Annotated in this window: 104 protein-coding genes and 3 pseudogenes (2 of these 107 running past the window's edge); 52 read left to right on the top strand and 55 right to left on the bottom strand. The window is 33.4% G+C overall.

The features are described from left to right. On the bottom strand, positions 1–1,144 hold the 5' portion of the coding sequence (locus AC3QL1_RS12385) for a glycosyltransferase (protein WP_492491742.1). Its footprint begins 5 nt before the window's first position; the window shows 1,144 of its 1,149 coding nt (coding positions 1–1,144); the start codon lies at positions 1,142–1,144; the stop codon falls past the left edge of the window. A gap of 69 nt (positions 1,145–1,213) precedes the next feature. Between AC3QL1_RS12385 and AC3QL1_RS12380 the strand changes: the two genes are divergently transcribed. Both AC3QL1_RS12380 and AC3QL1_RS12375 read left to right on the top strand, forming a co-directional pair. Further along, complete coding sequence (locus AC3QL1_RS12380) at positions 1,214–2,107, top strand: hypothetical protein (RefSeq protein ID WP_492491740.1); 894 nt, start codon at positions 1,214–1,216, stop codon at positions 2,105–2,107. Between the two features lie 19 nt (positions 2,108–2,126). Next, complete coding sequence (locus AC3QL1_RS12375) at positions 2,127–2,687, top strand: L-threonylcarbamoyladenylate synthase (RefSeq protein WP_492491738.1); 561 nt, start codon at positions 2,127–2,129, stop codon at positions 2,685–2,687. 64 nt (positions 2,688–2,751) lie between these two features. Here the strand turns inward: AC3QL1_RS12375 and AC3QL1_RS12370 are convergent, their stop codons facing one another. Beyond that, positions 2,752–3,876, bottom strand: a complete 1,125-nt coding sequence (locus AC3QL1_RS12370) for a cysteine desulfurase family protein (protein WP_492491736.1) — start codon at positions 3,874–3,876, stop codon at positions 2,752–2,754. A gap of 83 nt (positions 3,877–3,959) precedes the next feature. Here AC3QL1_RS12370 and AC3QL1_RS12365 point away from each other — a divergent pair, with 83 nt between their 5' ends. Next, complete coding sequence (locus tag AC3QL1_RS12365; protein WP_492491734.1) at positions 3,960–4,952, top strand: hypothetical protein; 993 nt, start codon at positions 3,960–3,962, stop codon at positions 4,950–4,952. A gap of 148 nt (positions 4,953–5,100) precedes the next feature. Here the strand turns inward: AC3QL1_RS12365 and AC3QL1_RS12360 are convergent, their stop codons facing one another. Together AC3QL1_RS12360 and AC3QL1_RS12355 are read right to left on the bottom strand one after the other, a co-directional pair. Next, on the bottom strand, positions 5,101–5,652 hold the full coding sequence (locus AC3QL1_RS12360) for a DUF8465 domain-containing protein (RefSeq protein WP_492491732.1): 552 nt from the start codon (positions 5,650–5,652) through the stop codon (positions 5,101–5,103). Then, entirely contained in the window at positions 5,642–5,827 is a 186-nt protein-coding gene (locus AC3QL1_RS12355) for a hypothetical protein (protein ID WP_115847675.1), read from the bottom strand. Before AC3QL1_RS12355 ends, AC3QL1_RS12360 begins: the two co-directional genes overlap by 11 nt. A 123-nt stretch (positions 5,828–5,950) precedes the next feature. Here AC3QL1_RS12355 and AC3QL1_RS12350 point away from each other — a divergent pair, with 123 nt between their 5' ends. Further along, positions 5,951–6,217 (top strand): DUF2752 domain-containing protein, encoded by a 267-nt coding sequence (locus AC3QL1_RS12350; protein ID WP_492497572.1) that lies wholly within the window; start codon positions 5,951–5,953, stop codon positions 6,215–6,217. Positions 6,218–6,231: 14 nt separating this feature from the next. Here the strand turns inward: AC3QL1_RS12350 and AC3QL1_RS12345 are convergent, their stop codons facing one another. Next, a complete protein-coding gene (locus tag AC3QL1_RS12345) occupies positions 6,232–6,933 on the bottom strand; it encodes a DUF1003 domain-containing protein (RefSeq protein WP_492491730.1) in 702 nt (233 codons plus the stop codon). A gap of 192 nt (positions 6,934–7,125) precedes the next feature. Here AC3QL1_RS12345 and epsC point away from each other — a divergent pair, with 192 nt between their 5' ends. The 6 genes from epsC (at position 7,126) to AC3QL1_RS12315 (ending at position 11,486) form a co-directional block, all read left to right on the top strand. Then, the gene (gene epsC / locus AC3QL1_RS12340; protein WP_492491729.1) at positions 7,126–7,917 is read left to right on the top strand and encodes a serine O-acetyltransferase EpsC; all 792 of its coding nucleotides are present in this window, start codon (positions 7,126–7,128) and stop codon (positions 7,915–7,917) included. After that, complete coding sequence (cysM, locus tag AC3QL1_RS12335; RefSeq protein WP_492491728.1) at positions 7,917–8,804, top strand: cysteine synthase CysM; 888 nt, start codon at positions 7,917–7,919, stop codon at positions 8,802–8,804. The genes epsC and cysM overlap by 1 nt, the downstream gene beginning before the upstream one ends. Before the next feature lie 137 nt (positions 8,805–8,941). Then, positions 8,942–9,928, top strand: coding sequence for an aldo/keto reductase (locus tag AC3QL1_RS12330; protein WP_492491727.1), 987 nt, complete (start codon positions 8,942–8,944; stop codon positions 9,926–9,928). Between the two features lie 100 nt (positions 9,929–10,028). Continuing rightward, a complete protein-coding gene (locus AC3QL1_RS12325; protein WP_492491725.1) occupies positions 10,029–10,442 on the top strand; it encodes a hypothetical protein in 414 nt (137 codons plus the stop codon). A gap of 52 nt (positions 10,443–10,494) precedes the next feature. After that, positions 10,495–10,896, top strand: coding sequence for a hypothetical protein (locus AC3QL1_RS12320; protein WP_492491723.1), 402 nt, complete (start codon positions 10,495–10,497; stop codon positions 10,894–10,896). A gap of 143 nt (positions 10,897–11,039) precedes the next feature. After that, complete coding sequence (locus AC3QL1_RS12315) at positions 11,040–11,486, top strand: hypothetical protein (RefSeq protein WP_492491722.1); 447 nt, start codon at positions 11,040–11,042, stop codon at positions 11,484–11,486. Here AC3QL1_RS12315 and AC3QL1_RS12310 read toward each other — a convergent pair. Next, positions 11,483–12,358, bottom strand: a complete 876-nt coding sequence (locus AC3QL1_RS12310; RefSeq protein ID WP_492491720.1) for a sensor histidine kinase — start codon at positions 12,356–12,358, stop codon at positions 11,483–11,485. The genes AC3QL1_RS12315 and AC3QL1_RS12310 overlap by 4 nt on opposite strands. A gap of 330 nt (positions 12,359–12,688) precedes the next feature. Here AC3QL1_RS12310 and rlmD point away from each other — a divergent pair, with 330 nt between their 5' ends. Genes rlmD through AC3QL1_RS12295 form a run of 3 tightly spaced genes read left to right on the top strand, consistent with a single transcriptional unit; the run spans position 12,689 to position 15,449 of the window. Beyond that, entirely contained in the window at positions 12,689–14,101 is a 1,413-nt protein-coding gene (rlmD, locus tag AC3QL1_RS12305) for a 23S rRNA (uracil(1939)-C(5))-methyltransferase RlmD (protein ID WP_492491719.1), read from the top strand. A gap of 12 nt (positions 14,102–14,113) precedes the next feature. Further along, positions 14,114–14,650, top strand: a complete 537-nt coding sequence (locus tag AC3QL1_RS12300; protein WP_492491717.1) for a DUF6452 family protein — start codon at positions 14,114–14,116, stop codon at positions 14,648–14,650. Next, on the top strand, positions 14,622–15,449 hold the full coding sequence (locus tag AC3QL1_RS12295) for a DUF6048 family protein (protein WP_492491716.1): 828 nt from the start codon (positions 14,622–14,624) through the stop codon (positions 15,447–15,449). The genes AC3QL1_RS12300 and AC3QL1_RS12295 overlap by 29 nt, the downstream gene beginning before the upstream one ends. A gap of 89 nt (positions 15,450–15,538) precedes the next feature. On the opposite strand, the gene AC3QL1_RS12290 is transcribed toward AC3QL1_RS12295, so the two are convergent. The 3 genes from AC3QL1_RS12290 to AC3QL1_RS12280 all read right to left on the bottom strand — a co-directional run bounded on the left by AC3QL1_RS12290 (position 15,539) and on the right by AC3QL1_RS12280 (position 18,174). Then, a complete protein-coding gene (locus AC3QL1_RS12290; RefSeq protein WP_492491714.1) occupies positions 15,539–16,231 on the bottom strand; it encodes an aspartate/glutamate racemase family protein in 693 nt (230 codons plus the stop codon). A 351-nt stretch (positions 16,232–16,582) separates the two neighbouring features. Next, on the bottom strand, positions 16,583–16,819 hold the full coding sequence (locus AC3QL1_RS12285; RefSeq protein WP_492491713.1) for a hypothetical protein: 237 nt from the start codon (positions 16,817–16,819) through the stop codon (positions 16,583–16,585). Between the two features lie 191 nt (positions 16,820–17,010). Next, on the bottom strand, positions 17,011–18,174 hold the full coding sequence (locus AC3QL1_RS12280) for a THUMP domain-containing class I SAM-dependent RNA methyltransferase (protein ID WP_492491712.1): 1,164 nt from the start codon (positions 18,172–18,174) through the stop codon (positions 17,011–17,013). Between the two features lie 132 nt (positions 18,175–18,306). On the opposite strand from AC3QL1_RS12280, the gene AC3QL1_RS12275 reads away from it, so the two are divergent. Beyond that, on the top strand, positions 18,307–19,071 hold the full coding sequence (locus tag AC3QL1_RS12275; RefSeq protein ID WP_492491710.1) for a class I SAM-dependent methyltransferase: 765 nt from the start codon (positions 18,307–18,309) through the stop codon (positions 19,069–19,071). Between the two features lie 98 nt (positions 19,072–19,169). Then, positions 19,170–19,838 (top strand): ZIP family metal transporter, encoded by a 669-nt coding sequence (locus tag AC3QL1_RS12270; RefSeq protein WP_492491708.1) that lies wholly within the window; start codon positions 19,170–19,172, stop codon positions 19,836–19,838. A gap of 254 nt (positions 19,839–20,092) precedes the next feature. Here AC3QL1_RS12270 and AC3QL1_RS12265 read toward each other — a convergent pair whose 3' ends face one another. The 3 genes from AC3QL1_RS12265 to AC3QL1_RS12255 all read right to left on the bottom strand — a co-directional run bounded on the left by AC3QL1_RS12265 (position 20,093) and on the right by AC3QL1_RS12255 (position 25,053). After that, positions 20,093–22,480, bottom strand: a complete 2,388-nt coding sequence (locus tag AC3QL1_RS12265; RefSeq protein WP_492491707.1) for a TonB-dependent receptor — start codon at positions 22,478–22,480, stop codon at positions 20,093–20,095. A 154-nt stretch (positions 22,481–22,634) separates the two neighbouring features. Further along, positions 22,635–23,783: a helix-turn-helix domain-containing protein gene (locus tag AC3QL1_RS12260; RefSeq protein WP_492491705.1), complete on the bottom strand. Its 1,149-nt coding sequence runs from the start codon at positions 23,781–23,783 to the stop codon at positions 22,635–22,637. Between the two features lie 127 nt (positions 23,784–23,910). Beyond that, positions 23,911–25,053: a helix-turn-helix domain-containing protein gene (locus tag AC3QL1_RS12255; RefSeq protein WP_492491703.1), complete on the bottom strand. Its 1,143-nt coding sequence runs from the start codon at positions 25,051–25,053 to the stop codon at positions 23,911–23,913. Positions 25,054–25,158: 105 nt separating this feature from the next. Between AC3QL1_RS12255 and murQ the strand changes: the two genes are divergently transcribed. The 7 genes from murQ to AC3QL1_RS12220 all read left to right on the top strand — a co-directional run bounded on the left by murQ (position 25,159) and on the right by AC3QL1_RS12220 (position 31,047). Then, positions 25,159–25,971, top strand: a complete 813-nt coding sequence (gene murQ / locus AC3QL1_RS12250) for an N-acetylmuramic acid 6-phosphate etherase (protein ID WP_492491702.1) — start codon at positions 25,159–25,161, stop codon at positions 25,969–25,971. Positions 25,972–26,152: 181 nt separating this feature from the next. Next, on the top strand, positions 26,153–26,374 hold the full coding sequence (locus tag AC3QL1_RS12245; protein WP_492491700.1) for a DUF6095 family protein: 222 nt from the start codon (positions 26,153–26,155) through the stop codon (positions 26,372–26,374). 78 nt (positions 26,375–26,452) lie between these two features. Then, complete coding sequence (locus AC3QL1_RS12240) at positions 26,453–27,025, top strand: pentapeptide repeat-containing protein (RefSeq protein ID WP_492491699.1); 573 nt, start codon at positions 26,453–26,455, stop codon at positions 27,023–27,025. A 124-nt stretch (positions 27,026–27,149) separates the two neighbouring features. Further along, positions 27,150–27,725, top strand: a complete 576-nt coding sequence (locus tag AC3QL1_RS12235) for a DUF1572 family protein (protein ID WP_492491697.1) — start codon at positions 27,150–27,152, stop codon at positions 27,723–27,725. A 220-nt stretch (positions 27,726–27,945) separates the two neighbouring features. After that, positions 27,946–28,317, top strand: coding sequence for a DNA topoisomerase IV (locus AC3QL1_RS12230; protein WP_492491696.1), 372 nt, complete (start codon positions 27,946–27,948; stop codon positions 28,315–28,317). A 181-nt stretch (positions 28,318–28,498) separates the two neighbouring features. Beyond that, complete coding sequence (locus tag AC3QL1_RS12225) at positions 28,499–30,418, top strand: DUF294 nucleotidyltransferase-like domain-containing protein (protein WP_492491695.1); 1,920 nt, start codon at positions 28,499–28,501, stop codon at positions 30,416–30,418. A 2-nt stretch (positions 30,419–30,420) separates the two neighbouring features. After that, entirely contained in the window at positions 30,421–31,047 is a 627-nt protein-coding gene (locus AC3QL1_RS12220) for a 3'-5' exonuclease (RefSeq protein WP_492491693.1), read from the top strand. Positions 31,048–31,106: 59 nt separating this feature from the next. Here AC3QL1_RS12220 and AC3QL1_RS12215 read toward each other — a convergent pair whose 3' ends face one another. Then, positions 31,107–31,442 (bottom strand): peptidase associated/transthyretin-like domain-containing protein, encoded by a 336-nt coding sequence (locus tag AC3QL1_RS12215; RefSeq protein WP_492491691.1) that lies wholly within the window; start codon positions 31,440–31,442, stop codon positions 31,107–31,109. Positions 31,443–31,683: 241 nt separating this feature from the next. Between AC3QL1_RS12215 and AC3QL1_RS12210 the strand changes: the two are divergent. Then, positions 31,684–32,340 (top strand): annotated as a pseudogene (locus tag AC3QL1_RS12210) (AAA family ATPase); the annotation flags it as partial. A 49-nt stretch (positions 32,341–32,389) separates the two neighbouring features. On the opposite strand, the gene AC3QL1_RS12205 reads toward AC3QL1_RS12210, so the two are convergent. The 10 genes from AC3QL1_RS12205 to ychF form a co-directional block, all read right to left on the bottom strand. Further along, positions 32,390–35,113, bottom strand: coding sequence for a DNA gyrase/topoisomerase IV subunit A (locus AC3QL1_RS12205; protein ID WP_492491690.1), 2,724 nt, complete (start codon positions 35,111–35,113; stop codon positions 32,390–32,392). A gap of 83 nt (positions 35,114–35,196) precedes the next feature. Beyond that, positions 35,197–36,402 carry an RsiV family protein gene (locus tag AC3QL1_RS12200; protein WP_492491688.1) on the bottom strand — a complete coding sequence of 402 codons (1,206 nt, stop codon included), beginning with the start codon at positions 36,400–36,402 and terminating at the stop codon, positions 35,197–35,199. An 11-nt stretch (positions 36,403–36,413) separates the two neighbouring features. Beyond that, a complete protein-coding gene (locus tag AC3QL1_RS12195) occupies positions 36,414–38,282 on the bottom strand; it encodes a DNA topoisomerase IV subunit B (RefSeq protein WP_492491686.1) in 1,869 nt (622 codons plus the stop codon). A 162-nt stretch (positions 38,283–38,444) separates the two neighbouring features. Continuing rightward, complete coding sequence (gene pncB, locus AC3QL1_RS12190) at positions 38,445–39,620, bottom strand: nicotinate phosphoribosyltransferase (RefSeq protein ID WP_492491685.1); 1,176 nt, start codon at positions 39,618–39,620, stop codon at positions 38,445–38,447. Positions 39,621–39,719: 99 nt separating this feature from the next. Next, positions 39,720–40,697 carry a transglutaminase domain-containing protein gene (locus AC3QL1_RS12185; protein WP_492491683.1) on the bottom strand — a complete coding sequence of 326 codons (978 nt, stop codon included), beginning with the start codon at positions 40,695–40,697 and terminating at the stop codon, positions 39,720–39,722. A 4-nt stretch (positions 40,698–40,701) separates the two neighbouring features. After that, positions 40,702–41,226 (bottom strand): NADPH-dependent FMN reductase, encoded by a 525-nt coding sequence (locus tag AC3QL1_RS12180; protein WP_492491682.1) that lies wholly within the window; start codon positions 41,224–41,226, stop codon positions 40,702–40,704. 101 nt (positions 41,227–41,327) lie between these two features. Next, positions 41,328–42,242 carry a YihY/virulence factor BrkB family protein gene (locus AC3QL1_RS12175; RefSeq protein WP_492491680.1) on the bottom strand — a complete coding sequence of 305 codons (915 nt, stop codon included), beginning with the start codon at positions 42,240–42,242 and terminating at the stop codon, positions 41,328–41,330. Positions 42,243–42,341: 99 nt separating this feature from the next. Next, positions 42,342–43,019, bottom strand: coding sequence for a hypothetical protein (locus AC3QL1_RS12170; protein WP_492491678.1), 678 nt, complete (start codon positions 43,017–43,019; stop codon positions 42,342–42,344). 8 nt (positions 43,020–43,027) lie between these two features. Beyond that, positions 43,028–43,705 carry a TIGR02117 family protein gene (locus AC3QL1_RS12165; protein ID WP_492491677.1) on the bottom strand — a complete coding sequence of 226 codons (678 nt, stop codon included), beginning with the start codon at positions 43,703–43,705 and terminating at the stop codon, positions 43,028–43,030. Positions 43,706–44,059: 354 nt separating this feature from the next. After that, a complete protein-coding gene (gene ychF, locus AC3QL1_RS12160; RefSeq protein WP_492491676.1) occupies positions 44,060–45,154 on the bottom strand; it encodes a redox-regulated ATPase YchF in 1,095 nt (364 codons plus the stop codon). A gap of 320 nt (positions 45,155–45,474) precedes the next feature. Between ychF and AC3QL1_RS12155 the strand changes: the two genes are divergently transcribed. Further along, entirely contained in the window at positions 45,475–48,213 is a 2,739-nt protein-coding gene (locus tag AC3QL1_RS12155) for a TonB-dependent receptor (protein ID WP_492491674.1), read from the top strand. Between the two features lie 77 nt (positions 48,214–48,290). Continuing rightward, a complete protein-coding gene (locus AC3QL1_RS12150) occupies positions 48,291–49,037 on the top strand; it encodes a class I SAM-dependent DNA methyltransferase (RefSeq protein ID WP_492491672.1) in 747 nt (248 codons plus the stop codon). A gap of 51 nt (positions 49,038–49,088) precedes the next feature. On the opposite strand, the gene AC3QL1_RS12145 is transcribed toward AC3QL1_RS12150, so the two are convergent. Together AC3QL1_RS12145 and AC3QL1_RS12140 are read right to left on the bottom strand one after the other, a co-directional pair. Continuing rightward, positions 49,089–50,255, bottom strand: a complete 1,167-nt coding sequence (locus AC3QL1_RS12145; RefSeq protein WP_492491670.1) for a hypothetical protein — start codon at positions 50,253–50,255, stop codon at positions 49,089–49,091. Between the two features lie 167 nt (positions 50,256–50,422). Further along, a complete protein-coding gene (locus AC3QL1_RS12140; RefSeq protein WP_492491669.1) occupies positions 50,423–50,773 on the bottom strand; it encodes a 4Fe-4S dicluster domain-containing protein in 351 nt (116 codons plus the stop codon). A gap of 136 nt (positions 50,774–50,909) precedes the next feature. Between AC3QL1_RS12140 and AC3QL1_RS12135 the strand changes: the two genes are divergently transcribed. The 7 genes from AC3QL1_RS12135 to AC3QL1_RS12105 all read left to right on the top strand — a co-directional run bounded on the left by AC3QL1_RS12135 (position 50,910) and on the right by AC3QL1_RS12105 (position 59,178). Then, positions 50,910–51,980, top strand: coding sequence for an acyl-CoA reductase (locus AC3QL1_RS12135; RefSeq protein ID WP_492491667.1), 1,071 nt, complete (start codon positions 50,910–50,912; stop codon positions 51,978–51,980). A 93-nt stretch (positions 51,981–52,073) separates the two neighbouring features. Continuing rightward, positions 52,074–53,144, top strand: a complete 1,071-nt coding sequence (serC, locus tag AC3QL1_RS12130) for a 3-phosphoserine/phosphohydroxythreonine transaminase (RefSeq protein ID WP_492491666.1) — start codon at positions 52,074–52,076, stop codon at positions 53,142–53,144. Positions 53,145–53,373: 229 nt separating this feature from the next. Beyond that, entirely contained in the window at positions 53,374–54,324 is a 951-nt protein-coding gene (locus tag AC3QL1_RS12125; RefSeq protein WP_492491665.1) for a D-2-hydroxyacid dehydrogenase, read from the top strand. A 101-nt stretch (positions 54,325–54,425) separates the two neighbouring features. Next, complete coding sequence (locus AC3QL1_RS12120; protein ID WP_492491663.1) at positions 54,426–54,989, top strand: hypothetical protein; 564 nt, start codon at positions 54,426–54,428, stop codon at positions 54,987–54,989. A gap of 215 nt (positions 54,990–55,204) precedes the next feature. Further along, positions 55,205–55,636, top strand: coding sequence for a DUF6146 family protein (locus tag AC3QL1_RS12115; protein ID WP_492491661.1), 432 nt, complete (start codon positions 55,205–55,207; stop codon positions 55,634–55,636). A gap of 32 nt (positions 55,637–55,668) precedes the next feature. Next, positions 55,669–55,971 (top strand): DUF6787 family protein, encoded by a 303-nt coding sequence (locus AC3QL1_RS12110; protein WP_492491659.1) that lies wholly within the window; start codon positions 55,669–55,671, stop codon positions 55,969–55,971. A gap of 432 nt (positions 55,972–56,403) precedes the next feature. Continuing rightward, positions 56,404–59,178: a T9SS type A sorting domain-containing protein gene (locus AC3QL1_RS12105; RefSeq protein ID WP_492491658.1), complete on the top strand. Its 2,775-nt coding sequence runs from the start codon at positions 56,404–56,406 to the stop codon at positions 59,176–59,178. Between the two features lie 60 nt (positions 59,179–59,238). Here AC3QL1_RS12105 and AC3QL1_RS12100 read toward each other — a convergent pair whose 3' ends face one another. Beyond that, positions 59,239–59,547: a hypothetical protein gene (locus AC3QL1_RS12100; protein WP_492491656.1), complete on the bottom strand. Its 309-nt coding sequence runs from the start codon at positions 59,545–59,547 to the stop codon at positions 59,239–59,241. A 207-nt stretch (positions 59,548–59,754) separates the two neighbouring features. Between AC3QL1_RS12100 and AC3QL1_RS12095 the strand changes: the two are divergent. The 4 genes and pseudogenes from AC3QL1_RS12095 to AC3QL1_RS12080 form a co-directional block, all read left to right on the top strand. After that, positions 59,755–59,967: pseudogene (locus AC3QL1_RS12095) on the top strand (ATP-binding cassette domain-containing protein); the annotation flags it as partial. A 216-nt stretch (positions 59,968–60,183) separates the two neighbouring features. After that, positions 60,184–60,633: pseudogene (locus AC3QL1_RS12090) on the top strand (ABC transporter ATP-binding protein); the annotation flags it as partial. Between the two features lie 110 nt (positions 60,634–60,743). Next, positions 60,744–61,508 (top strand): TIGR02757 family protein, encoded by a 765-nt coding sequence (locus AC3QL1_RS12085; RefSeq protein WP_492491654.1) that lies wholly within the window; start codon positions 60,744–60,746, stop codon positions 61,506–61,508. 168 nt (positions 61,509–61,676) lie between these two features. After that, on the top strand, positions 61,677–63,029 hold the full coding sequence (locus AC3QL1_RS12080) for a DEAD/DEAH box helicase (protein ID WP_492491652.1): 1,353 nt from the start codon (positions 61,677–61,679) through the stop codon (positions 63,027–63,029). 139 nt (positions 63,030–63,168) lie between these two features. Here the strand turns inward: AC3QL1_RS12080 and AC3QL1_RS12075 are convergent, their stop codons facing one another. After that, positions 63,169–64,281: a lactonase family protein gene (locus tag AC3QL1_RS12075; RefSeq protein ID WP_492491650.1), complete on the bottom strand. Its 1,113-nt coding sequence runs from the start codon at positions 64,279–64,281 to the stop codon at positions 63,169–63,171. Between the two features lie 293 nt (positions 64,282–64,574). Here AC3QL1_RS12075 and AC3QL1_RS12070 point away from each other — a divergent pair, with 293 nt between their 5' ends. The 5 genes from AC3QL1_RS12070 to AC3QL1_RS12050 all read left to right on the top strand — a co-directional run bounded on the left by AC3QL1_RS12070 (position 64,575) and on the right by AC3QL1_RS12050 (position 69,690). Continuing rightward, positions 64,575–66,503, top strand: a complete 1,929-nt coding sequence (locus AC3QL1_RS12070) for a BatA domain-containing protein (protein WP_492491648.1) — start codon at positions 64,575–64,577, stop codon at positions 66,501–66,503. An 86-nt stretch (positions 66,504–66,589) separates the two neighbouring features. Further along, a complete protein-coding gene (locus AC3QL1_RS12065; RefSeq protein WP_492491647.1) occupies positions 66,590–67,846 on the top strand; it encodes a dihydroorotase in 1,257 nt (418 codons plus the stop codon). Between the two features lie 5 nt (positions 67,847–67,851). Then, a complete protein-coding gene (locus tag AC3QL1_RS12060) occupies positions 67,852–68,178 on the top strand; it encodes a hypothetical protein (RefSeq protein WP_492491645.1) in 327 nt (108 codons plus the stop codon). A 223-nt stretch (positions 68,179–68,401) separates the two neighbouring features. Continuing rightward, positions 68,402–69,046, top strand: coding sequence for an alpha/beta hydrolase (locus AC3QL1_RS12055; protein ID WP_492491643.1), 645 nt, complete (start codon positions 68,402–68,404; stop codon positions 69,044–69,046). A gap of 50 nt (positions 69,047–69,096) precedes the next feature. Continuing rightward, positions 69,097–69,690: a hypothetical protein gene (locus AC3QL1_RS12050; protein ID WP_492491641.1), complete on the top strand. Its 594-nt coding sequence runs from the start codon at positions 69,097–69,099 to the stop codon at positions 69,688–69,690. Between the two features lie 41 nt (positions 69,691–69,731). Here AC3QL1_RS12050 and AC3QL1_RS12045 read toward each other — a convergent pair whose 3' ends face one another. From AC3QL1_RS12045 to AC3QL1_RS12035, 3 genes are read right to left on the bottom strand one after another with little or no spacing between them, the layout of a single operon-like run. Next, positions 69,732–70,157, bottom strand: coding sequence for a hypothetical protein (locus tag AC3QL1_RS12045; RefSeq protein ID WP_492491639.1), 426 nt, complete (start codon positions 70,155–70,157; stop codon positions 69,732–69,734). A 44-nt stretch (positions 70,158–70,201) separates the two neighbouring features. Then, positions 70,202–70,705 carry a hypothetical protein gene (locus tag AC3QL1_RS12040; RefSeq protein WP_492491637.1) on the bottom strand — a complete coding sequence of 168 codons (504 nt, stop codon included), beginning with the start codon at positions 70,703–70,705 and terminating at the stop codon, positions 70,202–70,204. A 13-nt stretch (positions 70,706–70,718) separates the two neighbouring features. Beyond that, positions 70,719–71,483 carry an MBL fold metallo-hydrolase gene (locus tag AC3QL1_RS12035; RefSeq protein ID WP_492491635.1) on the bottom strand — a complete coding sequence of 255 codons (765 nt, stop codon included), beginning with the start codon at positions 71,481–71,483 and terminating at the stop codon, positions 70,719–70,721. Positions 71,484–71,574: 91 nt separating this feature from the next. Between AC3QL1_RS12035 and AC3QL1_RS12030 the strand changes: the two genes are divergently transcribed. After that, complete coding sequence (locus AC3QL1_RS12030; protein WP_492491633.1) at positions 71,575–73,035, top strand: TonB-dependent receptor; 1,461 nt, start codon at positions 71,575–71,577, stop codon at positions 73,033–73,035. A gap of 283 nt (positions 73,036–73,318) precedes the next feature. Here the strand turns inward: AC3QL1_RS12030 and bcp are convergent, their stop codons facing one another. Continuing rightward, the gene (gene bcp / locus AC3QL1_RS12025) at positions 73,319–73,771 is read right to left on the bottom strand and encodes a thioredoxin-dependent thiol peroxidase (RefSeq protein WP_492491631.1); all 453 of its coding nucleotides are present in this window, start codon (positions 73,769–73,771) and stop codon (positions 73,319–73,321) included. A gap of 160 nt (positions 73,772–73,931) precedes the next feature. On the opposite strand from bcp, the gene nth reads away from it, so the two are divergent. Further along, positions 73,932–74,591: an endonuclease III gene (gene nth, locus AC3QL1_RS12020; protein ID WP_492491629.1), complete on the top strand. Its 660-nt coding sequence runs from the start codon at positions 73,932–73,934 to the stop codon at positions 74,589–74,591. 91 nt (positions 74,592–74,682) lie between these two features. Here nth and AC3QL1_RS12015 read toward each other — a convergent pair whose 3' ends face one another. The 9 genes from AC3QL1_RS12015 to AC3QL1_RS11975 form a co-directional block, all read right to left on the bottom strand. Next, positions 74,683–75,747: a tetratricopeptide repeat protein gene (locus AC3QL1_RS12015; RefSeq protein WP_492491628.1), complete on the bottom strand. Its 1,065-nt coding sequence runs from the start codon at positions 75,745–75,747 to the stop codon at positions 74,683–74,685. Positions 75,748–76,298: 551 nt separating this feature from the next. Next, entirely contained in the window at positions 76,299–76,442 is a 144-nt protein-coding gene (locus AC3QL1_RS12010; protein ID WP_165689754.1) for a hypothetical protein, read from the bottom strand. A gap of 49 nt (positions 76,443–76,491) precedes the next feature. After that, a complete protein-coding gene (locus AC3QL1_RS12005; RefSeq protein ID WP_492491626.1) occupies positions 76,492–77,076 on the bottom strand; it encodes an RNA polymerase sigma factor in 585 nt (194 codons plus the stop codon). Positions 77,077–77,401: 325 nt separating this feature from the next. Beyond that, on the bottom strand, positions 77,402–78,157 hold the full coding sequence (locus tag AC3QL1_RS12000) for a glycoside hydrolase family 16 protein (protein WP_492491624.1): 756 nt from the start codon (positions 78,155–78,157) through the stop codon (positions 77,402–77,404). An 81-nt stretch (positions 78,158–78,238) separates the two neighbouring features. Beyond that, entirely contained in the window at positions 78,239–79,906 is a 1,668-nt protein-coding gene (locus AC3QL1_RS11995; protein WP_492491623.1) for a family 16 glycosylhydrolase, read from the bottom strand. Positions 79,907–79,917: 11 nt separating this feature from the next. Beyond that, on the bottom strand, positions 79,918–81,531 hold the full coding sequence (locus tag AC3QL1_RS11990) for a hypothetical protein (RefSeq protein WP_492491622.1): 1,614 nt from the start codon (positions 81,529–81,531) through the stop codon (positions 79,918–79,920). 12 nt (positions 81,532–81,543) lie between these two features. Beyond that, positions 81,544–83,025 carry a RagB/SusD family nutrient uptake outer membrane protein gene (locus AC3QL1_RS11985; protein ID WP_492491620.1) on the bottom strand — a complete coding sequence of 494 codons (1,482 nt, stop codon included), beginning with the start codon at positions 83,023–83,025 and terminating at the stop codon, positions 81,544–81,546. Positions 83,026–83,036: 11 nt separating this feature from the next. Next, positions 83,037–86,075, bottom strand: a complete 3,039-nt coding sequence (locus AC3QL1_RS11980) for a SusC/RagA family TonB-linked outer membrane protein (protein ID WP_492491618.1) — start codon at positions 86,073–86,075, stop codon at positions 83,037–83,039. Between the two features lie 240 nt (positions 86,076–86,315). Beyond that, complete coding sequence (locus AC3QL1_RS11975; RefSeq protein ID WP_492491616.1) at positions 86,316–89,117, bottom strand: triple tyrosine motif-containing protein; 2,802 nt, start codon at positions 89,115–89,117, stop codon at positions 86,316–86,318. 866 nt (positions 89,118–89,983) lie between these two features. Here AC3QL1_RS11975 and uvrA point away from each other — a divergent pair. Continuing rightward, positions 89,984–92,779, top strand: a complete 2,796-nt coding sequence (uvrA, locus tag AC3QL1_RS11970) for an excinuclease ABC subunit UvrA (RefSeq protein WP_492491614.1) — start codon at positions 89,984–89,986, stop codon at positions 92,777–92,779. Between the two features lie 182 nt (positions 92,780–92,961). On the opposite strand, the gene AC3QL1_RS11965 is transcribed toward uvrA, so the two are convergent. The 5 genes from AC3QL1_RS11965 to AC3QL1_RS11945 all read right to left on the bottom strand — a co-directional run bounded on the left by AC3QL1_RS11965 (position 92,962) and on the right by AC3QL1_RS11945 (position 99,387). Continuing rightward, on the bottom strand, positions 92,962–93,261 hold the full coding sequence (locus AC3QL1_RS11965) for a hypothetical protein (protein WP_492491612.1): 300 nt from the start codon (positions 93,259–93,261) through the stop codon (positions 92,962–92,964). A 372-nt stretch (positions 93,262–93,633) separates the two neighbouring features. Further along, positions 93,634–95,103 (bottom strand): oligosaccharide flippase family protein, encoded by a 1,470-nt coding sequence (locus AC3QL1_RS11960; RefSeq protein ID WP_492491611.1) that lies wholly within the window; start codon positions 95,101–95,103, stop codon positions 93,634–93,636. A gap of 45 nt (positions 95,104–95,148) precedes the next feature. After that, a complete protein-coding gene (locus AC3QL1_RS11955) occupies positions 95,149–96,438 on the bottom strand; it encodes a glycosyltransferase family 4 protein (protein WP_492491609.1) in 1,290 nt (429 codons plus the stop codon). Positions 96,439–96,613: 175 nt separating this feature from the next. After that, the gene (locus tag AC3QL1_RS11950) at positions 96,614–99,052 is read right to left on the bottom strand and encodes a YfhO family protein (RefSeq protein WP_492491608.1); all 2,439 of its coding nucleotides are present in this window, start codon (positions 99,050–99,052) and stop codon (positions 96,614–96,616) included. 50 nt (positions 99,053–99,102) lie between these two features. Beyond that, a complete protein-coding gene (locus AC3QL1_RS11945) occupies positions 99,103–99,387 on the bottom strand; it encodes a DUF4834 family protein (protein ID WP_492491606.1) in 285 nt (94 codons plus the stop codon). A 124-nt stretch (positions 99,388–99,511) separates the two neighbouring features. Between AC3QL1_RS11945 and AC3QL1_RS11940 the strand changes: the two genes are divergently transcribed. Further along, on the top strand, positions 99,512–100,501 hold the full coding sequence (locus AC3QL1_RS11940; RefSeq protein WP_492491604.1) for a transporter: 990 nt from the start codon (positions 99,512–99,514) through the stop codon (positions 100,499–100,501). A gap of 55 nt (positions 100,502–100,556) precedes the next feature. Beyond that, positions 100,557–101,675 carry a GTP cyclohydrolase gene (locus AC3QL1_RS11935; RefSeq protein ID WP_492491603.1) on the top strand — a complete coding sequence of 373 codons (1,119 nt, stop codon included), beginning with the start codon at positions 100,557–100,559 and terminating at the stop codon, positions 101,673–101,675. An 88-nt stretch (positions 101,676–101,763) separates the two neighbouring features. On the opposite strand, the gene AC3QL1_RS11930 is transcribed toward AC3QL1_RS11935, so the two are convergent. Both AC3QL1_RS11930 and capB read right to left on the bottom strand, forming a co-directional pair. Further along, positions 101,764–102,243 carry a hypothetical protein gene (locus tag AC3QL1_RS11930; RefSeq protein ID WP_492491601.1) on the bottom strand — a complete coding sequence of 160 codons (480 nt, stop codon included), beginning with the start codon at positions 102,241–102,243 and terminating at the stop codon, positions 101,764–101,766. A gap of 114 nt (positions 102,244–102,357) precedes the next feature. Then, positions 102,358–103,620 (bottom strand): cysteate-C-fatty acyltransferase, encoded by a 1,263-nt coding sequence (gene capB, locus AC3QL1_RS11925; protein WP_492491600.1) that lies wholly within the window; start codon positions 103,618–103,620, stop codon positions 102,358–102,360. Between the two features lie 295 nt (positions 103,621–103,915). On the opposite strand from capB, the gene nirK reads away from it, so the two are divergent. The 3 genes from nirK to AC3QL1_RS11910 are packed head-to-tail and all read left to right on the top strand — an operon-like array spanning position 103,916 to position 106,766. Then, the gene (nirK, locus tag AC3QL1_RS11920; RefSeq protein ID WP_492491598.1) at positions 103,916–105,364 is read left to right on the top strand and encodes a copper-containing nitrite reductase; all 1,449 of its coding nucleotides are present in this window, start codon (positions 103,916–103,918) and stop codon (positions 105,362–105,364) included. Between the two features lie 12 nt (positions 105,365–105,376). Beyond that, entirely contained in the window at positions 105,377–106,147 is a 771-nt protein-coding gene (locus AC3QL1_RS11915) for a formylglycine-generating enzyme family protein (RefSeq protein WP_492491596.1), read from the top strand. A gap of 13 nt (positions 106,148–106,160) precedes the next feature. After that, a complete protein-coding gene (locus tag AC3QL1_RS11910; RefSeq protein ID WP_492491594.1) occupies positions 106,161–106,766 on the top strand; it encodes an SCO family protein in 606 nt (201 codons plus the stop codon). A gap of 32 nt (positions 106,767–106,798) precedes the next feature. Here AC3QL1_RS11910 and AC3QL1_RS11905 read toward each other — a convergent pair whose 3' ends face one another. From AC3QL1_RS11905 to AC3QL1_RS11890, 4 genes are all read right to left on the bottom strand, one after another. Continuing rightward, the gene (locus AC3QL1_RS11905) at positions 106,799–108,034 is read right to left on the bottom strand and encodes a hypothetical protein (protein ID WP_492491592.1); all 1,236 of its coding nucleotides are present in this window, start codon (positions 108,032–108,034) and stop codon (positions 106,799–106,801) included. Positions 108,035–108,100: 66 nt separating this feature from the next. Further along, entirely contained in the window at positions 108,101–108,823 is a 723-nt protein-coding gene (ric, locus tag AC3QL1_RS11900; RefSeq protein ID WP_492491590.1) for an iron-sulfur cluster repair di-iron protein, read from the bottom strand. Between the two features lie 105 nt (positions 108,824–108,928). Continuing rightward, a complete protein-coding gene (gene azu / locus AC3QL1_RS11895) occupies positions 108,929–109,450 on the bottom strand; it encodes an azurin (protein ID WP_492491588.1) in 522 nt (173 codons plus the stop codon). Positions 109,451–109,475: 25 nt separating this feature from the next. Next, positions 109,476–109,925 carry an RrF2 family transcriptional regulator gene (locus AC3QL1_RS11890; RefSeq protein ID WP_492491586.1) on the bottom strand — a complete coding sequence of 150 codons (450 nt, stop codon included), beginning with the start codon at positions 109,923–109,925 and terminating at the stop codon, positions 109,476–109,478. Between the two features lie 200 nt (positions 109,926–110,125). Here AC3QL1_RS11890 and AC3QL1_RS11885 point away from each other — a divergent pair, with 200 nt between their 5' ends. Continuing rightward, positions 110,126–110,905 (top strand): NYN domain-containing protein, encoded by a 780-nt coding sequence (locus tag AC3QL1_RS11885; protein WP_492491584.1) that lies wholly within the window; start codon positions 110,126–110,128, stop codon positions 110,903–110,905. 27 nt (positions 110,906–110,932) lie between these two features. Beyond that, a complete protein-coding gene (locus AC3QL1_RS11880; protein WP_492491582.1) occupies positions 110,933–112,447 on the top strand; it encodes an FMN-binding glutamate synthase family protein in 1,515 nt (504 codons plus the stop codon). A 60-nt stretch (positions 112,448–112,507) separates the two neighbouring features. Here AC3QL1_RS11880 and AC3QL1_RS11875 read toward each other — a convergent pair whose 3' ends face one another. The 3 genes from AC3QL1_RS11875 to AC3QL1_RS11865 form a co-directional block, all read right to left on the bottom strand. Beyond that, complete coding sequence (locus tag AC3QL1_RS11875; protein ID WP_492491580.1) at positions 112,508–112,945, bottom strand: hypothetical protein; 438 nt, start codon at positions 112,943–112,945, stop codon at positions 112,508–112,510. Positions 112,946–113,151: 206 nt separating this feature from the next. Beyond that, positions 113,152–113,559 (bottom strand): hypothetical protein, encoded by a 408-nt coding sequence (locus AC3QL1_RS11870; protein ID WP_492491578.1) that lies wholly within the window; start codon positions 113,557–113,559, stop codon positions 113,152–113,154. A gap of 10 nt (positions 113,560–113,569) precedes the next feature. Then, positions 113,570–114,748, bottom strand: coding sequence for a glycoside hydrolase family 88 protein (locus tag AC3QL1_RS11865; protein ID WP_492491576.1), 1,179 nt, complete (start codon positions 114,746–114,748; stop codon positions 113,570–113,572). A gap of 119 nt (positions 114,749–114,867) precedes the next feature. On the opposite strand from AC3QL1_RS11865, the gene AC3QL1_RS11860 reads away from it, so the two are divergent. After that, positions 114,868–115,251 carry a ribosomal maturation YjgA family protein gene (locus AC3QL1_RS11860; RefSeq protein WP_492491574.1) on the top strand — a complete coding sequence of 128 codons (384 nt, stop codon included), beginning with the start codon at positions 114,868–114,870 and terminating at the stop codon, positions 115,249–115,251. Here the strand turns inward: AC3QL1_RS11860 and AC3QL1_RS11855 are convergent. Further along, a protein-coding gene (locus tag AC3QL1_RS11855) for an ABC transporter ATP-binding protein (protein ID WP_492491572.1) crosses the window boundary here: on the bottom strand, positions 115,232–115,343 show its 3' end. Its footprint extends 1,667 nt past the window's final position; the window shows 112 of its 1,779 coding nt (coding positions 1,668–1,779); the start codon falls outside the window, past its right edge — the gene reads right to left on this strand; it ends in the stop codon at positions 115,232–115,234. The two genes, AC3QL1_RS11860 and AC3QL1_RS11855, sit on opposite strands and share 20 nt — an antisense overlap.

Genomic DNA, 115,343 nt, shown 5'->3' with positions numbered 1-115,343 from the left:
TGTTAGTTAAAAAAATACGATCAAGCACTTTATAGGCTTTATTGATATCAAAATTGTCTTCAAAAAAACTTTTAGCTTCTAAATGATTTTTGCCGTAAAACGCTGCATCATTCAAAAGTTTGTGTATATAATCAGCAAACAATAACGGATCATTTGTGGTAAGACATCCATTATTTGTTTTATTTACTAAACCATCAACACCTCTTTCCGTACAAACTACCGGAATTCCGTGTGATAATGACTCTATAACTTTTATTTTTACTCCCGTACCGGATAACATGGGGCAAATGGTAATTTTAGTTCTTTTATAAATATCATCTAAGTCTTTGGCAAACACTATTTTCTCGACATTTTTAAATGCTGCTACATGATTATTGATTTTACCAACTACGGTAATTTTAATATTGTCAGCTAATTTTGGATACACTTCATCAAAAAACCAATTGGCTGATTTTATATTGTGGTCATTCTCGCTGGCGACATATACAATATCGATATTTTTAGCTGTATTTGCTGAATTTTCGATGTTATTGGGCAAACTGTGATTTATTAAACTTACCGGATTCTTTATAAACTGCGAAAAAAGATATTTTTCTTCACTTGAAATCACCCACACATGATCAAATTTTTTAAGCGAATTTATCTCGGTTTTAAAATAATTTTCCAAAATAAATTTTCTGTTATGCTGAAATTGTGAGGTTAAAAAATCATGCGTATCAATAATCCATTTCGTTTTTTTTCCTTTTATGGCCTTATCTAAAAGTGGAGACCAATAAACATACGACATAATTACAAAATCATATTCGGTATCATTTAGTACTTTTAAAAACTGCTCTTTATATCCAAATTTGGTTCGGTCAAAATCTTTAATTTTATTATTTAACTGTCTGGGAAAAGAGTAGTTAAAATAATATTTAAGCCGATTATTATTCTTTTCAAGCTTTTCAAGTAAAAACCCTTCCGCAATTAATTTTTCAGTTTTTAATTCGGCAATTGAGTCTTCTTTAAATCCATCTGATTTTTCGCCAACAAGATCTACAGCAATATTACGATCTCTAAAATAACGCAATAATGACAAGGCTCTCGCGTTATTTCCCTGACTATAAGACAAAGGGTTTTCAGGGTAAAAATAAAGAATTTTCATTCGAAAGAAATATTTTAAACCCCAAAAATAGTTTATTTTTGACATTTTAAATAACGCTGAGAAGATAATATGACTGATATAGTTATTTTAATCAAAACATACAAAAATGATTATGTTTCCTATACAAAACTAATTAAATCAATAAATACTTTTAACACCGATAAAATTCCTGTTTATGTAGCTGTAAATGACGAAGATTACCATTATTTTGTTGCCAAAAATAAATATCCGGAATTAAATATCCTTAAAGATTCAGATATATATTCAAGTACTATAAAAAATCCATGGCGATATCAGCAAATTATAAAAAGTAAGTTTTACAGATTAAATATTTGTAAAAATTATCTATGCATCGATTCTGACAGTGAATTTATAGCTCCGTTTAAAAAAAGTAATTTTTTGTTTGATTCAGATACTCCGTATACGATTATGCATGAATCAAAATCTTTTTTGGAAATGACAAACCAAATAGGATTAGATTCTGATGCTGTATTTTTTAAAAATGCATCGACAGTAACACGAAAATTAATCGGCAATACACATACAAAAATCTGGGATTACGGCCCATCGCCATATATATGGTCATGTTTGGTGTGGAAAGATTTTAATGAACATTTTTTGGCTTCCAAAAATATGTCTTTTGAAGATTTTATGAATGAAATTGAAAAAGAAAGTCCGCCATCTGAAACCGTTATTTATGGTGAATATCTGTTAAAAACAAATCTGATTCCGATATATCCAATAGAAGGTTTTTTTAAAGTGTATCATTTTAAAAAACAATTTTTGCTGGAAAAAAGATTTCACAATATTGAAAAATTAAAAAAGGTATATTTAGGAGTTATTTTTCAAAGTAATTGGGATAACAAAAGCATTACAATCAAATATGTAAATCGAAAAATAAGAAAAGTAAAACTTATTTTTTCTAAGATTAAAGGTATTTTTGTACCCTCAAATAAAAACTAAAAGTTAATTCAATAAAGAGATGAACGAAGAAATAATTAACGCCTACGAAGTCATCAAAGAAGGCGGAATAATACTTTATCCAACAGACACCGTTTGGGGAATTGGCTGTGATGCCACAAATCCTGAAGCCGTTGCCAAAATATACAAATTGAAACAGCGCGCCGAAACTCAAAGTATGATTGTACTAATGAATGGCGAAAAAATGATGTATAATGTTTTTAAAGATATTCCTGAAGTTGCGTGGCAGATTTGGGATTTATCTGAAAAACCTACTACATTAATTTTAGATGAACCCAGAAATGTAGCGGCAAATATTATTGCTGCAGATAAATCGTTAGGAGTTCGTTTAGTAAAAGAGCCTTTTTGTTTTAAATTGTTAGAAAGAATGAAAAAGCCTTTGGTTTCAACTTCTGCAAATATTTCGGGACAGCCAACTCCAATTGCTTTTAAGGATATTAATCCTGAAATCGTGAAAGGTGTTGATTATGTTGTAAAATTAAATCAGGACAAAGTTGCGGGAAAACCTTCGACCATTATAAAACTGACAAAAGATTCACAGGTAAAAGTGATACGTAAATAATTTTTTTGTTTCAGGTTTCAGGTTTCAAGTTCTGTTCAAAACGTGAAACCTGAAACTTGAAACCTTAAACAACCTTTAAGCTCCCCATCAGATAATCGATATCTTCTTTACTATTGTAATGACTAAAAGAAATTCGGAGATTTGGTAATTTCAAATCCGTTTCTGAAAGCATTTCTTTTAAAACATGCGAAGGTTTGATGCTTCCGGATTGACAGGCGCTTCCTCTTGAAACAGCAATTCCTTTCATATCCAGACTAAACAATAACATTGAGGTTTTATCTTCAGAAAACGGTAAAATGATGTTGATGATATTGTAAAAATCTTCTTTTTTACCATTGATTCTAAAACCTGGAAAATGAATTTCTAATTGCTCAATCAAGTAGTTTTTCAAATCCAGAATATATTTTCTTTCTTCTTCTAAATTTTCATAAGAAACAGCCAATGCTTTTGCCATTCCGGCGATTTGATGCACGGCTTCGGTTCCGGCGCGTAATCCTTTTTCCTGTTCCCCGCCAAAAATTAATGGCTGCAAACCTGTATTTTTTCGAATAAAAGCAAAACCAATTCCTTTTGGACCGTGAAATTTATGTGCACTTGCAACTATAAAATCTATTGGCGTTTTTTGTAAATCAATTTCGGTTTTACCAACAGACTGAACTGTATCTGAATGAAATAAGGCATTATATTGTTTGCAGATAATACTTACCCTTTCCAGATCTAAAATAGCGCCTGTTTCGTTATTTACATGCATTAAACTCACTATTGATTTTTTATCCTCAGATAATAAACTGGACAAATGCGTTAAATCTATACTTCCGTCAGGGTTTATATTTACATAATCAACCTGAATATGATAATCTGATTCTAAAGCCAAAACCGCATATAAAACAGCGTGATGTTCAATTTTAGAAGTGATGATACGGGTTACTTTCAAATCTTCAACTGCCGAACGAAGAATCCAATTATCGGCTTCTGTACCGCCTGAAGTAAAAATAATTTCCTGAGCAGAGCAATTCAATTGTTTTGCAATACTTTTTCTGGAAAGCTCTAAAATAGTTTTCCCATTTCGGCCAAAACTATGTGTAGAAGACGGATTACCAAAATCTTCAGTCATCACTTTTGTCATTTCCTGAATAACTTCAGGTCGCATGGCTGTAGTTGAGGCGTTATCGAGGTATACTTTTTTCATTGGTACAAAGTTAACAAATATCAATTGTGAATTCTTAAATATCATTTGCCAAATTTTTCACTATTTTTGACGCAAATAAAATTATGATGAGAAAATATGCAAGCCTACTGTTACTCGCCCTTTTACTAAACGGTTGCGATGATGGTGATATAACTGTTAACGAGGTAGATTTTGAAACCATAGCTGCACAACATTGTACTGAGGAAAATTTACTGGTATATAAATTAAAAGCCCAGGAATCATTACTATTACAAGTTGCACAAAACACTTTTGAAAATGAGCCAACGCCAGAGAATGATCCAAATACATTTATTATTGACAATACTAATTACAGATTAGTTTACAGAGGATATGACGGCGCTATAACAGGAACTTATATTTGCAGTCTGATTCCGCCGGTATCGCCAAAAGTTAACGACGAATGGTTTGCCACAGACGGAGTAATGGAAGTTACAACTACCGCAGATAAAGAAGCTACAACAGATAATGGTACTAAAATTACCGGATATACGCATAATATCATTATTAAAAATGTAACCTATAAAGTTTCGGGTGTTGATGTAACCGTGCCTGAAGTAAAATTTGGGGATTTTAAAACTACAATAGCAGCCGAAGATCAGCTGGTTTTAACTTTTACCAATCCGGCGGGACAATGTGGTGGTTTAACAGGTCAGGTATATAACTATAACGCAGGTGCAACTATTACAATAGACAACATAGAAGCTTCACTAATAGTAAATTCTGCTACACCGGCAAATACACCTAGAACAGGAGTAATTAACAGTGCAAAAAACAAAATTTTATATCGTGTTTTTAGTGGAAACGGAGTTATCACAAATGATTATTTCTGTCAAGGATCAACACCAAGTACTCCAACATTAAAAGAAACATGGACTGCAGATAATGGTGTCGATGGTGTAAGTGGTATTATTGAAGTAACAACTTCGAGCTTAACACCAACTACTTTCAAACATACAATCGTTCTTAAACAAGCGACACTTCGCAAAGGAACTAACTTTTTCTCACTAGGAAATAACTTCGTGTTAGGAGAGTTAATCACAGAAGTTGCACCTTAAAAAAAACAAGGATTTTTACCAATAAAGATTTTAAAAAATTCTTACAAAAAAACATCCGTTTTTCTCTCTGCTTTTTAAAAGTTTCAGAAAGAAAAACGGATGTTTTTTTATGCTTAAAATTGAGTTGAAATAAGGCTCAAAAACAATCTTATTTATTATTTTGCCTAATATAAACTTCGGTTGCACCTAAACCATATTTTTGATAATTGGCATCCTGAAAATCTATTCCGTCGTAACGGCCCAATAAAAAATCAAGCTCGGCTTTTAAAATTCCTTCGCCAACTCCGTGAATAAAAACAATTTTCGGAATGCGGTTTCTGATCGCAAATTCAATGTGTCTTTTTGCTGTTTCTGTTTGCAAAGTCAAAATGTCATAATTTGACATTCCGCGTTTATTGGGAACCAGTTTTTCAATGTGCAAATCAAATTCCGGAGCGGCAATTTCGCGTTTATCTTTCTTTTCTTTTACAAAACTTCTTGGTTTTGGCTCTGTTTTCTCTTTTACAATTTCATCTAAATTAATTCTTTTAATAGAATTCATTAAATTACTGGAATCTTGTATTTTAAGCAATTCATTGACAAAAAATGTCATCATAAATCCATCTTCAGTTTCGATCAAAACTTCTTTGTTTTTCACTGAAACTACGGTTCCGTTTATGGCTTCGTCTAATACCGAAACCTTATCTCCTTTATTCAACATCCTGCTCCTCTTTTTCTTGATTTTTACTTGGCGTTTTCGCACTCAACTGCATCATTCCATACATGAAAACTGCGATTGCAATTACCATAATATAAATATTTTTATCTGCCGAAACCTGCTCATATAGTGCTACCGAAATAGCAAGAATCATTATTAAAATTTTAAAAGCTTTCATATTTTAAAGTATAAGAATCCAAAAGTATAAAACTAAAAAATAACAACTTCCATCTCGTAAGTGTTATCGAATATTTTTTTTGTAAAATTGTAAAAAATAACTGCTTTGAATTTAGAGAAATTTATGCTTCCCTGTTTGTTCAAAACACTGTTCGGAATTGAGTGTCTGGGCTGTGGTTTTCAGCGTGCTTTATTCTTACTTTTTCAGGGCGATTTTTTTGCCGCTTTTAAGATGTATCCTGCGCTTTATACTACCCTTTTATTTTTAGGATTTGTAGCTTTATATTTTTCAGATAAAACAAAAAAATACAAAAACCTGCTTTTGTTTTCAGCACTCATAAATGGCATTTTTATGATTGGCGGCTATTACTTTAAGCACTTTTATTTTTGATTTTTTCTCCTGAGTTATTTCTTAATCTGATTTAAAATATCGTTCATCATTTCGATTTGAACTTTCTGAATTTCGATTAATTCCTGTTGCTGATGCATAATCAAATGATCAATTTTATCGTGAATCATTCGTATTTCCAATTCAGATTTCAGGTTGATCATATAATCTTTTTTGGCACGATTTCGGTCTTTTTCTTCCTGACGATTTTGACTCATCATAATTACCGGAGCCTGCAATGCGGCAATACAGGACAGAATCAAATTCAGCAAAATAAACGGATACGGATCAAATCCTTTGTTGACCAAAATGTAAACATTCGATCCAATCCAGATGACAATAAAAAGCAAAAACGAAATAATAAAAGTCCAGCTTCCGCCAAAATTCGCCACATGATCTGCTATTTTTTGACCAAAACTTCTGGTTTCTTCTTCATCTTCAACTAAACTTACAATAGATTTATCTTCTTTTAAAGAGGAAATAACACTTTTTTCCAGATCAGAAAGTGCCCCGATTTCCGTAGATAAATAATTTGAAATATATTTCTGGCGGTAGGCATTTAACTCTTTTACAGCAATAAAATCAGCATCACAAAAAGAAGGATGATCTTTAACAATTAGTCCCAAAATAGGATCATGAATAGATTTACCTGAAATTTTTTCTTTTGAAGGAAAAGACAGATTAGAAATTGCACTTTTAAAAGTCGGCTCGTTTTTCATTTTTAATATATTTTACTGGCTAATTTACGCATTTAACTTCTTAAGAATCATATAAAATATTGCCCTTTAAAATTCTTTTATTTATCACAAATAGAATTCTTAAAACGAAATTTCTTTAGTTAATTCATGCCTTTATTTACAAAAAACACCTTACTTTTAGCGTTTCAAATTATTCATTCAATTATTGTAATTGTGTCAAAAAATACCATCATACAAAATATAAAAGCTTTAAAAAGCCATTCAAATATAAATTACGGAATCAAAACTAAAACTGAAGATTTTACCGAAAAGCTTTTTTATACCCTTTTTGATTCAAATGCGCCTTTAGACGAAAGTATTGACGAACTTGAAATTCGTTTTAAGGAAATTGCTGTTTTGGCCTGCAAAAAACCACAAAATTTATGTGGCTCAATTTGGGATCGATTTCTCGAAAAACTTCCCGGAGTTCTTGAAAAACTAAATCAGGATGCTGAATATATTCTCGAAAATGATCCGGCATCAAACAGTATTGATGAAGTTTATCTGGGATATCCCGGTTTTTATGCCATTGCGATTTACAGATTAAGCCATGAATTATATCAGCTTGATTTATTATTATTTTCAAGATTGATGAGTGAATATGCGCATAGAATTACGGGAACTGATATTCACGCAGGCGCACAAATTGCTTCTCCGTTTTTTATAGATCACGCTACCGGAATTGTTATTGGTGAAACGACCGTAATTGAGAAACACGTAAAAATTTATCAGGGAGTTACGCTTGGTGCCTTGAGCGTGAGCAAGGAAATGAAAAATGCAAAACGTCATCCTACCGTAGAAAAAAATGTTTGTATTTATGCAAATGCTACTATTTTGGGCGGACAAACTACGATTGGTAAAAACAGTATTATTGGCGGAAATGCCTGGGTAACCAAATCTATTCCGGCAGGTTCTATTGTGATGAATACCACTACAACTGAAGTTAAAATAAAAGAAATAAAATAATGGGTCCACAGAAATTGCTAAACCTAATTGGAAATACGCCATTGATGGAAACTGTCAATTTGGTTAAAAATAAAAACGTAAAACTTTTACTGAAACTCGAAGGAAATAATCCCGGCGGAAGCGTAAAAGACAGAGCGGCATATAATATGATTGCGTCGGCTCTGGAGAGAGGCGATATTAAAAAAGGAGATAAACTAATTGAAGCAACAAGCGGTAATACCGGAATTGCTCTGGCAATGATTGCGCAATTGTTTCAAATAGAAATAGAATTGGTTTTACCGGAAGATTCTACAAAAGAACGTACACAAACCATGCGTGCCTATGGCGCTACAGTGATTTTAACACCAGCCAGCGAAGGAATTATTGGTTCGCGTGATTATGCCGATAAAAAAGTCGCGCAAGGCGGTTATTTGATGTTAAATCAGTTTGCGAATGATGATAACTGGAAAGCCCATTACAAAACTACCGGTCCTGAAATCTGGAATGATACTGACGGAACGGTTACACACTTTGTTTCGGCAATGGGAACAACAGGAACTATTATTGGAACTTCGACTTATTTAAAAGAAAAAAATCCTGCCGTTCAAATCGTAGGAGCTCAGCCAAGCGACGGATCTCAAATTCCGGGAATCCGAAAATGGCCGCAAGAATATTTACCTAAGATTTTTGATGCTTCAAAAGTCGATACCGTTATCGATGTAAGCGAAGATGAAGCCAGAGAAATGACAAAAAGATTAGCACTCGAAGAAGGCGTTTTCGCCGGAATGAGCAGCGGCGGTTCTGTTGCAGTTGCCCTAAAAATCGCCGAACAATTAGAATCAGGCGTTATCGTTGCCGTAATCTGCGATCGCGGGGATAGATATTTGTCTTCGGATTTGTTCGATTAAAGTTTCTAAGGTTCTGAGTTACTAAGGTTCTAAGTTGTTTTTACAGATTAAAAAACTTAGCAACTCAGAACCTTAGCATCTTAGCAACTTAAAAAAACTTAGCAACTTAGCATCTCAGAACCTTAGCAACTTAAATTATGAACTACAGAAAACTAGGAAAAACAAACTTTAATATATCTGAAATCTCACTTGGCACCTGGCAAGTTGGAGGAAAATGGGGATCTGATTTTGATAATAAAACAGCAGATGAACTTTTGAATACGGCAATCGACAATGGTGTCAATTTTATAGATACTGCCGATGTTTATGAAAATGGTTTAAGCGAAACCGCCGTTGGACGTGTAGTTCGCTCTCGATCTGAGCGTATTTATGTGGCTACAAAATGTGGCCGCCAGATAAATCCGCATGTAAAAGAAGGATATCAGCCTAAAGTATTGCAGAAATTTGTCGAAGACAGTTTAAAAAGAACGGGATTAGAAACACTGGATTTGATTCAGCTGCACTGTCCTCCTACCGAAGTTTATTATCGTCCGGAAATTTTCGAAATGTTTGATCGTTTAAAAGATCAGGGAAAAATTTTAAATCTTGGCGTAAGTGTCGAAAAAGTCGAAGAAGCATTAAAAGCAATCGAATATTCGAATGTTACGACTGTTCAGATTATTTTTAATTTATTTCGCCAGCGTCCGTCGCAATTATTTTTCTCAGAAGCCAGAAAAAAAGATATCGGAATCATTGCCAGAGTTCCTTTAGCAAGCGGACTTTTAACGGGTAAATTTGATGCCAAAACCACTTTTGAGCCACAAGATCACCGTAATTTTAATCGCAACGGAGATGCATTTGACAAAGGTGAAACTTTTTCAGGAATTGATTATGATTTGGGTTTAAAAGCCGTGGAAGAATTAAAAGCATTATTTCCGGAAGCCGAAAATCTCGCTCCGTATGCTTTACAATGGATTTTAAGTTTTGAAGATATTAGCTGTATTATTCCGGGTGCTTCAAAAACAAGTCATGTCCTTTCAAATCTTTCTGTTTATAATTTACCAAAATTAACTCCGGAAAAAATTGCTGCCATGAACAAGATTTATGATGAATACATAAAACCTTCCGTGCATCAGTTATGGTAAACTTTAAGTTGCTGAGATACTAATCTTCAAAGTTTTCTTCTCACGCAACCTTTTCAAGATCAGAGCATCTATTAATAAAACTAACCTAATATCACTAACCATGAAAAAATTAAGTTTTATTGTATTTGCTCTTTGCCTGTTATTTTCTTCCTGCAGCAATAACAGCGATGAACCTTCAATGGAAGAAGAATCTCAAAAACTTGATGCAAGGTATAGAGAGATCATCGAAATTTCTTTAATGAATTCTGAGCCTTGCACAAATCCCAACGAATGGGAATTTGTTCTTATTTCGCCCAGCCATTGTGGCGGATTTAAAGGATATATTCCGTATTCCAAAAAAATAAACAAACCAGATTTTCTCGCTAAAGTAAACGACTATATTCGTGATCGCGGAAAATTTACTTCAAAATGGCATTTAATATCTGATTGTGCCCCTACAAATCCTCCTACCGGCATTGAATGTGTTGATGGAAAACCGACGCTTATTTTTAAGGAAGTTTTTCAAACATTTTAGAATTATTCAAAAATATTATTTCTGTAAAAAACTCACCTTTAAACCATTAACCATGAAAAAATTAAGCTTGATTGCATTTGTATTTTCTTTATTACTTGTGTCATGCAGCAGCAGTAGTGAAGATCCTCAAGTTGAAAGTGCAGAAGATTTAGAAAAAATGTACGATGAAATCATCGAAATTTCTCTGATCAATTCTAAGCCTTGCACAAATCCTGATGAATGGGGTTTCATATCCATTAACTCCAGTGCCTGTGACGTACATCCCGGTTTCATTCCGTATTCAAAAACTAATGCCAGTTTATTTCTTTCTAAAGTAAAAAAATACCAGGATGCTAAAGTGGCCTATGAAGCAAAAATGAATATAGTAAGGCTTTGTGATATGATAGTAGCTCCATCCGGAGTTGGCTGCGTCGACGGAAAGCCGGTCCTGACTTATGGTCCTGTTGTTCATTAAAAGTAATAAGTTTCAAATCACGATTTTCGCGACTAAGGTTCTAAGTTCTTTCGCAGATTTTGACGGGAATAATACAACACCGCTTTTTCCCAATTATAATCTTAGTAACTTAGCAACTTAGAATCTTAGTCTCTTTTTCGAAAATGCTTACAAAATCAAATTTCAAAGAATGGTTTAATCGCTATAAATATGCTGAATTAGCCAGTACAACTGCTGCTCTTACAACTTCTCTTTTTAGTAAAATTTACAGCGGATTAACGACAGCTTATTTAATTACGTTTGCAGAATATTTGGCTTTTTACGGCATTATTCTTTTTACTTCTTATAAAAAATTAGCCAAAAACAATAAGCTTCTCAATAAAAAAACAACTTTTAGAGATGTACTTTTACTGATAAAAAACTTGCTATTAGAATTTGGATATCCTGCTATTTTAGACTTTTTAGTTGTCCGCCCGTTTTGCATGTACTGGATGCCGATTTTATGCGGGAATTATTTCTTCGGAATTATTCTTGGAAAAATCACAGCCGATTCTTGTTTTTATTTCTTTACAATCATCAATTATGAAATTATAAAAAGAAGGAAAAATTAAACCTCAAATACAATTTTAAATTCAGCTCCCCTATTTTTGCCTTCGCTGGCTGCTGTTAATTCGCCTTTGTTTCTTTCGATAATTTTTTTGCACAAATACAAACCAATTCCAGTTGAAGTTTCTTTTGCAGTTCCTAAACGGCTCATTTTGGTAAATTTCTTAAACAATTCGTCTATTTGCGTTTTATCAAAACCAATTCCTTTATCAGTAACAGTAATTATTAAATGACTGTCTTCAATATACATTCGGACTTTGATTTCACTATCAAAATAAGAGAATTTTATGGCATTGCTAATCAGATTCACCAAAACCTGCACTAACAATCCGTCGTCAATTCTAAGCTGGGCTTCTTCTAACTCTAAACTTATACTTAATTTTATATTTTTATCAATTAAGCGCTGTTCCACCTGTTCGTTTATAAAAGGCAGAATATTAGGAAAAACAATAGTTCTTAATTCCTGATTTAGTTTTACAACCTGATCTTGCTCGTTTAAGAGTTTAATAAAATTTTCGATATATCTGAATTGCAAATCAGTAGATTCACAAATTAAAACCGCCAGATCTTTTACAGAGTCAGATGGATTTTCGTCTATAATTAGCTTTGCTAAACCTTGCGGATTTCCTGCAAAATTTCTCAAATCGTGAGACAGCATATAAATTAGATCCTGCTTTTCGTTTATAAAACTTTCGGCTTCATAAATAGATTCCTGAATGTTACACATCAGCAAACCGGCTTCATCAGTATATTCAGTGGGCAAAACAGATAATCTTCTTTGATTTCTGTAATCATCCAGCGATTTCGATGCCACTGCAATGGGCTTAATCAATTGATTTAAAATCAATAATGTTATTACCGTAGCCAGCAAAGTCATTATTAAAGAAAATACTAAAATCGAAGAAGGTGAAATATTGGTATTATAATATAGGACAAAAAATAAAATTCCAATTAGTGGAATGTGTATACCAATAAACGCAACAAATAAAAATTTGAATGCATAACTCTTTTTTAAAAAGCTAATTTGCGAGAGATTATGATACAACTTCATAAAAAAACAATACAATAGGTTAAAAATGCTGTATTTGGGATTACTGCAAAGGCAAAGTTACCTTTTAAACGTCATTAAATAGAATAAATTGAGAAAATTGGTAAAATATTTTGAAAATTAAATTTGTAAAAGTTTACAAACCCTTATTTTTGCGCTATGGGAAGAAAAAATACAGACAAAATTGTCTTTCATCAAATTCCGGTTCTTGATGCCGGAGCAAAAGGAGTATCAGTAGCAAAAGCGCCTGACGGAAAAGTAATATTTATTCCGAATGTTGTACCGGGAGATGTGGTTGACGTGCAGACTTTCAAAAAAAGAAAGGCCTATTATGAAGGCAAAGCAGTAAAATTTCACGAATTATCAGAGCATAGAATTGAACCAATTTGCGCTCATTTTGGAGTTTGTGGAGGTTGTAAATGGCAAAATATGAAATACAGCCAACAGTTGTATTACAAACAAAATGAAGTAAAAAATCACTTACAAAGAATTGGAAAAGTAGAACTTCCCGAATTTGAAACTATTTTAGGTTCGGAAAAACAGTTTTTCTACAGAAATAAAATGGAGTTTTCGTTTTCTAACGCTCGTTGGTTAACAGAACAAGAAATTGGAAGTACAGAAGATTTAGGAAACAGAAATGCACTTGGATTTCACATTCCGAAAATGTGGGATAAAATTCTTGACATTCAAAAATGTTATTTACAGGAAGATCCTTCGAATGCTATTAGAAACGAAATCAGAGACTTTGCCAACGAAAATAATTTAGCTTTCTTTAATCCGAGAGAGCAATCCGGTTTATTGAGAACTTTTATGATCCGTACGGCTTCAACCGGCGAAATAATGGTTTTGATTCAGTTTTTCGAAAATGATAAAAAAAATCGTGAACTTATTTTAGATCATTTATTTGAGAAGTTTCCACAAATTACTTCATTGCAATATGTGGTAAATGCAAAGCAAAACGATACTATTTACGATCAGGATATCAAACTATATAAGGGTAGAGATTATATCCTGGAAGAAATGGAAGGCTTGAAATTTAGTATAAACGCTAAATCATTTTACCAGACCAACTCTGACCAGGCTTATGAGTTATACAAAATAACACGCGATTTTGCCGGACTTACGGGCGATGAAACCGTTTATGATTTGTATACAGGAACGGGAACTATTGCTCAGTTTGTTTCTAAAAAAGCTAAAAAAGTAATTGGTGTAGAAAGTGTTCCTGAAGCTATTATTGATGCCAAAGCCAATGCAGAACGCAATAATATTACAAATTGCGAGTTTTTTGTTGGTGACATGAAAGTAGTATTTAACGAAAGTTTTATTGCGCAGCATGGCAAACCGGATGTAATTATTACAGATCCGCCAAGAGACGGAATGCACAAAGACGTTATTGAACAAATTTTAAAAATTTCTCCTAAAAAAGTAGTTTATGTAAGCTGTAACTCGGCTACGCAGGCACGTGATTTAGCTTTTATGGATGAAAAATATAAAGTAACCCGTGTTCGTCCGGTTGATATGTTCCCGCAAACGCATCATGTTGAAAATGTTGTACTTTTAGAACTTCGATAACAAAAATTATAAATGAAAAAAATAATTTCTTTTTTATTACTCTTTGCTTTTGGTTTATCAAGTTGCGAGAAAGATGATATTTGTGATGCAAATACACCTACTACTCCCCGATTGATAATTTCGTTTTACGACATTAACAATTCATCGGTAAAGAAAAAAGTTACCCGATTAAAAGTAATTGGAGATGGTCAGTCTGAGGGAATTGTTTTTAATGAAAGTGCGCTTGATGAAGAAAAATACATCACTAATGGCGACTCAATTGGTATTCCTTTAAAAACAGATGAAGATACTGCTACTTTTAGTTTTATTTTAAACTCAGGAAGTACAAATGCATCTCAAACGAATACCGATAAAATAAAATTTAATTATACAAGACAAAACGTTTATGTATCCAGAGCCTGTGGTTTTAAAACTATATTCAAACTGGATCCAACAACACCTTTTGAACAAACAGATCCTGCCGGAGACGGTTTATGGATGCAGAATATCGAACGAATAAATCTTAACATTGAATACGAAGATGAAACACACCTTAAAGTATATTTTTAGTATTTGCTTATTGCATTCAATGTTTTTGGTTAATGCCCAGGATTCAACGGCAACAAAAGAAATCGTTCCGGAAAAAACAAAAACTGCTGTAAAACCTGCAACAAAACCAAAACCGGTAGCGCAGGAAACTAAAACAGACAGTGTTCCAACTCCTCCAAAAACAGATCGTTATGGTTTGCGCGTTGGTGTTGATTTGTATAAACTAACACGCGGTTTATATGATAAAGATTATAAAGGAATTGAAATTGTAGGAGATTTTCGTTTAACGAAAAAATACTATATCGCTGCTGAACTTGGTTTTGAAGATAAAACTACAGATGACACCAGATTAAATTCGACTGCAACAGGAACTTATGTAAAAGGTGGTTTTGATTATAATTTGTACCAAAACTGGCTTGATATGGAAAACATTATCAGCATTGGTCTACGTGGTGGTTTTAGTACTTTTAGTCAGCAATTAAACAGTTATAAAATATATAATGCAAATCCGTATTGGGGTGAAAAACCTCCTATTGACGCCGGACAAAAATACGACGGACTTACGGCAGGATGGCTTGAAGTTAACGGAGGTTTAAAAGCAAAAGTCTTTAATAATATATTTGTAGGCTTTTCTGTTCAGTTAAAACTTTTGGTTGCCAATAAAACGCCGGACGGTTTTGATAATCTTTATATTCCGGGTTTCAACAGAACGTATGATGGAAATTTCGGAATTGGTTTTAACTACACTGTTTCTTATTTTATTCCACTTTACAAGAAAAAAGTAATTATTCCGGAAATTCAAACGAACACGAAGAAATAATTTTACTAATAAATTAAAAAAGCCACGAATTCACGAATTGATTAATTTAATTCGTGAATTCGTGGCTTATTTTTTTATCTGTTTTTAGCTTAAGATAACTGAAATTCAACTGCCGCTTTTGAATGAATTAAAGCCGTATCAAATACAGGAACATTAATATCTTCCGGTTTTATTACTAACGGAATTTCAGTACAGCCTAAAATAATACCTTCCGCTCCGGCTTCTATTAATTGGTTTGCAATTTCGAGATAGCGTTTTTTAGTTTCCGGTGTTACAAGACCTTTTCCCAATTCCTCAAAAATTGTGGTGTGAATAAAATCTTTGTCCTCTTCATTCTGCGGAATAACAGCTTCAATTTCCTGAGCGAGAAGTTTATCTTTAAAGAAATCCAGTTCCATAGTGAATTTTGTTCCCAATAAACCCACTTTTTTAAGATTTTGCTTTTTGATTTCATTTGCCGCTTCTGCAGCAATATTGATAATTGGCAAATCGATTGCTTTTTCAAGTCTGTCAGCAATAAAATGCATGGTATTGGCACACAAAACAATGGCTTCTGCCCCGCCTTGTTTTAGGAATTGGCATCCTTTTAAAAGCATATTAAAAGTCGAATCCCAATCATTATTTTCGTTATTCTTTTTTATATCTGCATAATTGAACGAATAAATCAAACATTCTGAGAAATTCAAATCTCCCATTTTTTCGTTTATTCCCTGATTTATAAGTCTGTAATAATCAGCTGTAGAAACCCAGCTTATTCCGCCTATAAGTCCAATTATCTTCATAAATAACTATTTTTAAAATACGTCTTTAATTATTTTAAGTACTTCCTGATTATTTTAACACAGAGAACACAAAGGGTTTTCCACAAAGTTCACTAAGATTTAAGTTGTTTAAACAATCTAAGTCCGCAAAGCTTTGTGTCCCGAGACTTCAGGATGTATTTTTACTAAACTTAGCATATTTAAAAATCTTTGTGTTCTCTGTGGTAATATTTTTTTCACGCAGATTTAAAAAAGATTTAAGCAAATGCACGCAGATTATCCAAATTATAATCTGCTCAAATCTGCAGAATCTGCGTGAAAAAAATCTCTATAATCCTTTATCCCGAAAGCGATTGGGAGTGGCTAACTAAATTATCCGATTTCTCTAATTCCTTTTATAAAAATCCATTTCATAAACAGCTTTTCACCATCTTTGGTTTTTACCGCCTGAAATTTTGGCGAAATCAAAGTAGCCACAATAAATGCCGTCATCGGAATCCAAAGTCCGGTTAATGCAGTATAACTTGCTACTAAAAATCGACCTGCAATAAATAGAATTGCGAAACATCCTAATTGGTATAAAAAAGCTCTTACTTGTAGTTTTGACATTTTTTTCTTTTTAAGGTTCAAAGGCACAGAGGTTCAAAGGGACAAAGATTTTCTTTGCGTTTATGACTCCTGCTTCTTTGCAACTATTACTTAATTTGAAATTTATTTTTTTAGACCCAGAGTTACAAAAACTCAAACCGACAAGTTTTTTAAACCTCTGTCCCTTTGAACCTTTGCTCCTTTGTACCTATTTATTCAGAAACTTGAAATTTCGTTCTCTTACTTCCTTCGTACATTTCGTATTTTACCAAACGTGCTTCAAGGCTTGCGTTAAAAAGTTTGATTTTTCTCGAAGGTTTTAATCCTACGAATTTTAACGCTTCAAGATTTGCCGTGATAAACCAGGCGTTTGTGCCCGGATAACTTTTCTTTAATGTATCGCCAATATTTTTATAGAATTCTTCCATATGAATATCCAAACGCTCATCATAAGGCGGATTAAAAACCATGTGCAGCTTTCCTTCAACCGCTTTTTCAGAATCAAAAAAGTTATCTTCCGAAATCGTAACGTAATCGTCTAAATTGGCATTTCTAATATTATCCTTCGCTTTGTTTACAGCACTTGGTGCTTTATCAAAACCTTTAATAGTATAATGAAACTCTTTTGTTTTCTTCATTAAACTGTTTACAATCTGATCAAATAAATCGTTGTCCCAGTCTTTCCATTTTTCAAAAGCAAATTCTTTTCTGTTGATATTTGCCGGAATATTACAAGCGATCATCGCCGCTTCTGCAAGGAAAGTTCCCGATCCGCACATTGGATCCAAAAAGTGACTCTGTCCTTCCCAACCAGATAATAATAAAATTCCTGCTGCCAAAACCTCGTTGATTGGCGCAATATTCGTCGCCGTTCTGTAACCACGCTGATGCAATGAATTTCCAGAAGTATCCAAAGCTACAGAAACCTGATCTTTATCGATATGAATGTTGATTCTTAAATCCGGAAAAGCTTTATCGATACTTGGTCGTTGTCCGGTTCTTTCTCTAAACTGATCCACAATTGCATCTTTACATTTTTGAGAAACAAATTCTGAGTGATTAAAATAAGTAGAATGCACCGTTGCATCAATCACAAAAGTCTGGTTGGCATTTAATAATTTCGACCAGTTTACGCCCGAAATTCCTTTATATAAAGCTTGTTCATTATTGGCTCTAAACGAGTAAATAGGTTTTAAAACCTTAAGTGCCGTTCTTAGTGATAAATTGGCTTTGTACATAAAACCTTTATCACCTTTAAAACTTACCATTCTCACGCCTTTTTCGACATCCTGAGCGCCAAGAGCACGCAATTCCTGTTCTAATATTTCTTCAAAACCAAAAAAACATTTGGCTATCATTCTAAAATTTTCTTCCATCTTTATTTTTGTATTAAAAAAAACTCCGATCGCAAACACATATCTGATTATTCAGGTATCGTCACGAAATAGTTATTTTTCGGCAAAAATACACTAAATTTGCGGTACTTTGAATTAATTGAAATAGAATAAATGTCTGAAGCACCCAACTCATCAACACCAAATCAGGATCGTAACACCGAAAACTGGTTTACTTCATGGTTTGATACTCCGTATTATCACATTCTTTATAAAGACCGAAATTACAGAGAAGCCCAGATTTTTATGGACAATCTTACGCATTACCTAAACCTGCCTGAAAAAGCAAAAGTGCTTGATTTAGCATGCGGAAAAGGGCGTCATTCTATTTACTTAAATCAGCTTGGTTTTAATGTTTTAGGAGCCGATTTGTCTGAAAACAGTATTGCCGAAGCCAGCAAAAACAGCAACGAAACCCTTCATTTTAAAGTGCATGACATGCGCGAACCATTTGAAGAAAAATTTGATGCTATTTTTAATTTGTTTACCAGTTTTGGATATTTCGAAAGTGATGAAGATAACTTAACGACTTTAAAAGCGATTAAGGAAAGCTTGTCTGAATATGGTTTTGCCGTGATTGATTTTATGAATGTGGCAAACGTAATCGAAACTTTAGTTCCCGAAGAAGTAAAAACTGTTGACGGAATCGATTTTAAAATTAAAAGATATGTTGAAGACGGGCATATTTTTAAAGAAATAGATTTTGAAGATCAGGGCAGAAAATACCATTTTACCGAAAAAGTAAAAGCCTTAACACTAAAAGATTTTGAAGAATTAATGGCCGAAGCCGGAATTTTTCTGTTAGATATTTTTGGAGATTACAAACTCAAAAAATTCCACAAAACCGAAAGCGAACGATTAATCATGATTTTTAAATAACTGTTTAATTGTTTAACTGTTAATTTGTTTAATCGCTTAAGCAAACTAATAAAAACAATTAACCGATTAAACAAATCAACGATTAAACCAAAAATAAAATGAACTATATACTTCCTTTATTTTCAGTACTTCTGGGCTATATTGTGGCTTTGTTTTTAAAACCACAAAACAAAACCAATCTAAAATTATTATTAGCTTTTAGCGGTTCATTTTTATTATCGTTAACCGTAATGCATTTGTTACCTGAGGTTTACGAATCACACAATCATAATATAGGTTTATTCATAATGGTCGGAATTTTATTCCAGATCATATTGGAGTTTTTCTCAAAAGGCGCAGAACACGGGCACGTCCACGGACATGCACAAATGTCTCAAATTCCGTGGCTGTTGTTTATCAGTTTATGCGTTCATGCCTTTCTGGAAGGTTTTCCGGTAAGCCATCATCATGGTTTAGCCATCGGAATTGCGATTCATCATTTGCCAATTGCGGTTATTTTAACGACTTTTTTCATCAATGCCGGCTTAAATAAAAAAGCCATTTTTGTTTTCATGCTAACTTTTGCAATCATGACACCGCTGGGCACAATTGCTTCCGAATATTTAAGCTTTTTAAACGATTATTATACTGAAATCACTGCCATCGTAATCGGGATTTTATTCCATATTTCATCCACGATTATTTTCGAAAGCAGTGAAGGACACAAATTCAATATTGCCAAAGTTTCCATGATTGTTCTGGGAATTTTACTCGCATTCTTTTTATAATTTGGGCGTGACCCCATTTACAAAAGGCGCTATTTAACAAACCGCTTATGTGCGCCTTTCGCAAATACGGTCGGGCTATCCGTACTACTTCGGTAGTTCACTCCTATCCCTCACGCAAAAAAACAAGAACTACAGTATTCAAAAAATACCTAACAGTTCCGAAGCCTCGGGATTAAAAACCTGTTATAATACTTAAGCCTTTATTTTCCGTTTTAATTTCAATTATCTAATTATCAATTTGACTAATTATCTAATTAATTCCCCGTTCTCTTTTTCTCATCCTGATTTCCAAAAGCACGTTCTTTTACATTTATTTTTTTGTTTCCAAAATTGTAAACTATAGAGAAACGTACAAATCTGTTGCTTTCATTATTGTTATAAACCTGCTTTACGCCATTTACAACCGAAGTAAAATCTTTTAAGTAAGAAGTATTGAAAATATCATTTGCCAAAAGTGCGATCTGCATGCTTTTATTAAACAGATCCTGTTTAAAACCAATATCAAAACTCGACGAATATCCTATTTCATATAAACCACTTTTAAAAGGCGTGCTATAACTAAAATCGACCTGCAATTTTGTTGTTTTACCCAAGGAAAATGTATTATTTGTAGAAAAATCAACCTGCATACTATTTGACGGAGTTGCCTCAATATCTTTTATGAATTCTGTTTTCGCACCCAAAAAGTACAGCGAATTTTCACTCTGCCACCAATCTGCAAAAGCTGCCGAATAACTTTCTCCAATCCCGTAATTTAAACTTTTAAAATAATTTTCCCTTGTTACAATCTGGGTATTTGTTTCCGGATTTGAAGTAAACAAAACTCCATAACCATTCGTCACAGCATTTACAAAAACACTTGTTCTCAACATTTCTTTATAAGAATGGGCAAATTCAAAATTATCACTAAAAGAAGGTTTCAAAAACGGATTTCCTTCTGAATAACTATTGCTGCTGATATAAATTCGAAACGGATTCAATAAATCAAAACGTGGTCTGTTGATTCTTCTTCCGTAATTTAAACTAAAAGTATTGTTCTCGTTTTTCTTGTACGAAGCATAAAATGTTGGAAATAATTTTAAATAATTGTTTACCGTTTCCTGATTTAAGGTTTCTGAAAATCCGGATGTTTTAGTATTTTCCAATCGTAAACCCAATTGAAAATTCCATTTTTCATTGACTTGTTTGTCTCCGTTAATATAAACGGCCTGATTATTTTCGGTGTATTTAAATCGGTTTGACTGGTTTGGATCCAATTCTGGATTTCCCGAAATTGTATTATAATAAAAGACATCGCTTATACTGTTTGTAAAACTTATTTTTGCGCCATAAGACAGATTCAGCGCCTGAAGCGGATGTTCCATATCAGCCTTAAAACTCCAGTTATCAATATCCTGATTCGAAATATTTCGTCCAGATTGATTTACATCGACAAAAGTTCCGTCAGGCAAATAATTGTTCGCAATAAAATCCCTGTCAAATTTTGAATCATAATTAAAATAATCCGCATCAAACGATAATTTTCGGTTTAGGGAATCGAGTTTGGTAATCAAATGCAGATTATAAGTCTGGTTGCCCGTTTTCTTGTCTAAAAAACTCTCATTGATGATATAACTGTTCAATTCATTTTCAGTATTGTATTTATTAATTCTGATATCCGAACTAAAATCAGGATTGCTTTTATCTTTCAAGAATTGAAAACCAATGGTTGTTTTTTCTGAAAGATCATAATCCAATGCTATTTTTCCGGACACATTTTCCTCATTCAATTTTGTACCAACATCCAGTTTTGTAAGTCCTTCGGCAAAATACATATCCAGGGTTTCATCGACATTTCTATAACCCATTTTTCCATTAACGCTGGCCGAAAATCTAAACTTGTTTTTATTGTAAAAGAAGTTGTTTCGTAAAGTATAAATTCCGTATTTATTCTGATCATACGAAGCTGTAGTGGTGTTTTTCCAGGAATCGCGCGTTCCTTTTTTCATGATTATATTGATTAATCCTCCGGTTCCTTCCGCTTCATATTTTGCTGGCGGATTGCTGATAATTTCAATATTTTTAATATCACTTGCCGAAATTGATTTCAGGAAATTATTCAGTTCTTCGCCCGTCAATTCAATCATTCTGCCGTCGATCATCACTCGGGAAGTTCCTTTTCCTAATATATTGATCGTATTATTTTGTACCACAACTCCTGGCGCTGTATTTATAGCGCTCAAAGCATCGCCGGCAACATTGGTTACATTATTTTCAAGATTATAAACCAAACGATCTGTTTTTTGCTCAATCGTATTTTTTCTGGATTGAACGACAACTTCTCCCAAATTGGTTACATTTTCCTTTAAAATAATCAACCCTAAATTAGTGTCTTTTTCCAGCGTAATTTCTTTCTCAAATTCAGAATATCCAAGCGGACTAATTTTTACTGCATAAGATCCTTTATCCAAATTCAATTCAAAACTGCCATCTTCTTTTGTTGTTGTTCCGTTTATAATTTTTCCGTCTTGATTTAAGATTACGACATCTGTCCAGGCAATTGGTGTTTTTTCATCGGCAATTTTTCCATTTAATTTAAAGGAATTCTGCGCTAAACAAAAGAGAGGTAATAATAAGAAAATAAAGAGGTTTACTTTTTTCATGATTTCTAATTTTAAACTTGTTCGATTAATTTGAAGCAAAGTTGCCTTAGAAATTCTGAGTATGCGACCGACAAAAAAAAGTCGAACCAATTTCTATTCAGGAAATTGGTTCGACTTTATTTGGTAAGAAGTACGACTTTTTACAAACCGCTTATTATGAAGCGTTTCGATAAGCTGTCGGCGTTAAATTTGTATATTTTTTAAACGAAGTATTAAAAGATGATTTTGAATTAAAACCTACTTCGTACAGAATTTCCAAAACGGTCAAATCATTTTTTAAAGGATCTTTTAAAATATTCATCGCTTTTTGAATCCGATATTCGTTTACAAAATCAAAAAAGTGCTGGTTGATATGATGATTAATCAAAACCGATAAATCCCGAACCGGAATCTCAATTTGATTTGCCAATTCCTGAATCGTAAGCGACGGATCAAGATAAGGTTCTTTTTCTGTCATATACTGTTTCAATGCCAATATTTGAGTCGTAATTACTTCGTTTTGATTGTTTTTTGTTTCAAGATTATTTTCATTTCCCTTTGGGAGAATATCTCTTGTTAACTGCAATTTTGAGTCGATTCCTCTAAAAAGTTCCGGATGGTTCAGCGCTTTTAATACAAACCAACAGGTGATTACCAAAACCAGAAATTGCATTACTACATTTGCCCACATCCATACAGCCTCAGTATCAGTATATCTTAAAACATTCTTGGCTATTGAAAAATAATACAAAATAAAGAGCACGGTCGAGATTTGAAATAACCATTTGAAAATAGAAGTTTTAGGATTCGTATAATTTTCCTGAAATATTGCTTTGTACTTTTTTAAAACCAAAAACACTGCAATACTATAAAAAACAATTTGTATGACTAATATCAACTGAAAATCATACAATTCAGGAAATTGACTGCGATGGTTATAAAACTGTATTTTTTCTGCATCATTCAAAAAATAAAGTCTGAAAGCAAAAGCTATATTGGTTACGATAAACGGAATCGCGTGAAGTAAATGTTTAGCCTTCAATCGAAAATCAGTAAAACAAACGGATAGAATATAAAGGTAGAAAACAGGGATTATTAAAGAAGCGAAAGTCCATCTGAAAAATTCTAAATTTAAATGGTTTTTGATAAAATCTTCACTAATAAAAATACCAATGTTGTCAATTGCAAAAACTATTAAATAAGAAGCAAATAATCGGTTTGCCAATTTATTTTGAGTTTTTACACTGAGTAAAAAGAATGCCAGTAATAAGGAAACAAAAACTGACATCGAGCTCATAACACTTAAAAAGCTTTCTATATCCATTAATTTTTCAGATTGTTAAACAAATATAACAGTTCTTTTCACAGGATTCAAAAGAGAAAATTATTCCAATAAAAATAATAACTATTAATTTTGAAAACGTATTGTCTGAGATAAAATCAAGCAAACCTTATGCGTTTCGGTAAGCGGTTGGCGTTAAATTGGTGTATTTTTTAAAAGAAGTATTAAAGGATGATTTCGAATTAAAACCTACTTCGTACAAGATTTCCAGAATAGTTAAATTGCTTTTTGACTGATCTTTTAGAATATGCATCGCTTTTTGAATGCGGTATTCGTTTACAAAATCAAAAAAATGCTGATCCATATGATGATTAATCAAAACAGACAAATCCCGAACCGGAATATTGATTTGATTCGCCAATTCCTGAATCGTTAAAGACGGATCAAGATAAGGTTCTTTTTCAGTCATATAATTTTTCAATGTCGCAATTTGGGCAGTAATAACTTCATCATGATTGCTTATTTTTTCGGTTAAAGCATCATTTTCAATAGGAATAAAATCTTTTGCAAGAGGCAGATTAGATTTAATTCCCCTAAAAAGCTCCGGATGATTTAATGCTTTCATTACAAACCAGCAGATTACAAATAAAGCGCCGCAAACCATCAAAACATTTCCCCAAAGAAAAATTTCTCTCGAAGCTGTATAGCGCAGCAAATTTTTTAAAGCAGTAATAGAATGCATCGCCAGAAAAACACAATTCATCTGAAAAAGCCATTTGTATGTAGAGGTACTGGGATTCGTATAGTTTTCGAGATAAATTTTTCTGTATTTTTTCAAAATTAAAAACACACTAATAATGTAAAACCAATATTGCACTTCTATTAAAATCTGAAAGAAGTAAATCTCAGGCATTTGACCAAAATGGGCTATAAATTGCTCTTTTTCAATACCCGATACCAAATAAAATCTTGGCATAAGAACTAAATTCATCACAACAAAAGGAAGTGTGAATATCAAATGCTTCCATTTTAAACGAAAATCAGTATAACAAACGGCTAAAACATACAAATAGATCAAAGGCATTTCGAGTAAGGAAATGGTGCTTCTCAAAATCTCTAAACCTGCATATTCCTGAGGAAAAGAATATGAAAACATTCCGGTGAAGTCAATCGCTGAAAAAAGAATAAAACAGGCAAATAATCGGTTTGCTAATTTATTTTCGGTTTTTACTGTTAGTAAAAATAATGCCAATAATAAAGAAACAAAAGCAGCAATATGAGCAATGCTATCCAAAAAGCTTAATTTATCCATTCAGTTTTTGATTATTCGACAAATATAATATTTTAGTTCTTGTAAAAAGCTTCTGAAAATTGCAATAAAAAACAGTAATTTTGGGCAAGACCAATTATACTAAAAATGACGTTTACAAAAACCACAGAACAAGCATCAAAATACGAACATTTAGAAAAAATGTCGGTTCATGAATTGCTTACGAATATCAATAACGAAGACAAAACCGTTCCGCTTGCAGTGGAAAAAGCCATACCACAAATTGAAGCTTTAGTAGCGCAGGTTGTTGCCAAATTAAAATTAGGCGGACGAATATTTTATATCGGAGCCGGAACTTCGGGACGTTTAGGCGTTGTAGATGCATCTGAATGTCCTCCTACTTTTGGAGTTCCGTTTGATCTGGTAAATGGAATTATTGCCGGTGGAGACACCGCAATTCGCCGCGCTGTGGAAAATGCAGAAGACAATGCCACACAAGCCTGGATTGATTTACAGGCAAATAATATTGGTGCAAATGATGTGGTAATCGGAATTGCAGCTTCTGGAACTACACCTTATGTTATTGGCGGTTTAGAAACTTGTAATCAGAATAATATCCTTACGGGATGCATTACAAATAATGCCGGAAGTCCGCTTGCTTTAACGGCTCAATTTCCTGTTGAAGTAGTTGTAGGTCCTGAATTTGTTACCGGAAGTTCGAGAATGAAAGCCGGAACCGCTCAGAAATTAGTTCTTAATATGATTTCGACTGCAGCGATGATTCAACTTGGAAAAGTGAAAGGAAATAAAATGGTGGATATGCAATTGAGTAACATTAAATTAGTCGATCGCGGTGTAAAAATGATTATGGGAGAAATTCCGGTTTCTTATGAAGAAGCTTCGGAATTATTGAAGAAATATGGCAGCGTTAGAAATGCTGTTGATAATTATAATAAGTAAAAAGTTTTTTTGTGAAATGTGAAGCTGCTTTTTTAACCGCAAAGAGCGCTAAGATTTACGCAGAGTTCGCAAAGTTTCTCGATCAATCTTTGTCAAAGTTTTAAACTTTGACAAAGATAAGTTTACAAAGTTTGAAACCTGAAACTAAAAAAACTTGAAACTTTTCAAAACTAAATAAAAAATGGCTACAAATAAGGAATTGCTGGGAAAAGGAATTAAATATTTAACAGGCTCTTTGCCACTGTTATTTATTGGTCCGTCGTTGATTTATAATGCGTTTATGAATCAGCATACAAACTGGCATTATTTAGTTTTAGGAATTGGAATCATAGCTTGTTTAAGTGCTATGTTTTTAATTTTTTACGGACTGAAAATCATTATGAAAGGTTTGTTTAATGACTAAATGTCTTTAAGCAAACCCGACAGGTTTTAAAAACCTGTCGGGTTTAACTTCATAAACTTTAATACTTTATCACATCACATGGAAGGCATAATTCACATTCAGAAAACATTCGAAAAAGTCGTTTATATCGATAAAAAAATAAACAATCGGGAGTTTGAAGATTGTGTTTTTAAAAACTGTGATTTTTCTAATAGCAATTTTGGTTACAATACTTTTCTCGATTGCGAATTTATCGATTGTAATTTATCAATGACGAGTTTATTCAGCACCAGTTTAAAGAATGTAACTTTCAAAAATTGCAAACTTCTGGGAATTGCTTTTAATGAGTGTGACGATTTTTTATTTCAGGTTTATTTTGAAGAAAGCGTTTTGGATTATGCTATTTTTTCGAATAAAAAAATGCCTAAAACCAAGTTTATCAATTGTTCGGTTAGAGAAGTTACTTTTATAGGAACTAACTTAACCAGTTCGGTATTTGATAATTGCAATCTGGAAGGTGCCATTTTTAATGACACACAATTGGCTGCTGTTAATTTTAAAACGGCATATAATTACAAAATCGATCCTGAATTCAATCCGATGAGAAAAGCACAATTTTCTAATGATGGAATTGTTGGGCTTTTAGATAAATACGATATAAAGATTGTTTAAAAAAGTTGCCACGAATTTCACGAACTGACACGAATCAAAATGTAAATTCATCCTATAAAAAATTTGTGAAAATTCGTGAAATTCGTGGCGAAAAAAAACAACATTTCACTAATAAAATACTATTATGGAAGCAAGTGAATCTTATTTAGAAAGCGTTAAGAAGCAATTTCTATATTATAAAATGCTGGGTGAAAAGTCAATCGAGCAGCTGGAACCGGAACAGCTTTTTGTTTCTGTAAATGAAGATACTAACAGCATTGCTACGATTATAAAACACGTTTCGGGCAATATGTTATCGCGCTGGACAAATTTTTTAACTTCAGATGGTGAAAAAGAATGGCGCAATCGCGATGCAGAGTTTGAAAATGATTTACAGTCAAAAGAGGAAGTTTTAAATGTTTGGAATAAAGGCTGGGATTGTTTTCTGGATGCTTTAAACAATTTAAAACCAGAACAGCTTTCAGACATTATTTACATCAGAAATGAAGGTCACACGGTTATTGAGGCGATAAATCGTCAGCTGGCGCATTATCCGTATCATATTGGGCAAATTGTTTTTTATGCCAAACAACTAAAAAATAGCGAATGGAATAGTTTGTCGATTCCGAAGAATAAATCAGGAAATTATAATGCTGAAAAATTTGCCAAGGAAAAAGAAATTAAGAACTTTACCGATGATGAATTGAAGAGATTGACGTAGAGATTTTAGATTGTAGATTATAGACTGTAGATTATAGACTGTAGATTATAGACTGTAGATTATAGATTTTAGATTTAAATTTCTTTGACTTCACTCAGGTGAAATGAAAACGATTGCCCTAGCCCTGATTGAAGTGGAAATCCTTTTTATTTTTTCTTTAAAAATAAAAAGATTGGAACGTAAAGCAGGAAATAGCTCCTAAAAAAACAACTTATTTAAAATGAAAAAAATTATATTCTTATTTCCGATACTGGCTTTGGTATCTTGTTACAACGCTGAACACAATTGTAAAGATTTTAAAAACGGAAAATTCAAGTTTGAGTTTGAAGTAAACGGCGTTAAAAAAACAACTCTTTTTGAGCGTAAAGACAATATCGAAATTGAGACTTTTGAAGGAAAAACTGATACCTCTACAATTCGCTGGGTAAGTGATTGCGAGTATGTTTTGCAGAAAAAACACCCGAAAAATATGGCCGAAGAAAAGGCAATCAGCATGAAAATCTTAACGACTTCAAAAGATTCGTATACGTTTGAATTTGGAATGGTAGGTTCTGAAGAAAAACAGCGCGGAAAAGTTTTTAAAATTGACTAAAAGTTAAAGTCCCAATTAGGGGCTTTTTTTATATCCCTGAAATTTTCTGATAACATACTTTGTGATTAAAAAACCTTTGCCCCTTTGTCACTTTGCTTCTTTGAACCTTATATACAAAATTTAAAGGTGTTTCTTTTACATTTCTATTTTAAATAGTATTTTAGAACCTTAATCTAACCCAATGAAAAATACCATTTCGCATCGAGTTGCTGACTTTTTAAAGGATTATCCGCCTTTTAATTTTTTGCATCAAAAGGATCTTGAGAAATTATCTGAGCAAATTTCTATTGTTTATAAAGATAAGGATTCGGTTGTTTTTGCTGAAAATGACAAAACGCACGATTCGTTTTATGTGGTTCATAAAGGTGCGGTTGCACTTAAAAAAAGCACCAAAAATACGGTTCTTGATATGTGTGATGAAGGAGATATTTTTGGATTGCGTCCGCTTTTGGCGCAGGAAAATTACATCATGGAAGCCGTGGCGCATGAAGAAACGATTTTGTACGCTATTCCCATTGCGGTTTTTAAACCTTATGCGCTTGAAAATAGAAATATTGGTAATTTCCTGATCGAAAGTTATGCTTCGAATACGCGAAATCCGTATTCAGATATTCATAAAGACAAACTATATGGTGACGATTTAGTGCATGATAATTTGCACTCAAATAAAGATTCTTTTGATTTACAGCCTATAAAATATTCGAAGAAAATTGTGACTTGCAGTCCGTCGACAACGGCAAGAGATGTTGCTAAAATCATGAATAAGAAAAAAGTCGGTGCAATTTTAATTGTTGATGAAATGCTGCCAATTGGTATTATTACGGATAAAGATTTACGCAATAAAATTGTTACGGGCGATTTTTCGATTTTAACGACTGCAGAATCGATTATGACAAAACCAGTGATTACTTATCCTAAAAAAATGACGGTTACAGAGGCGCAAATGGCTATGATGAAAAGCAGTATCAGCTATTTATGTCTTACTAAAGATGGAACTGTAAATACAAAAGCGGTTGGTATTTTATCCAAACATGATGTGATGGTGGCGCTGGGAAATAATCCTGCGGTTTTGATAAAAGCCTTAAAAAGAGCTAAAAAACCAAAAGAAATCAAGCCTATTCGTGCCAGAATTATGCAATTGTTGCAGGGATATTTAGATCAAAATATTCCGATGACGCTGATTTCTAAAATCATTACAGAATTGAATGAGGCTTGTACAACACGTGTTATTGAAATTTGTATCGAAAAAATGAGCAGCCCGCCACCGGTAAAATTTGCCTGGCTTGCTCTTGGAAGTCAGGGAAGAAGTGAACAAATGCTTCATACGGATCAGGATAATGCGATTGTGTATGAGAATGTTTCTGATGTTTTTAGGGATGAAACTAAAGTCTACTTTTTAAAATTTGCGGCACTTGTAAATAAAGGTCTTTTTGAAATTGGTTATGATTATTGCCCTGCCGAAATGATGGCTTCAAACACAAAATGGTGTATGAGTCTTGATGAATGGAAAAGTCAGGTCAAGCACTGGATTACAAATCCGGGAAAAAATGAGGTTTTATTGTCGTTTATTTTCTTTGATTACAGTGTTACTTATGGCGATACGGAACTCACGAATGAGCTATCAGAATCTATTTTTGAAAATATAAAAGCAAATCCTATTTTCTATGTTCATTTGGTAAGCGGTGCTTTGCAAAGCCCTTCTCCAACAGGTTTTTTTAGACAGTTTTTGGTTGAACAAGACGGCGCAAATAAAGATAATTTTGACATTAAAAGACGTGCTTTGATGCCATTGACAGATGCTGCGCGTGTTTTGATTTTATCACATTCGGTAAAAGGAATCAGTAATACGGCGGAGCGTTTTGAAAAATTGGCCGAACTAGAACCAAATAACAGAGAGTTGTATTTGTCTTGTTCGTATTCATTTAAAGCTTTATTGAAATTTAGAACAAAACAAGGTCTTTTGCACAATGATTCGGGGCAATTTATTGCTTTGGAATCTTTATCGAAAATGGAAAAAATAAAGCTTAAAAGAACTTTTAAAACCATTAAGGAACTTCAGGAATTGATTACCGTAAGATTTAATCTTTCAAATGTTGTATAAATATGAGTTTATTTAATTTTTGGAAAAAGGAAGAAAATATATTCAATGAAAATATTTCGATCGAAGAAACAAGATTTGTCGTTTTAGATACTGAAACTACTGGTTTTGATTACGATAATGACCGAATATTATGCATTGGTGCGCTTGTTCTGCAAAATAATATGATATCGATTCAGGATAGTTTTGAAGTGTATGTTCAGCAGGATCATTATGATAAATCGACTGCTCAGATTCACGGAATTTTGAAGGATTTTGTTTTAAAACGCCCAAATGAACTAGAAGCTTTACAGCAATTTTTGACTTATCTGGGTGATGCTGTAATTATTGCACATCATACTATTTTTGATGTTACAATGATCAACAGGGCTTTGGTAAGAAATGGGTTGCCAGAACTGGTAAACAAGACTTTAGATACTGCTCATTTATATAAAAAGACGCTAATTAAATCACATTTGTTTGAGCGCAAAGATCATTATACATTAGATGATCTTGCCGATAAATTTGATATTTCAAAAAAAGACCGCCATACTGCGTTGGGCGATGCTTATATTACTGCAATTGCTTTTTTGAAGATTGTAAAAAAATTGAGGGAGAAAAAAGAAATGAACCTGAATTCGCTTTTTAAATAAAAAAACCTGACTTCTATAAGTCAGGTTTTTTGTTCATTTCTATTCAATAACAAACGATATTATTCTATTTTATTAGAAAAATCGCTTTTCTTGTTATAGAGATAAATTTTATTTGCTTTTAAGCTTTTGCTGCTAAATTCTCCCAAAGAATCTGGTTTTCTATATATTTTCTTGGTGGCATAACTTTCTTTTTTCAGCACTATTGTGCATGCTGAATTTGGTTTTATTTTCATGCAAAAATATCCTGTGCTGTCTGTTTTAGTGGCATCACCATTTATATCTATATGTACATTTTTAATTGGTTTTTCTGTGTCATAATCATAGACATGCCCGTAAAAATCGTTATTTGTACAACTGCAAAATAGTAAGATTATAAGAATCAATTGAATCTTCATATCGGCTTTTATTATGATTATTAAAGACAAATGTAGATTTGGCTTCTACAATTAAAGTCCACAATAAAATATAAAAATATAACGATAAGACTTTTAACATTCAGGTTATAATAAAAAAAGCTAAAGATTGTCTTAGCTTTTTATGTACTTTAATCTTCTATAAATAATCGATAAGGAAATACATTTGACGATCTGTTTTTTAAATTTTTCATAAAACTTTCGCACAAATAATCCCATTCCTGGAGCTCCTCCGGGATATGTTGGTTATGAAGAAGGTGGCTTGCTGGTGAATAAAATCAGGCAAAAACCGTATTCAATTGTTTTGTTTGATGAAATTGAGAAAGCCCATCCTTCTGTTTTTGATGTTTTTCTTCAAATTATGGATGAAGGAAAACTGCACGACCGACTAGGAAAAGAAGGTGATTTTTCAAATGCAATTATACTCTTTACTTCAAATATTGGTGCAGATCATATTGTAGAAACATTTAATAGCGGTAAAATTCCATCTTCAGCTTCCTTAATGGAAATTATGGGAAATTATTTCAGACCTGAATTTTTAGGAAGACTGACCGAAATAGTACCTTTTGCGCCTATCAGCAAGGAAAATGCATTGAAAATATTTGAAATCCATCTTAAAAAAGAATTCATGGATTTACTGAAAAATATCAATATTACTGTTGAAATTCCGATGGAAGCTAAATTATACCTTGCAGAAAATGGATATAATGCCAAATATGGAGCAAGACCTATTAAAAGTATTATCAGAAGCCATTTAAGAAGACCATTGGCGAAGAAAATTATTGCTGGCGAAGTAAAAGAAGGTGACACCATAACTGTTATTATCGAAAATGAAGAAGTAAAATGGATTAACCAGGAATTGATTATCGATAAAGTTTAGATAATAAAAAAACGCTAAGAATTAATCCTTAGCGTTTTTTGTTTTTATATCATTCTAAAACTAAACCTATCTGCCCGTCATCATCCAGTTCTGTTTCAACTGAATCATCTTCTGAAATCTCCGGTGTTTCAGGAATTTCTTCAACCGGTTCTTCATAAGGCAACGGATCTAAAAGATTTACTTGTTTTAATTTTTCAGTCGTTAATTGATTCCCTAAAGCTTTAAAACCTTTTACGGCTATAAAGTCCTCAACATCAATATGTAAATCTTCTTTTTGAACTCCTTTTACTTTTGCAAAAACCAATTGTGCAACAGGGCGATAATCTGTTGATACAATTTCTAATTGCGAATTAGGGTGTTCTGTAATAAAGCTTTCCTCTTTATTTTCGGTTTCTACCAGGAAGCGTTTTAAATAATAGCGCTCTTTTTCTCCATCATAATAAATGGCAGAGATAGGTTTCTTCGGATTCCATTTTTCCAAAACAATCATATCTTCATCAAAATGAGTCGATAATTCCGGAATTATAACTTTAAGTTTTCCGGTTTGATTGATGATTAAGATTTTGTCACTTGGCTTAAATTCACCCAATAACTCACCTCTTGCATCAACATTTAAACGTTTTACTGTATCATCAAACCAAACTTTTCTTGGTAGTAAAGTCGAAATTCCTTTTTCTTTTAATTCGATTTTCTTGATTGGATATTTCGTAACCAGATTTCCTTTTGAAGCTCGTCCTTTAATGGCTAATTTGGCAAAATCAATATCAAATTTCAACTTCTTGATCGTTCCAACCTGACGCAATAAAATCGTAATCACTTCCGCTTCACCATTAGGATTATGCGAAAAATAAACAACTTGCGAACCGGCAGTTTCATTGGTTAAATCATAAGGTTTATCACGTGTAACACCCGAAACATTGAAACGTTTGATATAAGACGGACCTGATTTTCCGTCACGATATATCATGTTGTAAATCGTGCGTTTATCACTTTTATCAAAGATGGCAATGTGAATAATATCTTTTCCCACAAATGTTTTGGCATCCACTTTTGTTACCAGCATTTTTCCATCACGTAAAAACACGATAACATCATCAATATCAGAACAATCAGTAACATATTCGTCTTTTTTCAAACTCGTTCCCACAAAACCTTCTTCACGGTTTACGTATAGTTTTGTGTTACGCAACACTACTTTTGTAGCCTCAACATTATCAAAAACACGAAGTTCTGTCTGGCGTTCGCGGCCTTTTCCGTATTTCTCTTTTAATTTTGTAAAGTAAGCAATGGCAAAATCGGTTAAATGCTCCAGATTATGCTCTACTTCTTTCATTTCGTCTTCTAACTTAGCGATAAAATCATCAGCTTTATCAGAGTCAAAACGCGTAATACGAATCATCGGAATCTGAGTCAGTCTTTGCAAATCATCATCATTAATGTCTCTGACAAATGATTTTTTGAAAGACTCAAATCGATCATACAAATAAGTATAAAGAGATTCTCTGTCTGAATACAATTTGAAATCAATGTACATTTCTTCACGAATGAAGATTTTCTCTAAAGTAGAGAAATGCCATTTATTTTTTAGTTCTTCTAATTGAATTTCTAATTCCTGACGAAGCAAATCTACCGTTCTGTGTGTCGAAATTTTCAACATTTCAGAAACGCCAATAAACAACGGTTTGTTGTCTTCAATAACACAACCTAAAGGCGCTACAGAAGTCTCACAGGCAGTAAAAGCAAACAAAGCGTCAATCGTTTTGTCTGGAGAAACGCCCGGAAAAAGGTGAATTAAAATTTCAACATCCGCCGCTGTATTGTCTTCAATTTTCTTGATTTTGATCTTGCCTTTATCATTAGCTTTCAAAATACTGTCAATCAAAGTCGTCGTATTGGTTGAAAACGGAATTTGCGTAATCACCAATGTATTTTTATCTAATTGAGCAATCTTTGCACGTACACGAACACGTCCGCCACGAAGTCCGTCATTATAATTGGACACATCGGCAATACCTTGTGTCATGAAATCAGGATATAAGGTAAAGGCTTTTCCTTTTAAAATTTTGATCGAAGCATCAATCAATTCATTAAAATTGTGAGGTAAAACTTTAGTCGAAAGACCAACCGCAATTCCCTCTGCTCCCTGCGCCAAAAGCAATGGAAACTTTACCGGAAGATTGTTTGGTTCTGCACGACGTCCGTCATACGAAACGCCCCAATCGGTAATTTTAGGAGAATACAAAACCTCCAAAGCAAATTTAGATAAACGTGCCTCAATATAACGAGAAGCTGCAGCTCCATCGCCTGTTAAAATATTTCCCCAGTTTCCCTGGCAGTCAATTAATAAATCTTTTTGACCAATTTGTACCATCGCATCACCAATACTCGCATCTCCGTGTGGGTGATACTGCATCGTGTGACCTACAACATTGGCAACTTTATTATAACGACCATCATCCAGCTCTTTCAAAGAGTGCATAATACGACGCTGAACCGGCTTAAAACCATCTTCGATTGCTGGAACTGCACGTTCTAAAATTACGTATGAAGCATAATCCAGAAACCAGTCTTTGTACATACCCGTTACTTTTGTAATAACGTCTTCGCCTTCTTCTTCCTGGTTTTCGTAAAAATGCTGTCCTTCAAAATGTTTAGCATCTACGTTGATAATATCCTCAGAATCATCTCCGTCCTGATTTTCATCAAACTGATTTTCTTCTGAATTATTCTCGTCGTCGTTTGGAATTATGTTATCGTCTTCTTCGTCTTTCATTTATTTATATTCGAAATTATAAATTTGTATTTTTAATTCTGAACCTGATTTTCTAATAAATCAAAGTTAGCATATTCTTAATCTTAATTATAGTTATCCAGAATTGTGTTTTTTAAAATATACGGTTTTAATTCTTCATAACTGAAAAAAATCTCAGGTTCTCCGCCTGCAAAACCAACAAGTTCATAGGGAGCATAAGAAAAAGTAATTCCTGTTGGCAAAATATAAAAAGTAGTAGCCATTTCTATTTTATCTGATAATCCATCACCATACTCAGACCTGATTCTACTTTCATAAAAATCAATAAAATCTTCACTTTTTGTATTTAGAAGCTGTTGTATTTCTATTTTTTTTCCGGTACTTACTTCATAATTATCGTATGATGAACGGTACAAACCGTGTGCTCCACCCATATAGTTGTACCAATAATGATAAACTACATAAATATTTGAATCAATAAAAATAGGCGAACTGACAAATAAGCTTTCTGACGCATAATTATCTTCATCCTTTACAGCCTTTTTACTATCAAAATTATGTTTCCATTTATCATGATCTTTTATGCTTAGTGAATCACCAGACAAATACTTTACATTCGAACTTAAAGCTTCAAAGTTTTTATCATTTGATAAAATTTCTCCCAGGAAAGTATAATCCCTTGACGGTGTATAATCTCTTCCTTGTCCTTTTTTATAAGCTTCTCTGGTATCAAATAATGTATAATCTATTTTATCAAAACATTTATAAGATGGAAATTTTTTACTTGGATAAATTTTATATACTTTTTTATTATAGATGCACTCTATAAACATCTCATCAGTAAATAGATTGTATAATTTGAGTTTACAAATAGTTTTCCCGTTATTATTGTCATCATAAGAAGATGCTTCTCCCGTGTAGAAATTCTCTTTCTCCTTTTTTACTAATCCAAAACCGAAAAGTTGATCTTCTCCATCAATATAAAGACGCCCTGATTTCCAATATCCCCCATATTCTTCAGTTAATCTGTTAGAAATATGAATTTGAATTTTTTTATTATTATCAAGTGTTCCATCAAAAGAATAAATAAAAGGAGCTTCTATTTTTAATGTATCACCACCTATTACAACTGTATTTTCTTCAATTTTATAAATTAAACTATCATTTTTCTCTTTGATTTCAACCTTAGCAACCGAATTTTTAGCAACAAATTCTTTTTTCTCTTCATTTTTTGACTGGCAAGAGACAAGTACTACAATTAAAAAAACGAAAAGATATTTTTTCATAAACGAAATTAAGTTACTAATCATTAAAATTTATTTTAAACCTCCACCAATTCATCCAGTTCCACCTTCAAATTCTTGATGATAAATTCCTGTCTGTCCGGCGTATTTTTTCCCATATAAAATGACAATAATTGCTCAATCGAAGTATTTTTATCCATCATAATTGGGTCAAGGCGAATGGTTTCTCCAATGAAGTTTTTAAACTCGTCCGGCGAAATCTCACCCAAACCTTTAAATCGGGTGATTTCCGGTTTTGGTTTTAATTTTTCGATGGCATCTTTTCTTTCTTCTTCAGAATAACAATAGATGGTTTCTTTTTTATTTCTAACTCTGAAAAGTGGCGTTTGCAAAATATACAAATGTCCCTCTTTGATTAATTCCGGGAAAAATTGTAAAAAGAAAGTAATCAACAACAAACGAATGTGCATTCCGTCGACATCGGCATCGGTTGCGATTACAATGTTGTTGTAACGTAACTTTTCTAAACCGTCTTCGATATCTAATGCGGCTTGCAATAAGTTGAATTCCTCATTTTCATAGACAATTTTCTTTGTCATTCCGTAGGAATTCAAAGGCTTACCACGTAAACTAAAAACCGCTTGTGTATTTACATCACGCGATTTTGTAATTGATCCTGAAGCCGAATCTCCCTCGGTAATAAAAAGCGTACTTTCTAAGTTTCTTGGGTTTTTAGTATCAGGAAGATGCGCACGGCAATCTCTTAATTTTTTATTATGAAGATTGGCTTTCTTCGCACGATCTGTAGCCAGTTTTCTAATTCCTGATAATTCTTTACGCTCACGTTCTGCCTGCAAAATTTTGCGCAATAAAGCTTCTGCAGTTGGCGGATTTTTATGTAGATAATTGTCTAATTTATTTTTAACAAAATCATTTACAAAAGTACGAACAGATACTGCAGGTGTTCCATCATCAGAACCCATATCTGTAGAACCTAATTTGGTTTTGGTCTGAGACTCAAAAACCGGTTCCATTACCTTAATACTAATCGCACTTACAATTGATTTACGAACATCTGAAGCTTCGAAGTTTTTGTTGTAAAACTCACGAATGGTTTTTACAATGGCTTCTCTGTAAGCCGCTAAGTGCGTTCCTCCCTGCGTCGTATTTTGTCCGTTTACAAAAGAGTGATATTCTTCGCTGTATTGTGTTTTACTGTGCGTTAAGGCGATCTCGATATCGTGATCTTTCAGGTGAATGATTGGATATTCTAAATCATCTTCATTAATAGTTTCTTCTAATAAATCTCTAAGACCATTTTCAGAAATGTATTTTTCGCCATTAAAAATAATCGTCAAACCATTGTTTAGATAACAATAGTTTTTCACCATTTTAATGACATATTCCATACGGAATTTATAGTTTTTGAAGATCGTTTCGTCCGGCGTAAAAGTTACTTTTGTTCCTTTACGTTTAGTTGTTTCAATTACATCTTCTTCCAAAACCAGATTCCCTCCTGAAAATTCTGCCGCTTTTTGTTTTTCATCACGAACAGATTCGACTCTAAAATAATTCGAAAGCGCATTTACCGCTTTTGTTCCGACACCGTTTAGACCAACAGATTTCTGAAAAGCTTTAGAATCGTACTTTCCTCCGGTGTTCATTTTAGAAACTACGTCGACTACTTTTCCTAACGGAATTCCACGTCCGTAATCACGAACCGAAACCGTTTTGTCCTTGATCGTAACCTCGATAGTTTTTCCGGAACCCATGACAAATTCGTCGATACAGTTGTCCAGAACCTCTTTTAAAAGAATATAAATACCATCATCCGGCGAAGATCCATCTCCCAATTTACCGATATACATTCCCGGACGCATACGAATATGCTCCTTCCAGTCGAGTGATCGGATATTATCTTCGTTATATTGATTTTGCTCTAGCATAAATGAATTGGATTTTTGGCTAATGTACCATTTCTAGCTAAAAAATAAAAGCGTATTTTTTTTTTGTTACGAATAATAACAGCTTTGAATTTTATTTAAATTGATTTTAAAATAATACAAGCTTTAAAAGTAGAAAAAAAGAGTCCTGAAACCAAAAAAATACTATTTGATTCCCAATACTTCTTTTGCCAAAGCAATCATTTCAGGAGTTCCCGTATTTTTGTTTTTTTCGTCAGAAAGCTTTACTACACCCTGCCAGTGTAAATTATCGGGTTTTGTTTCGGTCAGTTTTATTACCATATTCATTGCCGGCAAACCAACATCGTTTGTAAAGTTGGTTCCAATTCCAAATGACATTTTAATTTTGTCTTTACAAAAATCAGCGATCGTTTTTACTTTGTCAAAATTGAGTGAATCTGAAAAAACTATCGCTTTAGATTTTGGGTCAATTCCCATTTTGGTATAATGTGCAATTACTTTTTTTGCAAATTCGACCGGATCGCCGCTGTCATGTCGAACGCCATCAAAAAGTTTGGAGTATTTTTTATCAAATTGATTGAAAAATATTTCTGTTGTGTAAGTATCAGTTAAGGCAATTCCGAGATCACCGCCATAAACTTGCGTCCAATGTTCCAGACTGATTAAATTGGCCATTTTAAAACCGTATTGTGCAGCATGAAACATAAACCATTCGTGGGCATGCGTACCTAAAGGTCGTTTATTATTCACCATTGCAAAATGTACATTGCTTGTTCCGATAAAGCTATCTGAACCAAAAGTTCTCAAAGTTTCGTTTACCAAAACATGTACATCATAAGAATGGCGGCGTCTTGTTCCAAATTCCAAAACTGAAACACCTAATTTATTATAGTTGTCAATTTTACTTTTTGTCAATGTTTTTATCGCATCATCATTTAGTCGAATCAAATGATTGGACTTATAAAATAGTTCTGAAATCAAAGCCATCAAAGGAACTTCCCACAAAATGGTTCGGTACCAAAAACCTTCGATTGTAACTTTTATTTCTGAACCTTCCTGAGTAATTTTTACTTCGGATGGATCATAAGTATAGCCCTGCAGAAAATCTAAATAAGTGGGATCGAGATAAGGACAATAATGAGATAAGTATTGTTTTTCTTCCTTTGTAAGACGTAAATCAGCCATGGCATCGACCGATTTTCGAAGTAAATCTGCAAAACCGGGCGGAAAAACATGTTTGCCGCGATTAATGAATCCATATCGCACTTTTGCTTTTGGAAAAAGTCTGATTACGGCATGCTGCATCGTAAATTTATAGAAATCATTATCTAAAATTGATTTCAAAAAAGTTGTTTCCATAAGTCAAAGTGCTATATTTTTCTTCAAGTTCATTATTGCTAAGATACGGCAATTCTGTAAAATAAGAAAATGATATAAATCATCTTTGTAAAACAATTCTTATCTTGAAACTATTTTAAATGATGCAATACTATTTGTGTCTACAAAAAAAGTAATATACTCGCCAATTGTGTTATCAACTGTCAGCTGAAATTCCAAACCGCCTTTTCTTTCTCTTCCGTTAGTAATTTTAACGGGTTGGTTTCTTTTATTGAGATAATAAAACTGATCGGATTTTGAGATATTTTTGATTTCGAAAGTGATTTTCTGACCATTTCTTGCTTCAATTATACCAGATTCAGGCGATCTGATTTCATAATCTCCTTCGATTGTTTTATTATAAATTAAAGGTCCGTTTAAGAAATCTTCTTTGCTTAATCGATCTCCTAAATACGATTCTGAATCAGGAAAATGTTTAGCGAAAAAGAAGTCAGGATCGGTATCAAAATAAACCGCTGAAAAGTCATTTGCCATCCGTCCTTTGCTGCTGTCATAATAGCCCTGACCCCAGGTAACATCGATCAATCGCCATTTTCGATCAATCAAAACCATATTCCAGGCGTGATTTGAAGTGGTTTCTTTTCGTCCGATATCTGCCAGTCTGGTTTTTGAATCGCCACGAACAATTTCACATTTGATTCCAACCAACGAAGCTACATTTTGATATAAAAGTGTAAAACCTTCGCAAACTGCTTTTTTTGAATTAAAAGCTTTATCAATCATTTTATCATTGATTGCCTGTATTTTTCGTTGCTTTTCGGCTTCGGTGCGATAACTAAAACCCTGTGTTTTTGGCGGATTCAAAAAAGCAGCATAATCGTATTTTACATTGAAGGCAATCCAGCTGTAAATTGCGCGCGCTTTATCATAATCAGAATTGAAATCTTTTTCGATTCTGGCCGCTAATTCTTCTGTTGAATTGAAACTTTTGGGATATTTTAAAACGATTTTATCAACTGCATTATATTTTTGTGCAAATGAAGAAAACAGGAAAATAACATTTATAAGGAGTAGAAAAACAATCTTTTTTGCTGTCATAAAATTAGAAACAATCTTTTATAATATCTTTTAATTCTTTGTCTAATTCGGCATTAGAAATTTGATTTTTCTCTAAATCAAAATTAGCATTGAAAGCCGGTAACGAAAATGTACCTTTTATATCAGCACCGTATCTTGGCAAGGCATTTCGTGCAATTTCTAAAACCGAAGCTCCGCCTCTTGTTCCCGGCGAAGTTGCCATTAACAACATTGGCTTTTGCTGAAAAACTTCTTTTGTGATTCTGGAACACCAGTCGAATATATTTTTAAAAGCCGTAGAATAATTATTGTTATTTTCTGCCAGAGAAACTACCAGAATATCGGCACTTGCAAGTTTAGCAAGAAAAGCTTTTGCAAGTTCATGCTGACCAATTTCTTTTTCGCGATCAACACTAAAAAGAGGCATTTCGTAATCATTTAAATCTAAAACTTCAACTTCTCCGTTTTCAATTAAACCTGCTGCATAAGTTGCAAGACGTTTATTAATAGAGTGTTGACTATTACTTCCTCCAAAGGCTATAATTTTCATATTGTGGTATTTATTTTTTATTTGACAGCAAAGTTCTTGCCACAGATTTTAAAGATTAAAATTTGATTGTGAATCTAATCTGCAAAATCTGATGAAATATATTATTTTTCTATTTCGTAAATCTCTTTCTGAATCTCAACTGAATATTCATTCGGATAAATTTTTCCTCCGTAAGATTTAGCATATACTTTGGTAAATTCTGCTCCAAAATACAGAATTATTGCCGAATAATATACCCATACTAAAATAATAATTACAGAACCTGCCGCGCCATAAACTGAAGCAACGGTAGAGCTTCCTAAATAAAAACCAATGGCAAATTTACCAATCATAAATAATACGGCCGTAACAGTTGATCCTATAAAAGCATCTTTCCATCTTATTTTCCCGTCAGGTAATGTCCTGAAAATAATAGCGAAAAGCAGTGTGATACTGGCTAATACGATCACAATATTTACTACGTAAAACAAATAAACGGTGCTCTCCGGAAAATATACTTTTAATCGTGCACTTAATAAATCTAATGTTGTACTTATAAAAAGGCTGACTAGCATTAAGAAACCAACTGAAGCAATCATTGAAAACGACATTAATCGGTTTTGAATGAATTTTTTAATGCCTTTATCCGGTTTTGCACGTAATCCCCAAATAAAATTTATGGAACTTTGTATTTCGGCAAAAACTCCAGAGGCTCCAACTAACAGCATCACAACTCCGAAGATGGTTGCAAACATATTATCACCTGACAATTGTACATTTTTAATTGCTTCCTGAATTTGAATTGCAGCACCGTTTCCTACTAAACCATTAATTTGGCCGTATAATTGTCCTGTTACAGCATCTTCACCAAAAAAGAAACCACAAATAGTAATGACAATAATTAACAAAGGCGGCAACGCAAATATGGTGTAATATGCCAATGCTGCACTTAATTTTATTGCGTTATCATCGTTAAATTCTAAAAAGGTATTCTTTAATAGAAACCAGGACTTGGAGAATATATTTTTGATTTTCATTTGCTGATATTTTGATATTCTCCCAAATTTAGGCAATAATTGAAAAGTTTTAATTCTCGCTTTTTGAGCAAAGTTTACATTTTTACCATGTTATTTTTATTAATGTTTTGAAACTTTTTTAAATTGCTGATCATACCCAAAATTCTTAATTTTCAATATCTTTTTAAATTCATTTCTCGTTGGTTTAATCAAATAAGAAATTGAGTCTAACATCTTTCCCTTTATTTTAGTAACAGAATCAAGCTTTTTTAAGTCCTTTTTTTCATAAATATTTTTAAACTTGATGCTGTTTTTTTCTAGTAAAAGAAATTCAACATTCCAAAATGTAGAATCTTTTCTACTTAAAATTAATTGTCCGTCTATTCGTTTTGCTTTTTGATTTAGTGAAAACCTAAATAAAGTATCAATACTTTTTTGGATCAATAATATTGAATCTCCTTTTGGTTTTAAATTATATTCTGTTTTAAAATCTTTAAGTATTAATTTTCCATTTACAATATCAGATACTTCTTTTAATGAATCTAAAACTCCTCTATGAATCATACTTTTATAGAAATATTCTTTTAAAATTCTGTCTTCTTCAATCCTAATAAAAGTGGAATCATCATTTATATATAATCCTTTGAACTTACTTGGAAAACGATCTAATTCTGAATACTTATTCGGTTGCGGATTTTCAAAGTACAATATAACACAATCAGTACAAGCCGGAGCATCTGCTTTTTTACAGGAAATAATTAACGTGATTAAAACTAAAATTACAATTACCTTTTTCAAAGCCTGATTTATTTATAATGACAAAAAATCCCTTTATCATAAACCGTCCATAAACTGGCTTTTTGATTGGCAGCTTTAAGAGCGCAATTTGCCCAGGTATTGCAGGTATAAAACAAACTATAACTTCCTTTTGCTTCATAAAAAGCATCTTTTCTTCCGTAGCTGTGACCTTCAATCCATTGTGGATGAATTGGGTCACTGAAACTTTCAGAAATATAAGCGACTAATTTTTGGTAGTTTTCTTTTGAAATCAAAATGCGTTTGCAATCATCACCTTCCTTTAATTGTTTGAAAAATGTGGTATGCATGGCGGAAGAACTTACTCCGAATGCTGCTTTTAACGCTGTACTTGCTTTTAAATCCGACCATTCAGGCGTGTCGAGATAAAAACCTTTATCGCCCCAGCCAAATGCGATAAAATTCATTAATGAATCTTTTGACTGGGTTTGGTTGAACTGAATTTCACTTCGCCAGTCTTTGATTTCATTTACAACAGGAACCACAATATCGGTATGAACGCCGTTTGAAAGAATGTAAATTGGAATTGCATCTTTTTCTTCGACTTGCGCTACATCTGCATTTACGGTAATTTTAGAAATTAGATAAACTGATATTATATATAGGATAAGAAAACTGAAAATTGATAAAAGTGTCCAGCCTATAATTTTGAAAGTTTTTTTTAGCATTTTAATTGGTTGGTTTTAGATTAATTATTTGGTTAATTTTCTGTAACCAATTTTTGAGCCAAAAAAAAAATTGAACGCGGATTATACGGATTCGCTAACGCGAAAGCGCAGATTTACACGTATTTTTTTTATGCTTTGTGTTTTTGTTTCTCGCAGATTTTGCAGATTGAGCAGATTTATTCTCCTTTTTGAAAACGACTGTCATCCTGAGCGAAGTCGAAGGCTTGTATGCAAAAAAGGTCTTCTCCCGAAGTCTCGGGACACTCAGCCTGACAGACATAAAAAAAACTGCTGAATTTCTCCAGCAGTTTTTGTCTATTTTCTTGTTTCTTTCTTCTATTCTCTAAAAAAAAATTACACATTAAAACGGAAATGCATTACATCACCATCTTTTACAACATATTCTTTTCCTTCTACTTTGAATTTTCCTGCTTCTTTTGCTTTTGCTTCAGAACCGTATTGAACATAATCTTCGTATGAGATAACCTCTGCACGAATAAATCCTTTTTCAAAATCAGTGTGGATTACTCCGGCTGCTTGTGGCGCTGTAGCTCCAATATTGATTGTCCAGGCGCGAACTTCTTTTACACCTGCTGTAAAATACGTTTGTTGTTTTAATAATTTGTAAGCTGCACGAATTAAAACTGATGCTCCAGGTTCTGTTAATCCCATATCTTCAAGGAAAACCTGACGCTCTTCATAGCTTTCTAATTCTGTAATATCAGCTTCTGCTCCTACTGAAAGAATAATAACTTCTGCATCTTCATCTTTTACCAATTCACGAACCTGATCTACATATTTGTTTCCGTTTACTGCTGAACTTTCGTCAACATTACAAACATATAAAACCGGTTTTGCAGTAATTAATTGAAATGATTCCATTAAAACTTCTTCGTCATTACCTTGTGGAATAATAGTACGAGCTGATTTTGCCTGTAATAATGCTTCTCTGATTCTGTCTAAAAGCGCTTTTTCAGTTTGTGCTTCTTTATTTCCTGTTTTAGCAGCGCGATTTACTTTTTCCAAACGTTTTTCAACAGTTTCAAGGTCTTTCAACTGCAACTCAATATCGATAGTTTCTTTATCACGAATTGGATTTACATTTCCGTCAACGTGAACAATATTATCATTATCAAAACAACGCAAAACGTGAATAATAGCATTACACTCTCTGATGTTTCCTAAAAACTGATTTCCAAGTCCTTCACCTTTACTTGCACCTTTTACCAAACCTGCAATATCTACGATATCAACAGTTGCCATTTGTACACGTTCTGGTTTTACTAACTCTTCTAATTTATTGATTCTTGGATCCGGAACGTTTACAACACCAATATTAGGTTCGATTGTACAAAACGGAAAATTCGCACTTTGTGCCTTAGCATTAGATAAACAATTAAATAAAGTCGATTTTCCAACATTTGGTAATCCTACAATTCCTGCTTTCATATGTAGATAATATTTGTTTTTTATATGATTTATCTCTGTCAGACGCCGTTTTTATTGATTTCTCTTTCAAATCTTTAGCTTCTGGTTTGAGCGTTTTTTCTTCTTTTTATTTTTTTGCTAAAATGATAGGTTTTAGCCCTAAAATTTTGCAAATATAAGATTTAATAGCTCGTAACTAAACAAAAAATGACGATATATGTATTTTTAGTACTTTTCTTAAAAAAAATCAAACTTTTTTATAAACTTTTGTTAAATAATACTATTTTTATCACAATATTTAACAAACCAACGTACAAATTTTAACCAAAATTAGATTAAACATGAAAAAAATTGCAATTTTATTATTTCTATTTAGCACCGTCGCTATTTTTGCTCAACAGCAAGTTTCCGGTGTAGTTAAAGACAACACAGGCAATCCTCTGCCAGGTGTTAACATTCTCGAAAAGGGTACAATAAATGGTGTTACTACCGATGTTGACGGTTCATATAAAATTACAGTTAAAGAAGGCGCTTCATTAATTTTTACTTATGTGGGCTACAATAGTGTAACCAGACTTGCAAATGCTTCGCAAATTGATGTTTCCTTATCTGAAGAAGGCGGACAAAACCTTGACGAAGTTGTAGTTACGGGTTCCAGAACTGCTGCCAGAAGTAATACAACTAGTGCTTTACCTATTGATGTATTGTCATCCAGGGATTTAACTTCTACGGGACAAGCTACTTTTGATAAAGCTTTGCAGTACAAAATTCCATCTTTTAATACGGTGCAAACGCCTGTAAATGATGCAACTTCATTACTGGATCCGTATGAAATCAGAAACATGGGACCAAGTAGAACTTTAATCCTTATTAATGGTAAACGTAAAAACTTAAGTGCATTACTTTACGTGCAAACTTCTCCGGGACGTGGAGAAACGGGTGCAGATATTTCCGCAATTCCAACAGACGCTATAGAAAGAGTTGAAATCCTACGTGACGGAGCTTCTGCGCAATACGGTTCTGATGCCATTGCGGGAGTTGTAAACATCATTTTGAAAAAAAACAGCTCCGATGGTTCTCTAACTGTAAGAAGTGGAATTACTTCTGAAGGTGACGGAGAAATGCTAGGCGTAAGTTTAAATAATGGTACAACAGTTGGCGAAAAAGGCTTTTTGAATTATACCATAGATTTTTCTAAAGTAAGTTTAGCAAACAGACCAGGTACTGTAGATGCTGAAGGTGATGCTGGAGATTTTGGAGCTGACATTGCAGATGTACAATCTTATCTTGCCAAATATCCTGATGCGAGAAATATTAATGGTTCGCCAGAAACCGCTGCTGCAAAATTCTTAATTAATGGTGGAAGCGATATTAATGATAATACTAAATTGTACTATAATGCAGCTTATGTTTACAAAAAAGTAAAATCGTTTGCCAATTTCAGAACTCCATATTGGAGACCACTTTCTGATGATCCTTATCTAAATGATTTCTTTGGAAACGGAGATCCTGCCAATCCATCTTATGAAGGATATGGTCCAACTTTTGAAGGAGATTTAAGTGATTATAATGGTACACTTGGATTTAAAAACGTTAAAAACGGATGGAATACAGATGCCAGTATTACCGTTGGTGGAAATAAACAGCTTTATAGCGTAAATAATTCTGTAAACAGATCAAGTATTGTTGATGCAGACGGAAATAACGTATACAGAGAAAATAGTCCAATTTCGTTTAAGCCGGGAGGAAGTGCTTTTAATCATGTTGTTGGAAATATTGACGTTTCTAAAATTTTATCTGATCAATTCAGTATTGGTTTTGGAACTGAATTCAGATCAGAAAACTTTTCTGTAATAGAAGGAGACAAAGCTTCATGGGATGGAACGGGAGCTGACTCTTTTGCAGGAAACAGACCCGAAAATTCCGGAAAATGGAACCGCTATAATGTAGGTGTGTATTTGGATCTAGCTTTTGATGTTACAAAAGATTTTCAATTAAACGGAACGGTTCGTCATGAAGAATATAGTGATTTTGGTGGCGCAACAGTTTGGAAAGCCAGTACAAGATATAAATTTCTTGACGATAAAATTACTTTTAGAGGATCTGTATCAACAGGTTTCAGAGCTCCGACTTTACACCAAATCTATACTCAAAAATCTCAATACTCATTCGTAGCCGGACAGGGAATTCAAATTAGTGGAATTATAAATAATGTTTCTCCACAGGCACGTCAGTTAGGAATTCGTCCTTTAGATCCTGAAAAATCAACAAACGTAACCGTTGGAATTGGTGCAAAACCTTTTCAAAACTTCAACATTACTGTTGACTACTACAATATCAAAGTAGAAGACAGAATCGTTTTAGGAGACAGACAAAATACTGATTTTGGAAATGTGGCTTGGTTTTCTAATTCATTCGATTCCAGAACTTCTGGTTTAGATGTTGTATTAGGATATAATAATGTTGGAATTGGAGAAGGTAAATTAGGTTTTAATTTATCAGGAAACATTACTTTGGACAATGAAAGAATTTCTCCTATAGATCAAAATTCATTTGGAGACATTTTAAATTCGTTGACTTTTACATCCAGACCTGAAACAAAATGGATTTTGGGAATCAATTATGAAATTGGTAAATTCGGATTTTCTTTGAACAATACTTACTTTGGAAAAACCACCTTTAATCAGGATGGTTTAATTTCTAATGAGGTAAGAGATGCCGATGGAAATTTAGTGAGAAATGCTAACGGTGACCCAGTAAGAGATGAAACTTTGCCTAATCTTAAAACACAATTTATACCTAAAATCGTTACTGATTTAGGGGTTAATTTTAATGCTACTGAAAAACTAACAATTGCCTTAAACGTAAACAACTTATTTAATGTTTTACCTGAGTGGAAATTTGTAGCGGAGAATGCTGAAGGTGAAAAAATATTAGCCGGAACTTCTACAGTAACTACAGTTAAACAACAATCTAACTTGCTTACATTTAACCAACGTTATTCCAGAATGACTTACGATGGTTTCCATTTCAGTCAATTAGGAACTATGTTTAACTTATCTGTAAATTATAAGTTCTAATTTATATTCGTTAATAACACCAAGGGTTGTCTATATGACAGCCCTTTTTTATACTTTTATATTAAAATTCTGAAGTTATGGCAAATTTATATGATGGAAAAATGGCTGCAATTTACGACGCCATGTACCAGACTTTTGTTGATTATGATGAAGAATATGCTTTTTACAACAATCTGATTCAGGACAATAAAAGCGCTGCAATTCTGGAAATAGGAAGCGGAACCGGAAATCTGGCCAAAAGATTCGCAGCAAACAATCAAAATTATCAAGGCCTTGATTACAGCGACGATATGATTGCAATTGCCAGAGAAAGAAACAAAAATTGTTCTTTTACACAAGGCGATATGCGCGATTTTAAACTTAGCACTTTATTTGATGCTATTTTAATTACCGGAAGATCTACAAGTTATCTCATTACAAATGATGATGTTAACAAAACTTTTGATTCGATTTATAAAAACTTAAACGATAATGGCGTTATCATTTTTGATTTTATTGATGCCAATCGTTTTATTCCTTTCACGAAAGAAAACCCTATTATTAAGCACGAAGCCAAATATGAAAATGTAAATTATATCAGAGAAAGTCATTGGGATACCAACAATTCTCTCGAAAATTTCATGCTCGAATGGACGGCACAATATTACACTTTTGTAAATGGTGAAAAACAAATTATCGAAAATGACTTTTCAACCGTTCGGGTTTTTACACTCAACGAAATTCAGCTATTTTTATATTTGAATAATTTCGAAATCATACAAACAATCGATCGAAAAACGTATGCCTACGATACTTTTGTAATTGTGGCAAAAAAGAGAACATAAAAAAAATCCTGAGCATCACACTCAGGATTTTATCATTACAATTTTTAAAACTTACATTTTAAATTCTAATCCGTCTATTAATGTTTTTTCCTCGTCTGTAGCCGTAAAACCAGAGATATTCCAATAATTGGTTAGAATTTTATTCTTCTTATTAAAAAGCGATTTTTCTTTAAAAACATCACTTTCGTTATAGGTGAATTTTTCTTTACTGAAATTTGTAGTAATGAAATTATTTCTAACCTGAATATTTTTCACGCCTTTATCTTTTAAAACAATATCATATCCTACTTCTTCATTAGAACTCAACAGATAATAATCTTCGTCATCAACTCTGTAATTTACTTTTACGACAGATCTGGTGATATTTTTAGCGCCTTCTTGTTTATTTTCAACCAATTCGGCAATCGTTCCCGGTGTAATGGTAATGCTGAATTCTATGATTAATTTCTTTTCGGGATCGTAAATAATTTCAAAATTATCAACTGCTTTTTTCGCTTTATCCAAAGGCGCAATCGTCATGACGTAATAATCCTTATTGGTTGGATGCCCTTTTGTAATAAAATCGTATTCTTTTTTTGCCTTGGAATCTAAGAGAGGATCAAAATATTTCAGGTTGGCATAATTCTCCATAATATCATTCAGATTATAACCTCTTAAATCAGCACTAACATCTTCATCTATTAAACCGTACGATCTGTTTTGTTCTACTAATAATGTTGTATTTACTTTTTTCTGATCAACATTAAACTGAAAATTAACGAGTCCGTCATTATAATAGGAATATTTATTATCGAGCATAAAAAACTCTCTTACATAAACTTTTAATCTACACGAAGTAGCTAATTTGGCAGAAGAAGTTGAAACAATTTTTTGAAGAATTTTTTGTGGATTTTCTTTAGACAAAACAATTTCGTCTAATTTATTGTCTTTACTTTTTAAGTAAACAACAAATTCATTTTCTTTGAGTGAAGCCCAACGAAGCGTTAAGTTTTCATAATTTGTTTCAGAAACCTGAACATTAGAACCTCCGCTTAGCACAAAAGTTACTTTACCATCCTGATTGCTTATTAAAATTTGTTTGGTCTTTAATATTTCAACTGTTGCGTTTTCTATAGGCAACTGTGTTTCAATATCCTTTACAATAATCGAATATTCGGTATCCTGACCAAAAACAATCATATTAAAAAATAAAGCAAATAAAAGTATCAATCTTTTCATAGGCAATTATTTAAATTATTTTAATGTTATTGTTAAAATTTTCGCACTAAAACTACAAATAAAACATTATATATCAATAAAATATTAGAATAAAATAAAGAAAATACTTTACAAAAAAAGTCCTGAGCGCTAACTCAGGACTTTTATATAAAATTTTAAAAAGAATATTATTCTCCGTGTAAAAACGCTTGTCTGTTCAACAAAGTTTCTTCGTCTTCAACGTGATTATCGTCTGGTACACAGCAATCAACAGGACAAACAGCAGCACATTGCGGTTCATCATGGAAACCTTTACACTCGGTACATTTTCCGGGAACGATGTAATAAACTTCGTCAGAAATTGGCGTTTGAGCATCCTCTGCATCAACCTCAGTTCCGTCTGGTAAAATTACTTTTCCTGTAAGACTAGTCCCATCTTTATATCTCCAATCATCAGCTCCTTCATAAATTGCTGTATTTGGGCACTCTGGTTCGCAAGCCCCACAGTTTATGCATTCGTCAGTTATAATTATTGCCATTTTTTTCTTGATTACGAGTTAAAAGTTACAGGATTAAAGTTAAAAATATCAAAGATTTTATTCTGCTTTGCCTTATAACTTAATATAGCTTATTTTTGTGCAAAATTACAATCAAAACCTTTCATATACAAACATTATGACATTAGAAACAAAAAAAAGTGTTTTTGTTGAATTAGGGAAATTTCTAAAACAATTCTCTGAAAAGAACACAATTAAGAAATCGGATGTCTTACATAACGATTTATTTTTTGATGATTTCGAAAAACTGATACATTTATCACAATCTCATAATGGCTGGTATACGCCTGAACAAGTGTATTTTGCAATACAATCCTGGGCAGAAGCACTGACAGAAGAAAATATCGACAAATGGCTTTCGGCCTATCCTGCAGCGTTGCTTAATAGTAACAATGAAAAAACAGTTGCATTAATTTTGGCCGGAAATATTCCGTTAGTAGGTTTTCACGATTTTCTTTCTGTTTTAATTACCGGAAATAAAGCCCTGATCAAAACGTCATCAAACGATCAGCATTTATTGCCTTTTTTAGCCAAATATTTAATCGCTGTTGATGAAAGCTTAAAAGATAAGATCACTTTCGTGGAAGGAAAACTGGAAAATTTTGACACCGTAATTGCCACCGGAAGCAATAATACGGCGAGATATTTTGAATATTATTTTAAAGACAAACCTTCGATCATTCGAAAAAACAGAAATTCGGCTGCCGTTTTAAACGGAAAAGAAACCAAAAAAGATTTAGAAGCTTTAGGCGAAGATATTTTCCGTTATTTTGGTTTGGGATGTCGTAATGTCTCTAAACTTTTTGTTCCAAAAGGCTATTCTTTTGATGCTTTTTTTGAAGCAATTTTTAAATATCAGGATGTAATTCACTACGAAAAATACGCTAATAATTACGATTACAATAAAGCGGTTTTTTTAATGAGTAATTTCAAATTACTGGATAACGGCTTTTTGACCATAAAAGAAGATTCGAGCTACGCCTCGCCTATTTCGAGTGTTTTCTATGAATTTTATGAGGACCTAGAAGACCTTAAAAATCGTCTTGCTGCTGAATCTGAACAAATTCAATGCATCGTAAGTAACGATTTAATCCAAAATAGTATTCCCTTTGGAGAAACGCAAAATCCTCAATTGTGGGATTATGCAGATAACGTAGATACTATAACGTTTTTGTTAACAACAAAGTAAAAAAATGTTTAATTATTTCGAATAATTTATCGCTTTTTCAGCTCCTATTGCCGAAATTTGCGTCTTTAAAATTTTCGACTATTAACAACAACCATGAAAAAACACAACTACAGCGCAGGACCCAGCATTTTACCTCAGGAAGTTTTTGAGAAGGCAGCAAAAGCAGTATTAAATTTTAATGATTCAGGATTATCTATCCTTGAAATTTCGCACCGAAGCAAAGATTTCGTTGCTGTTATGGATGAGGCGCGTTCCCTTGCTTTAGAGTTACTAGGACTTGAAGGAAAAGGATATCAGGCATTATTTTTACAAGGTGGTGCAAGTACAGCATTCTTAATGGCTCCCTATAATTTATTGAAAGAAGGCGGAAAAGCCGCTTATTTAGATTCAGGAACATGGGCAACGGCTGCTATAAAAGAAGCTAAAAATTTTGGAGAAACTGTTGTTGTAGCTTCTTCAAAAGAAGAAAATTACAACCATATTCCAAAAGGATACACCATACCAAGTGATGCAGATTATTTTCACTGCACCAGTAACAATACCATTTTTGGAACTCAAATGAAAGAATTCCCAACAACTAATATTCCTGTTGTTTGCGATATGAGTTCTGATATATTTTCACGCAATTTAGATTTCTCTAAATTTGATTTAATCTACGCCGGAGCTCAAAAAAACATGGGTCCTGCAGGAACTACTCTTGTAGTTGTTAAAGAAGAAATTTTAGAGAAAAGCGGAAGAACAATTCCTAGCATGTTAGATTATGCTAAACATATCAAAGCAGAAAGTATGTATAATACGCCACCTGTTTTTGCTGTTTACGTTTCTTTATTAACATTGCAATGGATTAAAGAAAAAGGCGGAATTGCTGCGGTTGAGAAATTAAACGACGCAAAAGCCGATTTACTTTATGCTGAAATCGACAGAAACCCATTATTTAAAGGTGCTGCAGCGGTAGAAGATCGTTCTAAAATGAACGTTACTTTCTTACTAAACAATGCTGATCACACGGAAACTTTTGATGCTTTATGGAAAGCTGCAGGAATTTCAGGATTGCCAGGACACCGTTCTGTGGGTGGTTACAGAGCTTCTATTTACAATGCTATGCCGATCGAAAGTGTTCAGGTTTTAGTAGATGTAATGAAAGCGTTGGAGTCGAAAGTTTAGTTTTCAGTTTTCAGTCTCAGTTTTCAGTAAAATAAGACTGAAAACTGAGACTGAGACTGAGTACCGGATTCCTAGCCCCGATAGAAGTGGAAATCCTTTTTTGTTTTTTCTTTAAAAACAAAAAAGATTGGAACGAATAGCGGGATTAGCTCCTAAATCAAAAAAGAAAAAAAATTATAATAGTTGGTTTATCAGTTAAACGATTAACCAAATAAACAAATAAACTATAATGAAAGTATTAGCGAATGACGGAATTTCTAAAAGTGGAATTCTGGCTTTAGAAAAAGGTGGATTTGAAGTTATCACTACAAAAGTAGCTCAGGAACAAGTTGCTAATTTTGTAAATGAAAATAATGTAGACGTAGTTTTAGTGCGTAGTGCAACTAAAGTTCGTAAAGATATAATTGATGCCTGCCCGGGATTAAAAATCATTGGTCGTGGCGGAGTTGGTATGGACAACATTGATGTTGACTATGCTAAAAGTAAAGGAATTCATGTAATTAATACACCGGCTTCCTCTTCAGAATCTGTTGCTGAATTGGTATTTGGACACTTGTTTTCTGGTGTTCGTTTCTTACATGATTCTAACAGAAATATGCCTCTTGAAGGAGATTCAAACTTTGACGGTTTGAAAAAAGCATACGCAAATGGTGTTGAATTAAGAGGAAAAACGCTTGGTATTGTTGGTATTGGCCGTATCGGACAAGCTACTGCAAAAATGGCTCTTGGTTTAGGAATGAAAGTTATCGCTGCAGATAGTTTTATTCCGCAAGTAGATATTAAAGTGGAGTTTTTTGACGGACAGTCAATTACTACTACAGTTGTTTCTCAATCATTAGAATCTTTGTTTAAAGAAGCTGATTTCATTACGTTGCACGTTCCTGCTCAGGATGGATATATCATTGGAGAAAAAGAATTAGCGATCATGAAAGATGGTGTTGGAATCGTAAACTGTGCCCGTGGCGGTGTGATTGATGAAGTGGCTTTGGTAAAAGCATTGGATTCAGGAAAAGTTGCTTTTGCTGGTTTAGACGTTTTTGAAAGCGAACCAAAACCGGAAATGACAATCTTAATGCACCCAAAAATTTCGTTAACTCCACACATTGGAGCTGCAACGGGAGAAGCACAAGACAGAATTGGTACTGAGTTAGCATCACAAATTATTTCTTTGTTGAGCTAATACTAAAATAAAAAGATTAACTTTAAAGGGATTTACTATAAATTTGTAGTAAATCCCTTTCTTTTTATGTAAATTTGACGTCTAATTTAAACTCTTAAATCATGTTTGAACAATTAACGCAATTAGTACAACAATACGGAGGTGATGCCATTGTAAAAAACAATGCAATCCCGAATGAACACAACGAAGCCGTTGTAAATGAAACAAGCAACTCTATATTTGCAGGATTGCAAAAAATTGCTTCAGAAGGTGGTGCAGAACAATTAGCCGGTTTATTTAATGGAAAAACGCCTATAGATAATTCTAATCCGGTGGTTCAGCAAATAACGCAACAATTATCCGGAACTCTTGGTCAAAAATTTGGTTTAAGCAACGCAGATTCTTCGGGCGTTGCGGCAAGTATGATTCCACAGGTTTTAAATTCTTTAGTAAATAAAGCAAAAGATCCAAACGACAGCGGTTTTCAAATTTCAGATATTATCAGTTCTATTACGGGAAACAGCGGACAAGCTTCCAGTATTATGGATACAATTTCTAAATACGGAATGCAATTTGGCTTAGACCAAAACGCCGACGGAAAAGTAGACGTAGCCGATGTTCTAGTCGTAACAAAAAGCAAAGGCGGAATTGCCGGTTTTATTGGGAAGTTGTTTAGAAGTAAGTAAAAATAGGTTCAAAGGATCAGAGGAACAAAGGTTCAAAGGTTTCTTTACTAAATCAGTAATCATGGCCATTTACTGAGAGGTAAATGGCTATTTTATTTAAATAACTTATAAATTTTTCTATCCTTTGTCCCTTTGAACCTTTGCACCTTTGCACCTTTTCTAAACCTTTGCAAGTTTGAACATTTTTTTGTAAATTTAAGTTCGAAATTCATCTCATGAAAAATTGCATCTACATATTAATCATTTTATTTACGATTATTGCCTGCTCAACTTCTCAAAAAACAGTTGACACGGCAGTAAAGCAAAATGTTGCGGTAAATGATACTGTTCGAATTGCAAATGATTCGCTGGAATATGAAGTTATAATTATTGATAATGGATTTAGTACCTGGTTGGCTTCAAGAGCTTTTCCTCGAAATTATCATTCTTTGCAATTTCTTGAAAATAAAAACATTTTGTATGTTACGGAATGGAATAATCGGGTTTTACAGCCTCAGCTATACAGTCGCGATTTATATGAAATGAATATTAATTATAATCCAAATATTAAGTACGGCTACGAGGTAAATTACCTTATTTACAACTACATGATTTATTTTCAAAATACTTATAAACAAAAGCTTTGGGGATATGTTCCATCTAGATAATGTTGTTATATTTGTAATCATTATAAATAGAAATGAATAAATTAAAACAACGCTGGGGCATCACCTCAAATTTTCAATTCGTCATCATATTTATCGTTTTTGCCATCACCGGATCGGCATCTGCATGGCTGTCTAAACCCTTTTGTGTATGGTTGGGGATCACCAAAGAAGATTTTGGCGGCTGGTTTACCTTAATCCGCTTGCTCATTATTTTTCCTATTTATCAGGTTTTATTGGTTGCGATAGGAACTGTTTTTGGACAGTTTCGTTTCTTTTGGGCTTTCGAAAAAAGAATGCTGAAAAGTATGGGATTAGGTTTTCTGTTTAAAGATTAATTTCAGAAAAGCATTCTCCAAAAATAAATAACTCTCAAATTATTTTCTTCTCAGAAATAATTCCTTTTTAATTATTTCATCTTAAATTTTTTATTAGATTTTAAAAAATAGGTTCTTCTTCTATTTTTTTCCTGTAAAGCTTACTATACCTAACTCTTACAAAATTAATTACATAAAAAATTAGTGTAAAAAATACACATTTGATATTTTAATATTAAAAATAATACAATAAACGCATTTTTGCAGGATGGTGCAGGATAGTTTTATTTCAGGTATTAATAATCTTTACAGTACTCACAACCATAAAGTTAGACATCTAAAAACAAGAAGATAATTACAAATTAAAACTAGTATTTTCTTCATGAAGGATATCTGGCATTAAAAAAGTGAGCTGAAATAATTTACTTAACTAACCAACCAAAAAACTTTAAAATGCTACAAAACTCCATGAGATTACATTTTGTAATGGCATTATCCTGCCTTACAATGTCGGTCACAACTATTTTTGGCCAAAATCCAGTTGTGAAGATTGATTTTGATCAATCCGGAAGACCTAAAGCGGAAGTCAACGAACCCGAATACACCGCATGGGTAATTGGTTCCGGCGATACGAGCACTTATACTGAAAACGGAATTACTTTTACCGTAACCCGAATTGGAGATAAAGGCGACGCTTTAGGAACCAATTGGTACAAAGCAGGAATTCAGACTCCGTATTATGCCAGATTAATTTCTGACGGTCTTACCGTAAAGGGAACAACGGCAAATCTGGGAGGAAAAATCGAACTCAAAATCACCGGATTAGCTGCAGGAGAACACACTTTATTAGCTTTTTTAAATGCTGTCGATAGTCCGTCTGGTAATACATTTAGTCCAATTGATATTTCTATAGATGGAAATTTAGTCGTTGATAATTTAATTCCGAGTATCAGGGCCACGAAAACAGCAGACGCAAAATCAGCTTATTTAAAATTTCAAGCTGTCGCCAATACTGATGTTGTAATCGTGTTTGCCGCAGAAACATCGGGAACAGAAAATATCAAAAATGTGATCATAAACGGATTTGAATTAAATACGCCAAATATTTTCTTTCAGTCCATAAATCCAAATCCGAAACACAATGACGAACATGTCGAATTAAATTCCGGAGGCAAATTACTGCAATGGACATCAGCAACAAACGCTTTATCGCATAATGTTTATTTCGGAACTGATCTTGCAGCGGTTGAAACTGCCACGACAGCATCGCCTGAATATAAAGGCAATCAAATCAAAACCAATGCCTCGTATCAGGTAAACGGTTTATACACAGGCGCAACCTATTACTGGCGTATTGACGAAGTACTGGCGAACAACCAGGTGGAGAAAGGAAATGTATGGAGATTTCGTCCTGCACAACTGGCTTTTCCTGAAGCAGAAGGATACGGCCGATTTGCCCGCGGAGGAAGAGGCGGAAAAGTTGTAGCGGTAACTAACTTAAACGACAGCGGGCCCGGAAGTCTTCGTGAAGCCGTAACCAATGATATTGGCCCAAGAACTATTGTTTTTAATACTTCAGGAATTATTCAGCTGAGTTCACGTTTAGTTTTGAGCCAGCCTTATGTTACGGTTGCAGGACAGACGGCACCGGGAAAAGGAATTTGCATTCGCTCTGCTCCTTTTGGAATAACCGGAAATGATGCCATTGTTCAAAACGTAAGAGTTCGTGTTGGCGGCGGTCCAACTTATGACGGAATGGGTTTAACAGGAGCTGATAACAGCATTATGGATCATTGCTCTATAAGCTGGACAATCGACGAAGCTTTTAGTTCCCGCTCAGGAAAAAACATTACGCTGCAAAAAACTTTAATTTCAGAAGCTTTAAATGCAGCCGGACATCAAAATTATCCTGCCGGAACAGAACACGGTTATGCGGCAACAATTGGCGGTGATATTGGAAGTTTCCACCATAATTTACTGGCACATTGTTACGGTCGAAACTGGAGTCTTGGCGGCGGATTAGACGGAAATGGCGCTTATTCCGGAAAAATGGATATTACAAATAATGTCGTTTATAACTGGGGTTCCAGAACTACTGACGGAGGAACCAAAGAAGTTAATTTTGTAAACAATTATTATAAGCCAGGCGCAGGATCAAAAATATTTGTCGCTTTCAATCAGCAAAATGAAGGCACAGGAACCGGAATGCAGCAGTGTTATTTTAATGGAAATGTTATGCCAGGCTATTTTGACGAAACCAATCAAACGATAGGTCGCAAAGCTTCCGGAAATACAGTTCCTTATGAAAATTTTGTAAACACCGCTTTTTTCCCTTCGTATGTAACGACGCAAAGTGCCAAAAATGCCTATAAAATTGTGCTTTCTGATGTAGGTTGTACGCAGCCGGTTTTTGACGATCATGACGAAAGAATCATTACAGAAACATTAAACGGAACTTATTCCATAAGAGGAAGCGTAACCAACAAACCGGGATTTCCGGACAATGAATCCGATGTTGGCGGTTACGAATCGTATCCAACTTTAAACCGGGATGCCAATTGGGATACCGATCAGGATGGTTTGCCAAACTGGTGGGAAAATATCATCGGAACAAATATAAACTCCGCAAATGGAGATTTTTCAGATGCAAATGCTGATGTTGATTTAGATGGATACACGAATCTTGATCAATATTTACAATGGATGTCGCTTCCGCATTATGATTCTCCAACGGGAACTAAAATAAATATTGACATTCAAAAATTGTCAAGAGGTTTTACAACCGGAGTAAGTTATAGTGTATTAAATGTTGTGAACGGAAATGCCCTTTTAGTTTCTAATATTGTTGAATTTACTCCGGCTGCGGCAGGTTTGTGTTCTTTTAATTTTACCATAACCGACAGCGAAGGCGGAACTATGACACGTAAAGTCAACATTTTGAGCGGATCCGGAAATTTATCTGTAAATCAGGTAAACAAAGAAGCTGATAACGGATTCAAAGTCTGGCCTGTTCCCAATAACGGTTCTTTTTCTATTTTGATGGAAAATGACGTTAACAAAGCTGAACTAAAAGTCTATGATATTTTAGGTAAAGAAGTTGTAAAACAGAATATAAGTTCAAAAGCACAAGAAAATATTCATTTAAAAACCAAAGGTGTTTTCATTTTAAAAGTGACAGATCCTGACACAAAAGAAATTTTACACGTAAAAAAGATTATCGTGCAATAATACTCAAAAACAGAAATGGCAACCCTAAAGTTGCCATTTCTTTTATATTAATTTGATCATTTAATTCACATCAATAGTTTCATTTTTTTGCCTCTGAAAAAAATAAGTATAAATCCAAGTGATGGTAAACGAAGGAATTATATCGGTAAACGGAATTATTTCTTCCACAAAAGTCAAAATACTCGCCACCCTTCCTACTCGTCCCTTATACATTCTGCTCATTAAAAAAGCGGCAATTGGCGCCCAGATTACATCTGAAAACTCACCCAAAAGCGGAATCGAAAAAGAAATCATTCCAATACCGTCAAAAAGCAAACCTAAAAGGAGCTTTCTCATTCTATCGTCAGTTGTTACATTCAAATCCTGCATTTTTATTTGATTTAGTTATTATTCGAATTTAAAAATAAATCATCAAAGTAAATTTATCTTTAACTGGTATTTGTTTCTTAATTACCACATCTTCAATTTTCAAGCCAAGTTTTAGAATTTTAGATTTTATAATATAGAATATAGATTTTAGATATTGGAATTTGATTCTATTCATAATCTTTGTTTCTTTGTAGAAACAGTTTCAAAATGATACAAGCAAAAAACATACATAAATTCTACGATAAACTTGAAGTTTTAAAAGGAGTTGATTTACATATTAAAAAAGGAGAAATTGTTTCAATTGTTGGCGCTTCCGGTGCGGGGAAAACCACTTTATTACAAATTTTAGGAACGCTTGACAAACCTGAACAAAATACAAATTCATCATTAACCATTAACGGAGAAAATATTTTAACGCTTCAGGATGTTGAAAAAGACAACTCAAAACAAGAGAAAACATTCAAATGGATTTGCTGGGTTGGTGCTGTTTATACTGTTGCCCTTATCATTTTTACTTTCTTTTTCAAGCATATAATTTTTGATGATTTAACCAGAAATATTACGGTTGGGGCTTTAATTCTTCCGCTTTTTGCACTGGCAATTTATTTGAATCTTTATTTTAGAAAAAAGAGTAAAAAAGACAAAACATTATCCACTTTCAGAAACCTAAATCTTGGTTTTATCTTCCAGTTTCACCAATTGTTACCTGAATTTACAGCATTGGAAAACGTTTGTATTCCCGCTTTCATGGCCAATAAATCAAAAGCAGAAGCCGAAAAAGAAGCCAAAAAACTATTAGAATATTTAGGTTTATCACACCGAATCAATCATAAACCAAACGAACTTTCGGGTGGTGAACAACAACGTGTGGCCGTTGCAAGGGCTTTAATCAATAAACCTGACGTTATTTTTGCCGATGAACCTTCGGGAAATCTGGACACGCAATCTGCCGAAAATTTACATCAGTTATTTTTCCAGCTTCGCGACGAATTCGGACAAACATTTGTAATCGTAACCCACAACGAAGAGTTAGCCAATATGGCCGACAGAAAATTAGTTATGGTCGACGGTCAGATTAGTAATTAGAAGCTGTTTCCTGCTGTCCGCTATATCTTTTCCTTGCTAAAGAAGCAAGAAAAAGGATGCCGCTTCCATCAGGGCTAGGGCACTCAACTATTAAGAACATTAATTTTAGCATGACCCAAAAAGAACTTAAAGAATTCCTTGACGAAAAAGTCATTCAATATAACAATCAGGACTTCATAGAAAGTGATCCTGTGCAGATTCCACATTTATTTTCTCAAAAAGAAGACATCGAAATTGCCGGTTTTTTAAGCGCCACAATCGCTTGGGGAAACCGCAAAATGATTATTAAAAACTCCCACCAAATGATGGAATTAATGGGCAATACACCTTACGATTTCATAATGTCCCATTCTGAAAATGATCTGGAACGTCTGGAAAATTTCGTGCATCGCACCTTCAACGGAAAAGATTTTGGTGGTTTTATAAAAGGTTTGCAGCACGTTTATCAAAATCATGGCGGTTTAGAAAATGTGTTCGCAAAAAATCAGGAAAAAGACAGTTTACAAAAAAGCATTAGCGAATTCAAAAAGATATTCTTCGAAATAGATCATTTGCCAAGAACTCAAAAACACATTTCAGATCCGCTGAATAATTCGGCAGCAAAAAGAATCAACATGTATTTGCGCTGGATGGTGCGCCAGGATGCAAAAGGAGTCGATTTAGGAATCTGGAAAACCATTTCACCAGCCGCTTTATCTTGTCCGCTTGACGTACATTCCGGAAACGTAGCCCGTAAATTAGGCATTCTTTCGCGAAAGCAAAACGACGCAAAAGCATTAGCAGAACTCGATTTACAACTCCGCAAAATGGACGCAAAAGATCCTGTAAAATATGATTTTGCTCTTTTTGGATTAGGTGTCTTTGAAGGTTTTTAAACGCAGAATACTCGCGCATGTCAGGCTGAGCGTAGTCGAAGCCCACGTACAATTGGAGCGCCCTTCTCCCAAAGTCTCGGGAAGCTCAGTGTCACACATTAGTATCAAAAACAGAAATCTAACAAAAAACCACGAATTTAACGTACATTTGCACAAAATTTAATGTAAATGAGCACTTTCGAAAAATTCAATCTTCCAAAATCAGTACAAAAAGCAATCGACGAATTAGGATTTGTTACGCCAACTCCTATTCAGGAAAAATCCTTTTCTGTGATTATGTCAGGTCGTGATATGATGGGAATTGCGCAAACCGGAACCGGTAAAACATTTGCATATTTATTGCCTCTTTTAAAATTATACAAATTTACCCCAACCAATACTCCAAAAATTGTAATTCTGGTTCCAACCCGCGAATTAGTAGTTCAGGTTGTAGAAGAAGTGGAGAAACTAACCAAATACATGTCTGTTAAAACACTTGGTATTTTTGGTGGAGTAAATATCAATACACAAAAAAAAGCCGTTTACGAAGGTGTCGATATTTTAGTAGGAACACCGGGTCGAACAATGGATTTAGCTTTGGATGCTGTAATTCGTTTTGATGAAACTCAAAAATTAGTAATCGACGAATTTGATGAAATGCTGAATTTGGGTTTCCGTACACAATTGACAGCACTTTTGGCAATGATGAAAACCAAACGTCAGAACATTCTTTTCTCTGCAACAATGACAGATGAAGTTGATGCGGTTTTGAATGACTTTTTTGATTTTCCTGAAGAAGTTACACTTGCTGCGTCAGGAACTCCGCTTGAAAATATTACTCAAATCACCTATAATGTTCCTAATTTCAATACAAAAGTAAACTTGCTGAAACATTTATTGCAAACAAACGAAAGCATGGAACGTGTTTTGGTTTTTGTAAACAATAAAAAGATTTCAGACATGCTTCATACCCGAATTGAAGAAGATTTTGAAGGACAGTTTGGTGTGATTCACTCGAACAAATCTCAAAATTACCGTTTGAGTACTATGGCTGAATTCCAGGAAGGAAATCTTCGCGGATTGATTACAACGGATATTATGGCGAGAGGTTTGGATATTTCGAATATTTCTCACGTTATTAACTTTGAACTTCCAGAATTTCCGGAGTTATACATGCACAGAATTGGTCGTACAGGTCGTGCAGATGCAACCGGAACTGCGATTAGTTTTATCACGCCTCGTGAAGAAGAATTTAAAGTAGAAGTAGAAGTCTTAATGAATCAGGAACTTGAAATTGCTGATTTCCCTGAGGAAGTTGAAATTTCGACTAAATTAATCGAACCTGAAAAAGACAAACAGCCGATTAAGTTTCTAATGAAAAAAGTAAAACTTGAAGGTGACGGTGCTTTTCATGATAAAGCAAAAAAGAATAAAAAAGTAAATCTTGGAGGACCTTCAAAAACCAAAAAGAAAACCCACGGTTCTGTCAACAGAAATATGTTGAAAACCAGAGATAAGAAGAGAAAAGATAAGGATAAGTAAGATCTTTTTGAGACTCTAAGTTGCTAAGCGGCTAAGATTAAAGGCTAAAAAATATGAAGTTAAGATTTCATATTTTTTAGCCTTTTTTATTTAAAACTTAGAATCTTAGTACCTTAGAGACTTAGCATCTTTTAACAAACTATATCTTCGTAAAAACAAGTCCCACCGGAGAACACAAATCGATTTTTTTTCCTGTGTCTTTAAGTTTTCCGGTTAGTTTATCTCTTTTAAAAATAATAATATTGTTTGTGTATTGATGTCCAACTAAAAGGTAATTTCCTGTGGGATCGATGGCAAAATCCCTTGGGCCTTTTCCTAAAGTACTTTGTTGTTCAACAAGTTCGATCTTTCCTGTTTTAAGAATTTTATAAACCGAAATATTATTAGCGTCCACGCGATCTGTTACGTATAAAAACTTCCCGTCAGGAGAAATTTTAATCGCCGCAGCACCGGTTCCACCTTTAAAATCTTTTGCAAGAATACTCGTTTCGGCCAATAATTTTAAACTTCCGTTTTTATTATAACTAAAAGTCGTCAATGTTCCGTCTAGTTCCTGAACCAGATAAACAAATTTTCCATCTTTGCTAAAAGTCAAATGTCTTGGACCGCTTCCGGCTTTTACAGCAACCGTTTCTTTTAAAGTCAGAATGTCATGTTTAGCAGTCGCATTGTATTTATAAATGAAAACTTTATCCTCACCTAAATCATTCGATAAAATGAACTTTTTATCCGGAGAAAAAACAACCATATGCACGTGAGCTTTTTCCTGACGTGCCGCATTCGGTCCTTTTCCTTCATGCTGAATCAATTGCTGTACTTCTGTTATACTTCCGTCAGCATTTTTCTTAAAAACAGCAATGCTTCCGCCAGAATAATTAGCCGCAATTACATTATGAGAATCGTTAATTAAATGACAAGGATCAGCTCCTAAAGAAGCATTTGAGTTTAGTAATTTAAGTTTCCCTGTTTTTGAATCATAAACAAAAGCACTTACGGTACTTTGAGTTCCGTTTTCGTTTACGGCATAAATAAATTTATTATCTGCAGAAGGCGATAAATAACTCGGACTCAAAACATTTTCTGACGAATTTTTAAATTTAAAATTCCCTGAATTTGCATCGAATTCATAAACATAAATTCCCTTACTTTCACATGTATTGGTGTAAGTTCCAACTAATAAGTTAAATTTATTTTGCGCCTGCGAAGTTGTAAAAGCTAAAGCCGAAAAAAACAGCATATATAATCTTTTCATAGTTTTTTGATAGTTTTTTTAATTAGCTAAAATACTGAATATTCTTATTCCGAAGTTTGTTTTTTGTTACAAATGAATTTTCAAAAGTTACATTTTTCAAACTATGCTTTGTGTTTTTAAACCATATAAGTGATATAAGAGATTATAAGTTAGGATTAATTGAGTAAAAATTAAATGAACTTATATAACTTATATGGTTTAATTAATATCGCTGTTTGGTTTAAGTAAAAATTTGTATTTTTGACCAGTATCTTCGCGAAACACAAAACGTAGTGAAGTAAATCAAAGCCAGAATGCACTTTAAACAGCCCGAAATTCTATACTTTCTCTTTTTATTGATTGTTCCAATTTTGGTTCATTTATTCCAATTACGACGTTTCAAAACTTCTTATTTCACAAATGTCCGTTTCCTTAAAGAACTTGCCGTACAAACCCGTAAAAGTTCTAAAATAAAGAAAAGACTTTTATTAGCCACGCGATTAATATTGCTGACTTGCGTCATTATTGCTTTTGCACAGCCTTTTTTTGAAGCTAAAGACAGTAAAAATGCAACCAACGAAATGTATATTGTTTTAGACAATTCGTTTAGTATGCAGGCAAAAGGCAAAAAAGGCGAACTGCTAAAACGCGCCGTTCAGGAACTTTTAGAAAACACGCCTGAAACTGCTCAGTTTTCATTGTTAACCAATACCGAGAACTTCTGGAATACTGATATCAAATCTTCTAAAGCTTCACTGCAAAACTTAAAATACAGTGCAACGCCATTTGAACTTTCGTCTATTATGGCGAAAATTAAAGCACATAAATCGGCACATAAAAAAGATATTGTTATTATTACAGATGCTGTTGGTCTTGCCGAAAAAGATGTTAAAAACATAGATACTGAGGAGAAACCGTATTTTATAATTCCGGAGGCAGAACAAAAAAACAATGTTTCTATTGACAGCGTTTTCATCAATCAGACTTTGGAAAACTTTTACGAGCTAGGAATTAATTTATCTGCTTACGGCGAAGATTTCAAACCTGTTTCTGTGGCATTATACAATCAGAAAAAATTGATTGCCAAAACAATTATTAATTTCGATTCTAAAAAAAAGAAAATCAATTTTACGATTCCAAAAGAAGCTTTTCATGGATATGTAACAATTGAAGATAATGGCTTGGCTTATGATAATAAGCTTTATTTCAGTATTTCAAAAAATAAAAAAACAAACGTTATCAGCATTGGCGAACCTGAAAAAAGTAATTTTTTATCCAGAATTTATACTTCATCCGAATTCAATTATAACAACTATTCTATTAGCAGTTTAGATTATAATAGTTTAGAAAAACAAAACACGATTATCCTGAATGAATTAATTGAAGTTCCTCAGGCTTTGCAGACTACTTTAAAATCGTTTGTTTCAAAAGGCGGAAATCTTGTTGTAATTCCGGGAGAGAAAAGTTCTATTTCTAATTTGAATTCTTTTTTAGGGAATTTCGGGAAAATTCAGTTTAAAAATCTTGAAAACAAAGACAAATTAATCACCAAAATTAATTTTGATCATCCTTTATTTTCAGGTGTTTTTGAGAATAAAATTACCAATTTTCAATATCCAAAAACAAACAGTTCATTTGATATTTCAAGTCTGTATCCGGCTGTTTTATCGTATGAAGATCAAAGCGTATTTGTAACAGCGATTCAAAGCCCGGTTTCCGGAATTACTGTTTTTTCAGCACCAATAAATACTTCAAATTCAAACTTTCAGCAATCACCATTGATCGTTCCGCTTTTTTATAAAATGGGACAAAACAATCAAAAAACAGGTGTTAATGCCTTGACAATTGGAAACAATCAGCCTTATTTTGTGGATGTTTTATTGAGCAAAGATGCAATTTTGGAAGTTAAAGGAAATGATGATTCGTTTATTCCGATTCAGCAAATATTAAATAATAAAGTAAAACTAACATTCAACGATTTCCCTGAAACAGCAGGAAATTATAGCGTTTTTGATAAAAAACAATCGGTAGAAAATCTGAGTTTTAATTACAAAAGAAGTGAAAGTGATTTAAGTCAGGTAAATACAAATGCGGTTTCAGATTTTAAAACTGCCGATACGATTTCGACCATTTTTAACACCTTACAAACTGAGCGAACTGACAGTCAAATTTGGAAATGGTTTGTTATCTTTGCACTGTTATTTTTAGCATTAGAAATGGCAATTATCAAATTTGTGAAATAATTTTTTCACCAGTAAGACATTACGAAAATTAAGTCTTAATGCTTTAAAATAATTTAATTGTTTCAATTAAAATAAATTCTCTACATATGAAAATAATCATCAGAAGCGCCAAAATTATCGATTCAAAAAGTCCGTTTCATAACCAGACTGTTGATCTTTTAATTGCAGATGGTTTAATTGAAAAAATAGGAACTTCAATTCTTGATATTGATGATACAACAGAAGTAAAGTTCGATAATCTGCATCTTTCGCAAGGTTGGTTCGATAGCAGCGTTTCGTTTGGAGAACCAGGTTATGAAGACAGGGAAACCATTGCAAACGGACTTCATGTTGCAGCAAAAAGTGGTTTTACAGGCGTTGCTTTACAGCCTAACTCCTACCCGGTTATTGATAATCAGGCACAAGTAAATTTTGTAAAGAACAAAGCAAATGGTCTTGCTACAGAACTTTTCCCAATTGGTGCTTTAACAAAAGCAAGCGAAGGAAAAGATATGGCGGAATTGTTTGATATGAAAAAATCAGGAGCAATCGCTTTTGGAGATTATAATAAAAGTATCGACAATGCCAATTTGCTAAAAATTGCGCTTCAATATGTGCAAGATTTTGATGGTTTGGTAATCACTTATTCACAAGATCCAAATATAAAAGGAAACGGAGTTGCCAATGAAGGAATTGTTTCGACAAGATTAGGTTTAAAAGGAATTCCGAATCTTGCTGAAGAATTGCAAATCTCAAGAAACTTATTCTTATTAGAATATACGGGAGGAAAACTTCACATTCCAACCATTTCTACGGCAAAATCAGTGGAATTAATTAAAGAAGCTAAAGCAAAAGGTTTACAAGTGACTTGCAGTGTTGCTGTACATCATTTGGTTCTTACCGATGAAAAACTGGAAGGTTTTGATACGCGTTTTAAAGTAACTCCACCATTGCGAACTGAAACCGACAGACAAGCACTTATAAACGCTGTTCTTGACGGAACAATTGACATCATTACTTCAGACCACAACCCAATTGATATTGAATTCAAAAAAATGGAATTTGATACGGCTAAAAATGGAACTATTGGTTTAGAAAGTGCTTTTGGAGCGTTATTAACTATTTTGCCTTTAGAAGTTATAATCGAAAAACTGACTTTAGGAAAAGCTGTTTTCGGAATCGAAAATAACTCCATCGCAGAAGGTTCAAAAGCCAACTTTACTTTCTTTAACCCGGAAGTAACATCAACTTTCACGAAAGAAAACATTCTTTCAAAATCTAAAAATTCTGCTTTTTTAGGAACTGAAATCAAAGGTTCCGTGTACGGAATTTTAAATCAAAAACAACTTGTTATCACTAAATAATTACAATGAATAATTCAATCGAAGAGGGAAAATCAATCGCAATTACCAGTTATATTTTAATTGTTGGGGTTTTAATTGCCATGTCAATGAACTCTGAAAATAAAAATAGTTTTGCTTCTTTTCATATCCGTCAGGCTTTAGGATTATCGCTGACTTTTATTTCTTTTGGAGCCATAATTAGTAATTTCGACAGCTTTTTTATTACATTTCCTATGTGGATTTGTATTTCAATTTTATGGACTTATGGAATTTTTAGTGCTATTCAAGGGCAAACAAGACCCATTCCTTTAGTTGGAAATTTATTTCAAAAATGGTTTAAATCGATAGGTTAATAAAATTCCAATATTTTTAAATTCCAAATTCCAAAAAAAAAGAAATCCTTTAAAATCAGCGTTTTCGATTTAGCGAATCTGTTTTATCAGCGTATAAATTTTGCACACGGATAACGCTGATTTGCAAGCAAAAACGCGGATAAAAACAGATTTTTTTATATTTATAAACTTAAATAACACAGCATTCGCCTTAAACGCAGGCTGAGACTGAAAACTAAAAAAAATGAATCTATCTTTAGAATATAAAATACAAGAACCAAAAGTTATTTTAGATAAAAATCCTGTTTTGCTTTTGTTACACGGATACGGCAGCAACGAAGCTGACTTGTTCTCGTTTGCAACTGAACTTCCTGATAACTATTATATTATTTCAGCAAGAGCGCCATATGATTTACAATACGGAGCTTATGCTTGGTATGCAATCAATTTTGATGCTGACCAGAATAAATTTTCTGACAATGAACAAGCTAAAACTTCACGAGATGCAATTGCTTTTTTTATAGATGAATTAGTTGCTAATTATCCAATTGATGCCAATAATATAACTTTAGTTGGTTTTAGTCAGGGTTCAATTTTAAGTTATTCTGTTGCACTTTCCTATCCTGAAAAAGTCCAGAGAGTTGTAGCAATGAGCGGTTATTTTAATGAAGAAATTATCAAGGACGGTTTTGAGAAAAATGACTTTAAAAACTTAAAAATATTCGCTTCTCACGGAACTGTAGATCAGGTTATTCCAATTGATTGGGCGAGAAAAACTCCTGCAATTCTCGAAAAATTAAACATTCCGGTTACTTATAAAGAATATCCTGTTGGTCACGGTGTGGCGCCACAGAATTTCTTTGATTTTAAGAAGTGGCTGGCTGAGTAACTTTTAGTCACAGTTTTTAGTCACAATTTTCAGTTATTTAAATCCTTACAATGAGTAATTTTCCAGCTATATTAACTGACGAAAAAATAAAAGACAGTAACAAAGACTTTAGAAATGCACTATTTTCTCTAGATAAAAATACTATCGATAAAGATAATTTCCTTCACTTAACAAGGATTTATTCTGTTACAAAACAATTAGACATTAGAAATAAAATTTTAAGGTTATTATATGATTTTGAGTTTCCTGAATTAAAACAGTTCTTTAATACTGCATACAAAAAGGAAAGATATCTGGACATGAAAATCTATGCTTTGCGTGGATTATCAATTTTTGTAGAGGAAAAAGAGATTGAAAAACTATTACAGAAATTCAATCAGACATTATCTAAAAGACAAGAAACCACTCCTTATAATTATCAGGAATATGAACTTTTAAGAGGAGAAAACTCTTTGCCTTATTTAGTTAAGAAATATAATTACAATTGTTTTAATACAACTTTAGATCAGGTCAATGCACAATATAATGCAATGCCAGACGCGTTTAAAGGACATTTTACGATAGATGAAAATGGTGAATTTGTATCATTGAGAGATTCTGAAGAAAGTTCAAGAATGATTGAAGATTTTTTTAGTAAGCAATAAAAAAAGCCGCAGCTTCAACTGAAAACTGCGACTGTATACTTTTACTGTCCTGTATAAATAATCTTCCCGTTTTTCTTCAAAACATAACCTTTCCAGGGAATTAACTGATAATCACCTTTAGTCCAGGAATCACCTTCGGATTTTCTTTCTAAAATAATTGATTCTTTTTGAGTGTCGAGAAAAAGCTCAGCTTTGTTTCCTTCAAAAACCACATAAGCAGCTGTTGTGTATGTTTTTCCATCTTCAGTATGAGACAACTGTGTTCCTTCAAAAATTCGGATGCAATCATTTTTAATAACTGACCATGTATAACCTGCAGAACCCTTACAGCCGTGGCTGTCAACATCTCCGCCAACCATCGCTTTTTCCGGTTTTGTCTCCTTTGTCGTTTTCGTTTCCTGTGTATTTTTTGTACTGCAGGAAACTGAAAGACCTATAATAACTGAGAATAAAAATATCTTTTTCATTTTTCCTATTTATTTATTGAATACAAAAATAGGAAAAATCTTTCTTATTTTTGATATAATAGCGATTGATTTGTTTCGAAAGAAATACTTTCATCATCACTTACAAAGTATTTCAACAGGGCTTCTCCCCATAATTCTCCGTTACTGAAATCAACAATAATCCATCTGTGGTTTAAGATTTTTACTTTGTTGATGATAAATTTCTTACCATCAATCATGTCCTGTCCTGTATAAGGATTTCCTTTTGGATTTGAGTTTAGATCTAATAATTTTTCAGTAACAATGGGAATCAATTTTTCATATAAAATTACTTTTCCTCCAGAGGCACTGTTATCAAAATAATTCTGGGCATTTTCATTGTGTGCCAAAGAAAAATAATCTGCTTCGGCTAATTGGCCTGAAACCAAGTTAATACTGTCTCTTAGCTTTTTTGTAGTTTTCTCATATCTTTCTTCGCCAAATTTCACTTCGCGGCTGTAAAACATATAAGTAAAAATATTCATTAATATCGCAAGGATAAAAAGGTAAAGCATTAAGGATTTTTTCATTTTGTAGGTATAATTAAATTGTAATTTCTAAGTTGTCATAAGCCAGGAAAACATTTTTCGGCAGTTGTTTCTGTACTTCTTCATGAAATCCTAAAACGTGGCTAATATGCGTTAAATAAGCAACTTCCGGCTTAACAAGATTGATAAAATCAAGCGCTTCCTGAAGGTTAAAATGAGTATCGTGAGGTTCTACACGCAAGGCATTTACAACCAGAACTTTTAAATTCTGCAGTTTTTCAATTTCAGCTTCGTGAATGGTTTTCACATCTGTCAAATAGGCAAAATCGTCGATTCTGTATCCAAAAACCTGTAATTCGCCGTGCATCACATTTACCGGAATGGCCATTTTGTCGCCAACCGCAAAAGGTTTGTTATTGACAACTTCGATGGTTTTTACGCTTGGTGCGCCAGGATATTTATTTACGGTTTCGAATACATAATCAAAACGGCGTTTTAGATTGTCAATAACACGATGATGGGCGTAAACCGGAATTTCGCCCTGCCTGAAATTAAACGGGCGAATATCATCCAGACCTGCCGTATGATCGGCATGTTCGTGTGTAAACAAAATAGCGTCAAGATGCCTGCAGCCGCAGGAAAGCATTTGCTGCCTGAAATCAGGACCGCAATCTATTACATACGAATGATTGTCCCATGTAATCCAGATGGATACGCGGAGCCTTTTGTCCTTAGCATCAGTGCTTTTACAAACAGGATGATCGATTCCAATAATTGGAATACCCTGAGAAGTGCCAGTACCTAAAAAATAGATCTTCAATTGAACTTGTTTTTTTTACAAAAATAGGGATTATTTCTCTTTCATTAGAAGCCTAATTTACTAACTTTGTAACAAATCTATTTAAAATAAAATGGGTACAGAAATAAAACTCAAGGGTGACAAGGTCATCGAACAGATTCCTTCTATAAAAGACAAAGCGTTACGCATTAATTTAAACGAGAATATTTACGGAACATTTGCTGAAATTGGCGCCGGACAGGAAACTGTAAGACATTTTTTCAGATCCGGAGGTTCATCGGGAACTATTGCAAAAGCAATGTCTGCCTATGATAAAGATTTTAGTGATGCCGTTTACGGTATCGAAGGCGACGGCCGCTACGTGACAGAAAACCGACTCAAAAAAATGTTAACCTTTGAAGGGGAACTTATCGAAGAACGTTTGAGCCGCGAAAAACACCCAAATAAACTTTTCTTTAGTTACGCCAATACGGTTGCCACAATAGATTTTGCAAAACAATTTAAAGGTCACGGATGGGTTGGAATCAGATACCAGATTGAACCGGACGAAGCTTATAACGAAATTATCCTGCACATTCGTTTTAAAGAAACAGATGCAAGACTACAACAGGAAACACTTGGGATTTTAGGTGTAAACTTAATTTACGGTGCTTTTTACAAATACAACGATCCAAAACGATTACTTCGTTATTTATACGATCACTTAGATAAAGATCAATTAGAGATTGACACCATCAACTTTTCAGGACCGCGTTTCGCAGATGTTGATAACCGTTTAATGAGTTTACAGCTGGTTAAAAACGGAATGACGGATGCCGTAATGTTTAATCCTGAAGGGAAAAATGTTTTACCGGCTGCTGTTTTATACAAAAAAAATCTTCTTGCTTTTAGAGGAAGTTTTCGTCCGGTTACCAATGTTAACCTTGACATGTATGAGAAGTCATTAAAAATGTTTCTTGAAGAAAACAAGGTCGAAAAAGACAATACATTGGTAGTTTTTGAAATTACCCTTTCGAATTTACGTTCGGATGGTGAAATTGATGAACGCGATTTTATGGACAGAGCCGAATTGCTTTGTTCACTAGGTCAAACTGTTATGATTTCAAATTTCCAGGAATATTATAAAGTAGTAGAATATTTTTCTAATTATACAAAAGCCAGAATGGGATTGGCAATGGGTGTTAACAATTTAGTTGACATTTTTGATGAGAAATACTATCGCCATTTAAGTGGTGGCATTCTGGAAGCTTTCGGAAAGTTGTTTTACCGCGATATGAAAGTATTCTTATACCCTATGCTTGGAGAAAATGGTGAAATTATTACTTCTGACAACTTAAAAGTTCATCCTAGAATGAAGGAATTGTACAAATTCTTTAAATTTAACGGAAAAGTAGTTGACATTAAAGATTACAATCCTGAAATATTAAATGTATTCTCTCGCGAAGTATTAAAAATGATCGGTCAGGGAAAATCGGGCTGGGAACCAATGCTTCCGTCCGGAGTTGCAGAAATTATAAAAGAACACCACCTTTTTGGATATCATCCGGAAAAGGAACTGGAACAAAATGCTTAAACTTAAAAAGTCCCTTAATTGGGATTTTTTTTTTTTTAGGTTTTCTTTGTTTCAGGTTTCAGGCTCTTTACTGAATAAAAATTTACCCCAAAGCACGCAAAGATTTTTCATAAAGATTGTATGTTATAATATGGAAAAGTTCGCAAAGCTTTGTATTGATTAAGCTTTGCGAACTTTATTTTTTTTAAACTCTACGCATAAAAAACTTAGCGTGCTTTGCGGTAAAATAACGCAACACTTTGCAACCTGAAACCTGAAACAAAGAGAACCTTAAACAAAAAAATTACTTCAAAATTTGTGCTGCGTGTTCTTTTGTTTTTACTTTCTCAATTACCTCATCGATGACGCCGTTTTCATTGATTACGAAAGTAGTTCTGTGGATTCCGTCGTATTCTTTTCCCATGAATTTCTTTGGTCCCCAAACTCCAAATGCATTGATTACAGATTTGTCTTCGTCTGCCAGTAATGGAAAAGGAAATTCGTATTTGTCTTTGAATTTTAACTGCGCTTTCTGACTATCGGCACTTACTCCTAATAGTTCATAATTATTGGCTTTAAAGCGCTCAAAATTATCTCTTAAATCACAAGCTTCTGCAGTACAACCAGGCGTACTTGCTTTTGGATAAAAGAAAACTACCAGTTTTTTTCCGGCGTAATCTGCCAGTTTATGTGTTTTCCCGTCCTGATCTACACCTGAGAAATTTGGAGCTTTATCGCCTGCTTTTAATGTGGTCATATTTTTTTATTTTAGATTTTAGAGTAAAAGATTATAGAGCAAAGATTATAGACTATATCTTTAAAATAATTCATAATTCATAATTCATAATTCATAATTCATAACTCATAATTAACAATCATTAAAATTATGCTATTTTTACAGGATTAAAAATACGGAAATGAATAAAGAAGCTCGCGTAAAATTTGTTATAAATACGTTAAAAGAACTCTACCCCACCATACCTGTCCCGCTAGATCATAAAGATCCTTACACCCTTTTAATTGCTGTTTTACTGTCTGCACAATGCACAGATGTTCGTGTGAATCAGATTACGCCATTGCTTTTTGCGAAGGCTGATAATCCTTATGATATGGTAAAAATGTCGGTGGAAGAAATTAAGGAAATCATTCGTCCTTGCGGATTATCTCCAATGAAATCGAAAGGGATTCATGGTTTGTCTGAAATTTTGATTGAGAAATATAATGGTGAAGTTCCGCAGAGTTTTGAGGCGCTTGAATCTTTACCTGCTGTTGGGCATAAAACGGCAAGTGTTGTGATGTCACAGGCTTTTGGTGTTCCTGCTTTTCCGGTTGATACGCACATTCACAGATTGATGCACAGATGGAATCTTTCGAATGGAAAAAATGTGGTTCAGACTGAAAAAGATGCGAAACGCCTTTTTCCAAAAGAAACCTGGAATGATCTACACTTACAAATTATTTGGTACGGACGCGAATATTCGCCTGCAAGAGGCTGGAGTTTAGAGAAAGATATTATTACCAGAACTATTGGTAAAAAATCTGCACTGGAAGAAGCTTCGAAAAAGAAAATCAAGTAGTGGTATTAAACACAAATTTCACGAATTTGCACAAATTTCAATTATGAAATTAAGTTTGGCAATTCGTGAAATTCTTGTTTTTTATTGTTTTTTACTGACTGTTTTTTAATGCGTTATATTCATTTGTCATATCCAGCGATCTGTATATTCCTAAAAGCGATTTGACAGCGTCTTCGTTTTTTGGTTCGATTACTAATGCTTTTTTAAGATACGGAATCGCACTTTTTACGATTTCGTCTTTTTCAGCATCCAATTTATCATACTCTTTCATTTCGCTTGGCGTGTTGCCTAATAACGCCATTTTATCTACTACAACTTTCTTTAATTGTATTTTTACGTAAGCAAGATTGATGTAACAATCAATACAATTTGGATTTAACTGTAATCCTTCATCATAATATTTTTCGGCACTGGCATAATCTTTTGTTTCAAGATAAGAAAATGCCAATGAATTTAGAATTTCTTCTTTTTTTGATGGCGGCCAAAAATCTCTTGGCTTTTCATAAAAACCAGCAGCAAGGTTTGATTCTCTTGCACTTCTGGAAATAAAAGGCTCTTCTACTTTTGTTTTCTTATTGATTGCATAAAATACTATACCTTTTCCGGTGTAATTTATTTTTTTAAGTTTTTCGTAATATTTAATAGCCGAAGGATAATCTTTACCTGTTAACGATGCCGAAGCCGCATTAAGCAAGTTCAATGTATCTTTTTTATCAAACTGGTAAACTTCGTAACTTTTATCTGCACTTTCTTTGAATTTTCCTGCCTTAAAATCATTGAATGCTCCGTCTACAAGTTTAGATTTCATTTCTTTTAAAGCTAAATTTGCTTTAAATGCATATTTATAATTACGGGAATCATTTTCGTATAAAAGTACATCCTGATAGGCACCGGAAGCAATAGCAAAATTGGCTGCTGCATCTATGTTTTTGGTTGCCAAATCTTTATATACATTTCCTTTTGTAAAAAAGAAATCAGATTTTACCTCATCGGGTGCATTTATAACTAAGTATTCTACTTTTTTTAAAATCGCACAAGCTTCTTCAGATTTTCCTTTTTCAAAATAAGATTGCGCTTCTTTTATTTCATCTTTTTGAGCAAATGCTGCGTAATTTATCAATAAGAGAATTGATAATATCTTAAGGTTCGTTTTCATTTTTCGGTTTTGGTTGGGTTGTTAAATAGATTTAACGGTTTTATTGATGATTGTAGGTAAACCGTTTTCGGGACAAAAAAATCTTCTTTTGGCTGACTATAATTTAAGATGCACAACTAACAAAACAGAATAAAGTAGTGTAATTTTTCTTCATAGATCATTGGTTTTGGTTAAACATTTTTTCCTTAACATTTCATAATTTGAATATTCTAAACACTAAAAGCATTTTGATACGAAAAACTTCCTCAAAAGATGATTTGGTTGAATAAAAAAATACTTTTTAACTAAAATAAAACAAATATTGAATAAATCAATAAAAATTGTATAAAATATCAAACTTTAACTAAATCCGCAAAAAATTGACTGCAAAAAGCTGAATTTTAGTATTAAAAAAAGATTTAATTATTGAATTTATAATTTATAAAAATGAGGATCCTGAGAAGTACAAAAAAAAAACTCACTATGTGTATTTACATACAAATAGTGAGCTTTCAACCAAAACGACCATTTGGTTTTCTTTTTAAAAACATCCGACCAAAGTAGTGGGCTGTTTAATTAGCTATGATCTCAAAACTTTTATCTTCAATTTTCACAACTGTAAGTGCTTGTGAATAATTAAGTAAAAAAGAAACAACTTCTTTTTTAGGTTTTAAATCTTTGGAAGCTAATGCTTTTTTAGAGTAAATTTTCGCCATACTATGAAATGTTTTATTAAAGTATAACGGGCTAATGCTCAAAATAGTATTAGTTGGTTAAAATAATTTGATGTTTATCAATAATTTTTCTCAAATTCATTAATGCATAACGCATTCTGCCTAACGCTGTATTGATACTTACGCCTGTTAGCTCTGAGATTTCTTTAAAACTCATGTCCTGATACATACGCATTACAAGAACTTCTTTTTGATCTTCCGGAAGTTCTTCTATTATTTTTTTTAAATCAACTTCAACCTGATCAAAAATCATTTTATTTTCGATGGTTAAGGAATCATCCGACATTACAGAAAAAATTGAAAATTCTTCTGTTTCTCTGTACATCGGCATTTTTTTGGTCTTGCGGAAATGGTCAACAATTAAATTGTGGGAAATTCGCATTACCCAAGGTAAAAATTTACCTTCTTCATTATATGAGTTGGATTTTAAAGTTCTGATAACTTTAATAAATGTATCCTGAAAAATGTCATTTGAAATATCTCTATCAGCTATCTTAGAATATATAAATCCATATATCTTAGACTCATGCCTTTTTATTAATGTCGATAAAGCATTCTCGTTGCCTTCAACATAATTTTTCACTAATAGAGCGTCTGGAATATGCAGATCAGCCATAATACTACTTTTTTAGTTCTTGTTTAAAATTTGGAGTAATTTTTCTAAAAAGTAATTTTATTGTATAGGCGTCTCTTTTTGTTATGTTAATAATCTGTCCAAATTTAACAAATAAATATTTTAAAAAGCAAATGTATGGCGTAATAATTAATAATAAAATTACAAATAATATACATTAAAAATAAATTTTGACCTCAAAGTGCTAAAAAACGTCAAGGAATTTAAATGTTTTAACAAATTGAAAAAAAGATGTAAATTATCTAAATATCTTATTTTAAACAAGTTACATCTTATTTTTTAGTAGTATTATTAGTATATATTTAATTTATTGGTACACTCGCACATAATCCACATAAAATTTTTGGGGCAATATAGCATCGTCTACTTCAGGTCCGCCAAAATTTCCTCCTATGGCTAAATTTACAATTATATAAAATGGCTTGTTAAATGGCCAGGTATCTTCGTTTTTAACTTCGGGATTAAATGTGTACACAAGTGTTGTATCCACAAAAAAATCAATCTTATCTTTTGTCCACTCAATCGCATAAACGTGATATCCTTCTTCTATAGCAGGAAATTCGGTTCTTTTTGTGTTGATTGTATTTCCGTGACTGTCTTGTGTATGCAATGTCGTATAAACCATGTGCGGATCGCGTCCGATATATTCTAAAATATCAATTTCGCCGGTTTTGGGCCATTTTACTTCATCAATATTTGCACCCAGCATCCAGAAAGCCGGCCATAAACCATGTCCAACTGGTAATTTTGCCCTTGCTTCTATTCGCCCATATAAAAATGATTTTTTGCCTTTTGTTGTAATTTTTGTCGACGTATATTTATCTCCTTCTTTTCTGGCTTCGATGATTAAATTGCCATCTTTGATCTCGTGATTGGTTTTGGTATAAATCTGTCTTTCATTATTTCCGTAACCGCATAAGTTCGGACATCCGTCACCTAATTCGAAATTCCAGAAAGATTCGTTTATTTTCTTTTTATTGAAATTTTCTTCCCAGACCAGTTTTCTTGCCGTTTGTGCCAGACAGAAATTGCTTATCATTAATAATAACACTACTTTTTTCATGCTGTTCTTTTTAAATTGCTAAAATTAAGAAGGCCAGTATGAAACTGACCTTCTTTTCATTCTTACTAATTAATTGTATTTCTATTGATATATTTTTACATAATCAATCTCCATTGCAGATTCTGTAAAGGCCGGATCAATAGTGCCGCCAAGATTACCTCCCATTGCTACATTTAGTATCAGGAAAAAGTCTTTATTAAAAGGAAGCGAACTGTCATTGGCAACCTTATGAATTTGTACATCATCTACATAAGTTGTTACCGATTTCGGACTCCAGATTACTTTATAAACATGAAATTCTGTCGAAACATTTGGTATCGTTTTAGAACCTGAATTTCCACTTCCTCCTGAATGTCCGGGATAATGAAGTGTGCTAAGAATTACATTCTGGTTGTTTCCTACGTGCTCCATAATATCGATTTCACCGCAAGCCGGCCACGGATTGGTTGCAAAATTTGACCCAAGCATCCAGATGGCAGGCCATGTTCCTTTTCCGATTGGCAATTTGGCACGAACCTCCACTTTTCCATAAGTAAATTTGTATTTACCGTCTGTTTTCAATCTTGCAGAAGAATAATCTGCACCGCCAGAGGCTTCTTTTTTAGCCGTAATTTTAAGGCTTCCACCCTGAACGATCACATTTGATGCTGAGTTTGTATAATTTTGTTTTTCATTATTTCCCCAGCCATTATCTCCTTTTCCTAAATCATAATTCCATTTTGTTGCATCTGGTGCACCATCGATATTAAATTCGTCAGACCATACAAGATTGGTGTAATCAACTTCAGGACCCGTATTTTGAACCGGTTTTGTAGTGGTGAAAATATGATACCATGCCAATGCAGGATTTCCGCCCATAACGGCTCTCACCACCATTCTGTTTGCTGTAATCGACAGAATTTCATAAGAACTCTGACCAATGTAGTAGCCCATAAATCCTCCGTCAGAGAAATTTAGCATCGTTCCGCGGGTTTGCGTCGCATGATCCGGATTTTTTGAAACAACAGATTCTGAAGGGCTTAACGAAACGGTTTTTATTCCGCCAGCATTGTAGCTTAAACACGCATCATCTGGTGAACTTCCACCGGCTACACTTGCAAAAGCGGCATTAAAGAATGTTGATCCTCCATTGTCTAATTCAAATTTCAATTGATCTCCGTCACGAGAAAATGTCAGTACATTATCATATAAACAACTGCTGGCAGGAGAAGCTGCTTTTTCAAAAGCTCCGGCCTGATAATAGTTGGCATAATAATTTTTAGTAGCATCACCATCATTCTGCCCTACTCCTAAATGTCCGGGCTCTGAAGCAGACCAATACCATTTTTTAGAAGTTCCGGCTGTTAACAACTGAACCGCTTCGTCATCGCTGAAATTACTTAAAACGGTAACATCAAGTGTAATATTTGATGCGATTCCACCCCTTCCGTTGGCAATAAGGGTTACGGTATACGTGTTTACGCCTGTTTTTGTAAAACGTTTGGTGAACTGGCCGCTTGCCGAATTCTCTGAAGTTCCGTCGCTAAATACATATTTGTATGAAACAGCATTGTCTGCTTTAGCGGTTAATTTAACCATTCCTGAACCATCTCCGTCCGGAGCAGCAGCCGTTTTCCCAACAATCTCAGCGGTTATTTTAAGATTTGTTGGAGTTTCTATTGATCCAAATGTATAATCGTCTTTCTGACAACCCGTCATCAGGAGAATCGCAAATAAGGATACTATCTTTATAATTATTTTTTTGCTCATGATTTCTTTTTTTAATTGGATTGTTTAATGTCATCAAAGTAATAGACAGCGCCTGTTCCCATTTGTCCGAAGTCAGGGAATAAAATTACTCTGTCGTATTTATTCGCTGTGCTAAAACCGGGTGCAGTTGTCAAATCAAACGTTAATACCTGCCATGCATTAGCAACTGTTGTGGTTGCATGTGCTTCAAAAAAGACAGTTGGATTTCCGTTTCCGTCTTTTGGCGATGTAGAAACTTCCATTTTATATAAAATATCAGCTCCAACCTTAGGCGACCAAACATTTACTTTTACAGTTGTTCCTTTCGTAAAATCGATTGTTTTTTCTAAGTTAATACTTGCTCCTGCCCAAACCTGAGCTCCCGAAAGTTTTTCTATTTTTACTACTTTGTTTGATACATTGGCTCCCGTTTTATCCGGATTTGTTACTACAGAAACCGGAATTGGTCCAAAATTAGCATCTCCAAAACCACCCCATGTGTATGTTAATGTTGCTGATTCAAAATCAAGCGGCAATTCTACAGACTGAGCAGGCGTTTTATAGAAATAAATATTATCGATAAACACATTTTTACCAGCTGGAGTTCCAACTAATTTCAATTGAAAAATATCTGCAACTGTTAATCCCTGACTTGTAAATGCCGAAATTGGAATATCAATACTTGTCCATTGATTTGCTGTAAGATTTGTTGATACCGGTTTTTCTCCATTGGTTTTACTAATTAAGAACGTATCAATTTTATCTAAATCTGCTGTCCAGACATCCATGTGGAAATATTCCATTCCAGAAACATCAATTGTTACATTATCTGCTAATGCAATTCCCTCATAATTCAGATTGTTGTAATTGATGATTTTATCCCCGCTTAAATCAAATTCCTGATAAGTGGTTGATTGTCCCCAATTCGGGAAAAAGTTCGTTCCAGCTACATTGGTGTATTTAGAACTATAGATAGATATTACATCTGCAGCTTGTCTGTTTGGCGGAGTTGGTGCCGATGTTGTCGGGTTAAGAACTAATTTTGCCGTAACCTGAATTGTTTTTTCAGTCGTTTTTACGGCAGCACTTTTTGAAACCACACGAACTGTATAAACTCCGGCTTCCTGATACGTATAAGAAACTGATTCGCCATTATTTGCCGAAACGGGTTCTGGTTTACCGGTTTCTCCAAAATAAACATCATAAAACAAAGCAAAATCAGCTGTTGCCTTAACTGTTATTTTTTTAGATACTGATAAATCATTGGTTACTTCTACAACTAAATTCTCAGGAGCTCTAAACGAAACCACAACTTCTTTTTCAACTTCTGTCGTTTTTCCGTTAAGTCCCATGGCAATTATTTTAGATTTGTAGACGCCTTCTTTATAGACGTGCGCCACAGTTGAGCCGGTTCCAATATAATCAGAATCTGCACTTCCATCTCCAAAAATAATTTTGTATTGCGTTACCCCTTCGCCTTTAGGCAAAAAAGTAACTTTACCTGTATTGTCCTGCGTTACAGTAGTCAAAGCCGATATATTGGATGGTGCGCCCAAACCTTCTAAATCAATATCGCTGTTATCGCTTGAACAGCTAAAAAATAGTGTCAAAACGAAAAGACTTATAATAGAATGTATTTTTTTCATAATTGCTGTTTTTTAATATCCTGGATTTTGTTTCCAATTTCCGTTTGCAAACTGAATTTCTTCAATTGGAATTGGGAATAATTCGTTTTTATTAGCTGTGAAACCAGGAATAGTTCCTGCTGCTTTTCCGGTTCTTACCAAATCGAAAAAACGGTGTCCTTCGCCAAAAAGTTCCAATCTTCTTTCTGCCAATATAAAATCAGTCAGTGCAGCCCCAGAAGCTGATATATCATGATTATTGTCTCCAAAAGCGCGTCTTCTTACCTGATTTAGATATTCTCTGGCTTTTGCATCGTCAATTCCGCCTCTGTTATAAGCCTCTGCAGCCATCAATAAAACATCTGCATAACGAATTGCTCTGTAGTTGTTTGGGTTTGTCAAATTCAAATCTCCGGCAGCATTTGCGCTTCTTTTTCTTGGCAGGTATTTTCTGTTGAAAAATCCTGTGTCTTCATTTCCTTTTCCGTATGATACACCAGAATTAGCTCCCGCAAAGGCTGCAATATCCAAAATCGCTACATCTTTACGTCTGTCTCCCACTTCAAAAGCATTTGCAGATTCCTGAGTTGGAATATTAAAACTGAAACCTGAAGAAAAAATTGGTCCTGTATAATTTCTAATTCCGCTGAAACCAACTGCAACGTTTCCTTCGCTGCATTGCAAACAGGTAAAACCGGCACCTTCAACATCTGTATACTGAACTTCAAAAACAGATTCTGATCCGTTTTCTCCTTCTGTTTCAAATATCTTATTGTAATCTGTTTCTAATGTATAAGGCGTTGTATTTATCAAAGTCTGCAAAGTTGTTGCTGCCTGCGAGAATTTGCCCTGGTATAAATAGGCTTTTCCTAATAATGCCTGAGCAGCTCCTTTTGTAACACGTCCTTTTTGGGAAGCCGTTGGAGATAAATTTGCAGCCGCGAAAACCAAATCAGCTTCAATAGAAGCATACACTTCTTCAACTGAGGAACGCGGGATTGTTTTTTCATCTCCAATTTTAAACCTCGCATCTCCTTTCATCGGGATACCACCAAACCACTTTACTAATTCAAATTGGTAGTATGCTCTCAGAAAACGTGTTTCGGCTATAAGCTGCGTTTTTCCTGCAAAATCTGTTTTATTCTGAAATTCAAGTATATAATTCGTTCTTTGAACTCCGGCAAACATCCAGTTCCAGATATCTCTTAAATTGCTGTTTACTTCGGTATGGATCATATCGTCTATTTGCTGAAAACCAATTACATCTGTTGGACTTTCTCCTCCGCATAAGGTGTTATCCGAAGCAATTTCGCCCAATAAAACATTTACGTAAGTGGACTGAAGCAAATCGTAAGCAGCAATTAAAGCCTGGTCATAATCTTCTTTTGAATTAAAATAATTCTCAGAGTCGATGGAATATTGAGGTTTTGGATTCACAAATTCATCTGAACAAGAAGTTGTTACAGTACAAATTAAGGTTATTGCTACCAAAGTGGTAAATAAATATTTTTTCATTTTAATTGAAATTAAAAATTAATGTTTAAGCCCAATAAATACGTTCTTGGGATAGGATAGAATCCGTAGTCAATTCCACCTCCAATTGGAGCTCCGTTTGAAGCTCCCGGGTCAAAACCTTTATATTTTGTAAAAGTGTACAGATTATTTACTCCGGCATACAATCTTAACTTTGTAATACCTGCTTTTTGAGAAATATTCTGATTAAGCGTATATCCTAGCTGAACATTTTGAATTCTGATATAAGAAGCATCTTCCACAAAATAATCTGAGAAAATATTGTTTGCTGTTGCTCCTGTGGTAACTCTTGGAGTTGATGTAGAAGTTCCTTCGCCTGTCCATCTGTCTAAAACATAATCCAGACGGTTGGCATCAGAAAGTGTTCTCTCATAATTACGCACCATATCATTTCCTATTGAAGCAAATGTATAGGCCGCAAAATCCAGGTTTTTATAATTTAACTGAAGATTGAATCCCATAGTTGCATCCGGAATTGGATCTCCTATATTAGTTCTGTCTTTGTTATCCAGAACTCCGTCGCCATTTACGTCTACATATCTAATATCTCCGGGAACAGCGTTTGCTCCTAAAGCTTGTTGAGATGGATGTGCATCTACTTCGGCCTGATTTTGAAAGATGCCATCTGTTTTATAACCATAAAAATAACCCAATGGTTTTCCTACTTCCATACGTGATGGTGCAGGCTGACCTACTCCAAATGCTCCGCCTTCAATAAAACCGGTACCATTATTTACTTCTAAAACTTCATTGTTAAGTAAAGTCACATTATAACCTAAAGACATTGAAAACGAATCTGAAAACTTCTCTTTATAATCTATCGCAAATTCAAATCCTGAATTTCTAACAGTTCCCGCATTTAATGTTGGAGCACTTGCGCCCGGAGCACCTGTACCATTTATTCCGGAAACAGGAATATTTGGAATCAATAAATCTTTTCTGGTGTCTATAAAATAATCTGCTACTACAAAGATTTTATCACTCAATAATTTGATATCCAAACCAACGTCAAATTTTTTCGCAGCTTCCCATTTTAAAGCAGGATTTGGTACTTGTCCTGTGGCGCTTCCGTTTACTAATGTCTTATCAAAAACATAAGTTGCTTCTCCGCTCAAAAGTCCTAAATAACCATAATTCGGAATTTGATCATTTCCTAAACTACCGTAACTCGCTCTCAATTTTAAGAAATTAAGAAATTTTGGCTCGCCAAAGAAACTCTCGTCTGAAATTACCCATCCGGCAGTAAATGAAGGGAAATACGCCACTGTGTTGTCAGGGCCAAATTTGGTTGAAGAATCACGTCTTATTATGGCAGAAAGAAGGTATTTCCCTTTAAAATCATATTGTAATCTACCAAAGTATGAAAGTCTTCTCTGGTCATATACATATGAAGAATTATTTAATGTATTTGATAAACCTTTTGTCAAAGAAATATCAGCAAACTCCCAGGAATTGTTTGGTACATCATAACCTGTTGCATAAAGTCCATTACCCCATTCTTTGAAAATTGTTGTACCCAAAGTTCCAACAAGATTATGTGCGTCGGCAATTTTTGCTGTATAAGTTCCAAAAAGGTCAAATGAATAATTGTTATCATTAACAGCACCTTGCGTAACGGAACTTCTTTGTACATCAAAAACTTTTCCGCCGTAACTAATTTGTTTTGCAAATGTTTTTGACTCGCTGTTTGAGGTGTTAAAACCTATGGAACTTGACAGTACAAAACCTTTAAAGATTTTATAATCCAAACCAAAGTTTCCGTTAAGTTTTTTATAATTGTAACTATTATAGGTATTTGCAATTTGTGCCAAAGGATTGATAATTTCTGTTCCTAATCCTGTTGTACTTGGCACTAAAGTAAAATCGCCATTGGCATCATACGGATTTAAAGTTGCCGGCACGTTTAAAGCATTAAATAAAACTGAACCTAATCCGTTTTCATTTAAAGTATTTCTGGTAAAATAAGTATAGATTACATTGGTTTTCAATTTAAACTTATCGCTTAAATCTGCTCCCAAACCAAGTCGGGCTGTATTTCTTAAAAAACCAGACTTGTCTCCTCCAACAATTCCTTCCTGATCTAAGTGTGAACCACTCACCGAATACGAAATTTTATCTGATCCTCCAGAAATAGTTAAGTCATTGCTAATAATTGGCACTCCTTTTTTAAAGACTTCGTCCTGCCAGTTTGTTCCGCTTCCTAAATTACTTACGTTTGGATAAGGAAGTGCTTTTCCGCCATTAGCATAACTTTCATTTAATAAAAGTGCATATTCGGTAGCATTTAAGGTAGGTAATTTTCTGGATGTTTCCTGAAAGCCGGTATAACTGTTAAAAGAAACTCTTGTTTTTGAATTCTTTTTTCCCATTTTAGTGGTTACCAAAATAATTCCGTTTGCTCCAAGAACTCCATAAATGGCAGCCTGAGAATCTTTTAAAACCGTAATACTTTCAATATCGTTTGGGTTTAGCAATCCAAGATCTCCCACATAACCATCTATAATAGTTGCCGGTTTATTTTCGCCATTTGTCGCTATACCACGAATACGTATATCAAGCGGTGCTCCCGGCGCTCCGGATTGTGTCGTAACATTCACCCCAGAAATAGTTCCCTGAAGCGCCTGTTCAATTCTGGCCGGTTTTAAGATATCTAGCGTTTTGCTGTCCAGAACGCCAACCGCTCCGGTAATTTCTCTTTTCTTTTGAGATCCGTAACCAATCACGACAACTTCATCTAATGATTTAGAATCTTCACTCATTTTGGCAGTGACTTTTGGTCCTGAAACCACAACTTCCTGCGTTCGATAACCTATATAACTTAAAACAAGGACGGTGCCGTTTGAAACACCAGAAAGTTTAAAAGATCCATCGAAATCTGTAGTGGTGCTTTTCGATGCATTTTTAACTTTTACATTCACGCCCGGTAATGATAAACCTGAGCCATCGAGCACTGTTCCGTTTACATCATAAGTTTGCGCGAACGCAAAAGAAGTAAACAGTAACAATACCATTAATAATAATTTTGGTTTCATAATTAGTTAGTTTTTATTGAAGCTAAATTTATCTTATCCGATTAAGAATACGATAAAATTAACCACAACAAAAAACATACATCTCAAAAAAAATAGAGATATTTTAATATATGATAAAAAAGAACGCTGATTATCTGCAAAATCATAATGTTAATTTACTTAACAAATAAGTGTAAAAAACACAACAAAACGTTAATGTTGAGGTAATGTATAGTTACTTTTGAAGCAATTTCTGACTTATTATACAGCGAGAATATATTCTACTAAACCGATTTCGTGCTGTAAATCCATTTTCTTACGCAAACGATACCTTTTAATTTCAACGCTTCGTACCGAAATATTAAACAAAGGCGCAATTTCTTTTGAAGAAAGATTGAGTCGAAGATAAGCGCAAAGTCGTAAATCATTAGGAGTTAATAATGGATGCAACTGTTTAATTCTTTTCAGGAAATCTTTATCGGCACTATCAAAAGCTTCCTTAAAAACCTTCCAGGAATCTTCTTCAGTAATATTATCGTTGATGGTTCTGATTACTGATTTGATATTTTTATTATCATCCTGCGAAGTCTTTTTCAAATCTTCTTTAATAAAAGCCAAAAGTTCATTTTTGCTGTTCAGACTCATTGTGGAAACTGCCAATTCTCGATTTTTATTATCGACATCCTGCGACAATTGCTCGTTTCTGAGTTTCATTAATTGCTGTTCGTTTTCAAGTTCTTTAATTTCCAGCAAAAGATTATTTTCTTCAATTAATTTCTCTTTTTGCTTTTGATAAAAATTATTATACGCCTTATTGATAAAATATCCAATAACAACAAGCAGCAACAAATAAATAAAACAAGCCAGATTAGTCAAATACCAGGGTTTTAAAACCACAAAAGTATAAGTTGCCGTATTTTGTAAAAGTGTATTGGCATATTTTGCACGAACTTTAAACGTATATTTTCCCGGTGATAAGTTTTTAAAATTCACCGAAGATTTTGTGCTCCATTCGCTCCATTCATTCTGAAAACCTTCTAATAAATACTGGTATTCAGAATTAATATATTTGTTGTATTCCGGAACTGTGTAGTTTAAAGTAATGTTGTTTTCTGTTGATTTAAAACTTCCTTCTTCATTTAAAACAACATTTTTTAAAATTTGATTTTGTTTATTAATGAAAATCTCAGAAATAGAAACCGCATAATTCTTAAAACTTAAATCGTCGATATTAAGCGTATAATAACCATCTGTTGTTCCTATTAAATAAGTGGATTTTGAAATTTGGGTAATATTCTCAAAACCCAACATCGAATTGGTTAAAGAAGACGGAATCGGTATTACATTCTGTTTTAACTGATTACTTAATTTACTGGCAGAAAAATAATGAATGTAATTTTTAGAAAACAGCCAGATTTTATTTGATTGATCTACAATTAATTTCCCCGAAGTATATTCGTCTTTTTCGAAAATAGAACTCAGTAATTTATCTTTTTCAAACTGTTTTGTCTTTTGATTTAATTTGAAAATCCCGCCTTTATAAGCATAATAAATTTGATTGTTGAATTTAGTCAAACTCGCATTTTTTCCTTTTTTTGGAGAAGCATAAGCATGAAATTCTTTGATTTTTGAAAGTGAAGCATCCAGTTTAAATCGAAAAATTCCTTTGTATTCATGACTTACATACACTTCCAGATTGGCTGTGATTTCAAAATAACGAGACGAATAATTAAATCCTTCTATTTTGTTTCTGAAGTTCCACTGATTGTTGCTTTTCTCTAAAACCGAAATTCCGTAATAATTTCCCTGAAGCAGTATATTTTTATTATCAGGCAAAAGCTCAAATTTCCAGGTTCCTGAACCCCTGAAAATATTTCTGGCAGAATTATTTTCTATAATAAAAGTTCCAGAATCATGTCCGCAAAAAAGCGTATTATCGTATTCAAACAAAGACCAAACCTGACCTTTTGTTCCATTTATAAATTGAAAATCACCGTTGCTTTGGTATGGTTTGCAAAATAATCCCTGATTTGTTCCCACATACAACATTCCGTTATGAGTGATAGATGCGTAAACTGTTCCTATAACACCTGTATCATCGGTAAAACTGTGCACCGGCGTTTGCAGATTTATGCAATTGATTCCGTTGTCAAGCCCCACCCAAACATTCTGATCTTTATCTTCAAACAATGAAAGCGCCGTATTATTACTCAATCCTTTGCTTTGCGAAATATGATAGTTGAGTTTTCCGGCATTTGATAAAATGAAAATTCCGTTTGAAACCGTTCCCAACGCATAACTTCCGTTTTGAAGACGCTGGCTGCTGTACACAAAACTAGATTTTATCTGAGCATCAACTTCTGTCGCAAAAGGCGTTAAAGCAGTTCCGATCAATTTATAAAATCCGTCTAATTGCGTCTGAATCAGCAAACCTTCATCAATTGTAAAAACATTGACAATGGTATATTTTTTCAGAATTGGATTATCTGAAATCAGTTTTCCTTTTCCTTCTTCTATTTCGAAAAGACCTTCGTTTGCAGTTTGATAATAAATAGAATTTTTAGTGCTGAACGATTTTAGAACACCATTTTTCGGCGAAATAATTTTGAATGTTTTTGTCTTTGTATCATAAATATAAATTCGGTTTAGCGATTGAAACAAAATCCACTGATCGTATTTTAAAATGTTCCAAAACTGTTCGTCATCCAGAATTTTATTTTTAATGGTATCGCTGAGTGAAGTATATTTTAATTTTCCGTTTGGCTGGCGCGTCCAGTAGCCAAAATTCATGTAACAGCCCGTGTAAATCTTATTATCGATCACCTTAACAGATCGCATTATGGTTTCGTTTGGAGTTGGATATAACTCCCAATTGGTTCCGTTATATTCTAAAAGTCCTTCGTTATTAGCAAAATACATCAGATTTTGTTCGTCCTGAGAAATCATCCAGTTTTGATTTCCGGCGCCATATATGGTGGAAGGATATTTTACAATTGGCGGCAATTCCTGTGAAAACAGGATAAAACCCATCAAAAAAGAAAGAATAGAAAGTTTAGTTTTCAAAATTTGGTCAGAATATTAAAATAGTATTAAAGCAGTTCTAAAATAGGATATTTTATATTGAAAGTACAAATTTTTAGCAATTAAGATTTAATACATTGAATTTGGTCAATCCTATTTCAATTAATCAGGGTTTGGAAATTGTGAAAAACCATAAGATGCAGAGATAAATTGCGTCCCAATGGTTGAAACCATTGGCTAAGTTTACAAAAACAGAATTTCAACCAGAGCCCGAGATTTTAACCTCGGGGAATCATGCATTGTAGAAATGTATTACGTCCCAATGGTTGAAACCATTGGCTATGTTTACCAAACAGAATTTCAGCCATAGCCCGAGGTTTTAACCTTGGGGAATCATGGATTGTAGAAACACATTATGTCCAAATGGTTGAAACCATTCGCTATGTTTACAATACAGAATTTCAACCATAGCCCGAGGTTTTAACCTTGGGAAATCGTGGATTGTAGAAACACATTACGTCCAAATGGTTGAAACCATTCGCTATATTCAAAGAAATAGAATTTCAGCCATAGCCCGAGGTTTTAACCTTGGGAAATCGTGGATTGTAGAAACACATTACGTCCAAATGGTTGAAACCATTCGCTATATTCAAAGAAATAGAATTTCAGCCATAGCCCGAGGTTTTAACCTTGGGAAATCATGGATTGTAGAAACACATTACGTCCAAATGGTTGAAACCATTCGCATGTTCAAAGAAGTAGGATTCAGCCATAGCCCGAGGTTTTAACCTTGGGAAAAAAATGAATTCGTGGCAACAACTCTATAAGCAATTAGTTAAAATTTGTAACAATCTCATTAACAAAACTCAATTCAAAATTGATTACTTTTGTAAAAATTGACTTTTTTTATGCAAATTGATCTTTCTACACTAGACCCAAAACATAATATCATCATTAAAGGCGCCCAGGTACATAATTTAAAAAATGTAGATGTCGCTATTCCCCGAAACAAACTTGTAGTAATTACAGGACTTTCAGGATCAGGAAAATCAAGTTTGGCATTTGATACTTTATATGCTGAAGGACAGCGCCGTTATGTGGAGAGTTTATCATCATACGCACGCCAGTTTTTAGGCCGTTTAGACAAACCTAAAGTTGAATATATTAAAGGAATTGCGCCGGCAATTGCGATTGAGCAAAAAGTAAATACTACAAACGCGCGTTCAACGGTTGGAACTTCGACTGAAATTTACGATTATATCAAACTTTTATTTGCCAGAATCGGGCGTACTTATTCGCCAATTTCAGGCAGAGAAGTTAAAAAAAATACGGTTACAGATGTCGTTTCAGATGTAAAAGGGTTTGAATTAGACAGTAAATGGTTATTGCTTTCGCCGATACACCTTGAAGAAGGACGACAACTCGAAGACAAACTCAAAGTGCTTTTGCAGCAAGGTTTTGCCCGTATTTTAGTGGATAACGAAATGGTGCGTCTGGATGAATTCACGCCAACAGATCTTCATAAATTAGATAATAAAGATATTTTACTAATCATTGACAGGATTGTTGTTAAAGACGAAGAAGAATTCTACAATCGTCTTGCAGATGCTGTTCAGACTGCTTTTTTTGAAGGAAAAGGAATTTGTTATTTACAGGAATTAGGTACAGATAAAAGATTCTCTTATTCTAATAATTTTGAATTAGACGGTATTACTTTTCTGGAACCAAATGTGCATTTATTCAGCTTTAATAATCCGTATGGTGCTTGCCCGGTTTGTGAAGGTTACGGAAATATTATTGGTATTGATGCAGATTTGGTTGTTCCAAATACTTCCTTATCTGTTTTTGAAAGCGCGATTTATCCGTGGCGAGGTGACAGTATGAGCTGGTACAAAGATGAATTGGTGAAACATGCGTACAAATTTGACTTCCCAATTCATAAACCTTATTTTGAACTTACAGAGGAACAAAAAGATGTTGTCTGGAAAGGAAATAAATATTTTCAGGGCTTAAATGGTTTCTTTAAAGAACTTGAAGAAAAAAATTATAAGATTCAGAATCGTGTGATGCTGTCTCGCTACCGCGGAAAAACAAAATGTCACGCTTGTCGCGGAAAACGTTTACGTGAAGAAGCTTCTTATGTAAAAATTGGCGGTAAAACCGTTTCTGATTTAGTGGATTTGCCAATTAAACATTTAGTTACTTTTTTCAAAAATCTCGAATTAAATGTTTACGAACAGCAAATAGCGAAACGTTTGATGGTTGAAATTAACAATCGTTTATCTTTTTTGACAGAAGTTGGTTTAGATTATTTAACGCTAAACAGAAATTCTGCTACACTTTCAGGAGGTGAATCGCAACGTATCAATCTTGCTACTTCGTTGGGAAGCAGCTTGGTGGGCTCGATGTATATTCTGGATGAACCAAGTATTGGTTTACACCCAAAAGATTCTGAAAGATTGATAAAAGTTTTACTTTCACTTCGTGATTTGGGAAATACAGTAATCGTTGTTGAGCACGATGAAGACATTATGAAAGCTGCCGATATGATTATCGATATTGGTCCGGAAGCGGGAACCTTTGGAGGAAATCTCGTCGCTCAGGGAACTTATGATGAAATTTTAAAATCAGAATCTCTTACGGCGAAATACTTAAATGGTGATCTGGAAATTTCTGTTCCGAAGAAAAGACGAAAATTTAAAAATCATATTGATATTATTGGTGCCAGAGAAAACAATTTAAAAAATATAAATGTTACTTTTCCTTTGGATGTTTTAACTGTGATTACGGGAGTTTCAGGAAGTGGAAAAAGTACTTTGATCAAGAAAATATTGTTTCCTGCCATGCAGAAAAAACTGGAAAGCGCTGCCGAAAAAGCAGGTCAGTTTAGCGACATTACAGGATCATTTTCTCATATAAAACATATAGAATATGTTGATCAGAATCCGATTGGAAGAAGTTCAAGATCGAATCCTGTAACGTACATTAAAGCGTATGATGATATTCGTGATTTGTATGCCAAAGAAAAATTATCAAAAATGAGAGGTTATCAGGCAAAACATTTTTCTTTTAATGTTGATGGAGGCCGATGCGAAACTTGTAAAGGAGAAGGCTCTATAAACGTCGAAATGGTATTTATGGCCGATGTTTCTTTACCATGCGAAACTTGTGGAGGAAAACGTTTCAAAAAGGAAATTCTGGAAGTTAATTTCGACGAAAAAAACATCAACGATATTCTGACGATGACGATTGATGATGCGATTGCCTTTTTCGAAAAAAATAAACAGACAAAAATTACTCAAAAACTACAGCCGCTTCAGGATGTTGGTTTAGGATATGTGCAATTGGGACAATCTTCTTCTACGCTTTCCGGTGGTGAAGCGCAGCGTATTAAATTAGCTTCGTTTTTAGTAAAAGGCGCTACAAAAGACAGAGCATTATTCGTTTTTGATGAACCTACAACGGGTTTACATTTTCATGATATCAAAAAATTACTGGCTTCGTTTGATGCCTTAATCGAAAAAGGACACTCTATTATTGTAATTGAACACAATCTGGATCTTATCAAATGTGCTGACTGGATTATTGATTTGGGTCCTGAAGGTGGTGAAAATGGAGGTTATTTATTAGCAGCCGGAACGCCTGAGGATATTGTAAAAGTAAAAGAATCTGTAACGGGGATTTATTTGAAGGATAAATTATAATAAGTTGCTGAGGTTCTAAGATGCTAAGTTTCTAAGTTTAAAAACAAATGAGCATAAACTGTGCTGATTAATCGTAATTTAAAGATGCTAAGTTTCTAAGTTTAAAACAGATCTAAAATAAAATAGCCATAAACTACGGTGATTAATCGTGATTTATGGCTATTCTTTTTTTTTAAAATTCTTTAAGCAACCAAACATTTTTCTTCAAACGGTAAACCATCTTCGTCAATGGCAACCAATATTTTTTTCTGTTTAGAAGCTTCTAAAGTAAGATAAAGCCATGCAAATGACCACAACCCTAAAGTCAAGCAAAAAATGGTAAAATTTAAACCATGATTCACAACTTTTCCTCCTTTTGAAAGAACTGCAAAAAGCAATTTGTCATTTCTTTCTTCCAGCGTAAATCCATTATGAACTTTATTTGATATCATATTTGAAAATACTTGCACGCTTTGTTCCTGACTTAGATGATTCTTTTTCATAATTATCAAATTAAAATTAATCCAACTATTACTACAATTTATGTTTGTATGTTAAAATTTATCAGTAATGCCCGTTAGGATAAAAACATTACATCTTTACTTTTATTGCATTTTATAAGATATTTTTTATCTAATAAACCAAACCAGTGATAAATTCTTATATAAAATTAATTTTTATAAAATTAATAACAAAATAAACAAGTGTTAAAATTTAAAGTTTTTTAATTGGATATCAACAACTTAACTTTAATTGTTAATTTTTTAATTAAGAAGTAGTAAAATTACCATCTAATTAATCGACTAATTTGATAGGAAAACAGCTGATAGAAAGCAATTAAGGGTCTAATTTTATTTCACTAATAATTAAAGTCATTAAATTTTGAATCCTATTTTCTTTAAAAGACCATCAAGAACTTTATTGATGTCGTGAGAAATATCAAATTTATAGTTTAAATAAACATATAAAATCGTTACTAAAATGGATTTTAATGCGATACTAATTAATTGATAAAATGGGAATTCCCAAAAGTAAAACGCTAAAAACAATGCAAATGTAAGCAGCATTGAATAAATAGTTTCTTTGGTAAAAGGATATAAGTGAAGTTTTTTAACAACAAAAAGCAATTTTGCCAAACTGTACAATGTAATTGACAGTAAAGTTGCAAATGCTGAACCTGTAATTCCAAAGATAGGAATGAAAATCATGTTTAATACAATTGTTAGAAACACTAAAAGCAATCCTAAATACAAAACCATTCGGTAGTATTTTGTATTGAATATAATGGCGTTGTTGTTACCTAAAATCAAATCAAAATATTTTGATAAGCCAATCATAAATACAACTGAAATTCCACCGCTGTATTCTTTTGGAACCAATTCATACAATTGATTGATATTTACGAAAATACACAACATCACAAATCCACCCACCATTTGCAGGTTGATAGATGTTTTTTTGTACAATAAATTCAATTCATCGTGTTTGTTTTCATGCATTAGTTTTGCCGTAATCGGATATACAATCTGATGCATTGCACGACTAGGAACAGAAATTACCAAAGCAATATAAGTGGCTACAGAATAATAGGCAATATTCTCAATTTTCATGTATTGATTCAGCATCAGTTTGTCACCGTCTAAAAGTAAATTGGCGACACTTCCGGAAAGGATAATGAAAAAAGTATATTCCATTACATCTTTTACATTCTGCGGAATGTTGATTTGAAACTTAGGCTTTTTAATGTAAAATGCATAAAACATTGTGATTAAAAATGCGATGAAATATATCGCTGCCGTTACATAAACAAACTGCACTAAGGTAATCCAGTCGAGATATAGACCTACCAAAGCAAAAGTAGAGAATAATCTTAAACCTACTTCTTTAATGAAATTTCCAAAAACAGAATGCATGTGAACTCTTGCCCAGGCATAAAAAATCTCAAAATAAGCCATGCAGATTCCAATAAACGGAATTAAATACATAAACTCTTTTACAACAGGATTTTCTTTGGATACAAAAGCGGTAATGTCATCAAAGAAAAAGATTCCAAGAATACCCAGGGGAATACACATTAAAATAGGAAATAGTGCCGTAAAAGATAGAAACTGCTCTCTTTCCTGCTCTGTTTGGTATTGGGAATAAAATTTGACCAATGTATTTTGCATTCCAATAGCAAACAAAGGCATAATAACATTTGCTGCGGAAAGAATGTAATTTGTTAATGCGTAATAAGTTGCACCTAAAAAAACCGGATATAAATAAAGTGTATTAATGGCTCCAATGCCGAAACCAATATAAGTTATTATAGTATTTTTGAAAGACTGATTTAAAACAATACCCATTTTTGGATTTCTGAATTTTTAGATTATTTTTAGATTATTGCAATCTTATGATTCGCTAATCAATTGTGCTAATTGCTTGGTTAGGTTTTTTCTGGAATATTGTTGTAAACCAACACCATTAGATTGTAATTTTCCTTCCAAAAACTGCTTATAAAAGTCCAAAATTACACTTTTTAATTTCGCTTTTTCAGAATAATCAAAAAATACTCCTGTATTGGTTTCTTTTATAATATCTGCAAAATCAGAACCTTGTGGGCCAATGGCAATTATTGGGCGGTTTGAAACCATGTATTCAAACAATTTTCCCGGAATAATGCTTTTTGTATCTTCTGAATTAATTTCGATTAAAAGTAAAACCTGTGATTTTTTTTGATGTGCAATGGCTTCATGATGCGAAACATATCCTAAAAGATTCAAATAATCGTTCAGATTAAATTGCGCAATGGCATCTAAAACTTCCTGACTTACAGCGCCAATCAGTTTAATTTCTAAATGTGATTTAAAATCAGGAATTTCATTTAGTAATTCAACCAGACATTCCCATAAAAAAGGAGGATTTCTGTCTGATAAAAATGATCCGATGTGCGCTAAAGTAAATTTAGTATCTAAAGTTTGTTTTTCGACATTCTCAATATCATAACCATTTGTAATTACCGAAATTGGTTTGTTTGTAATGGCTTCAAATTCGGCTTTTGTAGTTTTACTGGTCACAATAATTGTGTCAGCAGAATTTAATACCTTGCTTTCTAATTTCTTATGTTTTTTATCTGCGTAACCTGATAAACGCAATGCTTTATGATACCCAATTGTTGTCCACGGATCGCGGAAATCGGCAAACCATTTTACGTTTAGCTTTTCTTTTAATTCCAATCCAATTAAATGTAAACTGTGCGGAGGGCCTGAAGTAACAATTGTATCTATATTATTTTCTTTGATGTATTTTTCAAGATAAGAAACAGAAGGTTTTACCCAGAAAACACGGGCATCGGGAATAAAAAGATTCCCGCGAACCCAAAGAAAGGTTTTATCTAAAAAGGTCTGTTTCTTTTTATGAGGAAAAATTCCGGAACTAATTTTCTTCGTTTTATTCTTCGAAAAAATAGAAGCTAACTGATAAGGTTCCCAGATTTTATTTTTCAGAATAATCACTTTATCTGAAATTTGGCTAACTAAACCTTCATCAATAATGGGATAAGTTGGGTTTTCAGGAACGTACACAATGGGCTGAATATCAAATTCAGGTAAATACTTTACAAATTTCAACCAGCGTTGTACACCGGGACCTCCGGCTGGCGGGAAATAATAGGTAATGATTAAGAGTTTTTTTTGTTCCATTCGATTTATTCGGTTTCACAGAGACACACAAAGTTCTCGCAAAGTTTCGCAAAGATTTTTTAAAGATTCTTTTGTGCATCTCGGTTAGATCTTTGTGTTTCTCTGTGAAATTATTCTTTCACAAAAGCGTCGCAAAGATTTCACGAAGATTCGCAGCGTTAGAAACTGAGACTGTTTACTGAGACTGCTTTGCAGAATTCTTTCTCTCAAAATAAACCCCACCAATTAAAAGCAACAACATTCCAATTGAACTTATTAAAGTAATTGTTCCTCCGGTTTTTACAACCTGTGGTTCAAATTTAAATTCGATAGTATGTTTTCCACCCGGAACTTCCATTGCTCTTAAAACGTAATCTACAGGGAAATGATCTGTCAATTGTCCGTCAACGTAAGCGTTCCATCCATTTTTATAATAGATTTCAGAAAATACCGCTAAACCGTCATTTTTATTATCTGATTGATATTTGATGTAGTTTGGTTTGTATTCAACAACTTTTATCGTTCCGGTTGTATCCCATTGTTTTTTTAATCTTGCATTTTTAAATTTACCTTCATAATCATGAACATTAAAAACAGCAACATTTTTTGTATCTAAATGATCCAAAGCTTTCATAACGTCGTCCGGCTTGTTTACAAGTCGTACTGAGCCTACAAACCATGCGTTCCCGTTAGTATTTGGGTTCACTGTTGGAAATTCTTTTCCTTCTTTATCAGTCTGGATAATGTATTTTACGTTTAACATATCCAAAACTTCCATGTTATTTTTTGCGATTTGATAATCAAATAACTGTTGTATTCTTCTGGGTTTTGCGGCGTGATAACCTCCTAAAGAATGATGAAAATAAGATGCACGAGCACTGGACATATTTCCATTAACTTCAAAAACTCTGTAGTGTGTGGTATCTTTTAAAATCTGAGCATCAGAAGGTGTTTCCTGAAAAGGCGCTGCAATTTGTACCGGACTTACAAAATCCTTTGCAGAAACGTATTTTTTATCAACAAAAAACAAATCAAAAATCATTAAAAGACCAACGATGATTAAAGTTGTATTTTGTGAAAATTTATTCTTGATGAATAACCATAAAATTCCAAAAGTCACCACGATAAAAAAGCCTGAACGCAATAAATCAGCAGAATATAAAGTCATTCTGTCTTCTTTTAAAGCATCTACAAAAGCAGGTCCGTAACTTTCTAAATAATAATTATCATTACTTCCTGTAAAGTGAAAAAATCCTTTTGCAATTACCAAAATCACAATAATTCCTAAACCAAAAACTCCGGTTTGTACAAGAGCTTTCTGCTGTAATTTTGGTTCGTCCTTAGCTTTAAAAAATGATTGCAATCCCATAACGGCAAGAACCGGGAAACAAAATTCTAAAATAACCTGAATAGAAGAAACTGCCCTAAATTTATCATACATTGGAACGTAATCGATAAAAAAGTCAGTTAAGAAAGAGAAGTTTTTCCCCCATGAAAGTATTAATGAAAATAATGCCCCACCAATAAAAACATATTTTATTTTTCGGTCATCTATAAATAACGCTAAAACTCCTAAAAAGAAAACGACAACACCAATATAAGCCGGAGCTGCAACAATAGGCTGATCTCCCCAATAAGTTGGCATTCCTGAAACGAAATCCTGCGCTTGTTCTGACGGAACCCCCTGCTCCATCATAAACGAATACATACGACTGTCTGTACCTACATTTTCATGATTTGAACCTCCGAAGATTCTTGGTGCAATTAGGTTAAAGCTTTCTGCTATTCCGTAACTGTATTCAGTAATATATTCCCGGCTTAAAGCATTTTCATTTACTTTTTTAGACCCATCAGGATTAAAAGTTAATTCGCTGTTGCTGCGTGTACTAAATTTAGCATATTCGTTTGTAGCCATTAAATTCGTCGCATTTGCACCAATTGCAAAAATTCCCGCAACAGCCAAAACTCCACATGAAATTAAAAGCGGCTTATATTCTTTTTCTTTTATAAATTGAAAAGCAAAATATCCTGAAAGTATTAATAAAAATATCAGTAAATAATACGTCATTTGAATGTGGTTTGCATTCACTTCCAACGCTACTGCAAACATGGTGAGTAAACCTCCCCAAACGTATTTTTTCTGAAAAACCAGTATGAAACCGGCAATTACAAGCGGCATATACGCAATCGCATGTGCTTTTGCATTATGGCCAACGCCAAGAATAATAATTAAATAAGTAGAAAAACCAAACGCAATGGCGCCTATAAATGCTTTTAAGGGATCTGTTTTTAAAACTAGTAATAATCCGTAAAAGCCTAAGAAGTATAAAAATAAATAATCTGCCGGACGTGGTAAAAAACGCAAAGCATCATCTAATTTACCCACATAATCGTTTGGATAATTTGCTCCTAACTGATACGTCGGCATTCCGCCAAAAGCTGAATTTGTCCAATAAGGTTCGGCATGTTCTGTGGCTCTAAAATCATTTTGCTCTTTTGCCATTCCGGTATATTGTGCAATATCGGACTGGAAGATTTGTTTTCCCTGTAAAACCGGGTAAAAATAAATTAAGGAAACGAGGATAAAGCCCAATATAACAAGGGCGTGCGGATAGAACTTATTTACTATTTTCAATTTTGGCTGGTTTAGGTTAAATGATGATTCCTATTATTTAGGTCACAAACTTAATCTATTTCTTCGTAATCAACATAATCCCCGACTTTTTTGGTTTCGCGCGGATTTTTTGCATTAGCAGTATTGATGATTATCTCATCATTATTAGTACGTGTTTTTTGCCAGGTATTATCCTGAGTATATTGTTGTTGTCTCTGAAAATTCTCTCCTGCTTTTTCAACCGCTTTTTTTACCAATACAGGCAAAAAGATTCTGGCTAAAAATTTAAAAATATAATAAAACGCTATCATGTAAACAATGGCTTTTATTAAACCTGAAAAAGATGCTTCTTGCATGATCATATAATTTTTTTCCAAAATTAATAAATCAATTGTTTAAAATTAAAATATGAATCTTAAATAAATAATAAAATATGTACATTTGAAATGCGTTATATCTTTTTAACCCAAAAATATACCTATGTTAAAAATTAAACACCTACTTGTTACATTTCTATTTTTTGCACCACAATTATTTTTTGCACAATATACTGACGTTATCAACTCAAACAGACCCGGAGAAACTATGTCTGCGTATGCGGTTGGGAAATCAGTAATTCAGGCTGAAATTGGGATCTATGGCATCAAAGAGAAACACGATTTACTAGATTATGATGCAAATGGTTTTGGAACTGATTTAACCTTTAGATACGGCGCTTTTTTAGAAAAACTAGAGTTTGTTCTGGATTTGCAATATCAAATGGAAAACTTTGATACCCCGTATACAAGCTATAAAAAAAACAACTTCAGACAAACTGTTTTAGGAGCTAAATATTTGATTTACGATCCTTTTAAAAACTACGAAAAAACAAAAAACATTTACAGTTATAAAGCCAATCATCGTTTTGACTGGCATTCTTTAATTCCGGCTGTTTCGGTATTTGCAGGTGCTAATTTTGTCGGAGCTGATAATCCGTATTCATTTTCTCCGGAATCAAGCATTTCTCCAAAAGTAGTTTTGATTACGCAAAATGTTTTTGGAGGCGGAAAATGGGTTTTTGTAACGAATATTATTGCTGATTATATCACAACTGACTATCCAAGTTACGGATATGTATTAACTTTGACACACGGATTTAATGACAAATGGTCCGGGTTTATTGAAAATCAAGGTTATAAAAGTGATTTTTACAGCGATGCAATTCTTCGTGGTGGAGCAGCTTACTTGATTAACCCGAATTTGCAGGTTGATGCCTCAATAAGTACGAACTTTAAAAATACACCTTCTATTATGTATGGAGGAGTTGGGGTTTCGTGGCGTTATGACGGAAAGTATAAGGAAAAGCAAATGGAATTTAAAAGAGAATCCAGAAAAGAGAAAAAAGGCAAGGATAAGGATTCGAAGGGAAAAACAAAAAAAGAAACTGATTTTCAGGAACAGGAAAGAAAACGTAAATCTAAATACGAATAAGAATTTAATAATCAACTTCTCTGCATAAAATGGAGATTTTACAATAACAAGCTTAATGATTACAATTAAAGAAGCCAAAACTAAAAAGGAATTAACAGAATACATCAAATTTCCTTTTTCATTATACAAAGATAATCCGTATTGGGTTCCGCCTATTATTGCAGATGAATTGGAGTCGTTTGATAAAACCAAAAATCCTGCTTTTGACAGTGCGGAAGCTTATTTTTATCTGGCCTACAAAGACAATAAAATTGTTGGCAGAATTACGGCTATTATCAATTGGGCAGAAGTAAATAATCAGCATAAAAGAAAAGTTCGTTTTGGCTGGTTTGATGTAATTGATGATATCGAAGTCACAAAAGCATTACTTGAAAAAGTTTACGAATTAGGAAGACAGCATAATCTGGAACATGCCGAAGGTCCGATGGGATTTTCTAATTTAGATAAAGTTGGAGTTCTTACTGAAGGTTATGACCAAATGGGAACTATGATTACGTGGTATAATAATCCGTATTATGTAACACATTTTGAGCAATTAGGTTTTCAAATTGAAAAAGAATATATCGAAAGTGTTTTTCCTTTTTCAAATGTTAAACCTGAATTTTTTCTGAAAGCCCAGGAATTAATCAAAAAAAGATATGGTTTAAAAGCATTGACTTTTACCAAAACAAAAGACATTATGCCGCACGTTGACAAAATGTTTGATTTGTTTAATACTTCTTATGCAAATTTGGCTTCGTTTGTAGCGATTTCTGATGTTCAAAAGGAATATTTCAAGAAAAAATATATTAGCTTCATCAATCCTGAATACATTAAATTTGTCGTTGATAAAGACGATAATTTAATTGCATTTAGCATTGTAATGCCAAGTTTTTCTGAAGCATTGCAGAAAGCAAAAGGTAAATTATTTCCGTTTGGTTTTCTACATTTATTAAAGGCCAGAAAAAAGAGTAAAGATGTTGTTTTTTACCTAATCGGAGTTCATCCTGATTATCAAAACAAAGGTGTTACGGCAATTATTTTTGATGAATATTTTAAGACTTTCTCAGAAAAAGGAATTCAAACTTGTATTAGAACTCCGGAATTAGCAGAAAATACAGCCATACATTTATTATGGAAAAACTTTGACCCAATTATTCACTGTCAGAGAAAAACGTATTTAAAATACCTGTAATAGAGTTTTCAGTCTCAGTTTACATGTTATATAAAAAATCCCTTCAACAGTTGTTGAAGGGATTCTTTTTTTACAATTTTTTTATTTTTTATTGTGGGCAATCCACTTTTGTTAACGTATTTTTTGTGTCAAATTTTAATTTCTTTTTATCTTTAAAAGTTACTTTATCATTTGCATCTACTACATCTCCATATCCTTCAATAAGTGTTCCGTCTTTTTGCAAAAAAACTACTTCTCGTACAGAAGAAACTCCTTCAGACATGAAAGTATAATCTGCAATTAGGGTATCGCCTTTCATATTTCCGATTAAAGTACCTTCATTTTTATCTTTTCCTGTGATATTATAACTTAATTTTCCGTTTACTTCCTGATGAGAATTTACATTGAAACTTAATGCGACAATGTTACCATTAAGTCTTGATGCATAACATTGATCTCCAGCTGGTTCAACAAGTTCTGCTTCTTTTGGTGCACTTGGTTCTATTTGCGGAGGTGGAAGAGTTGTTTCTTTTTTACAAGAAATAAAAACGGTTAAAATCATAATTGTTAATGCTGATATTTTTTTCATAATCTTAATTTTAATAATTAGTAGTATAAAGTTACTTTAAATAAAAAAAATCCATTCGCATAACGAATGGATTCTTTTATATAATTCCCATATTTGGGATAGCAATTTTAGAAATTACGCGTCTAAATCAACTGTAGTTCTGCTTGCAATTTCTTTATAAGTACCGTTTTCTAATTTTTCACGAATTGCTTCAAAAGCCGTAAGTGTTTCATCAATATCTGCTAAAGTATGTGATGTTGTAGGGATCATTCTCAATAAAATAATTCCTTTTGGAATTACAGGATAGATTACAATCGACAGGAAAATACCATAATTTTCTCTTAAGTCGTTTACCATCACCATTGCTTCAGGAACACTTCCTTCTAAATAAACTGGTGTTACACAAGTATTTGTATCGCCAATATTAAAGTTTCTAGAACGTAATCCGTTTTGTAAAGCATTTACGTTTTCCCAAAGTTTATCTTTTAATTCCGGATGATTACGTAATAATTGTAAACGCTTTAAAGAACCAATTGTCTGAATCATTGGCAATGCTTTTGCAAACATTTGTGAACGTAAATTGTATTTTAAGTAATCAATAATATCTTTATCTGCAGCAATAAAAGCGCCAATATTAGCCATTGATTTAGCAAAAGTCGAGAAGTAAACATCGATTCCGTCCTGACAACCCTGCTCCTCACCTGCTCCGGCTCCTGTTTTACCAAGTGTACCAAAACCATGTGCATCATCTACCAATAAACGGAAGTTATATTTTTCTTTTAAGGCAACAATTTCTTTTAATTTACCTTGTTGTCCTCGCATTCCGAAAACGCCTTCAGTAATAAATAAAATACCTCCACCTGTTTCAGTTGCCATTTTAGTAGCGCGCTGAAGGTTTTTCTCCATACTTTCAAGATCATTGTGTTTATAGGTAAAACGTTTACCCATATGCAAACGAACACCATCAATAATACAAGCATGAGAATCTACATCATATACAATTATGTCATTTTTAGTTACAAGAGCATCAATAGTAGACACCATTCCCTGATAACCAAAATTTAATAAATAAGCTGCCGGTTTCATTACAAACTCAGCCAATTCATTTTCTAATTGTTCATGGTATTTAGTATGGCCAGACATCATACGGGCTCCCATTGGATAAGCTGCTCCAAACTCTGTTGCAGCATCAATATCGGCCTGACGAACTTCCGGATGATTTGCAAGACCTAAATAGTCATTCAAACTCCAATTTAAAATATTTTTTCCACCAAATTGCATTCTTGGACCAAGTTCACCTTCTAATTTAGGGAAAACAAAATAACCCTCAGCTTGCGAAGCCCATTTTCCTAATGGTCCTTTATTGTTCTGAATTCTTTCGAATAAATCTTTTACCATAAATATATTTTGAAGTAATAATTTTTATTTATACAGGGTGCAAAAATAATGATTATTATTCTAAAATAGAGTTAGCCTTTTATTTTTAATTAAAAAATATTAGCTAAAGGAATATATACCTCACTAATTATAAGCAAACAGGCACTTTTTTGCAAGATTTGATTATTAAACTTAAAGATATATCAATTAAATTTTACCCGTTAATTGTAAGTATTACATGACTTTTATCATAATAAAAGACAAATTAATCCTTTAAATTTACTTCATATTTAGAACTAAAATCAAACCAATTGTTATGAAAAAGCAAAAAACAACCCTTCTTGTTACAAAATTATTCTTTTTTGCTGTATGCAGCTCAATCTTATTGACATCATGCAAAAAAACCCAAGAATCGCAAGACTATACTACAATTAAAACTGAAGGAAAAATGGATGCAGAACTTACTGCTCCGCCACTCGTACCAAAACCAATTGGTAACAGAGCGGCTATGAAATTAAAAGTAAACATGGAAATTAAAGAGCAGGAAGGCACAATGGCAGATGGCGTAAAATATACTTATTGGACATTTGGCGGTTCTGTTCCAGGAAGTTTCATCAGAACACGTGTAGGCGACGAAGTAGAATTTCATTTAAAAAATCATCCAGATAATAAATTGCCCCACAATATAGATTTACACGCGGTAACTGGTCCGGGCGGTGGTGCAACTTCCTCTTTAGTAGCTCCCGGACATGAAAAGGTTTTTAGTTTTAAGGTTATAAATCCCGGACTTTACGTTTATCATTGTGCGACTGCACCTGTGGGAATGCATATTGCTAACGGAATGTATGGTTTGATTTTGGTAGAACCTGAAGGCGGACTTCCTCCAGTAGACAAAGAATACTATGTAATGCAGGGCGATTTTTATACTCAGGGTGAATATGGAGCTAAAGGACTTCAGCCTTTTGATATGAACAAAGCAGTAAAAGAAACTCCAGATTATGTTGTTTTTAACGGAAAAGTGGGTTCGCTGACAAATGGAAATGAATTAACTGCAAAAGTGGGTGAAACAGTCCGTTTGTTTGTTGGAAACGGTGGTCCAAATTTAGTTTCTTCCTTTCATGTTATTGGTGAAATCTTCGACAATGTACACGTAGAGGGCGGCGCTCTTATAAATAAAAATGTTCAGACAACATTAGTTCCTGCCGGTGGATCTGCAATTGTTGATTTTAAAGTAGAAACTCCCGGAAATTTCATCTTGGTGGATCACTCAATTTTCAGAGCATTTAATAAAGGTGCTTTGGGAATATTAAAAGTCGAAGGTGCTGAAAATAAAAACATTTATTCAGGAACGATTCAGGAAGGAATTTATTTGCCAGAAGGCGGAACAATTCAAAAAATGCCTGAAAATAAAACTCCGGCAACAATAACTCCAAAAAGAACTGTAGCGGATAAAATCAAAATTGGAAAAGAAATTTACGGAACAACTTGTTTTGCCTGTCACCAATCTGACGGACAAGGTATTGCAAATGCGTTTCCTCCTCTTGCAAAATCAGATTACCTTAATAGTGATTCAAAAAGGGCTATCAAAACAATTTTGCATGGCTTAAGTGGAGAAGTTACGGTAAACGGTAAAAAATTCAATAGCATAATGCCGGCACAAAATTTATCTGATGATGAAATCGCAAATGTCATGACTTATATTTATAGCAGTTGGGGAAATAACAAAACAGAAGTTAATCCAGAAATGGTAAAAGCACAACGATAACAAATAACTGACATGCAAAAAAGCATTTTAATTATTTTTCTTTTTCTTGTTCAGATTGAGTTCTTAAGAGCGCAGGAATCGAAAATGGTTCCGGTAAAAGAGGGTACGTTTGTCCCTCTTTACGGAGCAACATCAAAAAATCCCGTACTTGTAAAATCCTTTTTTATAGATGTTTATCCAGTGACGAATCAGCAGTATTTGAGTTTTATTCGAAAGAATACCAATCTTAGTAAATCCGGAATAAAAGGAATTTTTGCTGATAAAAGCTATTTGCAGTATTGGAAAAGCGATTTTGATTTTGGAAATGCAAATCCGAAATCGCCTGTAACCAACGTTTCATGGTTTGCCGCAAAAAAATATTGCGAATGTCAGGGAAAACGTTTGCCTACAATGGATGAATGGGAATATGTTGCGATGGCCGATGAAAAAAAAATCGATGCCAGAAACAAGTCAGAATTCAATACCTATATTTTGTCCTGGTATGAAAAATCAAAAACATACGAAAATTCGATTAGACAAACATTCAAAAATTACTGGGGCGTTTATGACATGCACGGTTTAGTTTGGGAATGGACGGCAGATTTTAACAGCATTTTTTTATCAGGAGAATCCAGAAAAGACAAAAGCGAAGACAAAAACCTTTTTTGCGGAGGAGCATCAGTAAACGCAACTGATTTGATGGATTATGCGGCTTTTATGAGATATGCCTTTAGAGGAAGCCTTAAAGCAAACTATTCAACTAGAAATTTAGGATTTCGATGTGCCAGTACAAAACAACTTTAATTACAACTTTAAAATGAAAAAAAATATAATTGCATTCTTTATTCTTCTTTTGACATTACAAAGCTGTAAAGATGATACAAAAGAGCAAATTCAGAAAGCTGCTGAAAGCAAGGAAATCAGCGACTTATCCATTTACAATTTACCATCAAAATGGACCAATCAGGATGGAAAAAATATCGAGCTAAAAAGCCTGAAAGGAAATGTTCTGGTTATGGTCATGATTTATACTTCCTGCAAAGCCGCTTGCCCCCGATTAGTTGCAGATATGAGAAACATCGAAACCAAACTGGGTACAGAAACTAAAAAAAATGTAAAACTTATTTTAGTAAGTATCGATCCAAAAACAGATACTCCTGAAAAATTAAAATCGTTTGCCATTGCCAATAAAATGAATCAGGATCCCTGGATTTTCTTACGTTCAACTGAAGAAAACACGCGTGAATTTGCGGCGGTACTTGCTGTAAATTATAAAAAAATATCTCCGATAGATTTTACGCATTCTAATATTATAAGTGTTTTTAATTCCGAAGGTGAATTGGTCTTTCAACAAGAAGGCTTGGGAGTAGACAATGAGAAAACTGTAAAAACAATAAACGAAGAAGCTAAAAAAATTAAATAGGTTAATTTGTAGAAAGAAAACAAGGGAAGATTTTAATTAATTGACTCTTGTTTTTTGTTTAATAATGAAATTAAAATCAGAATTAATCCCAATACAATCAAAAGACTCGTTGCGAAAATACCTTCATAGTAACCGGGAAGTTTTCCTTTATCCAAATAAAAAAATATCCCTTGAAGAAAAAGCAAAATCTCAGTGGCTGCGAATCCCAAAATAAAACACTTTATCCCATAACGAAGCAAATAACATTGACTTGAAAGTATTTTATTCTGAATCAATATTCCGAATAAAAAACCTGTAATTATACCTAAAGACGTTAAATGAATAAATCCAATTACAAAGTTTCTCACCTGATGCGAAGTTTCGGCAAAATCAGGGAATAATACTAACAACTGAATGCTTATTTTGAGCAACAAAGAACTTATTGCCAAACCATACACCATTTTGACTAGTGCATCTAAACTTGCTTTAAAAGTCTTTATTTGAGGTTTCAACATTCTGTAGAAATATACTAAGGCCAAAAGCTGCAGTACAACACCAAAAGTGTTAATCCATTTCATTGTTTCCCTGGCAACATACCAGCTAATGGGAAATGCAACTGTTAGCAAAGTGGAGAGAATCAGTAAAACGAGAAATATATTAAAATTTTTTAAGTCAATTTCCTTTTTAAACTGTTTTAAAAAAAAAGCTAAAATGGCTATCAAAAACCAGCCGTTAAATTGAAAATGAAGGAAAAACTGTATAGCAATTTGATAGAAAGCACTTTGTTTGCCAAGTGTATTTATCGCTGGACCTAAACACCAAACTCCAAAAGTGGAGAAAACCATAAATAAAACAGCGGTTAATAAAAGTTTTTGACTGCCTGTTTTAGCGGGAAGACTATCTTTCCAGACAATCCAGCAAAAAATATAACTCAATAAAATATGAGCAGTAGAAAATAGAATCGAAAACAAAGCATATCCCTGAAAAGGAAAAGCAACCATCATTCCCACTACAGCGCATTCTGTACACCAAAATAATTGATTGTAAATGGGTTTTTCTCTTTTATTTTTCGGAATAAAAAAATGAACAATCAAAACATAAATCATCAAATAAGCCCAGCCCAACATCGCAACATGAGAATGTGCATGAAGCAGATAAATGTAATTTATATTTAAGGGAAAAAGATAGGAAAAACGCATGATCAAACCCATAATCGAAGCTATGAAAAAGTTTAGAAAACAGCAAATTATCCAGCTTTTTTGAGAAGTCAATTTAAGCAATATTTTCATTTTTTAAATAAAAAATGCACCAATAATTCATGTGATTAGTTGGTGCATTCATTTATAAATTAACGTTTATGCAAACTCTTCTTCCAGAATTACTGCCTTTGGAAACAAGATATTATTCTCCAGATGAATATGTTTGTGCAAATCTTCTTCAAACTCTTTCAACATCGCAAATGTTACTTTATAAGTCGTACATCCGTCGCTTGGTGCATTATAGTTATTGGTCAGTTTTGCAATTTCACTAAAACGATCTCCTTCAGTTTCATGCTCTTCCATCATCATTGCGATTGGATTTGAAACGGTTCCAAAGGAAGGCTGCGATAAAATTCCGTTAGATTCTTTCGTTTTCACCATTCGTTTAATAAAGGGAAACAACATCAATTCTTCCTTTTTCATATGCTGGGATAATTCTCCGGCTCCTGCAGTGAACAGTTCCTCTATTTTGAACAATTCCAGATGTCCTGTTCCATGAACATTACATAATTTATCTAAAAACTGCTTTAGTATTGGTGTTTTTTCTTCGACATAACGGTGGTGTGTTTTTTCGATATAATCTACCATTAAATCTAAAGGCCATGAATTAAAATCTATTGTACTGTCATTTTCAGATTGTAATACATCAAATACATTTTGCATTAATACATCTGAATCTATATTTTGTTTTTCACAAACCTCTGTAATAGTTCTGTTTCCTTTACAGCAAAAATCGATTTGATATTTTGTAAAAACTGCAGCCGTTCTAAAATCCTGGGCTACAAATGATCCAACTGTTTTATTCTTTAAATTTTCCATTTTTAAAATATTATTAATCATTATTGAATTAGAATAAAAGACAAAATTATCTTTTATTGGTTTATTAAAAAACTCTAACCTATAAAAGTATTAGAGTTTTGGTTTTTATTCTACAATAAGAACACCTTTCATCATAGCAAAATGCCCTGGAAAAGTACACAAAAAGTTATATGTTCCTTTTTTATCAATTGTAAATTCGATCGTATCCTGTTCTCCTCCGCCAAGCAATTTAGTATGCGCAACAATTGATGCCTTTTCAGAAGCCGGAATATAGTCCGTATCTTTAGCATTCATTGCTTTGGTTGCAAAAGCAGCTTCATCTGTGCCTTCCTGCAAAATAACTAAATTATGCCCCATCGCTTCTTTTGGAATTTTACCTACGTGTTTTAAAGTAAGTGTTATTGGTTTTCCTGCAACAGCTTTTAGTTCATTTGTATTAAATTGCATTTGGTCATTTCCTTCAATAACCAATACGTTTTCTGCAGCTGCCGGTGCCGCTTCTCCTTCTGTCGAAGTTTCATTAATTTCTGTTGATTCTTCAGTTGGTGCAGTTTCCTTTTTTCCACAAGAAGTTATTGCTAAAAATCCCATTAGCACAAACATCGAAATTTGTATTCTTTTATTCATTGTCAAGTATTTAAATTATAAAATTCTATTCGGTTATATTTAATATTTTAAGATGAAAATCTCCTGAATTTACACCTAATGCCAACTCTTCTAATGTTGTATTGGTTAACATTGTAAGAAGTAATTCTCTTATTTTTTTAAATTCATTATGAACCGGACAAGGATGCGTTTCAGAACATTCTTTTAATCCAATTCCACAACCTTTATATATGGCATTTCCGTCAATCGCATCTACAATCTGAATTAATTTTATGTTTTTTACTGCTTCATTAGAAACTTCAAATCCTCCTCCTACTCCTTTTGCAGAAGCTATAATGCCGTTTTTGGTTAAAATCTGCATTATTTTGGCCGTAAAAGGTTCTGGTGAATCTATTTCTTTGGCTACATCTTTTATTCCAACCCGAATTCCTTTTGAAGATTTAGTTGCAATAAATATTGAAGCCCGAATGCCGTATTCGCACGCTTTTGAAAACATATAAAGTGGATTAAATTCTTTACAAATATATTCAAACTATATTAAAAGACAAATTTATCCTTAATTAATTTTTATAAAAAATATCTTATTTATAACCAAAATAATTTATTATTCTCAAAAGACTTATTTCCATTCTACTCTATAAAAAACCAATTTTAGTTTTACCTTTGGAAGTATCTAATTTTTCTAACATGTAAATGATGCCTTTAAGTAATAACTCTAAAGATTTAAAACTAGCCGTTCTTATTGATGCCGACAACGTTCCGTACAGCAACGTAAAAGGAATGATGGAAGAAATTGCAAAATTTGGAACACCAACAACCAAACGTATTTATGCAGACTGGACGAAGCCAAATTCAAATGGCTGGAAAGGCGTTTTACTCGAGCATGCCATAACTCCTATTCAGCAATATAGTTATACTGTAGGTAAAAATTCCTCAGATTCTGCGCTGATTATTGACGCGATGGATTTGCTTTATTCCGGAAAATTAGACGGATTTTGCATTGTTTCAAGCGATAGTGATTTTACCCGTTTAGCTATTCGGTTAAGAGAATCAGGCATGAAAGTTATTGGAATTGGTGAAAAGAAAACCCCAAATTCTTTTATTGTTGCCTGCGACAGGTTTATTTATATTGAAGTTTTGGACGGTGCAATCCAAAAGAAAAAACCAAAAGCTACTGCTGACGCTAAAAAACCTGTTGAAAAACCTGCCGAAAAAGCACTGCACAAAATTGACAAACAAACTATCGAACTTATTGAAGCCACTATCGAAGATATTGAAGATGATGATGGCTGGGCATTTTTGGGCGATGTTGGAAATTTAATCGTAAAGAAGAAACCCGAATTTGACCCTAGAAATTACGGTTTTTCCAAGCTTACGCCAATGCTAAAATCCCTAACTGATATTCTTGAAATTGATGAAAGAGAATCAGACAAAAAAGGAATCAAACATGTTTATGTTCGATTACGCTTTAATTAATTATTACCCTTTAAATTATTTAAAAACATGAGAAAAAAATTCTTTATCTACGGATTTTTATTGTTTCTAATTGTTGCTACAACTTATTATTACACTGAACGCGGTTTTTTACTTGTTATCATTCTTCCTATATTACTCGTTATTGGTGTTTATAATGCCATTCAAACGAAACATGCTATTTTAAGAAACTTTCCTGTTTTGGGTTATTTCAGGTATTTATTTGAGATGATCGCACCCGAAATTCAACAATATTTTATCGAAAGATCTACCGATGGAAAGCCTTTTTCAAGAAATCAGCGTTCCTTAGTGTATCAAAGAGCAAAAAACATTGATTCAAGTACACCTTTTGGAACGCAATTGAATCTAAATCATGATAGTTACGAAGGAATAAAACATTCTATTTTTCCGGCAAAAGTTAATGAAGAATTACCGCGTGTATTAGTGGGCGGAAAAGATTGTAAGCAGCCTTATCTTGCTTCTTTATTTAATGTTTCGGCAATGAGTTTTGGTTCGCTAAGCGAAAATGCTGTTCGTGCCATAAACATTGGTGCTAAAAAAGGAAACTTCTATCAAAATACCGGAGAAGGTGGATTGACCGAATTTCATCTTGCGGGCGGCGGCGATATTACATGGCAAATTGGTACAGGATATTTCGGATGCCGTGATAAAGATGGAAATTTCAGTCCTGAAAAATTCTCGGAAAAAGCCAATCTTCCTAACGTTAAAATGATCGAGATCAAGCTTTCGCAAGGTGCAAAACCAGGCCACGGAGGTGTACTTCCGGCTGCTAAAAATACAGAGCAAATTGCAAAAATAAGAGGCGTTGAACCGCATACTATGATTCTTTCTCCTCCCGGTCATGGCGCTTTTTCAGACAGTAAGGGACTTGTTCATTTTATTGCACAATTGCGTGAATTGTCAAACGGAAAACCAATAGGATTTAAATTATGTATTGGAAACACGGCAGAATTTGAAGCCATTTGTCATGAAATGATTGCAGAGGATATTTATCCTGATTTCATAACCGTTGATGGAGCTGAAGGCGGTACCGGAGCTGCTCCTTTAGAATTTGCCGATGGCGTTGGAATGCCTTTTGAACCTGCTTTGATCTTTGTAAACAAAACATTAATCAGCCTGAATATTCGTGATAAAATACGCATTATAGGAAGTGGAAAAATCATTTCCGGTTATTCTATTTTGCATGCTGTTGCTTTGGGTGCAGATATGTGTAACAGTGCCAGAGGTTTTATGTTCTCTTTAGGCTGTATACAGGCTTTGCGTTGTCATAATAACGAATGTCCAACCGGAGTTGCTACTCAAAACAAAATGCTCATGAAAGGTTTGGTTGTTACCGATAAATCTGATCGTGTGTATCATTTCCATAAAAACACTTTACATTCTGCCAATGAACTTTTAGCCGCTGCCGGCAAAAAAAGTTTTAGCGATGTGGATGTCAATATTTTCATGCGTGGTGATGAATTTGCTAATTTATCCGATAATTATTTCCCTGATATATTAACAAACGTAAACAACAAACATTAAAAACAAAAAGCCTCTTTAACTATAAAGAGGCTTTTTTATTTTTTCAAAAACATATATCAATTACAGTTTTGCAGTTTCTTTGTTTCCTTGAGAACTACCTCCATTTTCTAAAGCCGCTACTTCTTCTTTCCCTACTAATTGCTGTGCCAGAATTGCATTATTATAGGCTAAAAAATAGACATCAAAGGTTACTCCTTCGTCAATTAATGTTTTAGAAATTTGATCGTTTTTAATCATTTCTTTCAGTAAATCCGGAAAAGACTCTTTGTACGTTAATTTGTTTTCATCGTTTTCTTCTAAATTAGTTTCAATTCTAATCTCGATTTTGTTGTCATTTAAAAATGCTTTAGCAGCAGTACTCGTAATTCCATGACCTTTTATTGACGACGAATTGTTATAAGTGCTTACATGTTCCTGAATTTTTTGTTTGGTATTTTTACAGCTTACCAGCAACAATACAACAGCAAATGCAAATGCGATTTGGGTAATTTTTTTCATAATTTTTTGGTTTTATGGTTAAATATTAACTCAAACATAACGAACTTTACACACAAAAACAACATCATCTAATAAAAAAATAACAGCTAATTATTTGACTGCAAATAAATTACTACAAAACACTATATAATTATCAACTTTTAACCGGATAAAAAAAGCCCTTTAAAATTATTTAAAGGGCTTTGGATTTTTTCAAACTAAGTCAGTTATTTTTTTATTAATTCGGGCATAGTCTCAGTGTTTACTATTTCTTTTACGAACACAGTATTGTCATCTGCTAAAAAATAAACATCAAATTGCACACCTTCATTCACTAATTCTTTCGGAATCTGATCTTTATCAATCATCTCTTTTAAAAAATCCGGAAATCTTTTTATAGCTGCTGATTTATTAGAATCATTTTGTTCTAAATCAGTTTCAAATCGCAATTCAATTTTATTATCGTTGATATAACCTCTGGCAGTTGTTAATGTTACGTGATCGCTTTTAAAATTCTTTGCATCAGCATTATATGAAACAACATATTCCTGAAGTTTTTGCTTCGTGTTTTTACAGCTAAGTAACATCAGCGCAAAAATAACGGTAAATGCAATTTGGCTTATTTTCTTTATCATAACCTATATTTTATTTTAATTTTTGAAGTCTTAAAAGTGCCTCAAGATAATAATAATCTGCATAATTTATAGAACAGTCGATTTCATTTCCGGCAGGTTTATGTCCCGTTGAATGAAGTAAAAATGCCGAATTTACATCATGACTCTGATAATTATTTGATAACGAAGCAATCATCTTTTTGGACTTGGCAAGATATTCATTTTTCAACTTTTTATCTTTTGTAAATGAACTTAATTCAATAAGCGCGGAAGATACAATTGCGGCCGCCGAAGCATCTCTGGGCTCATTGGGGATATTTGGCGCATTAAAATCCCAGTACGGAATTAAATCTTCTGTCGTTAATCTATCCAAATAAACTCGTGCTAATTTATGCGCAAAATCTAAAAATTTAGTGTCCTTTGTTTCCCTGTAAGTAATTGTAAAACCATAAATTGCCCACGCCTGACCTCTCGCCCACATACTCTCATCACTATAACCTTGTGCGGTTCTTCCTTTAATTTTTTTGCCTGTTTCATAATCATAAATCACAACATGATACGATGAATAATCAGGTCTGAAATGATTATTCATTGTAGTTTCGGCATGTTTCACGGCGATATCATAAAGCTTTTTATTTCCTCCGTTTTTAGAAGCCCAAAAAAGCAATTCTAAATTCATCATATTATCGATAATCGTATTATGACCGCCATATTTATTATGCGGCCACGACTGAATTGTTCCTACTTTTGGATTAAAAAGTGTTGCCAGAGTATCTGCCGTTTTCAGGATAATATCTTTGTATTCGTGATTTTTCGTCAATCGATATCCGTTTCCAAAACTATTAAAAACCTGAAAGCCCAAATCATGATCATTTGCCTTGCTCACAGATAACGGAGTCAAAAACCGACTAAATTTATCTGCTTCTTTTTCCCATTTTTTATCTCCGGTTGCTTCATATAAATACCATAATTCTCCCGGCCAGAATCCGCTTGTCCAGTCTTTATAAGTAACAAATTTCCATTCTTTGCTTCCCGTTGGAATACTTCTTGGTGAAGTACCATCGTCCGGAATTACCTTTAAAGTCTCAGAAGCCTGATTAGCACAATATTCAATCTGTCTTTTTATGTCCAGGAAATTGTCTTTTTGAGCATAACTTATATTTCCTAATAGAAATAAAGTCAAAATCAATACAATAAATCTTGTATTCATGTGGTTATTTTTGATAGAGGTTTATAGAATCGATAAATTTATAAAATAAGCAGAACCAATCCGAATGTTTGTATTTTTGTTTACCCAAAAAAGTACTAACAAACTCAATCAAAATAAGTTTGAAAAAATCGAGAATCTATTATTCCATCTTATTTGTATTGACAATTTCCCTTGGAATTCTGTCAAGAAAAATTCCTCAGATCCCTTTAATTACCGGTGATTTTCTGTATGCAATTATGATTTATTTATTGGTCAGCATCTTATTTATAGACAAAAAAGCATTATACATTATAATTACGTCTTTATTAATATGTTATTGTATCGAATTTCTACAGCTTTATCAGGGAAACTGGATAATAGAACTTAGAAAAACGCTGTTTGGCAGATATGTTCTCGGACAAGGTTTTTTGTGGAGTGATATTCTGGCTTATACTTTTGGAATTGTCTTTGCTTTTTGTATTGAAAGAATTGTTTTGAAATATACTAATCAAGCGTCTGTGTAATTTTATCAATATTTAAACTATTTGCCATCGCTGTAAATATCTCATAATATGCAGATTTGTTATCATACAATTCTTCGTGCGTGCCTTGTTCT

The sequence above is a fragment of the Flavobacterium sp. GW823-FHT04A11 genome, assembly GCF_058796535.1.
This window is presented reverse-complemented; position numbering and strand designations above follow the sequence as displayed.

Excerpts from the sequence above, each read along its gene's own strand:
- AC3QL1_RS12380 (WP_492491740.1), top strand. The coding sequence starts at position 1,214 with ATGACTGATATAGTTATTTTAATCAAAACATACAAAAATGATTATGTT.
- AC3QL1_RS12375 (WP_492491738.1), top strand. The coding sequence starts at position 2,127 with ATGAACGAAGAAATAATTAACGCCTACGAAGTCATCAAAGAAGGCGGA.
- AC3QL1_RS12370 (WP_492491736.1), bottom strand. The coding sequence starts at position 3,876 with ATGAAAAAAGTATACCTCGATAACGCCTCAACTACAGCCATGCGACCT.
- AC3QL1_RS12365 (WP_492491734.1), top strand. The coding sequence starts at position 3,960 with ATGATGAGAAAATATGCAAGCCTACTGTTACTCGCCCTTTTACTAAAC.
- AC3QL1_RS12360 (WP_492491732.1), bottom strand. The coding sequence starts at position 5,652 with ATGTTGAATAAAGGAGATAAGGTTTCGGTATTAGACGAAGCCATAAAC.
- AC3QL1_RS12355 (WP_115847675.1), bottom strand. The coding sequence starts at position 5,827 with ATGAAAGCTTTTAAAATTTTAATAATGATTCTTGCTATTTCGGTAGCA.
- AC3QL1_RS12350 (WP_492497572.1), top strand. The coding sequence starts at position 5,951 with ATGCTTCCCTGTTTGTTCAAAACACTGTTCGGAATTGAGTGTCTGGGC.
- AC3QL1_RS12345 (WP_492491730.1), bottom strand. The coding sequence starts at position 6,933 with ATGAAAAACGAGCCGACTTTTAAAAGTGCAATTTCTAATCTGTCTTTT.
- cysM (WP_492491728.1), top strand. The coding sequence starts at position 7,917 with ATGGGTCCACAGAAATTGCTAAACCTAATTGGAAATACGCCATTGATG.
- AC3QL1_RS12330 (WP_492491727.1), top strand. The coding sequence starts at position 8,942 with ATGAACTACAGAAAACTAGGAAAAACAAACTTTAATATATCTGAAATC.
- AC3QL1_RS12325 (WP_492491725.1), top strand. The coding sequence starts at position 10,029 with ATGAAAAAATTAAGTTTTATTGTATTTGCTCTTTGCCTGTTATTTTCT.
- AC3QL1_RS12320 (WP_492491723.1), top strand. The coding sequence starts at position 10,495 with ATGAAAAAATTAAGCTTGATTGCATTTGTATTTTCTTTATTACTTGTG.
- AC3QL1_RS12315 (WP_492491722.1), top strand. The coding sequence starts at position 11,040 with ATGCTTACAAAATCAAATTTCAAAGAATGGTTTAATCGCTATAAATAT.
- AC3QL1_RS12310 (WP_492491720.1), bottom strand. The coding sequence starts at position 12,358 with ATGACTTTGCTGGCTACGGTAATAACATTATTGATTTTAAATCAATTG.
- rlmD (WP_492491719.1), top strand. The coding sequence starts at position 12,689 with ATGGGAAGAAAAAATACAGACAAAATTGTCTTTCATCAAATTCCGGTT.
- AC3QL1_RS12300 (WP_492491717.1), top strand. The coding sequence starts at position 14,114 with ATGAAAAAAATAATTTCTTTTTTATTACTCTTTGCTTTTGGTTTATCA.
- AC3QL1_RS12295 (WP_492491716.1), top strand. The coding sequence starts at position 14,622 with ATGAAACACACCTTAAAGTATATTTTTAGTATTTGCTTATTGCATTCA.
- AC3QL1_RS12290 (WP_492491714.1), bottom strand. The coding sequence starts at position 16,231 with ATGAAGATAATTGGACTTATAGGCGGAATAAGCTGGGTTTCTACAGCT.
- AC3QL1_RS12285 (WP_492491713.1), bottom strand. The coding sequence starts at position 16,819 with ATGTCAAAACTACAAGTAAGAGCTTTTTTATACCAATTAGGATGTTTC.
- AC3QL1_RS12280 (WP_492491712.1), bottom strand. The coding sequence starts at position 18,174 with ATGGAAGAAAATTTTAGAATGATAGCCAAATGTTTTTTTGGTTTTGAA.
- AC3QL1_RS12275 (WP_492491710.1), top strand. The coding sequence starts at position 18,307 with ATGTCTGAAGCACCCAACTCATCAACACCAAATCAGGATCGTAACACC.
- AC3QL1_RS12270 (WP_492491708.1), top strand. The coding sequence starts at position 19,170 with ATGAACTATATACTTCCTTTATTTTCAGTACTTCTGGGCTATATTGTG.
- AC3QL1_RS12265 (WP_492491707.1), bottom strand. The coding sequence starts at position 22,480 with ATGAAAAAAGTAAACCTCTTTATTTTCTTATTATTACCTCTCTTTTGT.
- AC3QL1_RS12260 (WP_492491705.1), bottom strand. The coding sequence starts at position 23,783 with ATGGATATAGAAAGCTTTTTAAGTGTTATGAGCTCGATGTCAGTTTTT.
- AC3QL1_RS12255 (WP_492491703.1), bottom strand. The coding sequence starts at position 25,053 with ATGGATAAATTAAGCTTTTTGGATAGCATTGCTCATATTGCTGCTTTT.
- murQ (WP_492491702.1), top strand. The coding sequence starts at position 25,159 with ATGACGTTTACAAAAACCACAGAACAAGCATCAAAATACGAACATTTA.
- AC3QL1_RS12245 (WP_492491700.1), top strand. The coding sequence starts at position 26,153 with ATGGCTACAAATAAGGAATTGCTGGGAAAAGGAATTAAATATTTAACA.
- AC3QL1_RS12240 (WP_492491699.1), top strand. The coding sequence starts at position 26,453 with ATGGAAGGCATAATTCACATTCAGAAAACATTCGAAAAAGTCGTTTAT.
- AC3QL1_RS12235 (WP_492491697.1), top strand. The coding sequence starts at position 27,150 with ATGGAAGCAAGTGAATCTTATTTAGAAAGCGTTAAGAAGCAATTTCTA.
- AC3QL1_RS12230 (WP_492491696.1), top strand. The coding sequence starts at position 27,946 with ATGAAAAAAATTATATTCTTATTTCCGATACTGGCTTTGGTATCTTGT.
- AC3QL1_RS12225 (WP_492491695.1), top strand. The coding sequence starts at position 28,499 with ATGAAAAATACCATTTCGCATCGAGTTGCTGACTTTTTAAAGGATTAT.
- AC3QL1_RS12220 (WP_492491693.1), top strand. The coding sequence starts at position 30,421 with ATGAGTTTATTTAATTTTTGGAAAAAGGAAGAAAATATATTCAATGAA.
- AC3QL1_RS12215 (WP_492491691.1), bottom strand. The coding sequence starts at position 31,442 with ATGAAGATTCAATTGATTCTTATAATCTTACTATTTTGCAGTTGTACA.
- AC3QL1_RS12205 (WP_492491690.1), bottom strand. The coding sequence starts at position 35,113 with ATGAAAGACGAAGAAGACGATAACATAATTCCAAACGACGACGAGAAT.
- AC3QL1_RS12200 (WP_492491688.1), bottom strand. The coding sequence starts at position 36,402 with ATGATTAGTAACTTAATTTCGTTTATGAAAAAATATCTTTTCGTTTTT.
- AC3QL1_RS12195 (WP_492491686.1), bottom strand. The coding sequence starts at position 38,282 with ATGCTAGAGCAAAATCAATATAACGAAGATAATATCCGATCACTCGAC.
- pncB (WP_492491685.1), bottom strand. The coding sequence starts at position 39,620 with ATGGAAACAACTTTTTTGAAATCAATTTTAGATAATGATTTCTATAAA.
- AC3QL1_RS12185 (WP_492491683.1), bottom strand. The coding sequence starts at position 40,697 with ATGACAGCAAAAAAGATTGTTTTTCTACTCCTTATAAATGTTATTTTC.
- AC3QL1_RS12180 (WP_492491682.1), bottom strand. The coding sequence starts at position 41,226 with ATGAAAATTATAGCCTTTGGAGGAAGTAATAGTCAACACTCTATTAAT.
- AC3QL1_RS12175 (WP_492491680.1), bottom strand. The coding sequence starts at position 42,242 with ATGAAAATCAAAAATATATTCTCCAAGTCCTGGTTTCTATTAAAGAAT.
- AC3QL1_RS12165 (WP_492491677.1), bottom strand. The coding sequence starts at position 43,705 with ATGCTAAAAAAAACTTTCAAAATTATAGGCTGGACACTTTTATCAATT.
- ychF (WP_492491676.1), bottom strand. The coding sequence starts at position 45,154 with ATGAAAGCAGGAATTGTAGGATTACCAAATGTTGGAAAATCGACTTTA.
- AC3QL1_RS12155 (WP_492491674.1), top strand. The coding sequence starts at position 45,475 with ATGAAAAAAATTGCAATTTTATTATTTCTATTTAGCACCGTCGCTATT.
- AC3QL1_RS12150 (WP_492491672.1), top strand. The coding sequence starts at position 48,291 with ATGGCAAATTTATATGATGGAAAAATGGCTGCAATTTACGACGCCATG.
- AC3QL1_RS12145 (WP_492491670.1), bottom strand. The coding sequence starts at position 50,255 with ATGAAAAGATTGATACTTTTATTTGCTTTATTTTTTAATATGATTGTT.
- AC3QL1_RS12140 (WP_492491669.1), bottom strand. The coding sequence starts at position 50,773 with ATGGCAATAATTATAACTGACGAATGCATAAACTGTGGGGCTTGCGAA.
- AC3QL1_RS12135 (WP_492491667.1), top strand. The coding sequence starts at position 50,910 with ATGACATTAGAAACAAAAAAAAGTGTTTTTGTTGAATTAGGGAAATTT.
- serC (WP_492491666.1), top strand. The coding sequence starts at position 52,074 with ATGAAAAAACACAACTACAGCGCAGGACCCAGCATTTTACCTCAGGAA.
- AC3QL1_RS12125 (WP_492491665.1), top strand. The coding sequence starts at position 53,374 with ATGAAAGTATTAGCGAATGACGGAATTTCTAAAAGTGGAATTCTGGCT.
- AC3QL1_RS12120 (WP_492491663.1), top strand. The coding sequence starts at position 54,426 with ATGTTTGAACAATTAACGCAATTAGTACAACAATACGGAGGTGATGCC.
- AC3QL1_RS12115 (WP_492491661.1), top strand. The coding sequence starts at position 55,205 with ATGAAAAATTGCATCTACATATTAATCATTTTATTTACGATTATTGCC.
- AC3QL1_RS12110 (WP_492491659.1), top strand. The coding sequence starts at position 55,669 with ATGAATAAATTAAAACAACGCTGGGGCATCACCTCAAATTTTCAATTC.
- AC3QL1_RS12105 (WP_492491658.1), top strand. The coding sequence starts at position 56,404 with ATGCTACAAAACTCCATGAGATTACATTTTGTAATGGCATTATCCTGC.
- AC3QL1_RS12100 (WP_492491656.1), bottom strand. The coding sequence starts at position 59,547 with ATGCAGGATTTGAATGTAACAACTGACGATAGAATGAGAAAGCTCCTT.
- AC3QL1_RS12085 (WP_492491654.1), top strand. The coding sequence starts at position 60,744 with ATGACCCAAAAAGAACTTAAAGAATTCCTTGACGAAAAAGTCATTCAA.
- AC3QL1_RS12080 (WP_492491652.1), top strand. The coding sequence starts at position 61,677 with ATGAGCACTTTCGAAAAATTCAATCTTCCAAAATCAGTACAAAAAGCA.
- AC3QL1_RS12075 (WP_492491650.1), bottom strand. The coding sequence starts at position 64,281 with ATGAAAAGATTATATATGCTGTTTTTTTCGGCTTTAGCTTTTACAACT.
- AC3QL1_RS12070 (WP_492491648.1), top strand. The coding sequence starts at position 64,575 with ATGCACTTTAAACAGCCCGAAATTCTATACTTTCTCTTTTTATTGATT.
- AC3QL1_RS12065 (WP_492491647.1), top strand. The coding sequence starts at position 66,590 with ATGAAAATAATCATCAGAAGCGCCAAAATTATCGATTCAAAAAGTCCG.
- AC3QL1_RS12060 (WP_492491645.1), top strand. The coding sequence starts at position 67,852 with ATGAATAATTCAATCGAAGAGGGAAAATCAATCGCAATTACCAGTTAT.
- AC3QL1_RS12055 (WP_492491643.1), top strand. The coding sequence starts at position 68,402 with ATGAATCTATCTTTAGAATATAAAATACAAGAACCAAAAGTTATTTTA.
- AC3QL1_RS12050 (WP_492491641.1), top strand. The coding sequence starts at position 69,097 with ATGAGTAATTTTCCAGCTATATTAACTGACGAAAAAATAAAAGACAGT.
- AC3QL1_RS12045 (WP_492491639.1), bottom strand. The coding sequence starts at position 70,157 with ATGAAAAAGATATTTTTATTCTCAGTTATTATAGGTCTTTCAGTTTCC.
- AC3QL1_RS12040 (WP_492491637.1), bottom strand. The coding sequence starts at position 70,705 with ATGAAAAAATCCTTAATGCTTTACCTTTTTATCCTTGCGATATTAATG.
- AC3QL1_RS12030 (WP_492491633.1), top strand. The coding sequence starts at position 71,575 with ATGGGTACAGAAATAAAACTCAAGGGTGACAAGGTCATCGAACAGATT.
- bcp (WP_492491631.1), bottom strand. The coding sequence starts at position 73,771 with ATGACCACATTAAAAGCAGGCGATAAAGCTCCAAATTTCTCAGGTGTA.
- nth (WP_492491629.1), top strand. The coding sequence starts at position 73,932 with ATGAATAAAGAAGCTCGCGTAAAATTTGTTATAAATACGTTAAAAGAA.
- AC3QL1_RS12015 (WP_492491628.1), bottom strand. The coding sequence starts at position 75,747 with ATGAAAACGAACCTTAAGATATTATCAATTCTCTTATTGATAAATTAC.
- AC3QL1_RS12010 (WP_165689754.1), bottom strand. The coding sequence starts at position 76,442 with ATGGCGAAAATTTACTCTAAAAAAGCATTAGCTTCCAAAGATTTAAAA.
- AC3QL1_RS12005 (WP_492491626.1), bottom strand. The coding sequence starts at position 77,076 with ATGGCTGATCTGCATATTCCAGACGCTCTATTAGTGAAAAATTATGTT.
- AC3QL1_RS12000 (WP_492491624.1), bottom strand. The coding sequence starts at position 78,157 with ATGAAAAAAGTAGTGTTATTATTAATGATAAGCAATTTCTGTCTGGCA.
- AC3QL1_RS11995 (WP_492491623.1), bottom strand. The coding sequence starts at position 79,906 with ATGAGCAAAAAAATAATTATAAAGATAGTATCCTTATTTGCGATTCTC.
- AC3QL1_RS11990 (WP_492491622.1), bottom strand. The coding sequence starts at position 81,531 with ATGAAAAAAATACATTCTATTATAAGTCTTTTCGTTTTGACACTATTT.
- AC3QL1_RS11985 (WP_492491620.1), bottom strand. The coding sequence starts at position 83,025 with ATGAAAAAATATTTATTTACCACTTTGGTAGCAATAACCTTAATTTGT.
- AC3QL1_RS11980 (WP_492491618.1), bottom strand. The coding sequence starts at position 86,075 with ATGAAACCAAAATTATTATTAATGGTATTGTTACTGTTTACTTCTTTT.
- uvrA (WP_492491614.1), top strand. The coding sequence starts at position 89,984 with ATGCAAATTGATCTTTCTACACTAGACCCAAAACATAATATCATCATT.
- AC3QL1_RS11965 (WP_492491612.1), bottom strand. The coding sequence starts at position 93,261 with ATGAAAAAGAATCATCTAAGTCAGGAACAAAGCGTGCAAGTATTTTCA.
- AC3QL1_RS11960 (WP_492491611.1), bottom strand. The coding sequence starts at position 95,103 with ATGGGTATTGTTTTAAATCAGTCTTTCAAAAATACTATAATAACTTAT.
- AC3QL1_RS11955 (WP_492491609.1), bottom strand. The coding sequence starts at position 96,438 with ATGGAACAAAAAAAACTCTTAATCATTACCTATTATTTCCCGCCAGCC.
- AC3QL1_RS11945 (WP_492491606.1), bottom strand. The coding sequence starts at position 99,387 with ATGCAAGAAGCATCTTTTTCAGGTTTAATAAAAGCCATTGTTTACATG.
- AC3QL1_RS11940 (WP_492491604.1), top strand. The coding sequence starts at position 99,512 with ATGTTAAAAATTAAACACCTACTTGTTACATTTCTATTTTTTGCACCA.
- AC3QL1_RS11935 (WP_492491603.1), top strand. The coding sequence starts at position 100,557 with ATGATTACAATTAAAGAAGCCAAAACTAAAAAGGAATTAACAGAATAC.
- AC3QL1_RS11930 (WP_492491601.1), bottom strand. The coding sequence starts at position 102,243 with ATGAAAAAAATATCAGCATTAACAATTATGATTTTAACCGTTTTTATT.
- capB (WP_492491600.1), bottom strand. The coding sequence starts at position 103,620 with ATGGTAAAAGATTTATTCGAAAGAATTCAGAACAATAAAGGACCATTA.
- nirK (WP_492491598.1), top strand. The coding sequence starts at position 103,916 with ATGAAAAAGCAAAAAACAACCCTTCTTGTTACAAAATTATTCTTTTTT.
- AC3QL1_RS11915 (WP_492491596.1), top strand. The coding sequence starts at position 105,377 with ATGCAAAAAAGCATTTTAATTATTTTTCTTTTTCTTGTTCAGATTGAG.
- AC3QL1_RS11910 (WP_492491594.1), top strand. The coding sequence starts at position 106,161 with ATGAAAAAAAATATAATTGCATTCTTTATTCTTCTTTTGACATTACAA.
- AC3QL1_RS11905 (WP_492491592.1), bottom strand. The coding sequence starts at position 108,034 with ATGAAAATATTGCTTAAATTGACTTCTCAAAAAAGCTGGATAATTTGC.
- ric (WP_492491590.1), bottom strand. The coding sequence starts at position 108,823 with ATGGAAAATTTAAAGAATAAAACAGTTGGATCATTTGTAGCCCAGGAT.
- azu (WP_492491588.1), bottom strand. The coding sequence starts at position 109,450 with ATGAATAAAAGAATACAAATTTCGATGTTTGTGCTAATGGGATTTTTA.
- AC3QL1_RS11890 (WP_492491586.1), bottom strand. The coding sequence starts at position 109,925 with ATGTTTTCAAAAGCGTGCGAATACGGCATTCGGGCTTCAATATTTATT.
- AC3QL1_RS11885 (WP_492491584.1), top strand. The coding sequence starts at position 110,126 with ATGCCTTTAAGTAATAACTCTAAAGATTTAAAACTAGCCGTTCTTATT.
- AC3QL1_RS11880 (WP_492491582.1), top strand. The coding sequence starts at position 110,933 with ATGAGAAAAAAATTCTTTATCTACGGATTTTTATTGTTTCTAATTGTT.
- AC3QL1_RS11875 (WP_492491580.1), bottom strand. The coding sequence starts at position 112,945 with ATGAAAAAAATTACCCAAATCGCATTTGCATTTGCTGTTGTATTGTTG.
- AC3QL1_RS11870 (WP_492491578.1), bottom strand. The coding sequence starts at position 113,559 with ATGATAAAGAAAATAAGCCAAATTGCATTTACCGTTATTTTTGCGCTG.
- AC3QL1_RS11865 (WP_492491576.1), bottom strand. The coding sequence starts at position 114,748 with ATGAATACAAGATTTATTGTATTGATTTTGACTTTATTTCTATTAGGA.